The sequence below is a fragment of the Bacillus sp. JJ1122 genome (genome assembly GCF_036964885.1).
Taxonomy (GTDB): Bacteria; Bacillota; Bacilli; order Bacillales; family Cytobacillaceae; genus Mesobacillus.
In genome coordinates this window covers 1-115,343 of the sequence record NZ_JBALQL010000029.1, presented here as the reverse complement: position 1 = coordinate 115,343, position 115,343 = coordinate 1, and the positions used below count along the sequence as shown (strand labels likewise).

Below are 115,343 nucleotides of genomic sequence, written 5' to 3'. Positions count from 1 at the left end.
TATATGGATTCCTTGGTGCCAATGGTTCTGGGAAAACAACGCTGATGCGCATGCTTGCTGCAGTATCAAGGCCGACCACGGGAACGATTACGCTAAATGGAGAAGAAATCGGCAAAATGGGCGACCGTTACCGCGACCTGCTCGGCTATCTGCCGCAGCATATCGGCTATTACAAACATTTTACCGTTGAAAAGTTTCTTTATTATATTGCCAGTTTGAAGGGACTGGAAAAACACGCTGCTAAGGAAAAGGTGGCGGAACTGCTTGAAACGGTCAATCTGATCGAAAAAAGAAAAACAAAGATGGGGAAGCTCTCAGGCGGGATGAAGCAGCGAGTCGGCATTGTTCAGGCGCTGTTGAATGATCCGAAAATCCTGATCGTTGATGAACCGACAGCGGGTCTGGATCCAAAGGAAAGAATCCGCTTCAGGAACCTGCTTGCGACGATTGCAAAGGACCGGATCGTGCTGCTCTCTACTCACATTGTTTCCGATATTGAGTACATTGCTAAGGAAATTTTAATCATGAAGAACGGCAAGCTGATTGAAAAAGATACGCCGCAGAACCTGATCCACTATATCCAGAAGAAGGTGTGGTGTGTTACAGCAGGTGAAGCGGAAGTGCCTGTATACCAGTCAACCTATAAAGTTGGCAATATCTCAAGGCAGCCAGAGGGGATTGAGCTCAGAATTATTTCAGAGGAAAAACCAGCAGCCAATGCCGTCAATGTTCCTGTGAATCTTGAGGATCTTTATCTCTATTATTTCGACGAGGAAGTAGGGGCATGAGTTTGATCAAGTGGGAATTGATGAAGATTTTTAAACAGAAGAGCCTGTATTTCGTGGCATTATTCCTGTTTGGGTGGTTTACTCTGGTTCTTTTTACAAATATGCATGAAACAACGGCCACCCGTGAGGTGTTTAATGAGTGGGAAGGTCCAATCACAACAGAGAAACTAGCTGCTGCCGAAAAATTGAACGCTGAAGTGAATGAATTTTTTTCAAAAGAAAATGCAGTAAATGAGCGAAAAAGTGCAGAGGCTGGTTTAACGGAAACGATTGCGATGTCCCAGAATATTGCCTCGACGATTAAGGAGCGCGAGGATGACCTCAATCAATTGATCAAAAAAGTAGAGGCGAATGGGAATCATTCATTGGCTGCCAAGTTAAAATTGCAGAAGGACATGTACAATGAGGTTAAAATCGATAAAATTTCTTATTATAAAGCCCCCCAGGAAGCAGTCGATTTCGTCAATGTGTTCGGACTCATTTTAACGGGAGCCTTTCTGCTGATTGGCTTATGCGGCATTTACTCAAATGAGCATGCCTCAGGAGTCGAGAATTATATCCTCAGCGCAAAGAAAGGCCGGAAAGCGACAATGCAGGCTAAGCTGATGGCAGCGTCTATTTTTGCGGTTGCAGTAGTTGTGTTATGGGAGGCGTTCAACCTGATTTCCAGGACGGCCGTGTACGGAACGAAGGGCTGGGATCTGCCAATTCAGTATTCCTTCAAGTACTTTTTCTCACCATACAGCCTAACTTTCATGGAGTACCATATGATCCAAATCGCTCTTCATATACTGGCTGCGATTGCCTTTGCGGGGCTGATTGTCCTTGTATCGACCCTGTCAAAATCAACGGTCATCTCATTCTTTGTTTCCGGATTCCTATTCGGAACGCCGATTCTCGCACAAAGCATCATGAACGTTGAAACGATTTGGGTGAACAAAATGCTCACCCTGACTCTTACGAACATCATGAAAGTAGAAGAACTGTTCATGAACTTCATCTCCTACAATGTGTTTGGCTATCCCGTCCTGGCTCCTTATGTGGGAATAGCCATCGCGGTGGCCGTACTGGTTGGCGCTGTCGTATTATCTGTGGTGTTGATTGAGAGAAAACAAATTGTTTGATGGGAATTGAGAGGGCGGAGGCCCTCTCTTTTTTTTTGAAGTGAAAACGTCAGCTGGGAGACCCCAGCTGGAGATCCCTGCTTAGGAGTTTCAGGCAACGAGTAATCAAATGGCCGCAACCAGTGAAAAAATCACTCCAACCGGTGATAAAACTGCTCCAACCGTAAATAAAACAGTGCCAACCGTTAATAAAACAGTGCCAACCGTTAATAAACTGTGCCAACCGGTGAAATTCTCAATTCGATGAACCAGCTGGCTGAAGACCACCATGAAAAATTACTCTTTGTCAGCAAAAATTTTACTCAACAGGAAAAAAAACGATTTTAACGGGGGGAATACGTCCTCCAATTAAAAGAACAACCCAATTCAACAATGAGGTACGTCCTCCATTTAAAAGAAAAACCGATTTCAACAAGGAAATACACCCTCCAATTAAAGAAAAGTCGACTTCAAGAAGAAGAAAACGCCGCCCTTCAATCCCAAGATGACTTCATCAAGGGAAAAACAGTTTCACGTTTGCAAAAGTCACTCTCCCAATCGAAGTGCATGTACACCTGCCCAAAAGATTGAAATTCCCCGGAATTTCAGCAACTTTACCCCGCTAAGAATCGTATCATCTGCAAACGGTATATCATTATTTGTTGAATTCCCTAAATTGTGATATATTTTAAGGACTAAAATCCCCTATTTCTCCATTAAATTTCCTCACTATTCTTCATTAAAAAGATTCCAGTGGGAATTGATGATACAGGTATAAATATAAACAGGAGCTGAATTATGGAAACGAAACTAAAAAAGGATCTCAAGATTTTCGCGTTAGGCGGTCTGGGTGAGATCGGGAAAAACACGTATGTAATCGAATATAAAAATGAAATGGTACTCGTGGATTGCGGAATTAAGTTCCCGGACAATGAATTGCTCGGGATTGATTATGTGCTCGCGGATTACACATATTTAAAGCAAAATCAGGATAAACTTGTCGGAATTTTTGTAACCCATGGACATGAAGACCATATTGGCGGATTGCCATTTTTACTGCAGGATGTAAAGGCACCGATTTACGGTGGTGATTTTGCCGTAGAACTAATTAAATCAAAGCTTACAGAACATAAAATCAAAGGCGTTACGTTCCATCAAATCAACAATGATACTGTTGTGGAGTTCCAGAATATTAAAGTTCGCTTTTTCCGTACGACCCACAGTATCGCGGATTCATTTGGTGTCGTTGTCACTACGCCAGAGGGAAATATCGTCCACACAGGCGATTTCAAGTTTGATTTGACTCCCGTTGGACAGGGAACTGATTTTCAAAAAATCGCGGAAGTCAGCAGCGAAGGCGTGCTTTGCTTATTGTCTGACAGTACAAACTCTGAAGTGCCCGGTTTCTCTGTTTCGGAAAAAAGGGTCGGAGAAGCAATCGAGGATATTTTTCAGACCGTCGATGGCAGGGTTATTTTTGCTACATTCGCGTCGAACATCGACCGCATCCAGCAGGTTGTGAAGTCATCATTAAAGCATAACCGCAAAATGGCTGTAGTTGGACGCAGCATGGAAAAAACGCTTGAGATTGGCAGACGCCTAGGTTATATCACCGCACCGGACGAGGCTTTTATCAGCATTAATGAAATCGGACAAACTCCAAGCAACGAGCTTACCATCATTTGTACGGGCAGCCAGGGAGAACCGATGGCGGCACTTGCAAGGATCGCTAATGGAACACACCGCCAAATTTCGGTCATACCGGGAGATACGATTGTATTCTCGTCTTCACCGATTCCAGGCAATACAATCAGTGTTAACCGCGTGATTGATAAGCTTCACCGCATCGGTGCGGAAATCATTCACCATAAAATCAGCGAAGTCCATACTTCCGGTCACGGGAAGCAGGAAGAGCAGAAACTGATGATCAAGCTGTTGAATCCGAAGTATTTCATTCCGATTCATGGTGAGTACCGCATGCTCGATCAGCACGTGAAACTCGCTGAACAATGCGGTATCCCTCGTGAAAATTGCTTTATTTTAGACAATGGAGATGTTCTTGAGCTTTCTGCAGACGGCGGCCAGGTAGGCGGGAAAGTCCCTGCACAGCCGGTCTATGTGGATGGAAGCGGCATCGGAGACATCGGAAACATTGTGTTAAAAGATAGAAGAGTTCTGTCACAGGACGGGCTCGTGATCGTCACAATGATGATTGACCGCGAGAAAAATCAGCTTGTTAACAAGCCGACGGTCGTGACAAGAGGATTCGTCTACGTTAGAGAATCTGGCAACCTTATGAAAAATGTTGAAGAGGTCATCAATGATAAAATCGTTACGGAACTCGCCAGCGGTACGAAGGATTGGTCAAGCCTTAAAAAAGCAGTAATCGACGTGGTCAATCCATTGCTATATAGCAAGACGGGCAGAAGACCGATGATTTTACCGATCATTATGGAACTTAAATAAAAATCTGAGCACACTAAACATAAACCGTTTAGTGTGTTTTTTTGTGGCTGTGTTACAGTTCTATGTTGATTCGGAGAGAAAATCAACATAGCTTTTTGATTAATGAATTCAAAAACTGGAATTGCCTTAAGGAAACTTTTTTGCCTCCCTGTCACGAACATGGTTAAGGGTAAAAAGATTGCTATAGACCCACACATAAATCGATTGTTAAAATGTTTTAGCAGTTGATTGGAGGATTTAGGCATGGATGAACAACGTTATTATAATTTGAAATTAGGCGAGCGGGGAGCAATGATCAGCATCGCTGCGTACATAATTTTATCGGCGTTAAAATTGTTTGTCGGATATATCAGTGATTCAGAGGCTTTAATGGCCGATGGATTGAATAATACAACCGATATTTTAGCATCCGTTTCCGTTTTGATCGGATTACGGCTGTCGCAGAAGCCGGCAGATGACGATCATTTATACGGGCACTGGAAATCAGAAATGGTCGCTTCGATGGTCGCGTCCTTTATTATGATTCTAGTTGGGCTCCAGGTTTTATACAGCGCGGTCACTTCAATTTTCGAGGGAGGAAACGAAGCTCCTGATCTCATCTCTGCCTGGACAGGCTTATTTGCTGCATTAGTAATGTACCTGGTCTATCGATACAATCGTAAGCTTGCTCTTAAAATAAAAAGTCATTCCGTTATGGCCGCTGCTAAAGATAATCTGTCCGATTCTTGGGTAAGTATTGGAACAGCTGTCGGCATCATCGGATCACAGTTTGGTTTGCCCTGGCTGGATCCAGTAACAGCCGTCATCGTTGGCGGACTTATTTTAAAAACAGGCTGGGATATCTTCCGCGAAGCATCCCACCAGCTCACAGACGGGTTTGATGTTGATTTAATCAAAGAATATAAAGAAACGATATGCGAGGTTCCAGGTGTAAAAGGAATCAAAGACTTAAAAGCGAGGAGCTATGGTAACAACATTGTCGTCGATACAGTCATCACCGTGAATCCTACCTTGGATATCAGCACGGCACACGATATCTCAACAAGAGTCGAGCAAAAGCTAGTAGATGACTTTGAAATCTATGATGTTCATGTACATGTGGAGCCGGATTGAAAAGGATAAAGAAAAATTATTAAATCACTATGAATGGTTCATGCTATACTTAGGTCTATTCGATTTTGAAGGGTAAGGTACTATTCATGAAATTTGTAAAATCACAGATGAAACAGTTGATCAAAGAGAATCCCGCGCTGCAAACGCGCTTGAACAGCTTGATAAAGGAACACGAGCTTGAGAAAAACTTTGCCCTTAAGGCTTTATACCATTCCGAAGTTGCTGAAGGCGGGAAGTATCAGCTCGCATACCAGGCACTTGACCCGGTGAAAGATTAAGATATTTTTTAAAAAAGAAGGCAGCATTCCTCCAGCGGGTGTTGCCTTTTTTCATGGAATAAAAATAATTTTCATATGAAAATTGAATATTTATTCTGAAAATTATCCTATAATAAGGAGGGTATTGTGCAACAGAAAAAGGATCATAGGCAAAATGCTGAATTCTCAAAGACCTCAAGATATACATAAGTACCACATTAGACTGAAGAAAAAAATCAAATTTATCTTAGGAGGTTATCATGGGAAGATTAGTTCATTTTGAAATTCATGTGAGTGATATGGAACGAGCAAAGAAGTTTTATGGTGAGGTATTCGGGTGGTCTTTTCAGGATTGGAGCGAGTATGCCGGGATGCCGTATTTTGGTGCAGTCACTGGAAATGATGATGAACCTGGAATCAATGGCGCTTTGATGCAAAGGAGAGGTGCTCCGCCTGAAGCAAATGCAGCTATGAATGGATTTGCATGTACAATGGGAGTCGAAAATTACGATCAAACAGAAGCGAAAATTCTCGAGCATGGAGGCAAGGTCGCACTGCCAAAGCATGCGCTCCCTGGAATGGCTTGGCAAGGCTACTACCTAGATCCGGAAGGCAATGTATTCGGAATTCATCAACCCGATGAGAATGCAAAATAGAATCGCAGATAGATAAATAAATGCTGAACACAGCAGGCAAGCTTGAAAATGTGCCCGCCATCTTTCTTGCTCTGCCTTATGCTATGGAAAGCATCGGTGAAAACTTGGAGATGAATGATTAATGAAGAAAGGCGGGAATCTGCCTTTCTTTATTTTTTGCTTCCTTTCCAGCTGTATCCAGATACTTTTATCATGTAAACTAGTATAGTGATGGAATGGAAACAGGAAGGAATGTGACAACTTGAATTACAATCATCTAGAGCCACGCTCTTATATATACAATTACGCTTTACCAGATGAAGAAAGAGAGTTATGCGCCCTTGAAATGCGCTCTTTTTTTGGTGTGGATACGGATTCCAATATTCTTGAAAGTACAATCAATATAGACCCGAGCAGAAGCCCGTTCATGAGAGGTCGTTTGGATGTCTTTTTTGAAGGCGAAAAACAAGAGGACCTGATTGAGCAGGTAAAGCAGCTGGAGCTGAATGGCTCCACTTTTAAGGTGATGTATGTAAAAGTCACCGGGCCAGAAAAAGTGAGTTTTGAGGACAGGCGTCGAATCGAAAGAGAAGTCGGTCTGCACATTCCCGGGGAACCGGATTTGAATAATCCTGAGCTTGTTTTTGCCCTGATGAATACAGGAGGGCGCTGGGTATTTGGTGAATATCACAGCAGTGAAGCAGTGTGGCTGCATCACCAGCAGAAGCCTCATAGCTACTCGACTTCTCTCAGCACACGTGTTGCCAGGGCGGTTGCGAATATTGCCGTTCCTGATCCTGACGGAGTAAAAGCAATCGATCCGTGCTGCGGAATAGGTACAGTTGTCGTGGAAGCGTTGTCTATGGGAATCGACATGGTTGCCAGTGATGTCAATCCGTTAATCCTGCCGGGTACCCGCGAAAACATCGCGTATTTCGGTTACTCAACGGAAGTGAAATTCAGGGATGTTCGAGAAGTGACGGGGATATATGATGTAGCCGTAATTGATATGCCATACAATCTGTGCTCCGTCATTACGCCAGAAGAGCAGCTCGAGATGCTGCAAAGCACACGCGAATTCGCAGGTAAAGTTGTGATCGTTACGATTGAACCGATCGACTCGATCATCGAAGAAGCAGGATTTAACATAGTTGATCGTTGTGTAGTGAGAAAAGGGACCTTTGAACGAGAGATTATTGTCTGTGAAAAATAGATATAAAGAAAGGACGATTATGCTGGCATAATCGTCCTTTGCTGTGATTTCTATTAACTAAAAACCATCCTTATTTAATCGCCTTACTCACCCTAAGCTTCTTTCCTTTAATCGTCGCGTCCTCCATCGCCTGGATGACCAACGACCCTTTTCCGTTCAGGATATCGACATACGTCATCGTATCGTGGATCGTGATGATGCCGATATCATCTGCTGTTACTCCAGGGATTTTTGCGATGGTACCAACGAAGTCGACAGCGCGAAGTTTTTTCTTTTTCCCGCCGCTGAAATGAAGCTTCGTGATACCCTGATTAATGCGGGCCGTTTTGTTATTTTTGACGACGCGGCGGCCGCCGATTTTTTCTTCGAATTCAGCCTGGCTGCTGGCAACCTCCTGCTTGCTCGGAGCTTCTGCCACAGGAATCTCAAAGCCGATGTATCGTTCGATGGCTTTAATGAATTTCCCTTCATAAGGGGTAGCGAGCGTAATCGCTTTTCCTTTATTCCCAGCGCGACCCGTTCGGCCTGTGCGGTGGACATAGCTCTCTTTTTCCATCGGAACATCGTAGTTGATGACGATCGATACATTATCAACATCAATTCCCCTTGCGGCAACATCTGTGGCCACAAGATAGCGGAAATTACCCATTTTAAAGCCATTCATAACGGCAAAACGATCTTCCTGCTCCAACCCGCCATGAAGCCTTTCGATCGAATAATTAGCTGCGTCAAGCTGAGCGTAGACGGTATCGACATTCTCCTTCGTCCTGCAAAAAATAATGCAGCTATCCGGGTTTTCAACTACCGTAACGTCCTTAAGAAGCGCAATTTTCTCTTCTTCTTTTACTTCAATCAATGAATGTTCAATCGTACTCGTTGTCACACCGCTAGAGGCAATTTCAATTTGAACAGGTTCCTTCATATATTGATGGCAAAGATTTTCAACATCCTTAGGCAGCGTAGCCGAGAACACCATCGTCACTCTGTCCTCTGGAAGCTGTTCGATGATCCATTCAACTTGTTCAATAAACCCCATGTTCAGCATTTCATCAGCTTCATCGATGATTAGATATTTAATTTTATCTAAAAGGAGCGTTTCTCTTTCGATGTGATCGATTACACGTCCTGGGGTGCCGACAACGACATGTGTTTTTTGCTTCAGCTCTTCTTTTTGTTTGGAAAACGGTTCTTTCCCATAAACAGCTGCCGCTTTGATCCTTTTAAATCTGCCGATATTCGTGATGTCTTCGCGGACTTGAGCAGCCAGCTCCCTTGTTGGTGTAAGAATCAGCGCCTGAGGCAGCTTTTCTTCCCATTCCATCATGTCGCAAATCGGAATCCCGAATGAAGCCGTCTTTCCGCTACCTGTCTGTGATTTCACGACAAGGTCCTGGTTTTGCAATGCTAATGGAATCACTTCTGTTTGGACCTCTGTAGGATTTTCATATTTAAGCACATTTAGTGCCCGTTTGAGTTCATCGCTTAAATTGTAATCCTCAAAACTTTTTTCGCTCATGTAGTAACCTCTTTTATTTTTTATTATTCCACTTATATATAGGATTCTCGCAAAGAATTATCATATGCATAAACTGAATAGTATTCATTATACTTGAAATACTGGACGAAGCGAATGTAAAAAGAAGGGCAGCTATGGTATGAGCTGGGGTACTTCCGCTCTCACATGGTTAAAAATGCTCATTCTATAGAAGGTTTCACAATTTCACAATAAATCGACAGATACCTAATGGGGTTCATAAGATATAATGAAAACAAGAAAAGAAAACGATTACATTTTACAGGAGGGTGTTAGGAATGGACTATCGGGAAGTAAAATCACAGTTAGAGGCATTGCAGATGGCACTCGTAATGAAAATGCAAAATCCAGATCTATCCCTGGAAGAAAAAGAAGACATTCTCAAATCAATTGCCAATTATGAGTACATTATTGAACTGACATGCATGAATCATTTTGAGCGCGGGAAATTGATTCAATAAAAAATATATCATTCCGTGGTGCCGGATATCTGGTGCCATTTTTTAGTACCTGGGGAGTTGCACAAAATAAAATCGGCAGATTCTCGTCTGCCGATTGTTGGTCTATAATACTCCACTCAATGGCTTCATGCTGAAGGAATCTAGAGCATAATTAACCTGGTGGATGTTGTATATTTTCTTTTCAATGCAAAATTGAATGATCAGGTCGGATGTATCGCTGTCCGACAAGGAGTAGCCGGCAGAGCTTAAGAGCTTGTCGGTTTCTTTTTTGTTCAGCTCGAGGGCAAGCGCCAGCGCGAGCACTGTATTTTTCCCCGGTCTGTAATCCGGTTTGGAGCGGATTTTAGAAAAAAGGCGCCGATCCAGGCCAGCCTTCTTATAAACCTCCGCGTCCGTTGCTCCATTTTTATCGATAAAGCCAAAAAGAACATCCTGCAGTGTGGGCTGCCGCTTGTTATTGATGAACATTTCGATATCAAGCGGAGAGATGCTTTCCATGACAGAATCCATGTCCATGGATTCCTGAGGACTATAAAGGATGATTTCCTTTTCCATCATGACAGCCAGGTTGAGCTCGAGATATTCCTGCAATTCTTCCAGAATCTTTTTATCTAGCATATGGTCAGCTCCCCGAAAATGTCGCTTACCAGGCGACCAAATTATCGATGATTATAGCTATGATTATATCAGATTAAACATAGGAGGTTGACGATGATGAACAACAATTTAACCGAAATCATCTTCCTGCTGGACCGAAGCGGTTCGATGGCAGGACTTGAAAGTGACACAGTAGGAGGCTTCAATGCTTTTGTGAAAAAACAGTCTGAACTCGATGGAGACACCATCCTGACAACAGTACTGTTTGATGATGAATACGAGGTTTTATGGAACGGAATTGATGCTCGGGAAGTAAGGCTTACTGAGAAAGAATACTTCGTACGGGGAACGACAGCCCTGCTGGATGCAGTCGGCAAGTCCATCTTGGATGTCGGCATCAGGCTTTCGAGATCAAGTGAGGACCATCGTCCTGGCAAAGTTATTTTTGTGATCACGACAGATGGAATGGAAAATGCAAGCCGTGAGTTCACTTATGAAAAAATAAAGGAACTGATCAGGCATCAGCAGGAAAAATACAACTGGGAGTTCATTTTCATGGGAGCAAATATCGATGCCGCAAAAGAAGCTGCCAGCCTCGGGATCGATATCGAAAACTCGTATAACTTCGAAGCATCCCATAAGGGTGTCGAAAACATGTATGAAATGATTTCCGAATCGATCACTGAAAAGAGAATGAAACTTTAAAACCGGGAGGATATGAAAATGAAAAAACCTTTTTATAAAAAGTGGTGGGTGTGGCTGATTGCGATTATTGCAGTGTTTGCCATTGCAGGTGGCAGCGGAGAAGACGAGGAATCCACCCCAAAGGTAAAAAGTGGCTCTGCAGAAACTTTAGCAACGGAAAAGACAGTTAAGCAGGAAGAAACAAAAGCTGAGCCTGTAAAAGAAGAATTTACTGTAGGGGAACAAGTTCAATTAGGAGACAATGTACTGACCGTGACAAAGGTTGAGAAATCAGCCGGCGGAGACTTTGACCAGCCAAAGGATGGCCACGAATTCGTCATCGTAACTGTCGAAATCAATAATGCAGGGGACGAGAACATTTCCTATAATCCATTTGACTTCAAAATGTCCAACAGCCAGGGACAAATCGTCGATCAGGCTTTCACTACCGTTGATACAAACACAGCACTGCAATCTGGTGAACTTGCCCCAGGCGGAAAAGTTTCCGGTACGATTGCCTTCGAACAGCCAGCAGGAGACACGGGTTTGCAGCTTCAGTACACCCCAAGCTTTTGGTCAGACAAAACGATTAAGGTGAATTTGCAATAATGAGGGAGAGCGGCATAGCCGTTCTCTTTTTTATTACTTTCAGGATAAAAAAATTCTGGTAGTATCATGATGAATTAGCATATAATGTTAACTAAAGTGTAATATTACACTTTGGAAGGGGCGGTCTTGTGAATCTATCATCTATAAGGAAAAATAAACAGCTAATCTATAAAAATCCTTTTTTTCTCGGAATGATTGTAAGTGTATTTGTTGTTTTCGTATTTATGAACATCCCTCTTGAAAAAAGAAAATACGGCCTCACTCAAAGCAATCTGGCAACGGATTATACTGGGCTGCTCCCTGAACGGATCGAAGGGATTGTTAAAGCAGGGAATCGTGCTGAACTGCAAAAGATTGTGAAGGAAGCAAATGAAAACGGCCAGCATATTTCAGTTGCAGGCCTGCAGCATTCGCAAGGCGGCCACACCTATTATAAGGATGGGGTGGTATTAGATATGAAGACGTTCAATAAAATCCTGGAAATAGACAAACAGAATAAAACGATAAAAGTTGAAAGTGGTGCAACTTGGGAAGACGTCCAGGAGGCCATTCAGCCTTTGGGACTTGCATTAAAAGTCACACAGTCACAATCGATTTTCACAATTGGCGGATCACTTTCCGTCAATGCCCATGGACGGGATATCCGGTTTGGCCCAATGGCTGGAACCGTTAAGGAAATGACCATTCTGACCCCGACTGGAGAAATTAAGACCGTAACACGAAGTGATTCTAATGAATGGATGAAGTATGCGTTAGGGGGTTATGGCTTATTTGGTGTCATTTTAGATGTGACTTTGGAATTAACAGAAAATGAAATTTACACCATCCATACAGAAGAACTTCAAACGAAAGAATATGAAGCCTATTTTGCCAACCTGTTAAAAAATGATGATACAGCTATGCATTATGGAAGGGTTAGTGTTGCCCCCGGTTCTTTTTTAGACGAAATGTATGTGATCGATTACAATTCGACTGGGAAACAGGATCACCAGGCGCCGCTTAAAAAAGAGCACGGTGCCCGGATCGGTAAGCTGGCGATGGATTTGGGCCGGCAGGGCGGTGGTTTGGAGGATCTTTTCTGGAAAAACCAAAAGCTGCTTATTAAATCACTAGATGGAGACAAGATTACCCGGAATAACGTGATGCGCGGGAATTCGGAATTTATGGAATTCACGGAGCCTGGGCGGGTAGAAGTCCTTCAGGAATTTTTCATTCCCGTAGATCAGTATGATGAATACATCAGTGATTTAAAAAGATTTCTCCCTCCCAATGATAAGGATGAAGATTTTAAAATTCACAATATTACGGTTCGTTACGCTGCTAAGGATGATTATACAAGCTTGAAATATGCCAAAGAAGATATGTTTGGACTTGTCATTTTAATACAGCATGGATTAAAAGATAACGAGATTCATAATGCAGAAGCCATCATTCAGCAATGGACGGACGTAACCCTCAAGCACGGAGGAGTTTACTATCTCCCTTATTATCACTATCAATCAAAAGAACAATTCAGAAAGTCCTATCCAGAGTGGGAGAAGTTCCATGATGAAAAAGGAAAAAGAGATCCAAACGGCGTTTTTCAAAACGTCTTTTATGACTATTATTTTAAAGAAGGAGCATCACATGACAAAAAGGAGTGAACGGTATATCCCACTCGTAGTATCGGTTGGCCAGGTTGCCATTTTTCCATATTACATACTTTGGCTAAAACAAGCCTCACTCACATTTACTTTGTTTACTTGGTTATTTGCAGCCTTTTCTTTTTCTGCTGCACTCGGTTACCGTGTTTTTCAATCGAGGAAAAATACTGTCAAATCGTATGTTCCTTCTGTATATATGGGAATGGGTGTTATTTATATAACGGCAGGATTTATAAGGAATTCGTTTGAGTTCCTTCCATACATTGCGCTTTTATTACAAGTGAGTTTAGGTTTTTTACAGGGTTACCATCATGCATGGCATATCGAGCAGAAAGCCTTCCGACTGCACGCGATTCATCACTATCTCATAGTTGGAACAATTATGGTCGCACTCTCTTTTGTAAAAATACTATCACCAATGACCTTTATTACGGTTTTTGGAGCTGTTTTATTCAGTTGCGGGATTTGGCTGACATTTCAAATGAAAGTTCTAGAATCATAGTTTAAGAAAGCGGAACGCTTCTCATGACAACTCGCGTGTGAAAAATCAGAATGAGTTGTTCTCAGAACGCTTGCCATGACAACTCGCGCGTGAAAAATCGGGATGAGTGGTTGTCGGAAGGCTTCTCATAACCACTCGTGGAAGAAAAATCGGGTTGAATGGTTCTAATAAGTCCTCTCACGACCATTCACAAAAGAAAACCCGAAACGAATGGTTGTAATAAGTCCTCTCATGACCATTCACGAGAGAAAAACCAAAACGAATGGTCGTAATAAGTCCTCTCATGACCATTCGCAAAAGAAAAACCGAAACGAATGGTTGTAATAATTCTTCTCGTGCCACCATTCGCAATAGAAAAAGAAAAAACGGGAGACCATCCCTCTAGATGCTCTCCCGATTTTTATGTGTCATCGTTCACGCCGAACAAATAACAACGCTTGGCGATTCTGCTATTTTTTCCTCTTTGACATTTTCCTGACATGCAAGAAACGGTAAAAAACATAAATGAATGGCTAGACTCATGCTTTCTAATAAATTTTCAGCTTGTTTAATATTTTTTTGATTTTTTTCAGTCTGACATTTTGCTGACATATTCAACCGTTAAATTATGAGTATAAGGTTCATGTCCACCTTGAACCTGAAACAAAGAATTTAGGAGGATATCAAATATGAAGAAATCCGTTTTAGGTTTTACAATTGCAGGAGCATTACTTTTAGGAGGTTACGCCACAACGTCATTAGCGAATGATGATACCACAAGCTCCACTGTAAGCTCAAAGCTAGGTTTTATGGGAAAAGGTTTTGGTCATAAAGGATTTTTCGGAGGCAATTCTGAGGAACTGATTGCTAAGGCAAAGGATCTTGGAATCAGCACATCAGGTAAGGATGCAGAGACCTTAATGGGAGAGATCCGTGAGGCAACCATCAAGAGTGAAGCGACAGAGCTGGGAATCAAGACAGCTAATAAAGATATCGATACGCTTGCCGAGGAAGTTCAATTGGCCAAGCTTAAGGAAACAGCAAAGGATCTTGGCATCCCGGCTGATGGAAAAGATGCAGATGCCCTTCATGATGCGATCCGTTTAGCTAACCTTCAAAAAGAAGCGAAAGAACTTGGCGTATCAACAGCTAATAAAGATGCCCAAACATTAATGGAAGATATTCGAACAGCCTCATTGAATAAAAAGGCTAAGGAACTAGGCGTTTCTACTGATGGAAAAGACCTGCAGACATTGCAGCAGGAAGTGTATACAGCTTCAGTAACCAAAGAAGCGAAGAAACTTGGCATCACTATTGATGGCAAGGACATCAGAGAAGTAGCACAAGAAGTTCAGACTGCTAAAGTAAAAGCAGATGCTAAAGAATTGAAAATCACCATCGATGGAAAAACAATCAGAGAGATTTCACAAGAAGTACAGGAGAAAAAAATAGTGAACCTCGCGAAAGAGCTTGGAATCTCTACTTCTAATAAAGATACACGGGAGCTTATTGAAGCAATCAAGGAGAAGGATTCCGCTAAATTGGATGAATTAACAGATGATGAATTCGGTCTATTCGGAAAAGGCGGATTCGGTCACGGTGGAGAATTCGGAGGAAAAGGCGGTTTCGGGCATGAAGGCGGCCGTGGCGGTAACCACCATGATGGCGGTGGACGTGGTTTCTAATGAATAAAAATAGATCAGGAAGTCCCCGGTATTAAACTGGGGATTTTTCTTGTAAGATAAGAATAAGGTGCCATTTATAGTCGACTTTATCCACTATTAAGGCGGTTTAAAGCTTTTCGTGATGGAGGGGCAGCAATGAAGACCATATTAATTATTGAAGATGAACAAACAATTTCGAGGGTATTAGCTGTGTATCTAAAACATGAAGGCTATGAAGTGGTTCAGGCATTCGATGGACTGGAAGGGCTGCGGGCGTTTACAGAAAATGAGCCAAATCTCGTATTGCTGGATGTGATGCTTCCTGGAATGGATGGCTGGGATGTCCTGAAGGAGATTCGAAAAACGAGTTCTTGTCCGGTCATCATGCTGACTGCTCTCGGAGATATTGATTACCGGCTGAAGGGACTGAATCAAGGTGCGGACGATTATATTTCGAAGCCGTTTGTTGGGGAAGAAGTGGTTGCCAGAGTCAATGCCGTGCTTCGCCGCTCTTCGAATGTCCTGGATTCTGATCACACGAAACAGTTTGGCAGCTTGAAAATTAATTTGGATTCACATGTTGTCTCGATTGGTGGCGAACCCGTTGTTTTAACACCAAAAGATCTCAGTTTGCTAATATTTTTAGCAGAGAGACCGAATCGTACCTTTACGAGAGAAGATTTGATTGAAAATATATGGGGAATGGATTATGACGGCAGTGACCGGGCAGTGGATTTATCGGTGAAACGAATCCGCCAGTCGCTGTCAGCCTGGCCTGCATCTCAAGGCGAAATCCGGACGCTAAGAGGATTGGGGTATCAGTTCAGTGTTTACGAAAAGTAATAAGCAAACTTCTTTGCTGCGGTACTGGACAACACGGTACCTCTTCACACTAATTGCCGGACTAGCTCTTCTTGCGGCTGGTTCGATGTGGTGGATTAAACAGACCACACTGGAGAATCGCTTGAATTTAATGGAGTACCTGGCCGTCGAAACAGCAGATCGCGTTGCTCAATCTAATAATAATGATGATTTTGATCGTTTTGACCGAAGGCTTGAGGAGCGCGCAAAAATCCTTCAAATGGAAAATCAGCCTCAGCTTTACATTACGGATTTGGATGGGAATGTTTTAAACATTGGGCCATCACACCGTGGTCCAGGTGGCGGTCCCGGACGTAACTCTGGGCAAGTCCCTCAAGAGGTGTTTGAAAGGGAAGATACTGTACAGGAAATCGCGGTAAATGGTGTAGACGTTTACGCCGTAAAATCCCCTTTATCGCTTGATGACAGGCAATCCGGCTGGGTTGTCGTCATGCAAAGTAAAGCCGACCTGACGAACGTCGATCAAGAGTATCGGCTGTTGATTATTTTGCTGATAGGATTAGGCCTGCTTGGGTGGCTCGTCATCTATTTGCTTTCCAAAAAAATCCTGAAACCAATCCAGGACGTCGCACAGGCAGCAGCCAGGGTGAGAGAAGGTGATTACGATATCACTCTCGATACAGAGCATAACGAGCTTGAAATCTATCAATTGGTCACCTCATTCAAGGAAATGACCAACCGTCTCATCCAGCTTGAGCAAATGCGTGCAGAGTTATTGGCAGGTGTGACGCATGATTTGAAAACACCAGTTACTTCAATAAGCGGTCTGGTCCAGGCTGTCAGGGATGGGGTAGTGACAGGCGATGAGCGTCAGGAGTTTTTAGACATCACGCTAAAGGAAATCCAAAGACTGCAGACGATGATCGCTGACCTGCTTGATTTTAACTCATTAGCTGCCGGTGCTTTTACGATACGTACAGAAAACTGCAATATGAACAAACTTGTTCAGGAGATTGGCAGGCAATGGCAGGTAACACAAAATGAGCCTGTTAATTTGAACGTAATAACGCCAAATCATACCATCGATAAAATGACAGATCCGCTTCGTCTTCAGCAAATCATGATCAACTTATTGAATAACTCTTTTCAGGCAATAGATAAAAATGGATCCATATCCATCATTCTTTCTGATGAAGGCGTTGATATTAAAGATACGGGTTCAGGAATTCCAGAGGCAGAACAAGCTTATGTATTTGAACGATTCTTCCGAGGCGAAAAGAAGAAACTCAAAGTCAGAGGACTTGGTCTGGGACTCCCTTTTAGCAAAATGCTTGCCAGAGCTTTAGAAGCCGATCTGATTTTAAAAGAAAGCAGCTCAAAAGGAACGACATTTTCGATTGTTTGGGATAAAGAGAAATAAGAGGATTATAGAAGTAAAGGGCTGCAATCTTAACATTGCAGCCCTTTACGATTTAATATTCATTAACAACTGTTTAATCACATCGTCCAATTGAGCAAAATCCCTGGATTCAATCCAACGATCAGGAATGACGGTGAATTTTGCATTCGTGCTATTCAAATAACTAAATATGATTTGTGCTTCATCGAGGTTTTCCTTGCTGATGGACAAGGATTCTCTATGAGCATTCTCATGAAAATAAGTGAAAATGTTTACCTTAATCGTTTCAGAAAGCCGCTCCACATTTTCAAATGAGAATTTTTCACTGAAAATCATTTCATGGCCCTTAATTAAAAATAATTTTACCGAGCTGTCACTCAAGCGTTCGATGACTGCAATGTTTTTATTCGCCTCAGAAAAATGGATAACACTTTCCTTATATAATAGGATAGAGAACGACTTAATGTAATTCCTGTATTTAACTGCGTCTTCAAATCGAAATTCCTCGGAAGTCTGCTCCATTTTCCGCTTCAATTCCTCAAGAATTTCCATGTCTGTTCCTTGTAGCAAAGCTATGAACTGATCGACAATCGCATTGTACTGTTCAACAGCATCTCCACCCAAGCATAAGCCATTGCATTGCCCGATGGAGTAATTCAAGCAGGCAGAACCCTTCAGCGGATGAAGGCAATTGATATGAAAATACTCCTTCAAGTTCTCGATTGCTTTTTTTACGTAGATTGGGCTTGTATAGGGACCGAAATAAAGGGTATCGTCCCTTTCCGCTTTTTCAGTCGTAATGGAGATTTTCCGGTATGGTCCAGCAGTTTTAATCGCAATATAGGAATAAGCTAGGTGACTTTTCATTTTTTTGTTAAAATTAGGCTTTAATTCTTTGATAAGTTTGCATTCAAGCATGAATGCCTCAAATTCTGTATCAGTTTGGAAATAGTCAAATTCATGGATATTGGCTACCATCTTTTTGATCTTTTGCGGATGGGAAGCTGAATTGTGGAAATACGATTGAACCCTGAGCTTAAGTCTCTTCGCTTTTCCAACATAAATGACTGTGCCGTATTGATCTTTCATAAGATACACGCCTGGGGTTAGCGGAAGTTGTTTCACGGTTTCTTTTACATTCATCTTTTTTCCTTTCCTATCAGAATAAAAGTAGAATGACACGAATCTAGTATACCAATATCTCGTTTATTCGTAAGTTTAAAAGTCTCTTCCACTTATTTCAAGAATCGTAATTTCAACTCTCGTATTTCTTCATATTTTGGCGATATGAAGGATTAGCGCTGCTCACTGTAACGAAATGACAGTATAATTCCATATGTTATCGCTTTCACTCACTATCTCAGCCATATGCTTACGAATCATTGCCCAGCCCTTGAAAGTATTCTTGAGCATGTTACCATTAGTACCGTTGATAAAATGCGAACGGTGTACGAACAAATTTCTTTTCGAGGTGAATGCTCTTGTTGAAAAATAAAAAAGTTGCTTTTTTAGGTGCGGGGTCTATGGCTGAATCAATGATATCCGGCGTGGTCAAATCAGGGAAAATTCGCCCGGAAAACATTTTTGTTACAAATCAAAGCAATACTGCCAGACTGGAAAGACTGGAATCGAAGTATGGCATTAATGGTTTGCCACAAGCGGAAATGCCTTATCAGGATATAGATCTCTTTATTTTGGCGATGAAGCCAAAGGGAGCATCGGAAGCTCTTTTAGTTTTGAAGGATAAAATCACACCAAACCAGGTGGTCGTATCTGTCTTGGCCGGGATTTCTACAGATTTTATGGAAGAAAACCTGAATGCAGCCCAGCAGGTGATCCGGGTGATGCCAAATACTTCAAGCATGATTCAGGAGTCGGCCACAGCTATTTCACCAGGACGGAATACATCCGCGGCTAACCTCGAGGATGTGGAAGAACTGCTTAGCTGCATGGGTAAGGTATTCCTTATTGAAGAAGCCCAGATGGATATCTTCACAGGGTTAGCGGGAAGCGGCCCTGCTTATTTCTATTATTTGATGGAGCATATGGAACAGGTCGGCACGGAAAATGGCATGGACGAGAATATGGTCCGCGAGATTATCGCACAAACGATATTTGGCGCAGCGAAAATGATCATGGAAAAGGGCGAAAACCCTGCAGTCCTCAGAAAAAATGTGACCTCACCAAACGGAACGACAGCATCAGGACTGAATGCTTTAAGAAAATATAATGGCGGCCAGGCGATTACACAGGCTGTCAATCATGCTGCCAACCGGTCGAAAGAACTGAATAGAGAGCTTGAAGGAATTTTGGTTCATTCGTAAAAACAATCCTCCGGATCTTTATTGGTAGGTCAGACTGTAGACAACTCGATAATAAAATCGAGCTTGTTTACAGTCTTTCTTTTGGGTGGAGGGAGAAATGGAGCTAATGCCCTTATTGGATCCTATTTTTTCCAGTATTTGTTTATTTATGTAGCCAATAGCTCTTATTGGAGACCGCTTTTTCCAGTATTTGTTCATTCGGGTACCCAATAGGCTGTATTGGAGACCGTTTATTCCAATATTTGTTTAATTAGGTACCCAACAGGTCTTATTGGAGACTTCTTTTTCTATTATCTGTTAATTTGGGTATCCAATAGCTCGTATTGGAGACCGTTATTTCCAATTATTGTTTTATTGTGCAACCAAGCGACTTTATAGGCGGCACCTTTGGCTGCAATCTTATATCCTAATCATTATTAAGAGGTTTTTTAGTATGATTAATAGTATATTTTTACAGAATTATTGAAAAAGTGTAACTCCTTGGCATATAATCACTTGAAGAACGAAAAGGAGATATAGAAAAATGATTCGTAGATTTTTTACATACTATCGTCCTCATCGGCGGTTATTCATCATTGATTTTAGCAGTGCCGTCATTGTCGCACTGCTGGAGCTGGCGTTTCCACTTTCGGTCCAGTGGTTCATCGATACGCTTTTGCCAAGCGGGAACTGGAATATGATTGTTGGCGTGAGCATCGGTTTATTGTCACTTTATGTGCTGAGCACCTTTCTCCAGTTCATTGTCAACTACTGGGGGCATAAACTTGGGATTAACATTGAAACGGATATGAGGCAGCAGCTTTTCCAGCATGTCCAGAAGCAATCGTTCCGCTTTTTTGATAATACGAAGACGGGTCATATTATGAGCAGGATCACCAACGATTTGTTTGATTTAGGGGAACTTGCCCACCATGGTCCGGAGGATTTGTTTATCGCGGCGATGACTTTCGTGGGTGCGTTCTGGATCATGCTTACGATTAACGTCAAGCTGGCGCTGATTACGATGGTCATCGTGCCGTTTCTCATCTGGCTTATTACGTATACGAATCTGAAGATGAATGCTGCGTGGAAGAATATGTACAGTGATATTGCTGACGTCAATGCGAGAGTCGAAGACAGCGTCTCCGGGATCCGTGTCGTGCAGTCTTTTACGAATGAAGATTATGAGATTGAGAGATTCACAACGAATAACCGTAAGTTCCGCAGAGCGAAATTGACAGCATACAAGGTGATGTCATTCAGCGCCTCGAGCATCTATATGCTGACAAGATTGATGGTCCTTGTCGTTCTTGTGTATGGTGCGTGGCTAAGTTTCCGCGGCACATTGAGCTATGGGGAGCTGGTTGGCTTTGTCCTGTATGTCAATGTCCTGTTTAAACCGATTGATAAAATCAGTGCGATTCTTGAGCTTTATCCAAAAGGAATGGCGGGCTTTAAGAGATTCACTGAGCTGATGGACCAGGATCCGGACGTCGTCGATCGGGAGGATGCCATTGAGGTTGCTCATTTAAAAGGGAATATTGAATTCCGTGATGTTACCTTCAGCTATGATGATAAAAAGCCTGTCCTTGAAGGCATTGATTTGAAAATCAACCATGGAGATACAGTCGCGTTTGTCGGTCCATCGGGGGCTGGAAAGACGACGATTTGCTCGCTGATTCCGCGTTTCTACGATGTGAAAACCGGCGGAATTTTTATTGATGGAATGGATATTCGTGATATTACAAAGAAATCGCTGCGCTCCCAGATTGGAATCGTCCAGCAGGATGTGTTCCTGTTCACAGGCACGCTTCGCGAAAATATCGCTTATGGATCGCTCGGTGCTACTTTTGAAGAGATTGCGAGAGCTGCAAAGCAGGCCCACCTCGAAGATTTCATTGCTTCTTTGCCGGATGGCTATGAAACGCAAATCGGCGAACGTGGCCTGAAGCTCTCAGGCGGACAAAAACAAAGGATTGCGATTGCCCGGATGTTCCTGAAGAATCCGCCGATCCTCATTCTGGATGAAGCAACCTCAGCACTAGATACGGAGACTGAAAGAATCATTCAATGCGCGCTCGCCGATCTATCCAAAAACCGTACGACACTCGTCATTGCACACAGGCTTGCAACAATCCGAAGCGCTGACAAAATCGTCGTGGTAACGGAAGACGGCATTGCCGAAGAGGGAAGCCATGATGAGTTGATCGAACAGGGTGGCATCTTTGCCAATCTTCATAAAGTACAGTTTGAGACTTCTGTCTAAAAACCTGGTTTAATTTTCCTAGTAATTTGCTATGATAGTCCTATAGTCTAAAATAATCTTGCTGGGGTGATGTTCCATGACAGGAACGATAACAATTATCATGGTATTTTCTATACCACTTACCGCCATTGTTACAAGCCATTTCCGAAAAACAGCCAAGATCAAACACAACATGATAAAAGACGAAATCGAACTAGAAAAACTCAAACATGAAAACTTCCTGCTGGAAACAGAGAAAATGAGAATTGAATTGAACCAGATGACGCTTGAGAGCCCTCTGGAAAAAACAAAAATATTATAAACAGGAAATACCCCTTTTTGCTAGCGAAGGGGTATTTTTTATTTTTGGGTAAAAAACCCTTGTTAAATTATAGAAAATATTATATAGTACATTACAACAGTAATGTACTATGGAACTGTTGAAGGAGGTACGGGATTGATCCTTAATTCAGATAGCATGAAACCAATTTACATCCAAATAGCTGAGTGGCTGGAAACGGAGATCCTTAGCGAGAGTATCAAGATGGATGAGAAGGTGTATTCCCAATACCAGCTTGCGGAGATGCTGAACATCAATCCAGCGACAGCGGCAAAAGGGTTGAATATTTTAGCGGATGAAAACATCCTATATAAAAAGCGCGGTCTTGGGATGTTCGTATCCGCAGAAGCGAAGGAAATTATTACTGTGAAACGGAGGAATCAGACATTGAAGTCATTGGTGGCAGAATTGGTGAGAGAAGCTGAACACCTCCAGGTGACGGTAGAGGAATTGATTGCAATGATCCAGGAAGCGAAACGGGAACTAAAGGGGGAGTAAACGGTGAGTGTACTGGAGTTCAATATGGTAACTAAAGCATATGGAAAGAAAAAAGCCCTGGATGATCTTACTTTTTCACTGGGGGAAAATAAGATTACAGGCCTTATTGGCAGGAATGGTGCAGGAAAGACGACGATGCTGAAAATTGCAGCCGGTTTTATAAAGGAAACGTCAGGGGACGTCAGGGTGTTTGGCGAACATCCATTCAATAATTTAATGGTATCGGCGAATCTGATCATGATTGATAATGACATGAATTTGCCGGCGGCCCTGAACTTGGAGGAACTTCTCGAGACAGCAGCGTACTTTTACCCGAACTGGGACATGAAACTGGCCAGGAACCTGTCCGACTATTTTTCTCTCCACCCAAAGCAGACACATGCAGGGCTGTCAAAGGGAATGAAGAATACATTCAACGCGATTTTAGGATTGGCAGCACGCTGTCCTTTGACCATTTTCGATGAACCGACAAACGGAATGGATGCAGGAGTCAGGAAGGATTTTTACCGGGCCTTGCTAAAGGATTACATCGCCCATCCGCGGACGATCATCATCTCAAGCCATCATTTGAGTGAGGTCGAGGACATTCTGGAAGATATTTTACTTTTAAAGGATGGAAAACAATTTCTCCATATGCCTGTTGAAGAGCTGCGTGAGTATGCCGTAGTCGTCAGCGGGAAAGAAGAAGCCGTCAACCATTGGATTCGCGGCCATGAGGTATTCCATAAGAGCGAAGAAAGTTTCGGCCGGACGTTTGGAGTGATCCGGAATGAACTTTCCGATGACCAGATTGCGGCTGCGATAAAAAGCGGCCTGGAGTTCTCGACGATTTCAAATGAGGATCTCTGTCTGTACTTGACGAGCCAGGAGAAGGGTGGGATTGATGATGTATTTAACAAAGGTTAGTCTGTGGGATATTGTAAAAAAACAGTTCCGCTTCAAGCTGAAATCTTTTCGAGGTATGTTTACTTCACTGATGATCCTGCAGGTAATGGCCCTCCTGTTCTCTCTTGGCGGAGAAGGGGGAGGGGGCGGCGGCTCTGATACATTCAGCTACGATATGAAAAACTATTCGGGCAATATCATTATTGCTTTCATGATGATCTGGGCGTTCATTTCAGCCATCGTCGTCACCACTCAAGCCTATCGTTTTGATGATTACGCTTTTGTGTCCAACAGACTGAGCAGCCATTTAGCGAACATCCTGTTCCTCGGCTGGGCAAGTGTGATCGGCGGGGTTACATTTGTGCTTGCAAGTCAATCGTTAAAGCTGGCTATTTTTTTCCTGAAGGATCGGGAGTTCATCGTAAGCCAGCATTTGACAGTCCTGCAAATGGCTGAGGGTGCTGCTGCCACCGTCCTGTATCTGTTCTTATTCACCGCAATCGGATACCTGGTCGGTATGCTGGTCCAAAGGAGCAAGGTTTTTATGATCATTATTCCTGGGCTCCTTTTCGGCAGTTTGTTCCTAAATGTATTCCTGGCCAGTGAGTCAACTTTTGTGATTGATATCGGACAAATTTTTGTGAGAGAAACTTCCTTTCCGTTATTTGTGTTAAAAGTGCTGCTTGCTTCATCGTTTGCCTATGGAATATCGGCCTGGATCTCAAACAGCCTGGAGGTGAGAAAATGAGTGTAGTCTTTCTTTTATTCATTATCATCCTGCTGATGCTCAGTTTCGGAGGGATTTCCAATAAATTTTTTGGTGCGAGGTTCATGAGCGGAAACGGGACTACGAAAATTTTCGCGGCATACTTCATGATCCTGCTGGGGGCTGGAATTCTATCTCTAGTGGTATCGGTGGAGGACACCTTCGAAGGTGATCATCTGACTGATAAAGAAATAGAGGAACACGATAGGCTGAATAGCGATATTTATCCCACCCTTGAATCCGGAAAGATTGATGAAGCGGAAGGACTCATCAAAAAAGACTCCTGGGAATTTTCGCTCAAAGAACAGCTTTTAGACGTTAAGAATATGAATCAGAATGCACAAATCTTCATTGAGAAAGTAGATTCCCTTGAGGAGAAAGTACAAGTGACTCATTACTCCACTTTTTCCTATTTGGACAATATTGATATAACCGACCGTTTCCCATCACCCGAGATCAAACTGGCTGATGCAACTCTGAAAATATTTCCAACCGACCCTGTCGAAATCAAGCTGGTAAAGTTTTCGAATGCTTTTCCATTCACGCAGTTCTCCGAATATGGAGAGCAATCAAGCAATGGATACGGCATGATGCAAGGAATGGAATTCCTTTACATCCGGGTTCCTGCAGATATAGAAATCAGCGGTGACGGGCAAGTGATTAACTAACTAAACTGGAAACCCCTCTTCATGGAGGGGTTTTTTCTATTCTCCAAGGGATTTATGCACAGCTGCAATAGTTCCCTTTCCAACATGATTTTTGAAAACGATACCAATGCGATAGGATCAATATTTTCGGCTTTGAAAATAAACCTAAAAATTTGGTACCATAAGCAAAATTCAATGGCTTATAAATGCAAGCGCTTTTTTTTACTATAGAGATAGAAAGACAAGAGCAGCCAAGGTGGTGAAACAATGGAAGTCAAAATTCAGCAACCAGTCGAACAACAGGTGAATGGCCCCATTATTGAAACAAGCACGAAACGAGAAAAATTCAAAAAAATAAAAAAGACCATCATCAGTCAAAAGTATTTACAGTTCATGGCCCTGCTTGGGGTCGTGTGGATGTTCATCTTCAACTATGTCCCAATGTACGGATTAATCATTGCGTTCAAGGAATACAGCATCATCCGCAGCATTTCCGAAGCGCCATGGGTGGGACTTATGCAGTTCAAGGAATTCCTCCAGGATGAGAATTTCTGGATCGTCCTGAAAAATACGCTCGGAATCAGCTTGATTAAATTGGTCATTGGCTTTCCGCTACCAATCATATTCGCACTTATGCTTAATGAGCTAACTTCGATGAAGTTCAAGAAGGCAGTCCAGACGATTTCGTATTTGCCACACTTTATTTCCTGGGTTGTACTCGGAGGGATCCTGACTACGTGGCTTGCGGATATCGGTGTCATCAATGATATTTTGCTAGGTCTCGGGTTGATCAGTGAACGCACGAACTTCCTTGCTGAGCCTGATAACTTCTGGGCGATTGTCATTTTATCGGACATTTGGAAAGAGCTTGGCTGGTCAGCGATTATCTATCTTGCAGCCATTGCTGGTGTATCGCCAGAGCTTTATGAGTCATCAACGATTGATGGAGCAAGTCGCTTCCAAAAGATGTGGCATGTAACATTGCCATCGATTCGTCCAACGATTACGATTCTTTTCATTCTTGCTGTAAGCGGTGTCCTGAATTCAAATTTCGATCAGATCCTGATTCTCAGGAACTCTTTAAATGAAAGCGCTAGTAATGTAATTGACATCTATGTCTATCAGCTCGGATTGCAAAATGCCAGATATTCTTATGCAACAGCGGTTGGATTATTGAAAGCAATTATTGCCTTCATCCTGCTTCTATCAGCTAATAAGATTACGAAAAAATTGAACGGAACATCTTTATTCTAAGGGGGTGAGGATTCATGTTTAAGCTTTTTAAACGGAATCGGCGAACCACAAGTGAGTACATATTTGATAATGTTAACATTTTAATCATGATTTTTATCTGTGCCATTACCGTTTACCCAATCTGGTACGTTGTCGTCAATTCACTGAACGATGGTGTGGATGCAATGAGAGGCGGGATTTACTGGTGGCCGCGGGATTTCACCTTCGCAAACTACAAAGCTGTTTTTGAAACCCCTGGGATTGTCACATCTTTTGGCGTGACCGTTGCCAAAACGGTGATCGGAACCATCACACATGTATTCTTTACCGCGATGGTAGCTTATGCGATTTCAAGACGAGACCTTTACGGACGTAACTTCTATATGCTGGTTGGTATCATTACGATGTTTTTCAGCGGCGGGCTGATTCCTTACTTTCTATTAATCAGAGATTTAGGGTTGTTTGACAACTTCCTTGTCTATATCATTCCGACTATGTTCAACTTCTTCCATTTAATTATCTTTGTTTCATTCTTTAGAGAATTGCCAACTTCCCTGGAGGAAGCAGCAAAAATAGATGGTGCGAACGACTTCATGATTTTCATCAAAGTCATCATCCCGCTTTCGATGCCCGTTATCGCGACGATTGCATTGTTCCAGGGAGTGTATCAATGGAATGACTACTTTGCCGGAGTCATCTTTGTGAATAACCCGGATCTGCAGCCAATCCAAACGTATTTGTACAAAGTTGTAGCTGAATCCAGTTCCAATCAAATGATGACAAATGCGGCGGGAACAGTTGCGACGAAAACAGTAACTTCCCAATCTATTAAACTGGCAACCATGGTGGTCACTACGCTTCCAATCATGCTCGTGTATCCATTCCTGCAAAAGTACTTTGTAAAAGGAATGCTGATTGGTTCAGTTAAAGGCTGATCCATCATCAAATTAATTTAAATTTTCTTCATGGAAGAAATTTAAATAAATCGGCGTCATTATCAATCTTGAGCGCTACCCCTTAAATTGAGGGAAAGGCTGACATTTTCCAAAAAGCCTTTCCCATCCTTTTAAAGAAGTGTAAATTGATAATGGTGGCCCAAAAAACAAATAAGAGAGAGGGTCAAAATATGAGGAGAAACATGTTTTCAAAAGGTTTTTCAATGCTGCTTGTACTATCATTGATATTGGCATTATTTACAGGCTGTACGAGCAAGACAAATGAAAACGCTTCCGATGAGAAAAAAGACGACAAACCAAAAGCTACTGCTGACGCACCTGGCTGGCAGTCGAACAAGGAACCAATTACCTTCGACTGGTATGTGAACTTCTCTTGGTTCGCACATAAGTGGGGCGACGATGCTGTTTCAAAATATGTGACGGATAAAACTGGCGTTTCAATCAATTACATTTCTCCAGCAGGAAATGAAGCGGAGAAAATGAACACGATGATTGCATCTGGAAAACTGCCTGATTTCATCACATTAGGCTGGTGGGAAGATGCAGTTAAAAAGATGATTGAAGGAGAACTAGTCCTTCCATTGAATGAACTTGCTGACCAATATGATCCTTATTTCTTTAAAGTGGCAGATGGCGCTAAGCTTGAGTGGTATAAGCAAGAGGATGGCAACACTTACGGTTATCCTAACGCTTCTTCTTCACCAAAGGATTTTGACAAATATAAAGACCTTAAGCCTTCCAATCAGACATTCCTTGTAAGAAAAGATATGTATGAAGCGATTGGCAGCCCGGACATGAGCACACCAGAAGGATTCTTAAAGGCTCTTGAAGCTGCAAAAGAAAAATTCCCTGATGTCAACGGTGCACCGCTCATTCCGTTTGGATTGAATGAATTTACTGATGTAGGAAACACATCCCTTGAAGGCTACCTTCAGAACTTCCTTGCTATTCCAATGGAAAAGGACGGGAAAGTGTATGACCGCAGCCAGGATCCTGAATATCTTGCATGGTTAAAGACGTTCAGGCAGGCAAATGAAAAGGGCCTACTTGCAAAAGATATCTTCATCGACAAGCGTCCGCAAATGGAAGAGAAGATTTCACAGGGCCGATACTTCGCAATGCTTTACCAGCGCAGTGACCTTGCAGCACAGCAGCACGCATTGTATGCGAAAGATCCTAACTCCGTCTATATTGCTGTTGACGGACCAGCGAACTCCAAGGGAGATGGACCTGCTTTAGCAGGCGACAGCATCTCAGGCTGGACAGTTACATTGATTTCCAAAGATGTAAAAGATAAAGAAAGAGCGATCCAATTCCTTTCTTACCTGATCAGTGAAGAAGGCCAGATGGACCTTTACATGGGTAAAGAAGGCGAAACGTATGACATGGTGAACGGGAAGCCAGAATTCAAACCAGAAGTATTGGATCTATTGAATAAGGACCGTGCTGCTTTTGACCAGAAGTATGGTGCTTCATTCAAATATTGGATGCTAATGGATACAAACATGAGCCTTGCGTGGGCACCACCTGCGTCTGAACCATTCAAGCAAATGGAAGACTGGACAAAAGGAAAGACAGTCAGCTACGCCGAGTTTGATGGCATCAGCCCGACTGGAACTTCTGCAGAAGGCGTTGCAGCAAGCAAGATCGCGCAGGAATGGGGCAAAACGCTTCCGAAGCTGCTGCTTGCAAAATCCGATAAAGAATTCGATAAAACCTTCAAGGATTTCTTGAAGAAGCGTGATTCTTATGGCTACGATAAAGTAGAAGAGTATCAGCAAAAGGTGTATGAATTAAACAAGAAGAAACTAGATTCAGCAAAATAAACCTTTCATCAGACTGTCCCTTTTAAAATTTTTTTAAAAGGGGCGGTCTATTCCTGTTATTGGCGGATTGAATAATTGTTCATACTTTCGTAACACTTCCCCTATTTTTAAAAAGCAAAAAAATTTATACTGTTGGTATCCTGAAAAAATGATGGAAGTGAGAAACATGATAATGCCAGAGACACTGAAAAAGCTTTCTGACGGATTAAACCGACTTTCCCTGCAGCAAAAACTAATTGGACTTTATATCATCATTATCATAATCCCGATTATCATCTCCACGATCATTTATTCCAGGGATGTTTACGACAGGGCCATACACGAAATCAGCACCAAAAATGAAAATGCACTCGAAATCGAACAGGTGCATATCAAAAACAACATCGAATCTATGAGACGGACAGCCCAAATGGTTGTTTCTGATATGGAATTCCTTGAATTTGTGAAAACAAGGAATGAAGCAAATGTTAATCAGCTCATCGATTTTAGGATGAACGAACTCTCCAATATCACCAGATTGCAGGCGAACAATCCTGCGATCGAAAATATACGAGTGTATACCACGAATCCCTATATTACTGAAATGTGGCCGATTCTGTTCAGAGAGCAGCGAATCATGAAAAAGCCGTGGAGAGATGAGGTGGTCAGCCGGAATGGAATGGAGCTCTGGTGGTTTGATCAGCAGACTGAAGATGTGCTTGAAAGGCTGCCATCACAAAACACATCAAAGATTTCGCTGCTGAGGGAACTCGATTTTCCCAAGGATGAACATTTGGGCATCATTGAAATCAATATGTTTCTGAAGAACTTCTTCCCTAAGATGTTTGGGCCGAAGAATGACCCTGATTCTGTCTATGTGGTCCTGGACAAGGATATGAACATGATCAGAAATCATCATGATACTTTTTTTGAAGATAAAGGAATCGATCCTGAAGCGCTGATCCGCGATTTCAGCAAGTCTAAAAAGGAAGGCACTGGAAGCTTTCAATTTGAAAATAAGGGCACTCCTTATCTTGTTACCACTGCCAAAATTGAGGATTTGGAAGCTTACATGCTGAATGTAATTTCTCTTGAAGGTCTATATGCAGAGACAGCCAAGACGAGGAATATCATCCTGAGCGGTATCATCTTCCTTGTCATCGTTCTTTCCTTGTTCACCTATGTCCTGATTTCCTTGCTGCTTAAAAGGATGTATAAGCTGAAAGATTCAATGGCACGGGTAGAAAAAGGCGACTTTGCCTTTGATGTGGATGTCAGCGGATATGATGAAATTGCTGAATTCGGTTACCATTTTAAAAGCATGCTCGGAAAAATAAACAATCTGATTGCAGATGCTGTCAATAAACAGGCCGCCGCTAAAGAAACAGAATTAAAAGCGCTAAAAACACAAATTGATTCTCATTTTTTATATAACACACTTGAGAATATCAAGATGATGGCTGAAATCGAAGGGAAATACGAGATTTCCGATGCGGTCACCTCCCTGGGAGAAATGATGCGCTATAACCTCAGGTGGAAAAACGATTTCGTTGTCCTAGAAGAAGAGCTGAACTATATCAGAAACTATATTGATATAATGAATCTCCGGCTAGATGGTTTGCTTGAATTAAATATCGATGTGGATAAAGATCTGCTTGACCAGGAAGTTTTGAAAATGTCTCTGCAGCCAATTGTAGAGAATGCGATTAAACACGGGATCATTCCGAAAAATCTTTCAAGCAATGGCGTCCTCAAAGTAAGCGCCAGGTATTTAGATGAGTCGGTCATCATTGAAATCACCGATAATGGGGTTGGGATGTCAGCAGCTCAAAGTGAATTGCTGAATGCAAGCATCCAAGCCGGTCAAACAATTGAAACAGCTTCTGTCAACAACGGCAATGGGATTGGGATTGTGAATGTGAATGAAAGGATTAAACTTTACTATGGTGATGGATATGGCATATCTGTAACGAGTGTTGAAGGAGAATTCACGATGGTCACGGTAACAATGCCTTGCAAACTATTGAGGGGAGGCAGCCAGAATGTATAAAATCCTTATTGCGGACGATGAAAAGAATATCCGCCTTGGGATACAGGCGATGATCAAAAGGGAGTACCCTGCATACGAAACCTTTATTGCAGCAGACGGCATGGAAGCCCTAGCAAGTATAAAGCAATTAAAACCCGATATCTTGATTACCGATATAAAAATGCCGCATCTTGATGGGATTCAGCTGATCAAGGAACTTGAAAATATGGATAAAAAGCCTGCGCTCATCATCTTGAGCGGCTATGACGATTTTGCCTATGCGAAAGAAGCCATCAGGCATAAGGTAAAGGATTATTTGCTTAAGCCGGTGAACCGGGGAGAGCTTTTCAAGACATTGGATACAATCACTGAAGAGCTCGAATCCCTTAATCAAATGTCAAATGAGCATATGAATGATTACCGCGCCAGCCAGCTGAATTACATATTGCTCAATCCAAATCTGCTAAAAGAGGATTTGGTCCAGCTTTTTAATAAAATGCAGATTGATTCCTATTCGGAAGGTTATTATGTAGGGATCATTGATCAGGAAGGTGAACTAGCAGGGGAAGATTTTCTAAATAAAATCAATCAGCTGCTCCCGACAGATTCAAGTAACCTTTCATTTCTCGATAAAGATAATCGGGCCGTCATCATTTCTCCAGACAGTCAGGTGTTTTCACACTTAAAGGAGCAATTCGGAAGAGACAGGTATTTTGCATTTGCAATAGGGATCAGTGAAAAAGCTGAGGATATTAACGAATTGAAGACGTTTTACCAGCAGGCAGAGAATGCTTTAAAATATCATTTTTTATATCCTCGATGCCAAGTCATTTTTTACGAGAAAATTAAAGAAAAACAAGACTCCGCCTCCATGCCAAGCGAGTTAATCAATAAAATCGCCAATATGCTTGGTACAGAGCGCGAAAAGGAAATAAAGTCATACCTGCTGCAAGTGGTGGACTTTGATGTGATTTCCAACAGCAGCATAAGCTATCTCGAAAATCTTAATCAAGAAATCAATGAAATTATCTTTAAAGGTTTTTTTGCCAGGCTGGGAGAGGAATCGCTTGAAACATTCAAGCTTTTGAATAAGATAGGCGATATCTACAATTTCCCTAACTTTCATGAGTATGTCCGCGCACTTGAGGATCTGCTGATGAGGATTCATGAATACAACAAACAGATGAAATCGGTTTACTCCGAACAAAAATATATGGACCGGGCCATCATCTATATCAGGGAAAATTATCATAAGGATCTGAACCTGGCTGTCGTTTCAAATTACATTTCGCTGAACTATTCCTATTTTAGCCACATGTTCAAGGAATACACAGGCCAGAACTTCGTTGATTACCTGAAAATGGTCAGAATCGAAGGAGCAAGACGCTTACTGAAGGAAACTGATTATAAGGTATTCGAAATCAGTGAGATGGTAGGCTATAAGAATCCGAAGCAATTTGCCAGGGTGTTCAGGGAAATTGAAGGGATTTCGCCTAAGGAGTATAGGGAGATGAATTAATGGATGGGGTAGAAGCCCATCTAGTTTGTCGACAAAGATACAGACACAAACCTTTTATTAAAAACCTGTTGATTGGAGTGGAAGGCGCGCAGACTCCTGCGGGAGCAGCGGCCAAGGTGAGACCCCGCAGGATCAAAGCGACGAGGAGGCTCATCTGACGCCCCGCAGAAAGCGAAGCGCCTGGAACGGAAATCAACAGACTGGGAAGTAGCAGAGAATAAAGTAAAAAACAGCAGACAAACTAAATCTTCATCGAGATAGTCTACAAAAAAGGATGGACATAAGAGCCCATCCTTTTTTATTTTCCACGATAAGAATTCCATATTATTTCGCAAGTCCTAAAATATCAGCACCCTATTCAAAATTCTCTATCTCAAGAAGTTCTCCCGGCAACGGTAAAATAAGAGGTAATCATATGTTTCTAACGATTCTGCTTTAAGAAAGGAGATGTTCAGATGAGGCCAATCGATAAGGCAGACAAAATTCAAGATTCTTTAAACAATGAAATGATTACGCTTTCAAAATATGAAAGCTCAAAAGAATGGGAATTGATTTGGGAGGATTCTTTTACGGAACCTGAGATCGATTCTGGCAAGTGGAATTTTGTTGAGGGCGGTTGGGGATTCGGAAATGAAGAATCCCAGTATTACACGGCACGCCACGAAAACGCGAGAATCGAGAATAACATGCTCGTTCTGGAAGCTAGACAGGAAGAGTATGAGGGTATGGCTTACACTTCTGCTAAATTGACGACTAAGGGCAAAGCGGCCTGGAAATATGGACGCTTCTCGATTCGGGCTAAATTGCCAGAGGGACAAGGAATTTGGCCAGCGATCTGGATGATGCCTGAAGACATGGAGCGGTATACCGGCTGGCCTGCCTGCGGAGAAATTGACATTATGGAGCAGATTGGACATGAACCTGATACGGTTTATGGAACGCTGCATTATGGCGTCCCGCACACCTATACCGGGGAAAGTTACAAGCTCCCTGAAAACGAAAAATTCTCAGATGGTTTTCATGTTTTTACATTAGATTGGGAGCCTGGGGAGTTCAGATGGTATGTCGATGGAGTCCTCTTTGCCCGTCAAAATGAATGGTTCAGCAAATCGATTGGAACTGAAGTGGAACAGACTGGGTTTGCTCCATTTGACCGGGAATTTTTCATGCAGTTCAATCTCGCTGTTGGAGGGAAATGGCCGGGGTATCCTAATGAAACAACCCAATTCCCACAACGTATGACCATTGATTATATAAAAGTTTATAAGAAAACAGATAAATAGATTAGGTTGAGGTGAGTATCATATGAACAGATTTTCAAAGGATTTTATATTCGGAACAGCAACTTCTTCTTACCAAATTGAAGGCGCTTACCAGGAAGATGGCAGGACGATGTCCATATGGGATGATTTTTCGCGTACGCCAGGCAAGGTCTTCAATATGGATAACGGAGATGTCGCATGTGATCACTATCATCTGTATGAAAAAGATATCGAAGTGCTGAAAACGCTTGGAGTGGATTCTTACCGATTCTCAATCGCGTGGCCAAGGATTTTTCCAGAGAAAGGCAAGTACAATCAGGCCGGAATGGACTTTTACAAAAATTTAATCAAACGTTTGATTGAAAATGGCATCAAGCCTGCTGTTACGCTCTATCATTGGGATTTGCCGATGTGGGCACATGAACAGAGCGGCTGGACAAATCGGGAATCTGTTAACTGGTTCCTTGAGTATGCAGAAAAATGCTTCGAAGAACTGGATGAACAGGTGGACATGTGGATTACCCATAATGAGCCATGGTGCGCGGGTTTTCTCGGCTATCACCTCGGAATTCATGCACCAGGACATACAAATATGGAAGAGGCTTTAAAGGCAGTCCATCATATTCTTCTTTCCCATGGGGAAGCTGTTGACCTGTTAAAAGGTAAATTCAAGTCATCCACACCAATCGGCATTACGTTGAATTTATCACCAATGTATCCTGCCTCGAGCTCTGCCAATGATCAATTGGCTGCCAATAATGCGGACGGGTATACGAATCGGTGGTTCCTTGATCCTGTTTTAAAAGGGCTTTATCCTGTCGACATGATGAATTTATTCTCTAAATATGTTCATTCCTATGATTTTATCCAAGAAGGTGACTTGGAGAAGATTTCGATCGACTGTGATTTCTTTGGAATCAACTTTTACAACCGTAGTTTAATAGAATTCCATGCAGCGTCTGATTTCCTGTTCAGGAATGCGTATTCAGATTACCCTAAGACGGGAATGGGCTGGGATATTTCGCCGGAAGAATTCAAAGATTTGATTCGCCGACTGAGAGAAGAGTATACGAGACTGCCAATCTATATAACTGAAAATGGTGCTGCGTTTGATGATCACGTTTCGGATGATCACAGAGTACATGACGTCGAGCGCCAGGATTACGTAGAGAAGCATATCCGAGCTGTTGCACAGCTGAATGAAGAGGGCATGGACATCGCCGGATATTACTTATGGTCGCTTCTTGATAATTTTGAATGGGCGTTTGGGTACGATAAGCGCTTTGGGATTACTTATGTTGATTTTGAAACACAGGAAAGAATTCTTAAGGATAGTGGACATCGCTATGCTGAAATCATCAGGAACCGTTCAATCTAAATCCAATAGCTTCGGAGTGAGAATGATGGAAAAATATCGTATCGACGATCAGCAATATTTTGTAATAGAGCAGTTCGATCAGGCTAAAACCTTTTCGAGCTTCCTGCCAGGACTTGCAGGATTATACGGCATCCCGGTCTGGTCCTTTTATGTGAATCGAGGTCAGGGAATGGTGAGTTTTGGCGTTCAGGATAAAAACCATGCCATTACAGAATTCTTCCCTGCGAACCAGGCATACCAGCGTGTGTCCACGAATGGTTTCCGTACCTTCATAAAGTTGTCTGGAGAGAATGGCAGCACTGTTTTTGAACCGTTTTCGGCTTATGGCGGCACGAAGAACTCTACGAGGAACATGTATATAAAAGAGAATGAGTTGAAAATTGAAGAGGTTAACCACCAATATGGGATCAAAACGCTGGTTACCTATTTTACGCTGCCTAATGAGAATTTTGGTGCGTTGGTCAGGAAGGTGGAAATCGAGAATCTTTCAGGCAGTGCACTGGAATTGGAAATCCTTGACGGGCTTCCGGCGATCATCCCTTTTGGCATTGATGACGCTGCCTACAAAGCAGTCGGGAACACACTGAAAAGCTGGATGGATGTCTTCAACCTTGAAAACAGGATTCCATACTACCGTGTCCGTTCTTCCACGAATGATTCGGCAGAAGTCGAAGAGGTTTCTAAGGGCCATTTTTACATGAGCTTTTCCGAGGATGGCCAGTTGCTTTCCCCTATTGTCGATGCTGATTTAATATTTGGATTCAACAGCTCGCTTTCTTATCCGAACGAGTTTGAAGGAAAATCGATTCAGGAACTAACAGCTGCTGAGCCGGTTACATCCAATAAGGTACCGTGCGGTTTTTCTGCCTTAGGGCAACACCTTGAGGATGGTGGGAAAATCACATTTCAAACCTTGATCGGCCATGTCAAGGATATCGAGATCATGAATAAGAAAGCAGCGGAAATTACCGAGGCTGGCTATATTGAACGCAAGTATCAGGAAAGTCAGAGTCTTGTATCAGCCATTACGGACGACGCCCTGACAAAAACGGGTTCTCCGCTCTTCGACGCTTACGTGAAACAGAGCTACCTGGATAATGTGCTGCGCGGGGGCTATCCAATTTCATTGGAGACAGATGATGAACCGTATATCTATTATGTTTTTTCCCGTAAACACGGTGACCTGGAAAGAGACTATAACTTCTTTTCGCTTGCTCCTGAGTTTTTCTCGCAGGGGAACGGGAACTTCCGCGATGTGAACCAGAATCGCCGCAATGATGTCTTTTTCCATCCGGAAACCGGGGATTATAACATCAAGCTATTCATGAGCCTGATTCAGGCAGATGGCTATAACCCTCTCGTTGTCAAAGGGGCAAGCTTTGAACTGACAGATAAGGCAGAGTGGGGCTGGCTGGATGAATTGGTTGCCGATTCCGCTGATGCTGATTACATGAAGAAAAAGCTTGCAGGAACGTATACACCAGGAGATTTGCTCCAAAGTATGTCAGACAGGGATATCAAGATGAAGATCACGCTCCCTGAATTCCTGAAAAAAGTTCTGTCCCGAAGCAGCCAAAATAACGAAGCAGAATTCGGCGAAGGCTACTGGATGGACCACTGGACGTACAATCTTGACTTGATTGAAAACTATCTTAAGGTCTTCCCGGAAAACAAGCAGCATCTGCTGTTCGAGGATCAGGGTTACAAATATTTTTACAGCCCGGTCGTGGTGAATCCGCGTTCAGAGAAATATGTCCTTGTTGATGGGAAGGTCCGTCAGTATGAAGCGATTACGGAGCTGGGACATCAAAGTGGGTCTGAATGGTTGAAGAAGCCAGATGGCGAATTTTATACTTCCAGCTTGTACAGCAAGCTTTTCATGCTGGCAATGATTAAATTCACCACCCTGGATCCCTATGGAATGGGTGTGGAGATGGAAGCGAACAAGCCGGGCTGGAACGATTCCATGAACGGACTGCCAGGATTGTTTGGTTCAGCAATGAGCGAAACGCTTGAACTGAAGCGTCTGCTTGAGTTTGTTACAACTTCTGGACAGGAGTCTGAGGTGGAGGTTTCCCTTCCGGCTGAGGTCAATTCATTGCTAGATTCTGTAAAAGAGAATCTCAAACAGTATGAAATTGGTGAAATAGATGATTTCAGCTATTGGAACCAGGTTGCAGCTGCCCGGGAGCACTATCGCGAAAAGGTTAGAAATGGCTTTGCTGGCGCAGAAGTGAAGGTTTCTCTTCAAGAGCTTGCTGATGCTGGAGCTAAAATGCTCGAAAAAACGAAAGCAGGGATTGCTCGTGCCACTCAGATTGGCAACGGACTTATCCCAACGTATTTTGCTTTTGAAGCAGTGAAGTGGGAAAAGCTCACTGAGGAAAGCGGAGAAGAGAGAACAAATAAAAAAGGACTTCCGCTAGTAAAGGTGCACTCATTTGAAGTTTCGATGCTGCCACACTTCCTCGAGGGACCAGCAAGAGAGTTGAAGACTGCCGACCAGGAAACAGCACAGTCCATTTATCAGCATGTCAGGAACTCTGAAATTTTCGATCCAAAACTGAAAATGTACAAAACTTCGGGGTCTCTGGAAGAGCAAACCTTTGAAATCGGGCGTGCGAGAGCCTTTACACCAGGCTGGCTTGAACGGGAATCGATTTTCATGCATATGGAATTCAAATATCTGCTCAGCGTCCTGAAGTCGGGCTTGTATGATGAATTCTTTGAGGATTTGAATCATGCCCTGCCTCCATTCATGGATCCAGGTGTATATGGAAGAAGTGTCCTTGAAAACTCATCCTTCATTGCTAGCAGTGTCAATCCTGATTCGGCAGTTCATGGACAGGGATTTGTGGCCAGGTTGAGCGGAACGACAGCCGAGTTCTTAAGTATCCTGCAATTAATGATGATCGGGAAAGAAGCCTTTGCCGTAAAAAATGATGCATTGACCTTAAAGTTGCAGCCTATTTTACCAGCATGGCTTTTTGATGACAAAGGCCATGTCCAGTTCACATTATTAGGCAAGACAGAAGTCACTTACCATAACCCTGACCGCAAGAACACATATGGCGAGGACGGTGCAAAGACGGTGAAGTATGTCTTGCACAGTGATGGCAGCCAGGTTGAAATCCAGGGAGAAAGAATCCAAGGATCATATGCGAAAAAAGTGCGCGACGGTCTCGTTGAGAGAATCGAAGTTTATTTAGATTAAGAGAATGTGGGGTGCCGGTCTATGGAAATGAAAATTATACAAACCGCCAAAAATACAGGCGAACGATTTGCGGAAAAAGAGAAGATTCCAGCTGTAGTCAGCGCTGAAGTCGAGCTGAAGCTTCAACCAGAAAAGAAGTATCAAAACTTCATTGGTTTTGGGGGAGCTTTCACAGAAGCAGCTGCCTATACCCTTGCCCAAATCTCGGAAGAAGATCGCGCAAGAGTAATAGAAAGCTATTTTAATCCTGAAACAGGACTTGGCTACAGCCTTGGTAGAACACATATCCATAGCTGTGATTTTGCTCTGGAGAACTACACATATGTGGAAGAAAATGATACAGAACTGAAGACTTTTTCCATTGAGCGTGAAAAGAAATACGTACTGCCGCTCATAAAGGATGCTGTGAAAGCAAGGGGAGAAGAATTAACGATCCTCTCCTCTCCATGGAGTCCTCCGGCATGGATGAAAACGAATAATGAAATGAATCATGGCGGGAAACTTAAGCCTGAATTCAATGATACATGGGCCTTGTACTATACAAAATACATCAAGGCGATGGAGTCAGAAGGAATCCCAATCTGGGGAATCACGGTCCAAAATGAGCCAGAAGCCACACAGGTTTGGGATTCCTGCAGATACACAGCAGAAGAGGAACGCGATTTTGTCAAAAACCATTTAGGCCCTGTCATGGAAAAAGAAGGGCTCGAGGACAAAAAAATCATCATCTGGGACCATAACCGGGATATCGCCTATGAGCGAGCAGAAACGATTTTATCTGATCCTGAAGCTTCTAAATATATTTGGGGAACAGGCATCCACTGGTATGTGTCCGAGGAGTTCGAGAACTTGAGCAAAATCCATGATGCGTTCCCGGAAAAGCACCTCATTTTTACCGAAGGATGCATTGAAGGCGGAGTGCGATTAGGCGCTTGGCATACAGGAGAACGCTATGCGCGAAACATCATGGGCGATATCAACAATTGGCTGGAAGGGTGGATCGATTGGAACATCGTCCTGAACGAACAGGGTGGCCCGAATCATGTCGGCAATTACTGCGATGCACCGGTCATTGTCGATACTAAGACAGGCGAGGTTCACTACAACAGCTCCTACTTCTATATTGGCCACTTCAGCAAATACATCAAGCCAAACGCCGTCAGGATCGGACATGAACTAGAACATGAGACATTGAAGTCCGTCACTTTTGAGAATGAGGATGGCAGCATCGTCGCGGTCGTGATGAATGACGGAGAACAAGCCGAAACGATCACGATTTCGCTAGGTGGAGAAAGCACAACATCAGTTTTACCGGAACATTCTATCACCACCTTCATTGTAAACAACTAATGATATTCAACTGACAAGTAAACGGCACCGCCTCCATGTGATTTCAAAATCGTTTTATTTTTATAAGATGACAGCTGAAATAAGGGAGGTGGTGTGTTTTTTAGCTGTTCGTTCTTTGCCCCTGGTGAACTAGAAAAGATTAGGAAAAGAGGTCGCTAATAATTCCTCTTGGCGACCAAAAAGAACAAGAAGTGGAAAAAATGGTCGCCAATAAGCCCTCAAGGTGACCCGAAAAACAAGAAGGAGGAATACAAAATTGAAAAAAACACTGGCCGTGTTGTTGAGTGCAATGATGATTCTGCCTGGTACAAGTTTTGCAGCTCCAGATGGGCATGCCACTGGAAAAGGTGTAAAGAAGCAAGACGGGAAAAACAACAAATCAGAATGGTCCCTTGTCTGGTCCGATGAATTTAACGGCAAGGAAATTGACCGGAGCAAGTGGACTTATGACATCGGAAACTGGATCGTAGACGAAAATGGTAACGGCATTACACCGGGATGGGGCAACAATGAAAAGGAATATTACACGGATTCAAATGAAAACGCTTTTATCAATGATGGCAAGCTCGTCATAAAAGCAAAAAAAGAGCAGGTAACCGATCAGTTCGGAACATACGACTACACTTCAGCAAAACTGAAGACAAAGGGACTGTTCAGCAAAAAGTATGGACGGTATGAAATGAAAGCAAAGCTTCCTGTCGGAAAAGGATTGTGGCCAGCCTTCTGGATGCTGCCAGAAGAAGATAAATATGGCAGCTGGGCGGCTTCAGGAGAAATCGATATCGTCGAAGCATGGGGCAGCAGACCTAATACTGTCGCGGGGACGATTCACTATGGTGAAGGATGGCCGAACAACAAGTATACCGGCAAGGAATTCGATCTTCCTGAAAAAAGAGGAATCGACAAGTGGCATACATATGCGCTTGAGTGGGAGCCGGGAGAGCTTCGCTGGTATGTAGACGGAGAACTCTATCAAACTCAGAACAAATGGTATTCAAAAGGAAAGGATAATGCGGCAAATTTCTCTTATCCTGCCCCGTTCGACCAGGAATTCTATTTGGTTATGAACCTCGCAGTTGGAGGCTGGTTTGACGGGGAGGTCGATGAGACGACGAAATTCCCTAGTCAAATGGAAGTCGATTATGTCAGGGTATATGATCTGAAAAAACGCGACTATCGTGAACCAGTGGAACCAGTGTCAGGCCCTGTAGAGTTGCCAGCAGACGCGAAACAGCCTCTTGAGGATGGGAACCTGGTGTATGATACGAATTTTGAAAAAGCGATTACCGAAGTAGATGAGCCAGGTGACGAGCTGAATCCTCTATATTGGAACTTTGTCCATTTACCTGAGTTTGGCGGTAATGGTCAGGTTTCTGTTGATAGTTTAGAAGGCAAAAATTTTGCGAAAATAAATATTGAAAATCCAGGATCACAGCTCTATTCCCTGCAAATGATTCAAAACATCTCATTAGCCAATGGCGGCAAGTATAAAGTCAGCTTTGACGCTAAATCAACAGCACCAAGGAATATCATGGTGAAGACGGGAGCAGGTGCTTCAAGGGGCTGGGTTAAGTACTCGAATGAAGAATCATTCAAGCTAAGTAGTGAACTGCAAACATATGAATTCACCTTTGACATGCTGAATGAAACAGACATTGCGTCAAGGCTTGAGTTCAATCTTGGCGGAAACGGAACAGCTCCTGTCTGGATCGGCAATGTACGAGTCGAGGATATTACGGGTTCTCCTGTAGACGAAAATGCAGCAAAACAGCCTCTTGCTGATGGAAACCACATATATAATGGAACGTTCGACCAGGGCGGCATGGACCGGATGATGTTCTGGAATTTTTCAGTGAACAACGAGGCTGCTGCGTCTGCTTCTGTTTCAGAGGACACGAGAGAACTCCGTGTGGGGATTGAAGATGGAGGCAACTATCCTGAAGCGGTTCAGCTGATTCAGAAAGGGATGAATCTTGTAAAAGGCAATGATTATAAGGTTTCATTTAAAGCAAGAGCGGATGAGGCGAGAACGATTCAGGTGAGCATTTTAAATAAGGATGGTTCCGTAAATTATTCTGCCATGCAAACAATCGAGTTAACATCCAGCATGGAAGAGAAAACATTCAATTTTACAATGAAAGAAGACTTGTCTGACCCGGAAGCTCAAATCGTCTTCAACTTTGGTAAGGGGGACGCTGATGTCTATTTGGATGATGTAGTCATGCTGAAGACCTCAAACAAACCTGACTATGGGAACATTGATTTGTACCCTTTGAAAAATGGGGATTTTACCGACGGGTTGTCGTCATGGGAAAATTATGTACACTATGATGCCAGTGCTCAAATCACAGAAGAAAATGACGAAGCAAAAGTGTCTATTGCCAATGAAGGAAAAGAACCATGGAGTGTGCAATTGATACAGCCTAACTTAGACCTTGCTAAGGAAGTAGTGTATGAGCTCTCCTTTAAGGCTCGATCTACAAAGAATAGAGAGGCTGAGGTAACGGTTGAAAACGCTCAGTACACAAGGTTTTTTAGTAAAATAGTTGAACTGACAAATCAAATGCAGCAATACACATATGAATTCACTATGCCTTTGGATGATCTTGCTTCTTTCAAGATGCTTCTGGGCAAAAACACATTGTCCCCAGTCGGCAGCCATGATGTATTCATTGACGACGTAGTTTTAAAAGTAAAGGATGCTCCGACACAGGAGGAGCCAGTCAAAACTCCTGGAATCGACAACGGTGATTTTTCAAATGGAACAGCTAATTGGTCCAGTTGGTGGGGAGATCAGTGGAGCGGTTACGCTGAAGGTACAATGTCTGCTGAAGCTGGAGAATTGAAAGTCGCGATTTCCCAGGTTGGCGGTGCCTCCTATGCTCCGCAAGTGTTCCAGAAGGATCTGCTTTTTGAAAATGGTGCCAGCTATACGGTCACTTTTGAAGCAAGAGCAGACCAGCCGCGGAAGATGAATGTCAATATTGGCAAAGAACTAACCTATGATCCATGGTTCATCCCTTATATGCCAACACAAACCATTGATTTAACGAGTGAAAAGAGGCAATATACGATCACCTTTGTAATGAACGAGGAAACATATAACGACGGAAAAATCGTGTTTGAACTCGGAAATATTGCTGAGGGCAATGCAGCAACAAATGTCTATCTTGATAATGTAAGCATTATAAAGAACTAGTTTTACAGAAGGGGCAGAGAAGCTATGTTTCTGCCCTTTTCACTTTTAAATGAAATAGAAGCAATGAGGAGGGGAGCAAATGAAATACAGACAGCTTGGAAATACCGGGTTGAAGGTTTCAGAAATAGGGTTTGGTGCCTGGCAGCTTGGGAATGCACGGGACTGGGGCAAGATGTCGGACAAGCAGGCAGTCAAATTAGTACATGAAGCACTTGATCAAGGCTGCAATTTTTTTGATACAGCGCCGAATTATGGTGGAGGAATGAGTGAGTCCATTCTCGGGGAAGCGCTCCATGGAAAGAGAACCGATGTTGTTATTAACACTAAGTTTGGACATCAGCCTGATCATACAGTAAATTTTGATCCGAAGAAAATCCGCAGCTCAGTAGAAGGAAGCTTGCGTCGTCTGAAAACGGATTATCTTGATTCCATTTTACTGCATAACCCGCCTTTTGAATGCCTAACCGGAAATACAGAACATTTTATGGAATTGGAGGCGCTGAAGGGAGAAGGGAAAATTCGTGCTTTCGGAGCCTCGATTGATTCTGCCAAAGAGATGGAGGCACTGTTGGATTTTACAAGCAGCGAGGTCATTGAAGTAATGTTCAACATTTTTCATCAGGAGCCAAGACAAGCATTCAAGAAAACGGCTGATAGAAATGTTGGGCTGATTGTAAAAGTGCCACTGGATTCCGGATGGCTTTCAGGTAAATATGAAGAGACTAGCGTATTTACAGATATACGCAGTCGGTGGGGCGGGGAGCAGCTTAAGAAAAGAGCCGAGCTGTTACCAGCTGTCAAGGAAGTTTTGGAACCAGGGGAAACGATGGTCCAGCTCGCCTTAAGATATATTCTTCATTATCAAGAGGTTTCAACAGTGATCCCGGGGGCAAAGAATCTTGAGCAGCTGACCGAGAATGTATCTGCAACCGCTGCAAGTATTTCAGCGGATAAAGTGAAAAAGCTTGAAATGATGTGGGAAAAAGAGCTGCAAATGAATCCTATTGGGTGGTAGAAAAACAATACGGAGTTTTGGAGGTTTTAAAAAATGGCTTATCAACCTAACAACAATCGCTATGATTCTATGGTCTATAACCGATGTGGTAAATCCGGTCTGAAGCTGCCGGCCATTTCACTCGGGCTGTGGCATAATTTCGGCGGAGAAGATCCATTCGAGAATGGACGGGCACTGATCAGGAAGGCCTTTGATTTAGGCATTACTCACTTCGATCTTGCAAACAACTATGGACCGCCGCCGGGATCGGCTGAGGAGAACTTCGGAGCGATCCTTAGAAAGGATTTTTCCGGGTACCGTGACGAGATGGTCATTTCAACAAAAGCGGGCTATGGCATGTGGCAGGGTCCATATGGAGATTGGGGGTCAAGGAAATATCTCGTATCCAGTCTTGATCAAAGCCTAAAAAGAATGGGACTCGATTATGTCGATATTTTTTATCACCACCGTCCGGATCCTGAAACACCAATTGAGGAAACGATGATGGCTTTGGACCATATTGTGAGACAGGGGAAAGCATTATATGTCGGGATTTCAAACTACGGAGTAGAGGAAACGCAACAAACGATCAACATCCTGAAGGAGCTTGGCACTCCGCTGCTGATCCATCAGCCTGCCTACTCCATGCTTAACCGATGGGTTGAAGATGGCCTTACCGATCTTCTTCAAGAGGAAGGTGCAGGAGCGATCGCATTTGTACCGTTGGCGCAAGGATTGCTGACCAGCCGTTACTTAAATGGCATTCCTCATGATTCCAGAGCACTGAAGCCAAACAGTTTTCTTAACGAAGGCGACGTTTCTGAAGAGATCCTGCAAAAAGTGAGCAAGCTTAACGAAATTGCACAGGAACGCGGACAATCTCTTGCCCAAATGGCACTGGCCTGGGTGCTTAGAGGTGGTAAAATTACCTCAGCTTTAATCGGCGCAAGCAAAGTCAGTCAAATTGAAGAAAATGTAGCTGCCCTTCAAAATCTTGAATTCAGTGAAGAGGAATTGAGGCGCATAGATGACATTTTAAGATGAATTCCTTTACGTTAAGCATTTCATCATTTCTACTCTTAAGGAACAGATATAATCTGCTAGTCGTTTGGACTCCTCTTATTGGAAAGAGGAGTTTTTTTCTTTTTGGGACATTTCTTCTTTAGGTTATAATGAATCTTTGAAAAGGATTTTAAAATGAGGAATGTCTAATGGCTTTACTAAAAAAAATGAATTTTGTTGGTGGCAGGGTTTTGAAAACGGGGATTGCCGTTTTCCTGACTGCGCTCATTTGTGAGCTGCTCGATTGGCCGCCGATGTTTGCGGTTATTACAGCAATCGTTACGGTTGAGCCGACGGCGGCTGATTCTATAAAAAAAGCATATGTAAGATTTCCAGCTTCCGCAATTGGTGCAGCTTTTTCCGTCGTGTTCAATTTTGCGTTCGGGCACAGTCCGATTACTTACATGCTGGTAGCAGTCGCAACGATCATTGCCTGCCACAGGCTGCATTTGGAGGATGGAGCATTGGTGGCAGTCCTGACAGGAGTGGCGATGGTTTCGACGGTTAATGACCACTATTTGTCATCCTTTTTTATCCGTCTTGGAACGACATTAACCGGACTGACCGTCTCGACACTAGTCAACCTGCTTGTGATTAGGCCTGATTACTCAAATACAATTCAGTCTAAGATTCAGCAGTTGATTTCGGAGACCGGCAATCTCATTGAAGTCCGCGGGGAGGAAATCGCCAAGCATCAGCCTCTCCATCCGGCAACCAAATCTGATTTTCGGAGGATTTTAAAAAATGTCGAGGGAATTGAAACCCTATGCCGTTACCAGAAGCAGGAATGGAAGCTGCATGCATTCAGCAGGAAGGATATGAGGGATTTCCATTATGAATACAAGAAGCTGACTTTATTAAGGCAAATCCATTATCATGTAGGGAATCTATTAGCGATTCCTTCTATCCATCTTGAAAAGGAAAAAACAATCGTGATCACAAGAATGAGTGAATCCATAAAATCGACGCTGCATCATCCGGATTTCAAAATCGATGACCATCATGAAGCGCTCTCTGGTGACTTATTGAAACTGTTTAAAAAAGAAGTCGAAGCAAGGGATGAAAGCGCCCACCGTTTCTCTTATGCAAATGTCATTTATTATGAATTTTTATCCATTCATGATCTTCTTGAGGAACTTGACCACATTCATCAGCTTGAGCATAGGCGTAAAAAACTGCTCGACCAATCATGGAAGTCAGCTGAAGTAAGGTCGGATTAAAGTTAAAAACACAAGGAATTCGCCTAGAGTATTCGCCTTTAATATGAAGGAGTTCAATAGTAAGGAAATAACCCGCGAAACCCTGGTTTAATGCCAGGGTTATTTTTTTATGAGGAGAGGTCCGAGAACAACTAGAAGAGGAAAAAACGCAACGAGTTGTTATGAGAAGAGATCCGAGAACAACTCGAAGAGAAAAAAGCCCGGCGAGTTGTTATGAGAGAAGGTCCGAGAACAACTCGAAGAGAAAAATGGCCAACGAGTTGTTATGAGAGAAGGTCCGAGAACAACTAGAAGAGAAAAAAGCCCGGCGAGTTGTTATGAGAGGGAGTGCAAGAATAACTCAAAGTGGAAAATGGCCTAACTTTAAAATCCTGTTGTTCAGAAAGATAACATAATGTATAATGATAATCGTTATCAATAATAATGAAAATCATTATCAATTACAGCGAGGACGGTTGAAATGAGAAATAGAGCATGGAAAAGAGCGGCATCCATCTCGATGGCAGGCAGTTTGCTTTTTGCCGGAGGATGTACAGAAGAAAGTGTGAAAAAAGAAGATTCTCCGAAAAAGACACATGTGGCAGAAAAGCCATATTCAGTTTCTGTTACTGACTATAATTTTGATACAGCTGGAAACATGTTGGCATATGCGGAATTTGAATTAGCAGGTGAGCCGCTGTTAGAAGGACTTGGAGTCGATCTTGATATTCTCGATTCAAAGAAAGTCGATCAGCCAGCAAAATTCGATTATACCGCTGGAATTGAGGCATACGAATACTCTGAGGAAGCAATGTATGAAGTAGTTGAAAAATCAGGACTGGGTCTTCATTTGATTAACGGACCGGTTGTAGGTGAAATGGCTAAGCAAAAAGGGAAAGAAGCACCAGAAATGCTTGCAGAGAGATATTATGAGCTTGCGGATGCCGTAGGTTACCCACAAGAGGAAATCTTCTCGAATATGTTCCCGACTTTGATCGAATATTCAAATGGAGATCCGCATTACATTAAAAAAGTGGATACAGAAGAGTATGCTTCAGGTGATGGAGATACATATGTCCCTAACTATCAAGTAAACTTCAAGTCTCTTCGCTGGGACCGCGAGAAAATGGATAAAGTCTTGAATCCGGCTGCATATGGCGGAACCTTCTTAAAGCAGGCGCTTTGGGCTGGTGACTTCCTTGGCGGTTATCACACGGTCGACAAGGATGAAGAGTTAGAAGGTGAAACACCGAATGATGACCAGGATGAAAATATCAGGCTTGGAGTTAGCTCACCAGATGGCATGCAGGGAATGTTCCTTGTGGAAGGCATTTGGAACAAACTGAACTACATCAAGAATGGATTATTTTACAATGGTAAGGAGCTGGCGCCAGCAGGAATCGGAAGCCAGTACGATCCATCTAAGGGATTTGTTTACCTTCCTCATAAAATCGAAGTTGAAGAAGATGGAAATGAGCTGATTCCGAACGCTAAGTCTATGAAACTATCAGACAGCCGGAGCCTGCTTAATGACCAGTGGCTCATGCTATGGCCGGCATCAGAGTTTTACGGAATGACGGACCAGCGCCCAGAGAATAAAAATGTGGCACCATCGTTCCATGCATTGTTTGACAGCAATCCATACCCATCTGCGCCAAAAGAAAATCTGGATAGTGATACGGCAAATGATGTTGCTTCGACCGATCCGTATACAGTCAATAAAGATGTTCTTTTACACGTTTTTAAAAACATTGATGCCATGCATTTCAATAAAGAAGCGGGAGCATTCGTCACTGAAAATGATGGAACGAAACAAGGGAACTATGTTGACACGTTCCAGTCTGGCTACACAGTCGAGTCACTTCGGATTTTCCAGAGGGCAATTGATGGATTGCCTGTTGGTTATGCAAGCGGAGATGCAGCAGAAGGTTTAAAGACAAATGAAGGCGAACGTGCAAAAGAGCTGATCAAGGCTCAAGCCGACTTCATCATAAATGAATTGATCATGGATAACGGCCTGGCAGCAAAGGGTTATACAATCGGAACAGGAGCTGACCAAGAAGTTTCCTTACAGGCACAATTAGGTGCGATTCGTGGTCTGACAGCAGCTTACCTCGCAACTTTCGATGATAAGTACCGTGAAGCAGCTCGTGAAATTTTTGTCGCCATGGATGAGAACCTGTGGGATGATGAGCTGAAATCCTATAAAACTGGCAAGGACGAAATGAAGTATGATGCTTATACTGCGGGCGGAGTGGCTGCTGTCTTCCGGGTGGCGATCAATAATTTAAGCAACAATGATAGCGACAAAGAGCAGCCAGCTCCTTTGGAAGTTGATGCGATTGTTGAAAAGTACACGGATTTCTTTGACCGTGTCATCGATGGTCCATCTCTTGAAGAAGGCATGCAGGCAAGTGAATTCTGGGATACAGGCGATTTCTACTTAATAAAAGGCAAATCAGAAAACACGGATAACGATCATGTACCGCAAATCCAGGCTGGACATGGTAAGTATGGAATTGCACCTGTTCTTCTGCCTGTTGAAATCACAAAGAAGCATTAAATCTTTTACACATGACATGAAAAAGAAATCATTCATAAAGAGGCGTTTCCAATGAAGAAGCTGATTCTATTCCTTTTATTGACCATTACAACTGTATTTATTGCAGGCTGCACAGAAAAGGCGGGCGTTGCTATGGAGTTTGACAGCACCCGTGACTATGCGGTGAACAGCAATAACATTCTTATGAAAAAGGATGGATCTGAAGTATATACAGCCAATATCGACATCCATACTGTCTCATTCATGGATCCTGAAAAGGGAAAGGTTTTAGCGGAAGTTAAGGTTGGGAAAGAGCCTAGGCAGATGACATTAAGTCCGGATGAAAAATATCTGTATGTCGCGTGTATGCTAGATAACAAGATTGATATTGTTTCCATTAAGGAAAAGAAGGTTGTCGATTCCATTCCTGCGGGCATTGAACCATTTGGGGTCGTGACAAGCCAGGATGGCAGAACACTATACACTGCCAATTATCGTTCGGGGACCGTTTCTGTTTTTGACCTGGAGAACAAGAAGCAAGTAAAGGAAATTGAAGTGGGCGACCGCCCGCGGACGCTTGCTATTACGGCAAAGGGCGATAAATTATATGTGCCTCACTATTTAAGTGGTGCGATATCTGTCATTGACACGTCGAAAAATGAGGTAGTAAAAGAGATACAGCTGGCAGATTCTCCTGACAAAAAGGATCAGAAAAAAAGCCAGGGAATTCCGAATACGCTTGAACAATTGGTCATAAGCCCTGATGGAAAAAAGGCATGGGTTCCGCACCTGTTAACGAATGTCGATACACCGATTCATTTCGAGGAAACCATTTTCCCGGCAATCTCGGTCCTTGATCTTGAAAAAGATGAGGAAATCGTAGAAGAACGGAAAGATCTGTTCGAAGAAATCAATGTATCTGATAACCAGAATAAGACGATGATTGTTTCCAATCCTTATGACGTTGTTTTTAAGCCGGATGGCAGCAAAGCGTATGCGGTCATGTCCGGAAGCGAGGATTTAGTTGTTTTTGATCTGAAGCGCGGAGGTAACGCGACCCAGATTGTCAGGAGAATTGCGGGGAACAATCCTCGAGGGGCGGTCATATCCCCTGACAGCAAAAGCCTGTATGTCCACAATGCGATGAGTCATGACCTCGCTGTATTGAATGCTGGCGGTGAAAGTTCATATTCCCGGGTAAAAGCAGCAGGTGAAAACATTGCACTTGTCTCAAAGGACCCAATGGACCCGCTCGAACGAGAAGGGAAGACGATTTTTTACAGTGCCAACAGTGACGAATATGCAACGAATATTACCGGGAACAACTGGATGAGCTGTGCATCCTGCCATGCGGATGGAGATATGAATGGCCAGACGCTGACAACGCCAAAAGGGCCAAGGAATGTACCGAGCAATGTAAGGACAACGGAAAATGGATTATTCTTGTGGGATGGCAGCCGAGACGATTTTGAGGATTACCTCCTGACGGTACAGGGTGAAATGGGCGGGATGATGGATTACAATCCCGGTGAACCGCTCCCTGAGGATGTGAAGCATATGTATGAAGCGATGTTTGCTTATCTTGATAATCCAGAATCCTTTCCTCCTCCGAAAAGTCCTTATCGTTCAAAGGATGGAGAGCTATCCGAGGCATCCTTAGAGGGCAAGAAGCTATTCGAGGGCAAGGGCGGCTGCATCACCTGCCATGGCGGCGAAAACTTCACTGATAGCGTGAGTGCTGTGGATTCTGGTGGAAAGCTAACAACCGATAACAAGGATTTTCTCCACGATATCGGGACTTCAAATCCAAAGGATGCAGAGTCTGCCGGGGATGCAAGGGCGGCCATGAAAAACCCGAGGGACAATAAGTCCTTCGATACGCCAACATTAAGAGGAGTGTGGGCAACTGCTCCATATTTCCATGATGGCAGCGCGAAAACACTTGAGGAAGCCATCCGCCGCCATAAAACTGAAGAAGTCTCAGGTTTAACAAAAGGCGAAATCGCAAAAATTGCTGAATATGTTAGTTCGATTGAGTGATGTAGTTAAGCTCCTCTTATTGGATAAGAGGAGCTTTTTTATGGCTGAATTATGGAGTTTTTAGAAAGCCTGGCAAAACAGAGATCTTTCAAAATGGCTGATTAACGACATTTGAGAGGCCGTGACCAGTGTGAATGTCCAGGAGAGGGAATGTTGCTGGGAGTTGGATAACGTTTCCATTAAGATTATGGAAGCATAAGATACGTCCCCATGCTCCCGCGTGTCCCCTGCTCCCGCGTCCCCATGAACCAGTATTTATCAACAATATCAACTTGTAATTGTAATAAATTCGTCAATGTCTTCATTAATAAATAGACAACCCTCATGATATTCTAAGTATGAAGTATGTTTATTAATTCACAAACTATAAATTCAATATAGAACTAATTTTGGGGGAATCATCGTGGAAGGCATTTTGGGTTTGTTAGAAGAACCTTTAATCTTATTATTTACGATTCTATTTGTTGGATCAGCGATAGGAGAAATCAAAATTCGCGGACTGAGCCTCGGCACATCCGGGGTTTTGCTTGCGGCGATTGTTTTTGGCCATTTTGGTTATAAGGTTTCACCTGTCATTCAACAATTAGGATTGGGTATGTTCATTGTGGCGGTCGGATTGTCAGCTGGTCCTCGCTTTTTCAGGATGATGAAAACGAGCGGAATGGTCTTTGGAATCATTGGCCTTGCGATTACGGTGATTGCTGCCGTCACTACGATTGTTGTATCTAAACTATTCCATTTATCGCCTGCCCTTAGCATCGGCATCATGACCGGGGCGCTCACGAGTACTCCAGGTTTGGCAGCAGCGCTTGAAGCCACAGGTGATCCGCTGGCCTCTGTCGGATATGGGATTGCCTATCCCTTCGGCGTGCTGGCGGTTGTCCTTTTCGTACAGCTTTTACCTAGATTCTTAAAGGTGGATTTAGCAGAGGATTTAAAAAAGAAATCAGGCCCTGTTCGCAATGATGAATCACCTGAAGTCATGACCATAGAGGTAACACATGGATCGGTGAATAAACGGACGTTAAAAGAGCTGCGGTTCAATCGGTATGATTCCGTGGTGATCAGCAGAGTCATTCGCGGTGACCGGAATATCATTGCCCTTAATGATACCGTAATTCTAAAAGGAGACCGTCTCGTTGCAGTGGGAATGCAAAAGGACTTGAAAAAGCTATGCAAAGATATTGGACGAGAAGTAGAGACGAACACTGAAAATCACGACAATGTCACGCTTCGCAAAGTGACGGTGGATGCATTGGAGCTGATTGGAAAGACGATAAAAGAGCTGCAATTAAGAAGAACTTACGGGGTGACAGTAACAAGGATCGAGCGCGGAGGATTTGAGTTCAATCAGAATCCGAAATGGCGTTTGGAGCGAGGAGACGTACTGACATTGGTGAGCAGCCAAGACCGCTTGAATGATATCGAAAAGCTCTTCAGCCGAAAGAAGCTTACCATCACAAATATCCACATTCTTTCGCTGAGCCTAATCTTGCTGCTTGGTGTTCTTGTTGGAATGATTCCTATTCATTTACCTGGACTCGGTACGATTACTTTCGGGGTCGCCGGCGGGCCGCTATTTTTAGCATTGATCATTGGCCACTTTGGCAAGCTAGGTCCGATTCATGCCAGATACTATCAGCCGTCCAATCAGGTCATCCGTGATATTGGACTCGTCTTGTTCTTGGCTGGAGCCGGTACGACAGCTGGACAGGGGATTGTTGAGGTCATCCAGCAAGAAGGTTTAAGCCTGTTGATCGGCGGTGCGATTATAACGATTGTTCCGATGCTCGCTGGTTATTTGCTTGCAAGAAAATGGCTCGAATTAAGCGTGATCCATTCTCTGGGAGCGATTTGCGGCGGTATGACAAGTACTCCAGGTCTTGGTGCAGCGAATCAGCTGATGGATACCGAGGATCCATCGATTGCCTATGCAGCCGCCTATCCCTTTGCACTGATTTCCGTTGCAATTGCTTCACAAGTCATTGTGTTCTTTTTATAAAAGGTTGAACTCCCGAAGAGGTTAGAAACTTGCGGGAGTTTTTCTATGTGTCCGGAAAAGTATCTCGATGTCCAAAAGGAAACGTAGAGAGGTCTTGCTTGCCAGTAAAATTGCCTGCAGACCGAAAAGAAGGGTTCTATATGCCTGAATACATGGAAAACGAGCTGATCTCCAATAGAAAAACTCAGCAAGTCCCTTTAAGGTAGTGAGCCCAAATCATCCAGCTCTGCAGAAAATTTCCCCAAACATATTGACATTAATTTCAAAACCAATTATATTATCATTATTGATAATGATAATGATAATATTCGCAAATTCAAACACAACAGGTGATTTCGATGAAGGAAACAAAAGCAGATTTAATTTTACATCCAGTTCGAATGAAAATTCTTCAGACGTTAGCCAGCGGAAGGAGGAAGACGGTACAGCAAATTGCGGAGCAGCTGACTGAAGTTCCGCAGGCGACATTGTATCGCCATTTAAAGAAACTGCTGGAAGCAAAAGTGATTGAGGTAGTGGACGAGAATCAAGTGCGCGGGACGGTCGAGAAGGTGTACGCACTTCCTCAAAACAACCAGTTGATTTCAAGGGAAGAACTGCTTAAAAGTGGACCGGACGAACACCTGAATTATTTTATAAGGTTTCTTAGCAGTGTATTGATGGATTTCGAGGAATACATTCGCCAGCCGAATTATGATTTTGAGAAGGATATGGTCAGCTTCAGGATGGCGAGTTTATATGCCAGCGACGAGGAATACAGTGAATTCATCAAGAAATATGTCGAGCTGATCACGCCGCTGCTCCAGAATGAGCCAGCACCGAACCGTAAGAAACGGACGATTACCAATATATTAACCACCCAAAATAAAAGCGATGAGGGGAATACAAATGAACATTCAGATGGTTAAAGAAGAAATTTCGTTTAAAAGTGATGTAAATCTTAAAGGAACAATGTTGATTCCAGACTTAGGAAGAGAACGTTATCCAGCGATTGTTTTCCTCCCAGGGTCTGGGCAGCTGAATCGAGATGGCAGCACACCTAAGGGGAAATTCAAATTCAATTTATATGCGGATCTCGCTGAACTGTGCACATCCCTTGGCTTTGTCACATTCCGCTATGATAAAAGAGGAGTCGGCGAAAGTGAAGGCGACTTTCATACAGCGGGACTGTCCGATTCTTTGGATGATGCAGAAGCCGCGCTTGATATGCTGGAAAACCATCCAAAAGTGGATCCGAACCAATTAATTATTGCCGGACATAGCGAAGGCTGCATGGTCGGTACGGCACTCAATGCAAAAAGGCCGGCAGCTGGGCTGATTCTCCTGTCCGGTGGTGGTGAAACCTTAAGAGAGGCCCTTGATTTCCAAAGAAAAGTTACATTTAAAGAACTCGCGCAAAAGAAGGGATTCCAGGGATTTATCATCAAAACGTTCAATACGCTTGAAAAAGGCGAAAAGCAAGCACAGTCAACTTATCGGAAAATGCTAACCTCTGATAAAGACGTCGTTAAAACAATGGGCTTTATCAAAATGCCGGCAAAGTACTTCAGGGAGCATTTTGCCTTGAATATAGAAGAAGCACTTGCGAAAGTTTCCTGCCCTGTTCTTGCCATCAGCGGCTCGAAGGATTGGCAGACAAATCCGGAAAACCTAAAGCGAGTGGAGGAATTCGTCCAGGGTGAATACGAAACGCATGTCGTCGAAAATATGGATCACGGCCTGAAGGTACAGCTTACGCCAATCTCACCAACAACGTATAAAAAGGACTACCTAAAAACAATCGGCGAGCCGCTCCACCCTGAAGCCGTCAAGCATCTGACAGCATGGCTAAATAGATACCTATAAGAAACAATGAAAAAGTCCTTTTGTCTATAAAAGGGCTTTTTACTTTGTTTCGTTTTCTTGCTTTTTCATTAATAAAAACGCAGTATCACCTTGGTTTGGTTTATACTGTTTCTTGAGGTGAGAAAGATGCCACACATTCCTGATGAGTATTGGAATGCAATTGTAGAGTGCGACCCTTCTTTTAACGATTCGTTTATTTATGCTGTAAAAACAACCGGAATCTATTGCAAGCCCTCCTGCAAATCGAGGGCACCGAAGCGGGAGAATGTCAATATTTTTAAAAATGCCTATATGGCGAAGGAAGAAGGCTTCCGGCCATGCAAAAGATGCAAGCCAGTCGGAGCGATTTTGCCTGCAGAGGAATGGGTCGGGCAGATCAGGGCCTGGATTGATGAAAACTACCATAAGCACCTTACGCTTGAGGGAATAGCCGAGCTTTTCCATGGCAGCCCGTTTCATCTTCAGCGTTTGTTCAAACAGGTGCAGGGCATGTCGCCGAATGAGTACATCCAAAAGCTCCGAATGGAAATAGCGGTCCAACTGCTGGAGGAAGATAAGCGGAAAGTCAAGGATATATCTGAAGCGGTCGGGTTCCAGAGCACACCGTATTTTATAACTTTATTTAAAAAGAAATACGGCTGTACGCCTGCTACTTATCGTAAAAAAGGTGGGGAAAAACAATGACAAATGAGATTTATTGGACGGTTTTTGAACATGCTCACTTAAAGCTTTATATTGCGGCCACGGAAAAGGGGCTTTGTTATGTAGGTTCACCAGGGAACTCCTGCGAAGAATTGGCGAGTGCAATCCATAAACGATTTCCTGCAGCTGAGCTAAAAGAAAACGTCGAAGTCATGCAGCCATATATTGAAGAGCTTCACGAATATTTCTCGGGAAAACGCCAATCCTTTTCCATTCCTGTTGATGTAAAAGGTACCCCTTTTCAGGAAGCCATCTGGCAGGCATTGGTGGACATACCCTATGGACAAACTTTATCGTACTCAGACATTGCCCATAAAATTGGCAAGCCAGCAGCAGTAAGAGCCGTCGGAACTGCAATCGGCGCGAACCCAGTGCTGGTCACAGTCCCATGCCATCGCGTGATTGGCAAGAATGGAGCCATCACCGGCTACAGAGGCGGGACAGAGATGAAGCAATATTTGCTTGATTTAGAAGGGAAGAAAAAATGACCTCTTTATTTAAGAGGTCATCTGTCGTTAGATAATGGCTCTCACCACTTTAATTCTTCTGATCAATATACTGAACAAAAAGGTAGCAATAATCGTAACAATGGAAACCACGATGAATTTAATGAAAGGCGCCAAACCTGCCGATGTGAATAAATATTGCATCAACACAGCCATTGGAAGATGAAAAATATAAACGGCAAAGCTGTTATCTGCAAGCATTTTCAGGAAAGAGTTTGTTTTATTCAGAGCCGTTTTAAAGAGGTAAATAAGCCCAAAGCCAAGTCCGAAACATAAAAAGGTTTCATAGAAACTGTAAACAAGATTGATTGAGTTAAAGCCACCTTGCGAATACGGAATAATATTAGTGAGATATCTTGCCCCTGCAAAAACCAATCCGATTGCAAGCCAGGGGCCACCCATTCTGCCGGTCAGTTTATCCCACCATTTATATTTAAAGGCAAGGATGCCAAGAAAGAAAAACCACGCATACTGCGGAAGGTGAGCGTATTCGACTTGGATAAAACCCAGTAATCCCTCCCAATGGTCAATTGGATATTTTATCCGAACAGCGAACGTGATGATCGAAACAAGCACTGCGAGTAAAAAGAGTTTACTATTATTCAAGTCTTCAAGGAATCCGAAAGAAATCCTTCCTTTAAGCAGACGATAGAATACAGCATATAAAAGAGCATAGATTAATAGGTGTTCAATGAACCATAAATGACCAAATTGCATATCCGGGAAAACCGGGCCGGTCCACCCATCTGGCATATCTCCAAAGCCTAAATAAATAGAGAAGAAGTAATCAAAGAATGAAATATTCTCATATTGTCTGAAATTAATATAGAAGAAATACATCAATACAGGCATGAGGACGAGAAATCCAAATAACAGCGGAACACCCAGGCGGATTAGACGGTCTTTCAAAAAAGTCTTTGTTCCTTTTTTCCTGAACGAAGCAGGCAGGAAATAGGCCGAAATCAAGAAAAATAGACTCATGAAAAATCCTGCATTCACCGAGAAGAACCTTCCTAAATTGAAATGATCATCTGAGATGTAGTACCAAAAACCATTGGAACCTCCATAAGGCTGGCCAACGTGATGGACAACAACCAAAATCGTTAAAAAAATTTTTAAGTTATCCAGGAAAAATAATCGGTCTTTCCCCATTTGAATCCTCCTATTTACACATGTAAATTACATTTATTAACACCACTTAACCATTATATTCCTGCTGGTAATTTCATACAATCATGTATTAAAAGATCCTGAATTTCATTTTTACAGCCAGAAATATCTTCCAATGTTGTATAATTTATTTAATTTGCAAATTATAGGGGTGTATTAATTTTATGAGTTTTGCAGAACTGAATGTACAAACCTTCAGGATGATCAATGATTTAGGCAAGCAATTTGAAGGCTTGAACCCATTGATAACTTTAATAGCGGAAAACATGATTTTCGTTTTGGCAGCTGCCGTGGTCTTTTTTTTGTTCAGCCGTAAAGCCGTCAATCGTTTGATGATTGTTACCGCGCTGATTGCGCTTATCGTGGCTGAAGTATTGGGAAAGATTGCAGGTTCATTTCATTCAAACAACCAGCCGTTTGCCGAGCTTTCCGAGGTTAATAAGCTGATCGACATGGGTGTGAACAATTCATTTCCAAGTGACCACACGATCATCTTTTTTACGATGACTGTTTCTTTCTGGCTTTTTAAAAGAAAGTTTCATTATTACTGGGTGGTTCTTGCATTCGTAGTAGGTTTTTCACGGATCTGGGCGGGTGTGCATTATCCAGCGGATGTGGCTGCAGGTGCATTAATCGGTGCAGGTACAGCGTTTCTTGCTTACCGCTTCATCCCTAACCTGAGTTTTATGAAGAAATTAGTTAAAAAGGAAGAATATAAAAATCTTCCAGGTAATGAGATGAAAAATTTCTAATCTGAAACCATTTTACAGTTTCAAACGTAAATAGATAATGCAGTGGTAAGGAGCCAGAGTATTTGATTTATATTCATCAGAACAGTAAAATTATTTATGACAAAATTTTTTTCGGAGAGTGAATTTTTTTGGAAGTTCCCATAGGTTTAATCATTTTATTAGGTGTTTTAATTCTTTTATCTGCCTTCTTTTCATCGGCAGAAACGGCTTTTTCCAGCGTCAATAGAATCAGGCTTCGGAATTATGTGAGTGAAGGCCGATCTGGAAGCAAGAATGCTTTGTATATTTCAGAGAATTTTGATGACGCATTGTCTACGATTCTAGTAGGAAACAATATTGTGAATATCGCTGCGGCGAGTATTTCTGCCAAGGTAGCTACCGATATTTTCGGTCCTAGCACCGGACTTCTCATCAGTACCTTTGGCATGACGATCCTGATCTTGATTTTCGGAGAAATTTTGCCGAAGTCGATTGCGAAGGAGAATGCAGAAAGCTATTCCTTAAAGATCTCGGGAATCTTGCTGATGCTCATTAAAATTCTTACGCCAGTCAATTTCTTGTTCAGCAAGCTGAAGGCTTCTGTTTCAAAGGTTTTCTCGAAGGACGGAGAGGTAACCCCATCTGTCACGGAAGAGGAAATCAAAGTGATGGTCGACATCAGTGAAGAAGAAGGTGTCATCAATAAAAATGAGCGGGAGCTAGTACACCGATCCCTGGAATTCAACGAAATACTTGTCGGTGAAGTGTTAACCCACCGAATGGACATGATTACGATCGAAGTGAACCAGCCTCTCGAGGAAATCAAAGAAATCTTCTTGACGGAGAGATTTTCGCGGATCCCGGTTTACGAAGAAAATATTGATAACATCATTGGATTTTTATCGGAGCGCGAGTTTTTTGCCGAGTTGATCCAGCATAATGAAGTGAATGTACGCGAGCTTTTGCGCCAGCCAATGTTTGTCGTGAAATCGATGAAAGTTGCCACGCTGCTCCCTGAACTTCAAAGGACGAAGAGCCACATGGCCATCGTCGTCGATGAGTTTGGGGGAACATCCGGACTCATCACTTTAGAGGATATCCTGGAAGAGCTGGTAGGCGAAATCTGGGATGAGCATGATGAGAAAATCAACATCATGACGAAGATTGATGAAAACACATACGAATTCGATGCTCAGTTTGATCTCGATGACTTTGCGGAATTATTCAATGTGCCGATGCCTGAAACAACGTACCACAATCTTGGCGGCTGGATCTTTGAGACGCTCGAAAGCATCCCTGAAAATGGTGATACCTTCGATTATGAAAACCTCAAAATCATAGTCCAGGAAGTAGAAAGCCATCGAATCCGTAAAATCAAAGTTGAAAGAATGCCCGTTGTTGAGACGGAAGAATAAAAACAAGGTGGAGTCAGTTTGGTGCTGGCTCCACCTTTTTATATGATTATCTTATGAATATTAGCAGCATTTAGTATCTCCGCTGCAGCAAGCTTCGTTTTTCTCTTCATTTTCCTCGACTTCTTTGATTTCGACATTACAGCAGTCTGACTTTGACTTGTTGCTGCCCATTAGGATTTGAATGAAATTAGCCATTAAAATCACCTCCCTTCATCAAGGATTTTTGATTAATTAAACGAGATAAAAGATGAATCCGGATACTGTAGACATCGTGATGACGGATAGGATGAATGCCAGGACGAGCTGTTTCTTGAAAATCGATTTTAACAGGATGACTTCTGGAAGGCTTGCGCCAGCGGAACTGATCATCATCGCCATTACCGGGCCAAGGGCCATTCCTTTTAAAATAAGCATCTGTGAAATCGGAATCATGCTTGATAAGCGGATGTATAATGGAATTCCGACGACCGCAGCGACCGGGATGAGCCACCAGGCATCATGGCCGAACCATACTGTAATGAACTCCGTTGGAACAAGGCCATGAATGACGGCTCCGATGGCAGCACCAATAAGCAGGTATGGATAGACACTTTTCATTAGAGACCATGTTTCTTGAAGGGCAAAGCGCCAATTGAATTTTTGATTGGATTCTTCATAGCCAGACATCATCACATTTTTTACATAGCGTTGGAAACCAAGCTTGTCGAGCGTGAAGCCAATTGCGATCGAGAAGACACTTGTGATTACGGTGTAAAGAATTGTAACCTTCCAGCCCATTACGACGCCCATGATGGTCAGTATCGTCGGATCCAGTACGGGAGAAGCGAAGAGGAACACCATGACGATTGAAAACGGGATTTTCTTTTTCAGCATATTGACTACTACTGGGATCGTTGAGCAGGAGCAGAATGGTGTGATAAAAGCGAACAAGATAGCGGCAAAGCTTGCGAACACCTTGTTGCTGCCTGTTAATTTCTTTTCAATTTTTTCGTATGGAATGTATCCTTGCAGCAGGCTGATCAAAAACGAGATCCCGATGAACAGGACGGTTAATTCAAGGGCAATCCAGAAAAAGCTCTTTAAGAATTCAATCATTTTCCTTTACCTTCTTCCTTTTGATTAAAATGTTGTTGGATTTGTTTAAGCGTTAGCTGGCGTTACGCAGCATTTTGGTTGTTTTCTTAGACCATTTAGCAATGGGATTCCTTTCATTTCGGGCTGCTCGAAAAACTTCCACGCATGCTTTGCCTTTCTTTCTACTTCCTGGCTTTTCATCTTTGCGATTGCCTGATAATCTTGATAAAACATGTATATCCTCTCCTTAATCAAAATATGTTGATGTATTGATCAAAAAAAATTGATTAATACTTTGAAAATGAAACCTAACTAACAACAGCTAGGTCTGAAAAGGCAGCAAAGCTCCGGAGATAAAAGATGATTGATTTCTTTCGTGTTGACTTGATAATAGCTCCAGGTTCCTCTCGTTTCCTTTGTAATCAGATTCGCATCTAGCAGAATCTTCAAGTGATAAGAAAGCTTTGACTGAGGCATGTCGATCATTTCACTTAAGTCGCAAACACAGCTGGAGTCTTGCTGGCATAATAGGTTTAGAATATGAAGGCGTTTTTGATCGGCAAGGGCTTTGAATTTTTTTTCATAATTTTCAAAGGTGCTCTGAAGCGGCGGTTCCTTTGCGGCATTTGTGTTATTGGTCAGGTCTGTTAAAGGAATAAATTGTTCCACTGTCAGCTCTCCTTAATCAAATTTACTTGATATACTGTATTATATTTCCTGCAAAACCATTTTGCAACTGTTAAATCAAAAATTTTTGATTTATTTTTTGTTAAATAGTAAGGTCGTGGGACTGATCAAATAAAATCACTACGTTTTTATTAAAAATCGCTACGATAACCAGGATAATCGCTACGGAAACTCCCATTATCACTACAGTTTATTAAATAATCGCTACGAAATCCACGACAATCACTACTTTTTACAAAATTTAGAATATCCATTTTTTAAAAAAACGGTTAACCCAAAACTCATACTACATATCAGATATCAGCATGATAAGAAGAAATATTAAAACTTTGTAAACTTCCTTTTATATGCTTGAACATATAAGCAAATCATTATATGATGATGTGAGAATCACAGGGACGTATCTACTGCTTCCGAGAATCATGGAAGCAGTAGATACGTCCCCATGCTTCATGGGGGTGTAGATGAATTGAGTAAACAGGGTATTGATATGGATCAGGCTGCTTCAATCCTTAAGCTGCTTGGAGATAAGACGCGGTTAACGATGATGAGGATCCTGGCTGATCATGATTGTTGTGTATGTGAGTTTGTTGCGATGTTTGACGCGAGCCAGCCGGCGATCAGCCAGCATATCAGAAAGCTGAAGGATGCTGGATTGGTAAAAGAAAGCAGAAGAGGGCAGTGGATTTTTTATTCGTTGAACCAGCAGTTTGAGCATTTCGAGTTTGTTCAATTGCTTCTGAATGCACTGCCAAGCCAGGACGAAAAATTAACAGAACTTGAACGGCAGGGTAAGAGGATTTCTTGTGAGTAAAGGTCTCAAGATACAAATCTTGTCGATTGAATGGATTACGGAGGTGTTTTGATTTGTCATTAGCCATTATTGCTTCACTGATTTTTCTTGTGACGCTGACACTTGTCATCTGGCAGCCTAAGGGGCTCGGGATTGGCTGGTCGGCAACAGGTGGAGCGCTTTTAGCATTATTATTTGGTGTTGTCTCTATACATGACGTCGTCGATGTAACCGGCATCGTCTGGAATGCGACACTGACGTTTATTGCACTCATTATTATTTCACTTATTTTAGATGAGATTGGTTTCTTCGAATGGTCGGCCTTGCATATGGCAAGGGCAGCTAAAGGAAACGGAGTGAGGATGTTCATTTATGTCACATTGCTAGGTGCAGGGGTTGCAGCTTTGTTCGCCAATGACGGCGCTGCGTTAATTTTAACGCCGATTGTCCTGGCGATGGTACGGAACCTGAAGTTTGAAGAGAAAATGGTTTTTCCTTTTATCATGGCGAGTGGATTCATTGCCGATACGACTTCACTGCCGCTGATTGTCAGCAACCTGGTGAATATTGTGTCCGCTGACTACTTTAATATTGGGTTTGTCGAGTATGCTTCAAGAATGATTGTGCCGAACCTATTCTCGTTGGCAGCAAGTATCCTTGTTTTGTATTTATTTTTCCGTAAAAGCATCCCGAAAAATTATGAGATGTCGGATTTAAAAAAGCCAGCAGATGCGATTAAGGATTTGAGGATGTTCCGCTTATCATGGCTGGTTCTCGGGATCTTGCTCCTAGGGTACTTTACAAGTGAATTCATCAATATCCCAGTTTCATTCATAGCCGTTGCGGTTGCGATTTTCTTCTTAATTATGGCTAGAAGAAGTCCTGCAGTCCACACATCTAAGGTTGTAAAAGGAGCGCCTTGGGCGATTGTGTTCTTCTCAATTGGAATGTATGTAGTCGTGTATGGACTTCGCAACGCTGGGCTGACAAAATTGCTTGCTGATGTCATACAGTCAGCAGCTGACCAGGGTTTATTTGTCGCAACAATTGGCATGGGCTTCATCGCGGCAATCCTGTCTTCGATCATGAACAATATGCCGACCGTCATGATTGATGCGCTGGCAATTGCGGATACTAACACAACTGGTGTTGTCCGTGAAGCGCTGATATATGCGAATGTGATCGGATCTGATTTGGGACCGAAAATCACACCGATTGGTTCATTGGCAACACTGCTATGGCTGCATGTCCTTTCATTAAAAGGCGTCAAAATTTCGTGGGGTACTTATTTTAAAACAGGAATCATTTTAACCATTCCTACTTTGTTTATCACATTGGTAGGTCTATATATTTGGTTGTTAATTATATAAAAAGGGAGCGAATCAACGATGTCTAAAAAAACAATCTATTTCTTATGTACTGGAAATTCTTGCAGAAGCCAAATGGCGGAAGGATGGGCAAAAAAATATTTGGGTGATGAGTGGGATGTGAAAAGTGCAGGGCTTGAAGCTCATGGTTTAAACCCTAATGCGATCAAGGCTATGAATGAGGTTGGCATTGATATCACAGGCCATACTTCTGATGTGATTGATCCTGAAATCCTGAACAACGCTGATCTTGTGGTAACACTTTGCGGCCATGCAGATGAGCACTGCCCAGTAACACCTCCACATGTGAAACGCGAGCACTGGGGATTCGATGACCCGGCAAAAGCGGAGGGAACAGAAGAAGAAAAGTGGGCAGTATTCCAGCGCGTCCGCGACCAGATCAGCGACCGTATCAAAACATTCGCTGAGACGGGCAAATAATTTTTCACCAAAAAGAAGGTGAAGAGGCAATGAGAATTACCGACAAAGCAAGAGACTATTTACAGCAAGCTTTGCATGAGATGGCCGTATCAGGAATTCGGTTATATTTTGCGGGAATCAGCTGAAGAAGCTCTAAGATTGGACTGGCTCTGGATGAGCCGGAAGAAGATGATGAGTTTTTGGTGGTGAATGGAATCAGGGTAGCTGTTGATCCTTCGATTGAATATGAAGTAAAAAGTCTAACCGTAGATTTTAATGATAAGACCAAAGAGTTGGTCTTAACGAATAACAATAAAGATTTTTGTTAAGGGAAGCCGCTGTATGATGCAGCGGTTTTTATTTATGGAAATAATAGAAAAAGTGTAGTGCCCATCATGGTTTAGGTTGTTTGTAAAAAGAGCCTGATATGCTGATTTTTCAAAATGACAGGGCTCATTTCGTCGAATTTTGTAATATCCTTTGCTGTATTGTCATGTTAGCTTAAAACCCCCTTTACAATGCCATGCTACGATAATGGCAGAAAAGGAGGTTAGCAAACAGTGAAAAATATGTTGAAGAAACTTATGATAGGTTCCATGTTTTTTTCGATCTTGCCGTTAGCTTCCGTTGCAAATAGCAGCCTGTTGAATGCTGCAGGAACACAGGATGGCGGCATTGGAAACAGCACGAATTATCTTGATGCGGTGCCGAACATCGCACTTGATCCAAAAGTGAACGAAATCATTTATCCTCTTTTCGCGACACCAGCCATCAAACAAAAGGGCAAAACGCTGACCGTTAAGGTGGACAGCAAAGGCGCAGAGGCTGGTGCCTGGAATGTGAAATTGAAGCAAACAAATCATTCTTCATTGACGAAGGAATATGACCTGCCAGTCCAAAAGGCAGAGGCAGGAGACTCTTATTGGAAAAAAAGCTCATCTATCTATAATGTAACCGTCCAAATCCCGGACAGCGTGCCGGAAAAATTATATGATCTGGAGGTTTCTTTTACAGGGAATGGCAAGCGAATCACAGATGAGCAGCCGCATTCTGTTAAAGTAGTAGAAACATTTAAAAAGGATTTCACGTTTTTACATCTGACCGATACCCACGTTGGTTCGCCGAGAAATCTGGGAGATCCAGATAACGTTTCTGGTACAGACCCAGCACTGGCTAAAGAAGCTGGAATGTGGGATCCGGATGAGAAGAAGCGCTGGCTTTATCTGCAAAAAACGATTAAGGAAGTAAACCTTGCAAATCCGGACTTTGTCGTTGTGACTGGCGATTTGATGTATGGGCAGATGAACCCTCAGGAATATGTTTATGAGTATGAAGAGACATACCGTGTACTGCAGAAGCTGAATGTTCCTGTGTACATCGTTCCTGGCAACCATGATTATTATGCACAGGATGCCACGCTTGCGGATGGAGCGAAATACTGGGAACAATACTTTGGGCCGCAGTATTTCTCATTTGATTATGGACCATTTGCCCACTATATTGGCTACAATTCATTCGACTGGCACAAGTTTGACCGCTCAGGCAATGGGACTGTGTCCGTGCCGACATGGGGCGGGCAGATCAGGGATGAACAGCTGAACTGGGTAAAAGAAGATCTGGCTGCAAATGCTGAATCAGCACAGCCTGGGCAGATCAAAGGGTTATTCTCCCATCATAATCCTTTATGGCGCGACCGCGATATCTGGCCGCAAAGCGATCCTGAAGTGCAAAGCTACTGGAAGCAATACGATGCGCAGCATAATCCGCAGTCATTATCGACGTTAGTGCTTGGTGAAAAGCTTGGCATTAAATATGACCAGCAATGGCATGGGGAGAATGCGCAGGAACTAGTCGATGTCATGAAACAGTTTAACGTGAACCTTAGCCTTCACGGTCACACTCATACAGATGATGTCACTGAAAAAGATGGGATCCTGTACACGACAACAACGGCGGTCGAGCTGACAGGCAAGCCGTGGGTAGGATTCAGGCCATTTAAAATGAAGAACGGCGAGATTACCTCTTACAAATACGATGATCTTGGACATTCGATCCCCGTCTATCATAATGGGGATACGAAAAGCGGGGTCATGTCATTTGATGCGAATTACAGTGCAGCGAATGATGGAACAGCCACCAGTCAGGAAGCTGCTGTAACAAACAGGCTGGACAAGCCGATTACCGTAACAGTGCCATTTTATATGGCTGCAGGAAGCTACCGTGCGTCTGCCGGTTCGGTTAAGCAAAATTATACCGATGGTGCAGTGCAGTATATGGAAGTTGAAATAACAGTGCCTGCCAACAGTGAAGAAAAGATTGAAGTAGTTAAATAGATTAAAAGGGCTGCCCTTCTTCATGGAGGGCAGCCTTGTTCATGTAATAGTTTTGAATTCAACTGGAGAAGAAAGATTAATCAAGGTCGATGGATGCCCATAGGCCATCGATTCATCAATGAACTCCTCGAGATGTTCCACTGACTCTGCGAGAATTTTAACTAGATAGCTATATTGCCCTGCCAGACGGTGACATTCCACGACCATCGGATGCAGTATGCAAAACTCGCGAAATTCCTTGCAGCGCTTAGAGTCGAACAGGATAAAAGCCAGAACACTCTTGTTCACTTTTTTAGGATTGAGGACAGCCCGGTATCCCAGAATCGTCCCGTTTTCCTCCAATCTTTTAACACGCTCCTTCACCGCTGGAACCGACAACCCTACGCGCTTTCCAAGCTCAGTCATCGAAATCCGGCCGTTTTCCTGAAGAATATGAAGAATGTTTTGATCTACCTGGTCCATACTGCCACCTCGTTAAAATTTTTTGAAACTTCCTATCTATTTTTTCGTCTGTATATTAGTCTATTATAAGAAAAATATTCCATAAGGGGAAAAAGAAATGGATCACGTGATTACAAATCTCGTGCTGGGAGCCATCGTTCTGAGTCCAGTACTGCTGCCCGCTTTAAAGAAAAAATGGATTGCGTTCTGGATTACGCTCTCAGGTTATGTGCTCTATATTTTGTGGGGTGTGAATCTTTATTTTACAGAAGATATCCAGGACTACGGCACAGGTTACGGCCTATTCATTATTCCGTATATCATCATCCTTACGATTATAAGCTCTCAGTTTCAGAAGCTGGCAGACAGAAATAAGTTTTTAAGGAAAAATATCTGAAATAAAGTAAATTTTAAAGAAATTGTATGTAATTAACGAAGAAACTTTATGTAAATTATATCCTCATTTAAATAAAATTACCTTATGAACATTTGAAGGGATGATGGATATGAATTTCACGAAGAATGATCCACTGATTGTTATTGATGTGCAAAAAGCATTTTTTGACCCGGCTTGGGGGAACAGGAACAATCCTCAAGCGGAAGAGAATATTGAAAAATTGATAGTGCATTGGCGGGAGATGGAGCGACCGGTCATTTTCGTCCAGCATAGATCGGAGAGTAAGGATTCCTTCTTTTATAATGAAAAAGAAGGGGTGGAGTTCATGGACTTTATCCGGCCGCTTGGAGATGATATTGTGATCACTAAATCCGTCAATAGCGCGTTCATCGGGACTGATTTGCATCAAATTCTGGTTGATCTTAAGAGTGAGCATGTTGTCATAACAGGACTTACGACGAATCACTGTGTAGAAACGACAACACGAATGGCCGGCAACTATGGCTTCAACCCAATCCTCGTTTCCGATGCGACAGCAACGTTTGATCGGGTTGGGCTCAATGGCGAAGTTTTTGCTGCAGAATTGATCCATGCCATGACGATGGCGAACCTGAATGAAGAGTTTGCGGTGATTTCGGATACGGAATCTGTTATAAAAGCGGCTGATTAATTCAGATTTTAGGAGGAACCTTCATGATGAGGGTTCTTTTTTTATATTTGTGCCATTAAAATTACGACCCATTAATTAATTTGGCGAAAATGTATATGAATTTGGCGAAAACGTAATTTTTCTGGCGAAAGTAAGTGGTAATCTGGCGAAAACGTGATTTTTCTGGCGAAAATGACTATGAATCTGGCGAATAGGAAATTTTGATTGGAAATTTCCAGTTTTGGAGTTTAGCAGATCATATTTTGAGTGGACTGTATAGATGATTCGGAGGTTCGTAGTAAAGTAGATGCCAGCCCCCATCTAGAATTGTTAACAGCAAGTAAAAAAGCCCGGGCTCAATACCCGGACTCTTACCACAAATATGGCTTCACAACCATAAACCACAGCATCGACATCAGCAGGATGATGTAGGTCCATATTGTCCGCTTCAGTTTTGCCGAAAGTTCTAACTTGTTCGCGCCTTCTTCGGTGAATTTCCGAAGGGTGGGCGAGAATGCCCTTGCCAGAAAGAAAAGGGATGAGAAGAGCAGAACTAACGTCATCACAATCCACGGTGTTTTCCAAGTCCATGGGCCAAGGACGACAAGCAGGACTCCAGTTCCCACAAGCACATGGCCTGAGTGCATGGAAAGACGGACGACCGACTTCAATGTAGCTAGGTGGGCGCCCAATTCTTTTCCCTCAGCGGAGGGCAGTTTTTTTACAATTGGCATGAGAATGAAGAAAGGGCCAATTGAGGCGATCACGCTGGATACGTGCAAAAAAATGATGACTCGGTATAGTAAATCCATTACAAATGCCTATTATTCGTTAACAGGGCTGAACTCGTGTACCCAGACTCTCATTTGCGGAAGCCAAGGCATTCCTGGGTGGTACGCTAAAATGGACTGCTTGTAGTCTTCAACTGTTTCAAAGCCTTCACGGCGCGCATCTTCATCCGTCAATTCTCCAAGAGACTGTGAATATACATTGTCCACTACGAACTTCTTGCCTTTCAGCTCCATGATTTCGCCAACATCAGCGTATCTTCCGTTTCGGCGAGTTGCCGTCTTTTTGCCTTCCAATACTTTATTAATGTCATCTTCCATTGTTACCAGACGCTCGATTTCACAAGTTTTTGGCGGTAAAGTGTTATTTTGTTCTTCATGGTTTGTCATTTAAAAAACTCCCTTCCGTATGTACCTATATAATGTACCATATTTTGAAAAAGGAAAGCCAAGGGTCTGATAAAATATCTTGTTTTGGATATCCTTTTAAAAATTGTTGACTTCGAATGTAGGTCTATTTTATTATATCGTTATACGATATATCGGTAAGCGTAATAACGTGAGTCGATATACTGAACTGGAGGAACAAACAATGAAAAACAGCGCACCCGAGAAATTCCTGCCGCTTACACATACAACTTACTTTATATTAGTCTCGCTGATCACACCTTTGCATGGATATGGAATCATGCAAAATGTTGAGGAGATGAGCAAAGGAGAAGTGAAGCTGGGACCCGGTACACTATATGGCGCCTTAAGCAAGCTTGAGAAGCAGGGAGTCATTGAGAAAACGGAAGAGTTGGATGAGGAGCGCCGGAAATCCTATGTGCTTACGAATCTGGGCAGACAAGTCGTGAAGCTGGAGCTGCAAAGGTTAACACACCTTGTCGCGGCGACTGAAAAACAAGTGAAAGAGTTGGGGGAGATTTAAATGGCCGAAACAAAGAAAGTTTTTAAGATGTTTTTTCCAGGACAGGACAATAAGGAAGAAGAGTGGCTGACAAAGATGGCAAGTGAAGGCTGGAATCTGAAGGATTACAAGGGATTATATACTTTTGAAAAAACAGAGTCAGCAAACTATGTATACAAAATCGATTACAAGGCGACAAAAAACGCTGACCTTGCAGAATATAAAGAGATTTTTGAGGATTCAGGCTGGGAGCATGTCACACAATTTGGCGGCTGGCAATATTTCAGAACAGCTGCTGAAAACGGGGCAGTTCCTGATATTTATTCTGATGCAGAATCGAGAATCCAAAAATACACAGGATTATTAAGGAACCTTTCAATTGCTTATATTGGATTGGTTGCGATGCTCCTCCTGTATTTCTTGAACCCGGAATCAGGCATTTCTGATTTTACAAAAGGAGTATTCACAGGGGTCACAGCTGTAGGCGCGGTTGTCATCCTTCAGATTCTCTTTAAAGTGAAAAAATTAAAAACGGAAGGAAATAGCCTGAACAGCTGAGTTGACGCCGATTGGAAACAGAATTTTGAGCGCTGAAATAGATGATGCGGTAAACTGAAAAAATAAGAAACAAAAATTACCTCAAGATTGGAGCATCATTTGAGAATCAATAAATATATAAGCGAAACAGGTTATTGCTCTCGAAGGGCAACCAATCGCCTGATTAAAGAAAAAAGAATAACCGTGAATGGTGAGGTGTGCGAGCCGGGGACGATGATTGATCCTGATGATGTTGTATTGATCGATGGCCTTGTCATTCCTGAAAAAGCAGAAGCCGTTTATATCGCGCTCCATAAACCGGTGGGCATTACGTGTACGGCCGCCACTTATGTAGACGGAAATATCATTGACTTTATGAATTATCCTGGCAGGATCTTTCCCATCGGCCGTCTGGATAAGGATTCGCAAGGGCTGATTTTAATGACGAATGATGGAGCCATCGTCAATAAAATGATGCGTTCCGAGTTTGGGCATGAGAAAGAGTATGTGGTGACAGTCGATCACCTGATTACCGACGATTTTATGAAGAGAATGTCCGGAGGGATTAAGATTCTCGGCACGACGACAAAGCACTGCAAGGTTTCGAGAATCAGTGATTATGAGTTTCAGATTATCCTCACACAGGGACTCAATCGCCAGATCCGCCGGATGGCAAAGGAGTGCGGATACAGGGTCACACGGCTTGAGCGCATTCGAATTATGAATGTAACAATGGAAGGTTTGGAAATGGGAGAATGGCGGGACCTTACTAAAATAGAAATAACGAATATGCTTGACCAGTTAGCTGACACCGTTCCATTGTGAATGGTGTTTTTTACATTTCTGCCAAAAGATTTCAAATTAGGTGTAACATTTAAAGTGGATGAGCGTTTTAGTTATGAGAATTAAATAAAAGACTGTGCTAACGATCAAAATTGAACAGTGGCAAGTGAACGTTCGCACCGTTCAAGTATAATGTGGCAACTTTAAAGGGGCAATAGGATGGACTTTAGCAGAAGCAATGAACTAGATAAATTATATAGAAGGTACACAAAGCCCCTTTATTATTTTTTATTAAAGCTTTCGGGGTCACATCAGCTTGCGGAAGATTTGACGCAGGAAACGTTTGTGCGTGCTACGGTGTCATTATCATTTTACAACCAGGAGGATGTTAGGGCATGGCTGTTCAAGGTGGCGCGCAATGCCTATCTCGATGAGTGGCGGCGGCGTAAGCGGAGAAAATGGGTGCCATTTGCGGATTATTTATTTTCAGGCGACGAAATGGTGAGTCCATATGGTCTGCCTGAGGATACAGCGGTCGAAGCGGAAACTTCACAAGATTTGCAGCAGCTTTTAACATATTTGCCCGAGCAGTATCGCGCAATTTTGTATTTGCGCGAAGTCGAGCAGTTCAGCTATCAGGAGATACAGGAAGCATTGGATCTTTCTGAAAATCAAGTGAAAGTGACGCTTCATCGGGCGAGAAAACGGCTGGGGGATATTGCCGAAAAACAAGGTTGGAAGGTGGATGGACATGGAGTGGAATAAGGATCTAGAGAAGAAAATCCTTTTTAAATACCGATTTACTTTAACGGTGAGGGTGATTAAGGTCATTGCAGCAGCGCTGTTTTTCTTTTGGCTGTATATGCTGGTGGTAACTCTTATTTATGATGGAACGCGGTTCGGGGAAAAGCATGCTTTTTACAGCAAGGTGGCGATGGATTGGACCCAGCCGAACATGGAAGAGGAGTTTGGCAGCTTTGATTCGATTGAAATTACACCATTCCTGACGCAGAAAATTTCATACCCTATTTACAAAAGGGTAGGGAAAGAAACCGTTCGTGCCGGTGATATGAAGCAGGCAAAGTCATTGCTTAACACTTTTTCTAAAAGAAATATCGAATTTGCGGAACCGAAAACCGAGAAAGAATACAATTTCTATTTACCAGAGGATCCAAGGACAGGGAAAAGTCTTGAAGAAAACGAAGTTCCCGGTGTATGGAACAGACTTGAAAAAGTGGATGAAGGGACGGTAGCGGAACTCAGCTTTTCAACGAAAATGTTCATGAAGCCTGAGGAGCTTTACGAGATTTTGAAACCATACGATGTCGATGTGCTATGGATGCCGCTTTATGCTGGCGAGTTGAAGGAGTTTGAAACAAGCTGGGGCGGTGGAGGAGATTCCATTTCATTATTTTACAATTTTGGTTTTACTGGCGGGAGAGAAACGAACAATGATTTCAATTCTCAAACGAAGCTCAGCTTCGAACCAGACCATCTTAATGAAAACAAAAAGCTAATGCTAAAGCAGATGAACGAGCTTCTCGAAAATGAATCTGGAAGCTATCGGGAAAACTTTCTCGGCCTGGATCATTTAGAAGAACGCTATAACTATCTGATGAAAAATGGATTTCAAGTGTACGGTGCTGTCGTGACAGGTCCTGTGAAAGAGCTGCTGAAATTGAGGGATTTGGAACAAATCCAGGGGGCAGACCTTGGAAAAATGACTTATTGGAATTGGGAAGAATAAAATTATGGCGGAAGCAAGAGTCAACCGGGACTTTTGCTTCTTTTTTTGCATTTGAAAATATACTAAAATAGGTATTTCTAGTAAAATGGAATTAGGGAAAGTACATTTGTATTTTGGGAGATATGAATGGCTCGAGCAATAAAAGCAGGACTGCTAACCACTGAGTTAGTTTGGGAGATGAGTAGGATGTACAAGAAATTCGAGACGATTGAAGAGCTGAAAAGAGGCGTTTACCTTTGGGTACTGCCGGTTATTACGCTTGCTCTGATCATCAATAGCTTTTTGAATAATGAAAGCCTTTTTGACACTATCGTCAATTCTACTCTGATTGTCTCATTCTCCGCCAGCTGGATCATGGCGTGGATGAATAGAGGGGTTCGTTTTACCGAATATTTAAATGTGCTGTTAGTCAGCTTGTACCATGTCCTTACCTTGTTTGAAGTAGTCCATAATGATATGTCGAAAACTGGTGGATCCCTCGGTGACTTCATTGTGTGGATGCCGCTGATCATCATGTTTTTCTTTTTGATACTTGGTACGCAAAAGGGATTTTACTTTTCGATTTTCATCTTCATGACCACGATGGCGATCGGCCTTGTGTATGGCAGCAAGCTTTCACCGGAGGCAATCGATTCGCTGACGCAATTTCATGCGGCGAATATCGTATATATCCTAGTACTCTATTATACTCAGAATGTGTTCCGCGCTTTTTCAGAGCGTGATTTCTTTAAGAAGCATGCATTTATCGATTCGTTGACGAGAGTGGCCAACAGGCACCAGATTGATGTCTGGCTTGAAGAGAAGCTTGAGAACGCAGAAGAAAATGAGAATTCATTCTCGATCATCTTCTTTGATATCGACCATTTTAAAAAAGTGAATGACATCTTTGGCCATAAAATTGGCGATTGCGTTTTAAAGGAACTTTCCGCAATCGTTACTGGCAAACTATCAGAAGGTGATCTTTTTGGCCGCTGGGGCGGTGAGGAATTTATTCTGATCACGAATAGTAACGGGAAACAGGCTTTGGAAAAAGCAGAGCATTTCCGTAAATTAGTTGAAAGCCACCATTTTAAAGAAGCTGGAAAATTGACCGCGAGCTTTGGGGTCACTGATTTTCAGCCTGGTGATAACATAGACTCGCTGCTGAACCGTGCGGATGAAGGCTTGTATTTATCAAAAAATAGCGGCAGGAATAAGGTAAGTATGATTTAACCATTCTCGATTGTGAGGATGGTTTTTAATTGGATAAAAATTATTGATTAAACTCTATTGGAATTGTGGTAAGATAACTATGGTTATCAATCTTTAAAAATGGTTTTATATGTAATCGCTTACATGGTAACTGGGCTATATAAAGTTCCAGTTTTAATAGAGTAGAAGGAGTAGTGCAACATGAAATATCGCTCTGCATTTGATATTATAGGTCCGGTGATGATCGGGCCGTCTAGTTCACATACAGCAGGCGCTGCCAGAATCGGGCGAGTGGCGCGGACATTATTCGAAAAACAGCCGGCGAAGGCCGTCATTTCCTTGTACGGCTCATTTGCAAAAACATATAAAGGCCATGGAACAGACTTGGCACTAGTAGCCGGAATCATGGATTTTGATACATTTGACGAGCGCATTCCTGAAGCTTTGGAAATAGCAAGACAAGTGGGATTGGAAGTCGAATTTATCACAGAAGATGCCGTGACAGAACATCCGAACACGGTAAAAATAAACCTATTTGATGGCGAAGGAAAAGAGCTAGAAATCGTCGGCATTTCAATTGGCGGCGGAACGATTGAGATCACAGAAATCAATTCGTTCAAGCTGAAGCTTTCCGGAGCACATCCAGCCATCCTGGTTGTTCATCAGGACCGTTTCGGACTGATTTCCGCTGTAACGAGCGTACTGTCAAAATATGAAATCAATATCGGACATATGGAGGTCTCCAGGAAAGAACGAGGAGACGAGGCGGTCATGGTGATCGAAATGGACCATAAAATCGATGACGGCGTGTTTGCGGAATTGAACTTCTTGCAGGGAGTTACGCAGGTTATTCGGTTGGTGGATTAAAAAAGTTATTGAATGGCAGTCTGCTGTATGGCAGATTGCTATGTAGGACAAAGATAAATTACAACAAAATTGAAATAGTGCTAATCGTGCTGCAATGCAATAGTGGTGAGAGATAAATATCTTGATATCACTATGTGATTTATCCATGCAGCGGGGCACTATTCTCAAAATGTTAAAAGTAAAATTCAGGAGGACAAGCCATGTTTCGGAATGTAGCCGAGCTTGTTGAATTAGCAGAAAAGAATCAAGTGAAAATCGCCGAAATTATGATTCGGCAGGAGATAGAAGTTTCTGGCCGGTCGCGCGAGGACATTATTGCCCAGATGGACAACAATCTGTCTGTCATGGAACGAGCGGTTGAACGAGGCTTAAATGGAGTCAAGTCTCATTCAGGGCTGACTGGCGGAGACGCTGTATTGCTGCAAAAGTATATTGATAGCGGCAAATCGCTGGCTGGCAATCTATTATTGGATGCCGTCAGCAAGGCAGTCGCAACTAATGAAGTGAACGCGGCAATGGGAATCATTTGTGCAACACCAACGGCAGGCTCTGCTGGAGTTGTACCTGGAACATTGTTTGCTGTGAAGGAAAAACTGAACCCAACTCGTATGGAAATGATCGAATTCTTGTTCACGACGGCAGCGTTCGGTTTTGTTATCGCAAACAACGCTTCCATTTCCGGAGCAGCCGGCGGATGCCAGGCAGAAGTAGGATCCGCTTCAGGAATGGCCGCAGCCGCGATCGTTGAAATGGCCGGCGGCACGCCGCAGCAATCATCTGAAGCCTTTGCGATTACATTGAAAAATATGCTTGGTTTAGTCTGTGACCCAGTTGCCGGATTAGTAGAAGTTCCATGCGTGAAGCGGAACGCGATGGGCGCATCCAACGCCATCACAGCTGCCGACATGGCACTAGCTGGCGTAACAAGCAGAATCCCATGCGACGAAGTCATCGGAGCCATGTACGCCATCGGCCAAACAATGCCATCTGCACTCCGCGAAACAGCAGAAGGCGGACTAGCAGCCACACCAACAGGCCGCCGCCTAGAAGAAGAAATCTTTGGCAAGCCAAAAGCAAAACTAGTCGATTACCTAATAAAATAGAGAGAACTTTAACACAGTAAAGCGGTGGGGGTCAGACCCCCACCGCTTTACTGTGTTAAAGGGGATATTCTCTTTTCTTACTATACTCATTTCTTGTTGCTCTTTACGTTAACGTCAATGATATAATCAATTTACTGACTATTCTGTTAAAAAGAGGTTTACACATCATGTATACGATATCTGATTTGGCCGAGGAGTTTGGGGTGACGACGAGAACGATTCGTTATTATGAGGAGCTTGGTCTGATGAAACCCCACCGTTCTGAGGGAGGCCGCCGCTTATACACTGGCAAGGAATACACCCAATTAAAGCTCGTGCTGCGAGGGAAGCGCTTTGGTTTTTCGCTTGATGAAATCAAGGAGATGGTTCTTCTCTTTGACGAGGATCGAACAGGTGAGAAGCAGTTGCATCGTACGATTGAATATGGCAATGAGAAGCTGGCAGAAGTAAACGAAAAAATAGCTGAATTGGTGGAAATCAAAGAGGAGATTGAAAGACTGCTGTCGGATTTCAATGGAAAACTGGAAGGAATACAAAGGGAGGTTAAGTAGATGGACTTTTATCAAGACGAACCGCAATTTCGCGCTTTGCTGAAGGAGTTGTTGGATGAGGACTTTTTTAAGTATGCGGACCGGGAACTCGAGGCGTTCGGTGAGAAGTGTGCCAATGAAATTGACCAGCGCGCCAGATTCACCGATCGTGAAGGCCAGCCAAAGCTGATTAAATTTGATGCTTATGGCGAAGACATTTCTGAGGTATGGGTGAATGAGGGCTACCGCCGGACCGTGGAGGAATCCTACAACACCGGGATTGTGGGCTATGTTCACAAGGAGATTCCCGAGCTGGGCAGAAAAGGAAACTACATCTATTCCTACGCCCAAGGTTATCTGCTTTCCCAGACTGAGCCAGGCTTTTACTGCCCGGTGACACTGACGATGGCCACAGCTTACTTGCTTGACGAATATGCCTCTCCAGAACTCAAAGAAAAGTTCCTGCCTCACGTGTTGTCAACTGGAGAGACAAAATTATTTGAAGGTGCTACCTTCCTGACTGAGCGTCAGGGAGGATCTGATGTCGGAGCCAACCTCGTGAAGGCAGTCCAGACAAAGGAAGGCTACAAGCTTTACGGTGAAAAATATTTTGCATCAAATGCCGGCATGTGCGGAGTCGCGATGGTTTTAGCAAGAAAAGAAGGAGCCCCAGCCGGCACAAAAGGATTGACGCTGTTCGCAGTCCCATGGCGCAATGAAGATGGCTCGCTGAATGGCATCAAAATTCGCAGGCTCAAGGATAAGCTTGGTGTAAAGGCAGTCCCTTCTGCTGAAGTTGAATTTGATGGTGCGCAAGCCTATGTGGTCGGCGATCCATCCAAAGGCTTTTATTACATGATGGAAGCTCTGAACCTATCAAGGGTTTGCAACACAGTCGCATCACTCGGAATCATGAGGCGCGCCTACAGTGAAGCAAGTCAGTATGCTTTTAAGAGAGAGGCATTTGGCAAGAAGCTGGCAGACTTTCCGATGATTAAAGACTCGCTGGTAAAAATGGCTGTGAAACTTGAAGTCGAAACCCGAACCGTGTTTAAATATCTGCCGCTTTTTGAAAAAGTGATGAGAAACGAAGCGGGAGTTACTGAAAAAGACGTCGTCCTCAACAGGCTGTACATCGCTCTTCTAAAAAAAGAGACCGCAGAGCAGGCCGTCCATTTTGCGCATGAAGCAATTGAAATGCATGGCGGGAATGGTTATATCGAAGACTTTGTCACTCCTCGCTTATTGAGGGACGCCCAGGTTCTGACAGTTTGGGAAGGGACCGCAAACATTCTTGGACTGGAAGTTCTGCGATTATTAGAGAAATTCAATGCGGGCGAGCTTTTTTTACAGGAAATGAAAACTCGATTATCGAACATACAAGGTGAATTTGCGAATCAAGTCCGCAAAGGAATGGAGCAGCTGGAAAAGCTATTAACTGCACTTCAACAGGCCACACCTGACCTTAAGACTTTCCATTCCAAAAGGGTGGCTGAGCTGATGGTGAAAATTTTCGAAAGCGTTGCTGCACTTGAATATGCGGCATGTGGGGATGAGCGGGCTCAGAAAGTGATGGAAGTGTATATCGAGCATACTTGGGAGACACCATATATGTTTAAACAACATATGAAAACGGTAGACTATTTTACTGATCTCGTTCAAGTTACAAACTTAGAAAAAATAGGACTTTCATAATAATTATTAGTTTTACTATTAGCAGGATCATTATTATGATTCTGCTTATTTTATTTTCGACAGGTTAGTAAAGTTATTCTCAGTATCTCACATGAATTTTGCTGAAACTGATAGAATAAGATAGTTTTATCATATACTGTGAAAAATCCGTCTGCTAAATTCCCCATAAACTGATTTAGTCTGTCGGTAAATGAAAAACGAATCTCCTTGTCCCACTATTATTTTCCGAATAGTATGTAATTACGGCCGTAATTAAGAGAATCAGGGAGTGGATAAATTGAAGAAAGTATTAAAAACTAGTCTATCATCTGTAGTACTTGCTGGTACATTATTTGCTGGTTTTCCTAGTGCTTATGTACCAAAGGAGATTGATGTTTTACATAAGGCGGAAGCCCAAAAAAGTCACTCTCAAACTTCACTGGATTTAGCAATTATCAATGATGAAAAGTTGATTGAATCATTTATTAAGCAAGGGCTTCTATCAAAAGATGCATCAGAGGCTGAAAAGCAAAAATTCCTTAAAAACTATTTAGCCTTAAAAGGAAAAACGACAGATAGCAAAGAGTCAGATCCTCTTGCAGCAAAAGTGAAAGCTTCCCAGGCTGAAAAACAAAAGAAATTTAAAGACTTTAACAACGGTTTACTGAATGGCAAAGGGGAAAAGAAAGGCCATTTGAAGGGGAACCCTGATCCAGTTAGTGAAACCGCTTACAATGGAGAAAAAAGAGAAGACAAAGTATTAGTGCTGGCTGTTGAGTATGCAGATTTTGCACATAATAACATTAAACCGGAGGAGACGGACAATTACTATAAGGACTATCCTCTTTCACACTATGAAGATATGATTTTTGGTGAAAATGGGGTCGAGGGACCGAATGGTGAGGACCTCGTTTCTATGAAGCAATTTTATGAACAGCAATCCGGCGGAACTTATTCAGTTGACGGAAAAGCGTATGGCTGGCTGAAGGTCCCAGGAACGGCAGCATTTTATGGTGCTGATAGGCCAACAGGCGGACATGATAATATGGTTAATGGAGGTTCAAAGCAGTTAGTAATTGACGCCTATAAAGCTGCATTGGCTGCAGGAGTCCCTGTAGACGATTATGACTTAGAAGATCCTCATGATTTGGATGGAGACGGAAAGCTGCAAGAGCCAGATGGACTTGTTGATCACCTTATGATTATCCACTCTGGAGTTGGTCAGGAAGCCGGAGGTGGATCACTTGGTAACAATGCAATCTGGTCTCATAGATCAGCAAAATTTGTTGATTTAGACGGCCTAGGAGTAGGAAAGCCAGGGTTCTATGACTACACAATGATGCCTGAAGACGGAGCTACCGGAGTGTTTGCCCATGAATATGGCCACGACCTAGGCTACCCGGATGAGTATGATACTCAGTATACAGGAACTGGAGAAGCGGTAGCTTACTGGTCCATCATGGCAAGCGGATCCTGGGCGGGTAAGATTCCTGGAACAGAGCCAACAGGGTTCTCTCCACTGGCAAAATCTTATTTCCAATCCTCTTTAGGCGGCAACTGGACGAATGATACAGTTGAAATTGATTGGAAAGATGTATCTTCAAAGGGTACACAAGTATTGCTTGACCAAGCGAACTCTCCTAATGGGAAAAATGCGATTGCTGCGAAGATAAACCTTCCGCAAAAAGCGACTCAAATTAACACTCCTGCTGCTGGAAGCTACGAATATTGGGGAGGCCAGCAGGATGAAATGGATACCAATATGGTCACAACGGTTGACCTAACAGGTAAAAATTCTGCAACGTTAACATTTGATGCCTGGTATGATATCGAAGAACAATGGGATTTTGCCTTTGTTCAGGTATCAGAAGACAATGGCGCTACATGGAAGTCTATAGGAAACGCTAATACACGTTCAGACGTTGTTCCGGAAGGGTATCCAACGATTCTAAATTCAATGCCAGGATTCACAGGTAATTCGGATGGCTGGAAATCACAATCGTTTGATTTATCCGCTTATGCAGGTAAAAAGGTTCAACTTCGTTTACGTTATGCTACTGACTGGGGCTCTTCAAATGCAGGATTCTACGCCGATAACATTAAAGTCGTAGCCGACGGCAAAACGATTGTGGATGACGGTGCAGAAGGTGCAACATCACCATTTGCCTTAAATGGATTTACAAAATCAGATGGAAACAAGTACTCTGATCATTACTATCTGTTAGAATGGCGTAATCATAAGGGAGTTGACACCGGATTAGCAAATATCAAACGCGGTAAATCCCTGATGAGCTATGACGGCGGATTAGTAGTTTGGTATGTTGACCCAACATTCACTGATAACTGGACGGGAATACATCCAGGAGAAGGTTTCATTGGAGTAGTTGATTCCCATCCGGAAGCGCAGATGGTATGGAGCGATGGAGCTAAAGCATCTACTCGTTACCACATTGCTGATGCTGCATTTGGCTTGAATCCAACTTCTGGCCTGAATCTGGATTATGGTTATATGTCATTGAACTACGACTCACAAGAAAGAGTAACCCTATTCGACGACAGCAATAGCTTCCTTAACACATTTATGCCAGACGCAGGCCGCGACATTGGCAACTACGGCTTGAAGGTTCGTGTTAATGGCCAGGCAAAGGATAAGTCTGTAGGATCGATTGTCATCTATAAATAATAGGCAAAACCTCCTGATGCCACTGTGACTGAGACAGTGGCACTGGAGGTTTTTTGTTTGCGGTGGAATAGATGAAAACGGGAGAAGGAACAATGAACTGATTGTGTCCTCTCCCATGAAATAAAGCTTGAATCATGCTCTTCGAACCACTGTTAAAGTAACCAAGAGCTGCTCCATAAAATAAAACTGTGAAAACCAAACCTTCACTTCCCAATATTAGAAACAATCGATTCTGTCAATTCTTCTTTTATCCTCGCAATATGCTCTTCCATCAATTCCTTTGCTCTGTCTGCATTTCCGGAGGCTATGGCCAAATAAATTTCCTTATGTTCCTCCATCGTATCTTCGTGGCGTTCGGGATCTGTAAAGCGATGTCTCCTGGTGGCCCTGATTGTATCTTTCATATGTTCGCTAAGGGTTTGGATCAAATCGATGAATATGGAATTATGGGTGGCCTCGACGATCGCAATGTGAAAGTCAACGTCTGCCGTTAGTCCTAACTCGGTGTTTTGTGCAGATAGAGCCATTTTTTCAAGGGCTGATCGAAGCTTTTCCAAGTCTTGTGATGTGGCCCTTTTTGCAGCCAGGAAAGCGGATTCTACTTCGATAGCGCGCCTGAGTTCAAGCATTTCATAGACAAGATGGGTTTCTGCCTTAATGATGGCTGCCGTGATTTCCTCTTTTTGCGATTGGAAGTTCTCAGAAGCTTTAATATAGCTTCCGCCGCCTTGCCGAATTTCAATGAGACCATTCAGCTCCATCGTCCTGAGTGCTTCCCTGATCGACGTCCGGCTGACTTTAAATTGCCCTGCCAATTCCCGTTCGGATGGCAATTTTTCACCCGGCTTCAAATTTCCCGCGAAGAAAAATTCCGTAATCTTATCCACAATCACTTGATATGTCTTTTTTTTCTCCTGATTTCCCATAAAATTACTCCTAATAAACGACCTTTCACTCTGTCCTAAATGTAACAGACTTAAAATCNNATAAATTATTGAATAGTTCTGATAATTTAGTATAATTACGATAATTGGTTGGACCAATTTCAAAAGAGGTACAACCAAATCTTTCAATTAAATCATGTGACAAACAGATGGATTGCAGAAAGAAGGAGAATTCAATGGAAGTAGCTAGTGTAGATCTGGTCAACGCATTAAGGGAGGTTCTTTCTGAAAGTCAGGTTACAGAAAATCAGACAGTAAGAGAATTGCATGGCAGGGATGAATCGTACCATGCGGTTAGCCTTCCCGACATTGTTGTTTTTCCTGAGACAGCACAGCAAGTAAGTGAAATTGTTAAAATCGCAAACATGAACAAAGTACCAGTTGTTCCTTTTGGGTTAGGATCAAGCCTCGAGGGGCATGTCATACCGTACGATCACGGGATTACAATCGATTTTTCACTCATGAATAAAATTCTTGAGGTACGGGAAAATGATTTTCTCGTAAAAGTCCAGCCTGGCGTAACCCGTTCGCAACTGAATAAAGAACTGAAAAAGTATGGTTTATTTTTCTCGGTGGACCCTGGAGCAGATGCAACTCTGGGAGGGATGGCGGCAACAAATGCCAGTGGAACGACATCAGTAAAATATGGAGTCATGCGTGACCAGGTTCGTGATCTTGAAGTGGTTCTTGCAGATGCTTCAATCATACATACTGGCAATTTGGCCGCAAAATCATCATCCGGATACCATCTTAATGGTTTATTCGTTGGTTCGGAGGGGACGCTAGGATGCTTTACCGAATTGACGTTAAAAGTTTACGGAATTCCAGAGCACGTAATGGCAGCAAGAGCGTCCTTTCCGGCATTGGATGATGCGGTTGAGGCTGTTGTCTCCATTCTGCAGGCAGGTATTCCAATTGCCAGGGTGGAGCTCGTCGATGAACCTTCAATGAAACAGGTCAACCATTTTAGTGACACAAACTATAAAGAAGGCCCTACTCTATTTTTAGAGTTTCATGGGAATGAAGCAGGCCTGAAGCAGGATGTAGAGTTCACAAAAGAAATTGTTGCAGACCATCATTGCCTAGATATTGAATTTGAAACAGATAATGCAGCGAGGAACCGTTTATGGGAAGCCAGGCACAATCTTGCCTATGCCTATATTCACGGCTATCCTGGTAAAAAAATGATGGTGACAGATGTCTGCCTTCCAATTTCAGAGCTGTCTGATGCCATTCGTCACGCAAGAGAAGTGGTTGATTCCCTTGGCCTTACCGGTGGAATCGTCGGCCATGTAGGTGATGGAAACTATCACGTCCTTTTGATGATTAATATGAACGATCAAAAAGAGATTGATCGGGCTGAACAGCTGAATGAAGAAATTGTCCTGTATGCTCTTGAACGAGGCGGGACATGCACTGGAGAGCATGGAGTCGGGATCGGCAAACAAAAATATCAGCAAAAAGAACATGGGGACGCGCTTCTCGTGATGGAAAAAATCAAACAAGCACTTGATCCACACAGTCTCTTAAATCCAAATAAAATTCTAAAGCCAAAAGAAAGAGAGTGATGAAATGAAAATTGTAGAAGCAGTCAGTACCATAGCCGGAAAGTATTTTGCAGTATGGGTGATCTTAACATCTGTCATTGCCTTCCTCGTGCCAGAGCCATTTTTAGGATTGGGAGGATATATTACGATTTTGCTCGGCGTTGTCATGTTTGGTATGGGGCTTACGTTGAAGGCAGTTGATTTTAAAATTGTCGTGACTAAACCTCTACCAGTTTTAATAGGAGTACTCGCACAATTTATCATCATGCCATCTGTCGCTTTCCTCCTTGCAAAACTGATGAATCTGCCAGCCGAATTAGCAGCAGGACTGGTTTTGCTCGGCTCTGTACCAGGCGGAACAGCCTCTAACGTTATGGTGTATCTGGCAAAAGGAAATGTTCCCTTGTCAATTGCCATGACTTCTATTTCAACACTATTGGCACCAATCATGACACCCCTGATTCTGCTTTTGCTCGCTGGCCAATGGATGCCTGTTGATGCTGTTGCCATGTTTAAGTCAATTATCCAAGTCATCATTCTTCCAATCGTTTTGGGTTTAGTTATTAAGAAGTTTTTCCCTGTGGCCGTTGAAAAAAGCCTAACCGTTTTACCGCTTATTTCGGTTGCAGCGATCATTACGATTGTCAGTGCCGTCGTTTCAGGCAATGCAGCCACCATTGCCACGTCGGGATTCCTTATTTTCACAGCAGTGATGCTTCACAACGGAATGGGTCTTTTGCTAGGCTACTTTGCAGCAAAAATGGCTGGGCTTGATGAAGTGAACAGAAGAGCAATTTCGATTGAAGTGGGCATGCAGAACTCCGGATTAGGCGTTGCCCTTGCGACTGCACACTTCGGTCCGCTTGCAGCCCTCCCAAGCGTCCTTGCTGCTGCATGGCACAACATTTCCGGACCAATCCTGGCGACTTACTGGTCAAAGAAGCATGCGGTTAGCGGTGAAAAAGAAGTGCCAGTTCGCCCTGTGAGTGCTCGGCTATAATCGAAGTTAATTAAAAAATCCTACGCAGCTAGCGTGGGATTTTTTTGTCGAGATTTTAGGAATCCTGTTTAATAAAATATTTTGAAAAATAATTCTTTTGAAGATGTTGACACCCTTTATAAGAGATGGTATTTTTATCATATGTTCTATATAAAGAACATGTTAATTCTTTATAAAGACTTTTTGCGAATACATAGAAATAGGCACTTAAAGCAAGGCAGGAGGAAAAAATGAGCGCAATTGCAGGAATCATTCATTTAACAAAAGAGCCGGTTCCATTTGAGCATGGTCGAAACATAATGAAGGAACTGGAAAAGTTTCCGGCCGATGATATCCAAGTCTGGCATAAACACAACGCCTTCATTGGAAACCACGCACAGTGGATCACCCCAGAAACAGTCGGCGAACAACAGCCATTCTACGATTCCGAAAGACAATGCGTCATCACAGCCGATGCCATCATCGATAACCGAGAAGAACTATTCGAAAAGCTGCAAGTCGAGCGTTCTAAACAAAAAATCATGCCAGACAGCCAGCTCATTTTGCTAGCTTACTATAAATGGGGCGAAGAGTCTCCAAAACACCTAGTCGGCGACTTCGCCTATATGATTTGGGACGAACAAAACCAGAAGCTATTTGGGGCTAGAGATTTCTCAGGATCGCGTACTTTGTATTATTACAAAGACCATGAGAGGTTTGCATTTTGTACTACTATTATGCCGCTGTTTACGTTGCCAGGGGTTAAGAAGGAATTAAATGAGCAGTGGCTGGCGGAGTTTTTGGCGATACCTGTGAATTTTGACTCAGTTGATCCATCTTCTACTACATATAAACAAGTAGAACAATTGGCGCCATCTCATTCAATATCAGTTCATGAAGGTAGAGTTAAGTTGAGAAGATATTGTTACTTAATGGAAGAAAACAAGAAATTAAAGCTTAAATCAGATGAAGAATACGAAGAAGCTTTTCGCGATGTTTTCCAAAAGGCAGTCAAAGCAAGAACTAGAACACATAAGAGTGTAGGGGCACATTTAAGTGGAGGTTTGGATTCTGGGTCAGTTGTAAGCTTTGCATCAAAAGCATTGAAACAAGAAAATAAAATGTTAAATACTTTTAGTTACGTTCCTGTTGATGGCTTTGAAGATTGGACCCATAAAAGCAGAGTAGCCAATGAAAGTCCGTATATTAAAGCTACTGTAAATCATGTTGGAAATATTAATGATCAATATTTAAGTTTTGCAGATAGAAGTCCATTTACTGAAATTGATGACTGGCTTGATACTTTAGAAATGCCATATAAGTTCTTTGAGAATACTTTTTGGCTAAGGGGAATGTATGAACAAGCTCAACAGAAAAATATCGGCGTACTTTTAAATGGTCAAAGAGGTAATTGGACTATTTCATGGGGGCCAGTATTAGATTATTACGCTAACCTCATAAAAAAAATAAAGTGGATTAGACTTTATCAAGAATTAAATCAGTATAGCAATAACATTGGGGTTAATAAATCAAAAATTATGGCAGCGGCAAGAAAAAAGGCATTTCCCTATATATATGGTTTGATAAAAGCCGAAGAACCCTTTCATTTTCCAATGATAATTAATCCCGAATTTGCAAAACAAACAAACGTTTTCAATAAACTTCAAGATCAGGGTATCGATGTTTCACTTTCTAAACTTCCCACCGCTTATGAAGTAAGGGATAGACAGTTTAGGCAGCTATATTATTGGAATATAACAGGGACTTACGGGGCTAAATTTTCTTTGCGTTATTCCGTATGGGACAGAGATCCAACCAACGATTTACGGTTAATTAAATTTTGTTTATCAGTACCTGAGAATCAATTTGTGCGGCAGGGTTTAGATCGTTCTCTTGTCAGAAGGGCAACAAACTCATATTTGCCAGACAAAGTAAGACTAAACATGCGTTCAAGAGGTGTACAAGGAGCAGATGGAGTTCATCGGATGTCTAGTTATTGGAGCACGTTTATTGGTGAACTTGAACAAATGAGTAATGATGCTACTATTGGCAATTACTTGAATCCTCAAGTAATTAAAGCGGCGATTATAAAAATTAAAGATAGTACTAATCCCGAATATGCCTTTGACTTTGACTTCAGGATATTAATGCGCAGTTTAATATTCTATCGCTTTTTAAATAAATTTCTTGAGAGGAGGTGAAAGAATGAAAAAACTATGGCAAAAACCTGAGTTAGAAGTACTTAATGTTAGTATGACAATGGCTGGACCGGGAATTAAAACTCCGGATGCTTCACAACCAGACCAGGACGAAACAGTTCACTATAGCTAATTCGCAATGATGTTTAATGATTATTAGAACAACCGCCCTTATACAATTATTTCAGTATGAGGGCTTTTTTAAAAATCCTTTAATTATGGATTAATTGGAGTGAGTCAAATGATTGTAGCAAAAGCCAACATGATTTACCATGCCTTTGGCCTGAAAATCAGAAGCACTATTCCATTGCCAGAATTAGTTGCTTCAAAAGAATCAATGGATATGGCCGAAGTGCAGATTGATATTGCTGACTTAAATGAATTATGGGAGATAAAAGGAGTCCAACAAGGGAAATTCCTTGTGGATGATCAGATGGTAATGTTTCAGATCCCTGAAACAGGTACATTTCTAATAGAAGATGGTAAAAAAATAATGGTTTACCCTATGAAGGATTCTGATCATAATAAAATTCGTCTCTATATTCTGGGAACATGTATCGGTGTCTTACTAATGCAAAGAAAAGTCCTGACACTGCATGGAAGTGCAATTGCAATTGATGGAAAGGCTTATGCATTTATCGGACATTCTGGTGCAGGTAAGTCTACACTGGCATCAACATTTATTAATAAAGGTTATCAACTGCTAAGTGATGATATTATTCCTTTATTAATGAATGAAGAAGGGCGCCCTTATGTAATTCCTACCTACCCTCAGCAAAAATTATGGCAGGAAAGCCTTCAGAACTTCGGGTTGGATTCCTCTGCTTTTAGTCCGTTATTTGAAAGAGAAACAAAGTTCGCTATTCCAGTCCACTCCAGTTTCTGTAAGGATCCATTACCACTGGGTGGAGTATTTGAGATTACAAAAACAGAGGAAGATCACGTAAAAATAAACCCAATTCAAAATCTGGAAAGGTTTCACACACTATATAACCATACTTTTCGGCACTCTTTAATTCCGCGTTTGGGATTAATGGAGTGGCATTTTACAGAATCAGCTGGGGTTATAAAAAAAATAAAGATGTACCAAGTACAACGCCCATCAAATGTTTTTACAGCATCTGAGCTGTTAGAGAAAATCTTAAAAGTAATTAATGAGGAGATGAACTAAATGCTAATAAAGGAAAAAGTAATAATGGAAAGTGAAATTGTACAGAAGCCAGGAAATATCGTTAGTGACATGGATGGAGAGAAAGTAATGCTTAATATTGATAATGGAAATTACTATAACCTTGGTGAAATGGGTGGACTTATTTGGGAGATGATAAAAGAACCTAATTCAGTTGATAATTTAATTAATGACCTCCTTCTAGAATATGAAGTTGGTAAAACAGATTGTGAGAATCAAGTAATTTTATTTATAAACAAATTATATTCCGAAGGTTTAATTTCAATTGTGAACAGGTGAGGTGAAATGTTAATTCCTCAGAAACTGGTAACGATATTTAATTTGAGTAGGATCGAAAAATTTCTTTTTTTAGAGGCCATACTGTTCTTAGCATGGGCGCGTTTCCTTAAAGTAATGCCTTTTAAAAGGGTAAAACGTACCTTAGGTAAGCATATGTGTGAATCCTCTTTTCAAGAAGATCCTTCTGTATCTGTCACTGTCAAATCAATATCTAGTGCAATTCATATCATGAGCAGATGTACATTCTGGGAAAGTCAATGTTTAGTAAAAGCAATAGCAGGCATGAAGATGCTACAAAGGCGCGGAATTGAAAGTACACTGTATCTAGGAACTGCAAAAGATGATAACGGGAAAATGATTGCCCATGCATGGCTGCGCAGTGGAACATATTACGTTAGCGGCGCTGAAGAAATGAAACGGTTTACCGTAGTAAGCAAGTTTGCAAATAAATAAGTTATAGAATAAGAGGAAATTACCATGGAAATGATGGTTGAAAAAAAGCACTTTTCAAAAGAATTACAGCTACTGCTTTTTTTCCTGGATTCTGAATTTGAAGATAAGAATCTCTCAAAAGAGAAAGAGAGATTTAAAAATATTGATTGGGAACATTTTTTACAGCTAACACTCCATCATCGTGTTTATCCAATTCTTTATAAAAGGATAAAGGAATTAAATGGAGAGTTTGTCCCAGCAAAGGTAATAGGAACACTGAAGAAATATTATCAAAAAAATATTTTTCAAATGCTGTTGCTAACGGGAGAATCTGAAAGCATATCCAGAATTTTTATTGACCAAAAAATTCGAACCTTATTTTTAAAAGGTTCTATTCTTGGAGCACATTTATATGGAGATCTTTCTCTAAGGACATCTTCTGATATTGATATTTTAATACCAATTGAAGATTTAGAACGAGCTGAATCGACGCTCTTAAACCTTGGTTATGTAAAGGATGATTACATACTGACTGTCTTGAATGATTGGAAATGGAGACATCATCATATCACTTTTATGCATCCGCTAAAGAAGGTAAAGGTGGAAATACATTGGAGGTTAAATCCTGGTCCATCATGGAATCAGTCATTTGAAGAGTTATGGGAAAGAAAAACGAAAAGTTCGATCGCAGATTTTCCTTTGTATATGTTAGGAGAGGAAGATTTATTTTTATTTTTGGTTTCACATGGAGCACGCCATGGTTGGTCACGTCTTCGCTGGCTAGTAGATATCGACAGGTTGGTTAGGCGAGATTTGAACTGGAACTGTATTAAAATGCTGTTAAAAAAATATCAGCTTACTCAAGTTGGAGGGCAGGCTCTTTTTCTTTCTTCAGAATTGTTGAATTCTTATAGTCCCCACGAACTAAATGAAATATCTACTTCGAAAAAATCAAAAAGACTAGCTGAAGGAGCTTTATTTTACATTAAGCAATTGGTTAATCTCCATGTTGAGCCTTTGCCAGAAGAAATCGCAAACTACCATAAAAACCATTTGTTTTTATTAATGTCGCTTAAGCAAAAAGTATTATTTATTCTTAGTTTCTTATTTCCATATCCGGAAGATGCTCTAGCTTTACCATTGCCAAAAGCACTTCATTTTTTATATTTTCCTTTGAGACCGTTTCTTTGGGCGCTAAGAAGAAAAAGGAAGCAGGCAATGTTACAGGGGGATGTTACGTGAATACCTTTTTGTATTATATAAAACAATTATTTAAATACTCAGGTAGCATTCTCTATTGGAATATCGTTGGAATGGCTTTAATCGGTTTTATAGAAGGTCTTAGTATACTGTTACTAGTACCCTTACTTAGCTTCAGCGGGATAATGAATTTAGATTCCGGAGGCCATACACTAGAGAATTACCTCGGATTCTGGAATTTGATGCCTGAGGCATTAAGATTCCCATTTATCCTTCTTGCATACGTATTATTAATCAGTGGCCAAAATTTGGTTGACAGAAACTTAAATATAAGAAATGTCAAAATTGCGCATGGATTTATAGGGAAATTAAGAATAGACACATATGAGGGATTATTAAGTGCTAATTGGGGTTTTTATACAAAGAAAAGAAAATCTGATCTAATCAATATTATGACTATTGAATTGGCAAGAGTTTCGGGAGGAGTTTATCAATTTATTCAGCTATTAACCTCTATTATTTTTAGTATAATCCAAATCGGGTTTGCACTCTGGTTATCTGCAAAAATGACGTTATTTGTTCTTTTGAGTGGTCTCATATTATCATTTTTTTCTCGGAAATTTATTAAACAAGCGAAAAAGTTAGGAAAAAAAACCTCATTACTATCCCAGGAATACCTGGCAGGGATTACAGATCAATTAAATGGTATAAAGGATATTAAAAGTAATACGTTAGAAGAGACTCAGATGAGCTGGCTTCAATCAGTCGTTCAAGGAATGTATTCAGAGCAAGTTGAGTATATAAAAAATAAGGTTTCTTCTCAGCTATTTTATAAAATCTCCTCAGCAATTCTTATAGCAACTTTTATTTTTTTTTCAGTAAAGATGTTCAATTCACAGCCATCACAGTTCCTATTAATTATTGTTATTTTTTCTCGTTTGTGGCCAAGAGTTATAGGAATCCAATCTAATTTAGAGCAATTAGCATCGACAATCCCGGCCTTTAAGTCATTAAATACCCTTGAGACAGAATGTAATGCAGCAAAAGAGGTGTTATCTGATTTGAAAAAGGCTAATGTACGGCCAATCGTTTTGAATAAGGAAATTCGATGCAATGGTGTATATTTTAGATACGATCATTCAATATCAACCTATGCTTTGCAAAATATTAATATAAAAATACCTGCAAACCAAATGACTGCGATTGTTGGTCGGTCAGGTGCGGGCAAGAGTACATTGGTTGATATATTAATGGGGCTCCATTCGCCACAAGAAGGAAAAGTTTTAATAGATAACGAGCCGATTACAGATGAATTATTAATTTCATTAAGAAAATCTATAAGCTATGTTCCACAGGAGCCCTTTTTGTTTAATATGAGCATAAAAGAAAACTTTAAAATGATTAACCCAGCAGTAACTTCGGAACAGATATGGGAGTCATTAGAATTCTCAGCTGCCGCTGATTTTGTTAGAAAATTGCCTAATGGGCTTGATACTGAAATAGGAGATAGAGGGATTAAACTATCTGGTGGTGAAAGGCAGCGGCTTGTACTGGCACGGGCAATCATTAAAAATCCTGCTATTCTAATTCTTGATGAAGCGACCAGTGCATTAGATAGTGAAAATGAATCAAAAATACAAAAAGCTTTAGAACAACTAAAAGGAAGGATGACAATAATCGTTATAGCCCATCGTTTGTCGACAATTCGGAATGCGGATCAAGTAATCGTTCTGGAAGATGGAGAAGTCATCCAGAGTGGGAACTTTGGCCAACTTGCGAATGATCAATCAGGAGTATTTAACGGGTTATTAAAAAAACAGGCTGCGTTGATGTCCTCCTAAAAAGGAAAATAAAAACCAAAAACGTATTGACATGTTCTTTATACAGAACTAAAATGGGTATATATTATTAGTAATTAAGAACGCATATTTTTTTTGAACCAAACGTTCTTTATCTAGAACAGATTAAAGTATAAGGTGGTTTTAATGAGCAATGAGTAATGCAAAAAAAGGGATTGCAAAAGAAATTAATCTTAAGGAAATCTTTTCTGTCATAAAAAAGCGCCTTTGGATCATTGCCATTATTACTGTCTTGGCTTTGATTGCTGGATATGTTTATGGGGAGAAAAACACGACTCTCTTATATCAATCTTCTGCCCGGATTATTATAGGTGAAAATGCAGATATGAATACTCTACAGGTAATTTTGAAGGATCCTGTTGTGCTAGAAAAGGTTGTTGAAAAGCTGGGTCTGAATCGCAGTCCTGAATCATTGGCTAACCAGATTAGTGTGGGAATTCTGGATAGTTCAAAAGTAGTAAACATTAATGTTATTGATACCAATGCCGTCAGAGCTGCTGATATTGCAAATACGACAGCTGAAGAATTCAAAAATGAAATAAGTACACTGCTAAACTATAGTGATCTGAGAATCTATTCCCCGGCGAAAGTTAATCCCTATCCTATTAATGACAATGGGAATAAAACAGGTATTGTGGGATTAGTGTTCGGTTTATTTGCAGGAATTGGATTGGTTTTCTTCCTGGATTCCTTAGATGACACTGTTCGATCCCAAAAGGATGTAGAGGATTATTTAGATCTTCCGGTATTAGGAAGAATCGCGAAGATGAACAAAAAGAATATTAAAAAGCAAAGTATACATCAGATAGAATTCCCTGGAGGTGGTACCAGTGTTCCAAAGTAAACGTAAAGCTGCAAGGAATTCGCAAAAAAGGAATTTAATTGTATATTCCAATCCGGACTCCATCATATCTGAACAATTTAGGACTCTCCGTACCAATGTTCAGTTTTTAACCGGAGGGAAGAAAAGTATTTTACTTTTGACATCCCCCAGTTCTGGTGAAGGGAAATCTACAGCGGCTGCAAACCTTGCTGTATCAATGGCACAGCAAAAAGAAAAAGTACTTTTAATTGATGCAAATTTAAGGGATCCTGATGTTCACTTTATCTTTAAGATATCTAACAATAAAGGGTTAGCTGATGTGCTCGCAGGACGTGTAGATTTGGAAGACACAATATATCATACCGAAATTGGAAATTTAGCCATTTTAACAAGTGGTCAGCTCGATTCTAATCCGGCTGAATTACTTGGTTCAGAGTCAATGCAGACATTTTTTCAAAAAGCCTTATTGGACTACGATTTAATAATCATTGATTCACCACCTGTGCTGGAAGTAACAGATACGAAGTTACTGGCGAATAAGAGCGACGGTGTGATTTTAGTGATAAGTGAAGGAAGAACTGGATTTGAAAAGGCTGCAGAAGCTAAAAAAGCACTTGAGTTCGCTAGAGCAAAGATTTTTGGGGTTATTTTGAATGAAATGTAGAAGTAGAGATTTTTTTTAATTTCTACGTTCGTTATAAAGAATGAAATGTGCGTTGTAAAATGGTGATGTCTCCTAGCCATTATCTAAGGAGGCACTCGGTCATGCTGTGGGTTTAAGCAACCTTAGACGCTCTGGTCGTCGATAGTGTGATGTGAGGAGGGGTTAAATGCCCCATTTTTTAATAAAGTTATTACTTATCTGTTTTTTAAACAGAACAAATAAGTAAAAACTTTATTTAAGGAGTTGTATATATGAAGGATATAGATAAATTTCCAAAGTCAATTAAGAAAGCAGTGCGGTACATAAAGCAGGATGCCAGCAAAGAGCAGCTTGAAGAAATAAGAAAGCTGATTGACTATGCCATTAAGCTGCGGAGCGTAAGAATAGATTAGGACAAGAAAGGAGGATAAACATGACCTATAGGCAGAGGCTTTCGTTATTCATTCTTATTGATTCAGCCATTGTTTTAACTGCAATCTTTATTAGTCATTTACTTGTCCGGGGTACAATCAACACTTCTTCATGGTTTTATATAGTTAGTGCTTTAACTATTTTGTTCAGCCATCATCTATTTTCATTTAAATTTAAACTGTATAAAAAGGCCTGGGAATATGCCAGTGTCGGGGAATTAATCATCATTTTAAAAACTGCATCGGCTTCGATCCTAACCGCTTCCATTTTCCAGGGAGTTCTACTAAATGAAATCTTTATTAGACGGCTGTCTGTAACAGGGCTACTTTTGGTTTTGTTCATTGGAGGTTCACGATTTTTTTGGAGAATCTATAGGGATTTGTATCTAACTCGATTAACTTATAACAAAAGAACCCTAATCATTGGTGCCGGTTCTGCAGGAATAATGGTTGCAAGGCAATTACTGAAAAATAAAGTATCTGGTCTCCAGCCTGTTGGTTTTATCGATGATGATTTTAAAAAGCATCATCTTGATATCCTGGGCATACCAGTCATTGGCGGAGTCAACAAAATTGAGAGTGTTGTTATGGAATTGCAAATTGAAAATATCGTCATTGCGATTCCTTCATTAAGTAAAAAGGAACTTAATATCATTTTTCAAGAATGTGCAAAAACTTCAGCAAAAACACAAATCCTTCCTATGTTGGAAGATCTAATGACCGGTAAGCTTTCAGTGAATCAATTTAGGGATGTGCAGGTTGAGGATTTATTAGGAAGAGAACCAGTGGTTCTTAATAATGACAGGATTTCTGAAGATATCACAAATAAAATTGTGCTTGTAACTGGTGCGGGGGGGTCAATCGGGTCTGAAATCTGCCGGCAAATAGCTAAGTTTAATCCCGAGAGATTAGTTCTTTTAGGACACGGTGAAAACAGCATCTATTCAATTGAGATGGAATTAAAGGAAAGATTCCGAAACACAAATATAGAATTTATTCCGGTAATAGCTGAAATACAGGATGCCAAGAAAATGATGTCTGTGATGGAAACATTCCAGCCACACGTGGTATACCATGCTGCAGCCCATAAGCATGTCCCCTTAATGGAACGGAATCCTGAAGAAGCAGTTAAAAATAATATGATAGGAACGTGGAATGTTGCGAATGCGGCAAGCTGGCATGGGGTGAATACATTTGTGATGATTTCTTCAGACAAAGCGGTCAATCCAACAAGCGTAATGGGTGCGACAAAAAGACTGGCTGAAATGATTGTTCAAAATATGGATGAAAGCAGCAATACTAAATTTGTTGCAGTACGATTTGGAAATGTCCTTGGGAGCCGAGGAAGTGTCATTCCACTTTTTAAGAAACAAATTGAAAAGGGCGGACCTGTTACAGTGACTCATCCAGATATGGTGCGCTATTTCATGACAATCCCTGAGGCATCAAGGCTGGTCATTCAGGCGGGCGCTCTGGCTCAGGGAGGCGAAATCTTTGTCCTGGATATGGGGGAGCCTGTTAAAATAGTAGACTTGGCCAAAAACCTGATCAAGTTGTCAGGCTATTCTATAGATGAAATCGGAATAGAATATACAGGAACAAGACCTGGCGAAAAGCTATACGAAGAGCTTTTAAAGGATGATGAAGTTGGGGAACACCAAGTTCATCCAAAGATATACGTAGGTAAGACATCCGAATTATATATATCCGAGATCGAGGAGATCATAGGCACATTCCCTGGTATGGAAAAAGAAGAGCTGCGAGATAGATTGCTAGCTTTGGCCAATAATAGGGTTGCCAGTTCTCCATTAATATCAATTTCAGTTTAGGGGTGGGATTATTATGAAAGTAAAAAAAGCGATTATTCCAGCTGCAGGACTTGGAACAAGATTCTTGCCAGCAACGAAAGCAATGCCAAAGGAAATGCTGCCAATTGTAGATAAACCAACGATTCAATATATAGTGGAAGAAGCGATTGAGTCAGGAATCGAGGATATTATCATTGTTACCGGAAAAGGAAAAAGAGCGATTGAAGATCACTTTGATCATTCATTTGAGTTAGAACAAAACCTATATGAAAAAGGGAAGTTCGAATTATTAAATGAAGTGCAAAAGTCTTCAAAGCTTGTTGATATCCATTATATTCGCCAAAAGGAACCAAAGGGATTGGGTCATGCGATCTGGTGTGCCAGAAAGTTTATTGGCAATGAACCGTTTGCGGTTTTACTTGGAGATGATATTGTTCAGGCAGAAAAGCCTTGCCTGCAACAAATGATTGAACAGTATGAAAGATATAATGCTTCCATTCTCGGAGTACAGCAAGTAAATCCAAATGAAGTCTCAAGATATGGAATCGTTGATGGCAATTGTATCGGTGACAGATTTTACAGTGTTAACAGTTTAGTAGAAAAACCAGAGATTGAAGAAGCACCATCAAATCTTGCAATCATGGGACGGTACATCCTTAATCCTAGAATTTTTGATGTCCTGGATCAGCAAACCCCTGGTGCTGGCGGAGAAATTCAATTGACCGATGCAATCGCAGGATTGAATGAATACGAAGCGGTATATGCCTATGATTTTGAAGGCACCAGGTATGATGTTGGTGAAAAAATGGGCTTTATTAAAACGACAATTGATTTCGCTTTGCAGCGAGATGATTTGAAATCGGAGCTGCTGGATTACTTTTCTTCCATATTACATTTTGAAAAAGCAAGGCAGAGTTAAGAAGATGGCTGCAGCAAAGCGGATTTTACTTTGTGCGACAGTGGATTATCATTTCAGTGCTTTCCACTTACCGTATATGAAATGGTTCAAAGAACAAGGATGGGAGGTTCATGTTGCTGCAAAAGGCAGTAGGGATCTCCCTTTTGTTGATAAAAAATATGATTTGCCGATTCAAAGATCTCCTTTTAGTTTTAAAAATGTTAAAGCATACAGGAAATTAAAAGCAATGATTGATCAAAATGATTATCAAATAATCCATTGCCACACACCAGTTGGAGGAGTGCTTGCCAGGCTGGCTTCCAGGGCAGCCCGAAAAAAAGGAACAAAAGTGATCTACACTGCCCATGGCTTTCATTTCTGCAAAGGTTCACCGGCAATGAATTGGCTAATTTATTATCCAATTGAAAAATGGCTTGCAAGATATACTGACTGCCTAATTACTATTAATGAAGAAGACTATAACAGAGTTGTACAGCATCGTTTCAAGTCGGAACGAATTGAGCATGTCCATGGAGTCGGAGTGAGTACGGAAAGATTCAAGCCTGCAGAAAAGGAATATAAAAAGGAATTAAGAATCGCCTACGGCTTTAACGTTGGCGATTTTTTATTGTTTTATGCAGCGGAATTCAACAAGAATAAAAATCAGCAGCTTCTCATCAGGTCACTTGCATTAATAAAAGATGAGTTTCCAAACGCGAAGCTTTTATTAGCAGGTAAAGGACCATTGCTGCAGGAATGCCGTAAGTTGAGCCAATCCCTTGGTGTTGGCCATATGGTACAATTCCTTGGGTTTCGGAATGATATCGAACAGTTGCTGCAAATCTCTGATGTGGCAGTGGCATCCAGTAACCGGGAAGGACTACCGGTTAATATAATGGAAGCTATGTCTTGCGGGCTCCCTATAATCGCAACGGAAAATAGAGGACACAGAGAATTAATTGTCGATGATCAGAATGGCTGGGTCATCTCAGATATGGATCATAAGATGTTTGCTAAAAAGCTTAAGGTTCTAGCAAAGGATTCAGGATTAAGAGCGGTTATGGGATCCCATGGACGCAGAATGATTATTAATAAATATAGTACAGGTAAAATTGCCGAAGAAAAGAGTGAGATTTACAAAACATATATGACTGAAGTGGAGGATGCACAGTGGGCAGTCCTATAAGAGTTTTACATGTAGTCGTAAACATGAATCGCGGAGGCGCAGAAACACTGCTGATGAATCTTTATCGCAATATCGATCGGTCGAAGATTCAATTTGATTTTTTGACATGTAAAGAGGGGGTTTTTGACCAGGAAATAATTGAACTGGGCGGAAAAGTTCATCGGATCCCTTATATAACTGAGGTAGGACATTCTGAATATATTAGGGCACTAAAGCTATTCTTTTCTGAAAACCCAAATTATAAAATTGTACATTCTCACATGGATAAGATGAGTGGGTTTCCTCTTCGTGCTGCAAAGCAAGCAGGAATTCCTGTAAGGATCGCACATAGTCATAGTACGAGAAGTGAAGGGGGCATAATAGCAAGCACCTATAAATGGTTTGCCGGTAATATGATAACTAAGTATGCAACAAATTTTGTTGCTTGTTCAAAAGAAGCTGCGGATTGGTTATTTAAGCATGATAGTAAACAGGCTTTAATACTTAAGAATGGTATCCAATCAGATAAATTTCAATTCTCAATGAAAAAGAGAAAGGAAAATAGAGATAAGTTAGAAGTGCCTATAGACCATTTTGCGATTGGTCATGTTGGAAGGTTTTCTGCTCCAAAAAATCATTTTTTTCTTTTAGAAATCTTTAAAGATTTTTTAGTATTAAATGAAAATGCGATCTTATTATTAGTAGGTGATGGACCATTACTTCCTGAGGTTAAAAAAAAAGCTGAAGAAATGGAGCTATCTAGTAAAGTGAAATTTCTCGGGAACAGAGATGATGTGGACTGCGTCCTCCAAACGTTGGATTTATTTCTATTCCCATCTTTATTTGAAGGCTTTCCGGTTTCAGTAATGGAAGCCCAAGGATCTGGAATCCCATGCCTTATCTCTGATTGCATAACAAAAGATGTCGATTTAGGAAGTGAGCTACTTAACTTCCTTCCTCTTAAAAATAAAAAAGCATGGTTAGATAAAATGATGGTTATAAAAAATAAAGGTTTTAACCGAAATTCCCACGCCCATTTGCTCATCTCGAAGAATGGATACGATATTAAAAGCACTTCAAAACATATTCAAACTTTTTACACCACTATAACGGGGTGAAGATAAAAGAGTGAAAAAACTTACTATATTTACACCAACTTATAATAGAGCATATTGCTTAGGGAACTCTTATGATTCTTTAATAAGACAAACGAATAAAGAATTTGTTTGGTTAGTCATTGATGATGGATCAACTGATCATACAAACGATTTGGTGAGAAAGTGGCAAGCGGAGAACCTAATAGAAATCAAGTATATCTGGCAAGAAAACCAGGGAATGCATGGAGCACATAATACTGCATATGAGGCAATTGAAACAGAGTTAAATGTTTGTATAGATTCTGATGATTTCATGCCTGACGATGCTGTTGAAAAGATTTTAGCTAAGTGGAAGAGTGACGGAAGCGAAAATGTAAGTGGAATTATTGGATTAGACTCTTATCCTGACGGGAAAATTATCGGCTCAAAACTTCCTAACGCCCGAAAGACATCGACACTTTTCGATCTTTACCATAAACATGGAGTAACAGGAGACAAAAAATTAGTTTATCGAACAGAACTAACAAAAATGTTTCCTTATCCAGTCTATGAAAATGAGAAGTATGTGGGACTTGCCTATAAGTATTACATGCTCGATCAACATTTTGAGATGCTTTTGATGAATGAAGTTTTATGTTGTGTAGAATATCTTCCCGATGGTTCTTCGCTTAACATGTTAAGACAATACCGAAAAAACCCAAAAGGCTTTGCATTTTATCGTAAGGAATTAATGAAGTTACCTTTTTCAAGTTGGATATTTAAATTCAAACAAGCTATTCACTATGTTTCTAGTAGTCTGTTAGGCAAGAATTTTCGCTTGTTTAAGGAAACTCCAAATAGAACATTGACAACATTGGCCCTGCCATTTGGAGTTTTATTATTTTTCTTTATATCATATAAAACCCGTACTATTTAACCCCTATTTCTTTAGAAGATGAAAGGAAACGAATATGACCATTCTATGGTTGAACCTTGCTATTGTATTCAGTTTGTCTTTCTTTACGAGGTATTTTGCTAAGCCTGTCTATTCATCTTTCTCAATAACGAGTATTTCCTATAATAAACTCTTCGCATTAGCAACTCTTGTATCGTTGACTTTGGTGGCAGGTCTTCGTTCAAATATTGGTGATACGTATTTTTATAAATATGCCTATGAAATCAATGATTTTACTTGGGAACAAGTTAAGGAGAAAGAAAATATAGGGTTTTGGATACTTCAAATGATTTTAAAAAGGTTTTCAGAAGATCCACAAATATTAATTTTCACCACTGCAGCAATTACTAATATTTTAATCGTATTGATTTTTCTTAAGTATTCAAGACAATTTGAGCTTAGTACATTTGTATATATTACAGGCGGATTATATTTAGTATCAATGAATGGGCTAAGGCAAGTTCTTACAGCAGCAATTGTTTTTACAGCTACCAGGTTTATTATAAGTGGAAATTTTATTGCCTATGCATTAGTTGTTTTATTTGCCTCAACCTTCCATGAAAGTGCTTTAATACTGCTCCCAATATATTTCTTAGTAAGATTTAAACCCTGGTCAAAAGCTACAATAATGCTCCTGGTCGTGGCTGTAGTTATTGTGATAGGCTTTGATCAATTCTCGACAATCCTGTTTTCCAGTTTAGAAGAAACGCAGTATGGTCATTATAAAGATTTTCAAGAGGGGGGAGCAAACGTCATTAGGGTAGCTGTGTTTGGAGCACCCCTATTAGTTGCATTCCTAGGAAAAGAAAAGTTAAGAGAAATATTTCCAGAAAGTGATTACATCGTGAACATGTCACTGATTGGGTTAGTATTCATGATAGTTTCGACTCAAAATTGGATATTTGCTAGATTTTCACTTTACTTTACTTTATACCAATTGGTCTTAGTTGCATGGATTGTTAAATTATTTAAGCAAAAAGAACAGCGTCTTGTTTATTTAGGAATAATCGTATTTTACTTTCTTTTCTACTATTATGAGAGTGTCATTAGCTTAAATATAAATTATAAGAGTGATTATATCACCTTTTTATCTTCTTAAAGAAAGAGGGGATTAGTTAAGATGAAAGATGAATACGTAGACAGGGTTTTGCATATTGTCAGTACAATGGATCGCGGTGGTGCTGAGACATTGATTATGAATGTTTATCGTAACTTAGACAGAAGGAAGCTTCAATTTGATTTTGTTACCCATGGTGCAGGCCAAGGTGCTTTCGATGAAGAAATTAGACAATTGGGCGGGAAAGTCTATTACATCCCTAGTCTTGGTGGCGTTGGACCAATATCATATGTGAGAAAACTTACTAATATAATGGAGTCAAATTCCTATATAGCCGTCCACTCACATACGGATTATCAAAGTGGATTCCCGGCACTTGCTGCAAAACTTGCAGGAATACCGCATAGGATTTGTCATTCTCACAGCACTAATTGGCCAATGAATAATAGTATTAAAGGAAAGCAATTATTAAAAGGGTTACAGAAACTCATCAAATTCTCTGCAACAAATTACTGCAGCTGTAGCCAGGAGGCTGGGGCTTTTTTGTTTGGTGAAAAAGCTGTTGAAAATGGCCAGGTAACAATTATAAAAAATGGTATAGATTTAAGCCAATACCTTGATGAAACAATTACTAAAATCAGTGTAATCCGAGAATTAGGGCTCAATGAAGATGCAAAAATAATTGGCCATGTTGGAAAATTTTCTAAGTCTAAAAACCAGCAGTTTATTCTAAAATTACTTAAAGAACTTATCAGCAAAGATGAACGTTATATAGCTCTTTTAATTGGAGATGGTCCCCTGAAGGAAAACATAGAAAGAGAAGCAAAAAGCATGGGAATCTCTAATAATATTCGTTTTTTGGGAGTTAGATCGGACATTCCGAGAATGATGAAAGCATTTGATGTTTTTGTATTTCCATCCATATTTGAAGGGTTCGGAATTGTAACAATCGAGGCTCAAATGAGTGGAACTCCATGTATAATGTCTAATTCAGTTCCAAAGAGCACGGATATGGGGTTAGGATTAGCGAAGTTTTTGAATTTGGATGAGGATCCTAATAAATGGGGTGAAGAAATTCAAAAGGCAATCCAGATGCAAAAGCCAGGGAAAGATATTCGAGTAAGGGCCCTCTCGGAAAAAGGATTCAGCATTCAACAGAATATAGAAGAATGGATGAAGCTCTATAGAGTTGGCTAATAATCTGCAGTATTAGGCGGAGTGATAAATGAAGAAAAAAGTGTTGATTGTTTCATTTGATTTAGCGATAGGAGGGGTTGAGCGGAGCCTTATTGGCTTGCTGAATAGCATAGATTATCAAAGATACGATGTTGATCTAATGCTATTTAAGCATGAAGGTGAATTCTTTCCTCTATTACCTATTGGTCCTAATTTACTTCCAGAGGATTCAGTTTACAGTACGTTCAGGAAATCCATTTCACAGACTGTGCACGATGGACACTACACCATCGCAATTTCCAGAATAATAGCTAAGTATTTCAGCACGATTAAAGGGAAAATGAAACAGGTTGATGAACCAGGTTATTTGACGATTCAGTATGGGTGGGAACTGTCACGTCCATTTTTACCGAAATTACAAAAGGAATATGATGTAGCAATAGGTTTCTTATGGCCGCACCATTTTATCGGAGAAAAAGTAAAGGCGAAGAAAAAGGTCGGCTGGATTCATACGGATTATTCTAATATTTATGTTGATAAGAAAGCGGAAAGTAAAATGTGGGGAAACCTTGACCAAATTGTTGCTGTTTCTGAGGATTGTTCAAAAACGTTCTTAAAGTTTTTTCCAGATTTTAAAGCAAAAACGATGGTTATAGAAAACATTCTCTCTCCTGCATTTGTAAAGCAGCAAGCTGAAGCACAAATTGCTGACGAGATTGATCGAACTACTGGTAAAACAATCATTGTATCCGTTGGACGCTTGTCCCATGCCAAAGGTTTTGACAACGCAATTAGAGCATGCAAGCAGCTAGTTGATAGAGGGTTTGACATTGCCTGGTATGTTGTAGGGTACGGTCCACTTGAAAATGAATTACTTCAGCTTATAGATGAGTTGAACCTTCATGACCATTTTTTCTTGCTTGGCAAAAAAACGAATCCCTATCCTTACATAAAAGCATGTGATATATACGTGCAGCCATCAAGATATGAAGGTAAGGCAGTAACAATAAGAGAAGCACAGATATTGGGAAAGCCTGTTGTAATCACGAACTTTCCAACAGCCAGAAGCCAGGCGAAAGACGGGTTTGATGCACTTATTACGCCTTTAGGTGTAGCGGGTATTGTTGAAGGTATACAAAGATTAATGGAAAATCCTGGACTAAAAGAGATGCTATCCAAAAACGTACAATCAATAGATTATGGGAATGAGGATGAGATTCAAAAGCTGTACAGCTTAATAAATTCATAATTTGGAGGTGTAAAACATGTCAATTCTTGTAACAGGAGGCGCAGGCTACATCGGCACCCATACATGTGTTGAATTACTGAACGCGGGCTATGAAATTGTGGTCGTTGATAACCTAATGAACAGCAAGGAAGCAGCACTGAACAGAATAAGTGAAATCACCGGGAAGTGCTTTCCGTTTTATAAGGTCGATTTATTGAATGAAGCAGAAATTGAACAAATTTTTAAAGAAAATGAGATAGAAGCGGTCATTCACTTTGCCGGCCTTAAGGCAGTTGGGGAATCTGTACGGTTACCCCTCATGTATTACCATAATAACCTTACGGGTACGCTTAATCTTTGTAACTTAATGAAGAAATACGATGTTAATCGATTAGTTTTCAGCTCATCTGCCACAGTGTATGGCTTGCCAGATTGTGTGCCGATTTCCGAGAATGTCCCATTACAGGCCCTAAATCCCTATGGCAGGACGAAATTGATGATTGAAGAAATTCTAACGGATCTTTATCAAGCTGATCAAAATTGGAGCATAACACTATTACGTTATTTTAACCCGATTGGAGCACATCAGAGTGGCATGATTGGGGAGAGTCCAAACGGGATTCCTAACAATCTAATGCCATATATCACTCAAGTTGCCGTGGGTAAACTTCCTGAACTTAGTGTATTCGGCAAAATTTATGATACTGTAGACGGCACTGGTGTAAGAGATTACATTCACGTAGTCGATCTTGCGAAAGGGCATTTGAAGGCTCTTAAAAGAGTATATTCCTGTCATGGGATTGAGGCTTATAACCTTGGAACCGGTCAGGGTTATAGTGTCCTTGAATTAGTGGATGCTTTTGAAAAAGCTTCTGGTAAAACTGTTCCGTATAAAATAGTTGAACCAAGAGCAGGTGATGCTGCAATATGTTTTGCGGATGTATCTAAAGCAAAAAGAGAACTCAATTGGGTTGCAGAAAAAAGTCTGCAAGATATGTGTAAGGATTCTTGGAGATGGCAATCGAACAATCCAAATGGATACGAGGAAAACTTAACAGCAACAGGAACAGGCCATCCGCACTTATCAAAAAGTGGGGATTTTTTTAATGCGTAAATGAATAATGAAGGAAAAGAGGATTACGTATGAGTAGTAGTACACAGGAAAGTCAGCAACAACGGTTTAAGGAATTGCTGCATGATATTTATGCCGCTGGTCAGGAATCAGAAAATATGAAAACAAATGAATTAATTGTAGAGATAAAGAAGAAGCTTTCAGCAGTTTTAGAGAAAACGCATTAATTAATAATAGTCGTTGCTAGGGGTTGCAAAAAATGAAAAGGCTCTTAGATTTATTTAGTTCCCTATTGCTTCTTATCGTGTTATCACCAATTATCATTTTTACTGCCATTTTTGTAAAAGTGAAGTTAGGTACGCCAGTAATTTTTAAGCAGGAAAGACCAGGATTACATGAGAAGCCATTTTTTCTTTATAAGTTCAGGACAATGACAAATGAAAGAGATCGAAACGGAATATTACTTTCAGATCAAATTCGGTTAACACCAGCTGGAAAATTTTTAAGGAAATATAGCCTGGATGAATTGCCGCAGCTTATTAATGTGTTAAAAGGCGATCTAAGTTTAGTGGGTCCAAGACCACTTTTGATGGATTACCTTAACCTTTATTCAGAAGAACAGGCAAAACGCCATCTCGTAAAGCCAGGGATCACAGGACTCGCTCAAATAAGCGGGCGAAATATTTTATCATGGGAAGATAAGTTCAAATTAGATGTTTGGTATGTCCAGAATCAAACATTTCTTCTGGACTTGAAAATACTATGGCAGACATTTTATAAGGTAATCCAGTCGGAAGGGGTCACACAGCCAGGGAATGTGACAATGGATAGGTTTAATGGATCCAATAATTCCTAAGAGGAGAAAAATTCAGGAGTGAGTATTTGAACATACGTTTTTCCAATAGATTCAGGGGGGCGGAAATTTTGAGAGACATTGTTATTTATGGAACAGGTGGATTTGGTAGAGAAGTACTTGAACTTATAAAAGACATTAATTCTTCAGAACAAGTATGGAATGTACTGGGCTTTATTGACGATAATATTGAAAATCACGGAACTGTTATTAATGGGTACCTAGTTTTAGGTGGATATGCATGGTTAGAGAATTATAAGAATTACAATTCTCCTCTTTCTATAAATATTGCTATCGGTAATCCTCAGGTTAGAAAAAGGATTGCAAAAAAATTAAATAATGAATTGTTTGAGTTTCCTAATCTAGTTCACCCAAGTGTAATTAGTTCACAATATGTTCTAATGGGGAAAGGAAATACCATTTGTGCAAATAATATATTGACAACAAATATAAAAATTGGAAATTTCGTAACAATTAATTTGGCATGCACCGTGGGACATGATGTAATAATAGGCGATTTTACAACATTATTACCTGCGTGTAACGTTTCTGGTAGTGTAAAAATTGAAACTTGTGTTGATATAGGAACTAAGACGTGTATTATTCCGAATGTAACAATTGGGGAAAATTCTGTAATTGGAGCAGGTGCAACTGTGATTAGAGATATCCCGCAAAACTGTACAGCAGTTGGATCTCCTGCAAAGCCAATTAAGTTTCACCACCAAAATAGTGATGAAGTTCATTCAATAAATCGGTGAGGAGGGAAGATGATGAATACAACTATTGATCAAAGAATTTACTTATCTTCACCTCACATGAGTGGGAATGAACAAAAATATATTAATGAAGCCTTTGAAACAAATTGGATTGCCCCTCTTGGGCCACATGTGGATGCATTTGAAAAGGAAATAGCCGCTTATACAGGAGTCAATGAAGCAGCAGCCGTAAGTTCTGGAACGGCAGCAATTCATTTGGCTCTTTCTTTATTAGGAGTAGAAAAAGGCGATACGGTTTTTTGTTCAACGTTGACCTTTATCGCAAGCGCAAATCCCATTCTGTATCTAGGTGCCGAACCGGTGTTTATCGACTCTGAGCCGGAGACGTGGAATATGTCGCCGCAAGCGCTTGAAAAAGCATTTAGGGATGCCTTATTAAAAGGGAAACTTCCTAAAGCAGTAATAGTAGTAAATCTGTATGGTCAAAGCGCCAAGATGGATGAACTGGTAGCTTTATGCGAGCAGTATGAGGTACCAATGATTGAAGATGCAGCAGAATCACTTGGATCCTCCTATAAAGGCAAACCAAGTGGCTCGTTCGGCCGATTTGGAATCTTTTCTTTTAATGGTAATAAAATCATTACCACTTCTGGTGGAGGAATGCTTGTATCCAACGATGCAGCAGCCATTCATAGGGCACGTTTCCTGGCAACTCAAGCGAGGGACCCGGCTCCACATTACCAGCACAGTCAATTAGGCTACAACTACCGGATGAGTAATGTTTTGGCGGGAATTGGATTGGCACAGTTGGAAGTACTTGTGGATAGAGTCGAGGCAAGAAGGTCTATATTTGAACGTTATCAGCATGAGCTGTCAGGATTACCTGTTATTCAATTTATGCCGGAATTAAACGGAACATATTCAAATCGCTGGCTGACAGCCATGACGATTGATGAAAAAGAAGCGGGTATTTCAGTAAACCACCTAATAGCGTTTTTAGCTGCGGAAAACATTGAAGCAAGACCTGTATGGAAACCACTCCATATGCAGCCGCTGTTCAAAAATGTCAGGTACTTCCAACATGATGAAAAAGAAAGCATCTCAGAACAATTATTCGCCAAAGGAATATGTCTTCCTTCAGGTTCGAATATGGAGGAAATTGATCAAACCAGAGTTATCAATTGTATTAAAAATTTTATTAACGTTAAAAAAGTTGTAAGACAAATAGTCTAATATCCAAAGGATAACGAGGTAACCTACATGATCGGAAAAAATTTATCTGAACTAAGAAGACGAAAAGGGTTGAGCCTTTCTGAACTATCTGATCGATCCGGCATATCCAAGTCATATTTAAGCAATATAGAACGGGATGTACATAAAAATCCCTCTATTCAGATCCTGGAGAAGATATCGGATGTTTTGGATGTTGACCTGAAAGCATTGTTGATAAATGGTCATAGTACAGAAAAGGTTCTCCACGACAAAGAACTTTACGAGTTTGTAGAAGAGCTGAAAAAGACAGGGATTAAGAAAGACAATATCCAGGAATACAAACAGCTTATTGATTTTATTAAGTGGCAGAATGAGAAAGTGAGTGCGAAAAAATAAGGAGTGGTCAATCAGCCGACTTTCGTCCAACTCCTGCTAAAAAAAACGAAGGTAGGCGTAAAGAGGATGTCTGAAACAGTAAGTGTAGTCGTTCCAATTTTTAAAGTGGAAAAATATTTAAATAGATGTATTAATAGTATTTTAAGTCAAACCTATAGAAATATTGAAGTTATTCTGGTTAATGATGGTTCACCAGATCGCTGCGGCAGTATGGCAGAAGAATATGCGGCTATTGACTCACGGGTAAAAGTTATTCATAAAGAAAATGGTGGATTATCAGATGCAAGGAATGTAGGAATGGAGCAGGTTACAGGCAAATATACTATGTTTGTCGATAGTGATGATTGGTTACCAGCCAATGCAATTGAGATGCTAATAAACACTTGTAAGAGGTATAAAGCAGATGTAGTTCAGTCTGCTTTTTATTATGCCTATGAAGATCATCTGCTATTTGACCATAAGCATTACAGTCAGAAAGGAACACCTGTTACATTAAATAGGGAATCATTAATGTATGAATTAGTGAAAAATGAACGAGTTAAGAATTTCGCATGGGGAAAGCTCTATAAAACCAGTATCCTACAAGGCATTCCTTTTAAAAAGGGAGTTTTGTTTGAAGATGTTTTTTGGGCGCACCAAGTGATGGACCGTGTCAAAAAGTTCGTACTTATAAATCAACCATTGTATTTCTATTTGCAAAGAAGCGATAGTATTGTAGCTTCATATACACCGAGGAACCTGGATATTCTCGCAGGGTTAAAAGAAAGACATAAATTTATAGAAGCGAACTATAAAGAGTTAGTGGATGAATCCTACAAGGTAATATTAAAAACCAGTTTGGTTCACTACAACTTGTTGACAATTAACTGGAGGAAAGATAAAAGAGGTTATTATCGGAATGAGGTAAGAGATTTTATTAGAAAGAGCTCAGCACAATTTAAAAAGGCGGTAGACCAGGATAATTTCCTTAAAACGGAGTTAACATTGTTTTTAATGCACCCCTTACTAAATATTTTATTTAATGCAGTTAAGAAAGTCTTTAGGCTACTTGATATCATTTCTGAACCTTCCGGATTACAGATAGTACCGATAAACAATAAGAATACTCAGCCTGAAAAACTTCTCAAAATTTGAAGAAGTTTTTTACTTTGTAAAATGAGGAGATTTTTATGGGAGTCCTTAAAAAGTACGTTTCACTAGTAATTATCTTTCTTTTTAACTGTTTACCTATTAAGAAGAATAAAATTTTCCTGTTCAGTTACTACGGAAGCCAGTATGGCTGCAATCCGAAGTATATTACCGAATATATTCTAAAAACTTATCCGGATGATTATTTCGATCTTGTTTGGGCATTCAATAATCCAGATTCAAAAGTGGATATTAAAGGGATAAGAAAAGTTAGAACAATGTCACTTCGCTATTTTTATGAGCTTTGTACATCCAAGGTGTTAATAACAAACTTCAGAACCACTGACTTGTTTATAAAAAGGAAAGAGCAATACTACATACAAACCTGGCATAGTTCACTGCGCTTAAAGCAGATTGAGAAAGATGCTGAAGAAAATCTTCCTCCGAATTATGTGGCAATGGCAAAGAAGGACTCGAAGAAATGTGATTTATTATTATCCGGTTGTGATTACAGTACCGAAATATTTAAGCGGGCCTTTTGGTATGAGGGAGAGATTTTTAAGCATGGTACACCAAGAAATGATTTACTTGCCCATTCGACTAACAACTTGAGATCTCACACACTTACCAAACTAAATATTCCCGACTCCTACAAAATTGCCCTCTATGCACCAACGTTCAGAAAAGAGAATAATCTTGATGTTTATAACCTGGAGTTTTCAAAAGTAAAGGAATTACTTGCAAAGAGGTTTGGTGGAGAGTGGATAGTATTGGTGAAGCTGCATCCCCATCTATTGTCAGTCTCACATCAAATTACAGAAAACAATCAAGTCATAGATGTTACCCAATATGATGACATCCAAGAACTATTATGTATCACTGATTTCCTGATTTCAGATTATTCTTCTTTGATATTTGACTATTCAGTCACTAGAAAACCTTGCTTTTTATATGTCCCTGATTTGGAAGATTACATTCAAAAAGATCGAGGATTATATTTTGATATGAAGGATTTGCCGTTTGTTAGAGCTTTAAGCAATGAAGGGCTTTTACGGGAAATTGAAAGTTATGATGAATCAGATTATAAGGAAGGACTTGAGAGATTCTTAACAAAAATAGGAACGTATGAGGATGGATATGCAGCAAAGAACCTGACTTCTCGTCTAGAAGAGATCTGTTTTGGCAAAGAAAGGAGAGTAATGAATGAAGCAGCATAAAATTGGTTATACAACAGGGGTTTTCGACCTGTTTCATGTAGGTCATTTAAATATATTAAAGAGAGCAAAAGAACAATGTGAATTCCTTATTGTCGGAGTCAGTACAGATGAGTTAGTTATGGAATACAAGAATAAGAAACCAGTAATTTCATTTGCGGACCGGGCAGAAATAGTTGAGGGGATTAAATATGTTGACATGGTTGTTCCTCAAGTAAATCGCGATAAGTTTTCGGCGTGGGAAAACTTAAAGTTTGATGTCATGTTTGTTGGCGATGACTGGAAAGGCAGCACGCTATTTAGCGAAGTAGAAAATCAATTTAAACAGGTAGGTGTTGAAATTATTTATTTTCCTTATACTAAAGGAGTTTCTTCCACTCAGTTAAAGCATGAAATCCAGTTTAAAGAAAAGGTAATTTAAAAGATAAAATTAAAATTTTTTTTGAAAATTAATAAAAAAGATGTGATATGAAAAGTGAAAAAGAAATTACTTTTTGCAATTGATTCCCTTGATTGTGCAGGAGCTGAAAAAAGTTTAGTTACATTATTATCCTTAATTGACAAAACTAAATATAGTATCGATCTTATGTTATTTGGACATGGAGGTGCTTTGGAACAATTAGTTCCTACTCACGTGAATATTCTAGAGCCTCTTAAGTACACAAAATTCACTCGTTTACCGCTAAAAAAAGCGGTGTTTTTTGCAGCAAAACACTTACGTTATGATATGTTGGCATCTCGAATAAGATATACTATTAAACTTCGTCGTAAGAAATATAGTAACGCTCAAAAGGCTAGAGTTTATTGGCAAAGTGTATCTGGTGTTATTGAGAAAAATCCTAAGTCCTACGACATTGCTATTAGTTACGCCCAAGGAGTCCCTACTTTTTATGTGGCTGAAAAAGTAATAGCAAAAAAGAAATTAGCCTGGGTAAATGTGAGCTACAGATTAGATGAAATGGATAAAAACTTTCAAAAAACTTATTATGAAAAGTTTGATAGGGTAGTAGCTGTATCTGATTCTACAAAGGAAATCCTTCTTGAAACCTTTCCAGCCTTAAAGGATAAAACAAAAGTCATTTATGATATTAATAATCCTGTATTAATTAATAATATGGCTCTCTTAGAGGAAAATCCTTACAATGATGGATTTGACGGTATAAGAATTCTTACCATAGGTCGATTAGCAAATCAGAAAGGCTATGATATAGCAGTAGAAGCCTGTAAAAGGCTAAAGGAGGAGGGACTGAATTTCCGTTGGTATGCATTAGGGAAAGGCCCATTAGAAGCGGAGATAAAAGAGTTGATTCAACTAAATGGCCTAGAGGAAGATTTTATATTATTGGGTGTTAAAGCTAATCCGTATCCGTATATAAAAAATGCTGATATTTATGTCCAAACTTCCCGTTTTGAAGGGTTTGGTCTTGCGATCGCAGAAGCTCGAATGCTTAATATACCTGTAGTTACCACTAAATTTGATGCAGTTTATAATCAAATGGTTGATCATAAAAATGGGCTAGTGGTTGAAATGAATCCAGAAGCTATTTTTAATGGGATTTTTAAATTAATTAAAAATAGTAGCTTAAGAGAAAGTATAAAGCATTACTTATCAACAGAGAAGAAAGGGAATGTGGAGGAAATAAAAAAATTTTATCAACTAATAAGTTGATGAAGGTGAAGATAAATATGAAAAATAAGATACTATTTATGGTAATAAACATGAATGTAGGTGGAACAGAAAAGGCACTATTAAATATGATAGATGCAATGCCCGAGGATAAGTATGATATTACCATTTTGATGCTTGAGGAGTACGGTGGTTTTTTAAGTTTTATCCCTAATAGAGTTAACGTTATCTATCTTAATGAATATGAAAGTATAAAGGGAATAATTAATAAGCCACCAAGAGAAATATTAACAAGTTTATTATTAAATAGTAAGATTAAAAAATTCTTAATTTTATTGTGGTTATATTTTATCACTACTATAAAAAAGGATAGAAGCAGTCTTTTTGAATATCTAATCCGGGATTTATCCTTTTATTCAGATGAATATGATGTAGCCGTAGCTTATGCTGGTCCAATGGACTTCATAAGCTATTTTATTTTAAGAAAAGTTAAAGCTAAAAGAAGGATACAATGGGTTCATTTTGATATTACAAAAATTGGTTTTAATACTGAGTTTGCATCAAAAATTTATCCTGAATTCGATAATATTTACTCGGTTTCCAAAGAGGCAAACTCTAAATTAGTTAGTAATATACCGTCTTTGAAAGAAAAATCAGAGGTATTTCATAATTTGGTTTCATCACACAAAGTACAGGAGCAGGCTAATGATGGGATAGGTTTTACAGACGATTTTAATGGGATAAGAATATTATCAGTGGGGCGGCTATCACCAGAAAAAGGTCACGATTTAGCCATAAAAGCAATGTCAAAATTAATATCTGACGGTTATAACGTAAGATGGTACTGCATCGGTGATGGGAGTTCAAAATATGAATTAAATAGATTAATCGATGAATTGAATATTAAACAACATTTTATATTATTAGGAGCATACTCTAATCCATATACATATATGTCTCAATGTGATATATATGTTCAGCCTTCAAGATATGAAGGTTACTGTATTACATTACTAGAAGCAAAGAGTTTATCTAAACCTATAGTTGCTACTAATGTGAATGGTGTAAAGGAACAAATCAAAAATGGAGAAACTGGATTAATAGTTGATATAAATGAACATTCATTATTTCAAGCTATTAAAACTATAATAGATGATCAATCATTACAAAAAACCTTTGTGGATAATTTACAACGAGAAATTGAGGGGAATAATTTAGGTGGAGAAAAAATATTAGAGATTATTTAAAATCATAAAAAAATATGTTGGAAGGTTATGAATGTGACAAATCAACTTAAAGCTGGAGCACTACTTTCTTATGTCGTATTGCTTACTAATAGTTTAATATCCATACTATATACCCCTTTAATGTTAAATCTGCTGGGGCAGTCTGAATATGGTTTATATAGCTTAGCTAATTCAGCGACAGGCTATATTGGAGTTTTGAATTTTGGATTAGGGAATGCAGTTATTAGATATACGGCCAAGTATAAAGCGTTAAACGATGAAGAAAGTTGTTCGAAAATTTATGGGATGTTTTTTATAATGTATGCAGTTCTAGGTGTAATCGCATTACTGGCAGGATCTATACTTGCCTTATATTCTAGTAGTATCTTTACAAGTTCCCTTTCCGGTGATGAACTAAATAAACTAAAAATATTAATGTTGATAGTTACTTTGAATTTATCTTTAGGTATAGGTTTAGGATTATTTAGTGTAATTGTATTAGCACATGAAAAATTCATTTTTCAAAAATTAGTTTTAATATTAGGGTCGATTGTTAGTCCGTTAGTAATGTTACCCTTGTTATTAATGGGCTACGGCACTATAGCAATGGTGATATTAACAACAATAATAAATCTTGTTACCATTCTTTTTAATACGATGTATTGCTTTAAAATTCTAAAGATAAAGATAGTATTTAAAAAAATTGAGGGGCCATTATTAAAAGAAGTTATCGTTTTTTCATCATATATATTTGTAAATCTGATTATTAGTAAGCTCTATGATACAACTGATCAAGTTATTTTGGGAATATACAGTGGGACAGTTGCTATTTCAATTTATGCCATTGGAACGATGTTTACAGGCTATTTTTCAGGATTTTCTTCTGCAATATCTAATGTTTTTTTAAGTAAAGTTACTAGGATGACAACGAAAGAGGCTTCAGATGAAGAACTATCGAATTTGTTTATTCGTGTTGGTAGAGTTCAATACATTGTTATATCTCTCGCATTAACTGGATTCATTATTTTTGGTAAGGAATTTATAATTTTATGGGTTGGAAAGGAATATGAACTCTCTTATTTTATAGCCCTAATAATCCTCGTTCCCATGATTGTTACCTTAATTCAAGGGATGGGTGGAGTTATTCTACAAGCAAAAAATATGCAAAGATTTAAGACAATAATAAATGCAACTGTTGCTGTTGGAAATGTATTTTTGAGTATTCTATTTGTCCAATGGTGGGGGGCTGTTGGTGCTGCAATGGGAACCGCTATTGCTTTTTTTATAGGAAACATTTTAATAATCAATATCTATTATTGGAAAGTAATCCGAATTGATATCCCTGGATTTTGGAAGAATATCATTTTAATGAGTTTCCCTTTTGCGATAAGCCTTTTATTTGGATTAACAGTAAATGAGTTTGTTTTAGCAAATTCATGGTTAGTATTCTTTATCAAAATAACGTTGTTTACAGTAGGGTTCCTGCTGTTAATGTGGAGTACTGCGATGAATAAGTATGAAAAAGATCTATTTATTTTACCAATAAATCATTACTTGAAGAAACGGCTCCCAGGAACAAGTATATAGTTGGGGCTAAATTAATTAAATTAATTGTATGAGGAGAAGGGCAATTGATATCAAAGTTAAAGGGGTTATTTTCATTATTTATCTGGAACACTGTTGTGAATGGAATAGCTAAGTCCTTTTTAATTCCTAGGATTCTAAGGTTCTATTTGTATAGACTATCTGGAATGAGAACAAAAACGAGTAATATAAGGGCTGGATGTACATTTCGTGGTAAAAGTATAGTAATAGAAAAGGGGGCCTTTCTTAATCATAACGTTTTTATAGACGGCTGGGAATCAGTAATAATCAAAGAGAGTGCTGCAATTTCATTTGATGTACTAATTTGCACATCAAGTCATAAAGTTGGTGAACCAAGAAACAGAGCAGGAGTATCAGACAGAAAGCCAGTAATAATTGGGAGAGGCTGCTGGATTGGTGCCAGATCTACAATATTACCTGGAGTTACCCTCGGTGATGGTTGTGTTATAGCAGCTGGGTCGGTCGTTAATAGGGACTGTAAACCAAATACTCTTTACGCAGGTGTCCCGGCAAAAGAAGTGAAATCTTTATTTGTTGGTTCCAAAGATATTGAGTTAGTTAACTTTTCGTAGAAATGGAGCAATCAGATATGAGAATTGCCTTTTTATCGGACATACATGGAAATGCTATTGCACTAGATGCAGTTTTAGAAGATATCAAAAAAAGAAAAGTTGATAGAGTGGTAATATTGGGTGATTTATGTTATAGAGGGCCTGAACCTAATCGTGCATTGGAGTTAGTTAAAGTGGTTACTACAGATGTTATTAAAGGAAATGCAGATGAATGGATTGTTAGGGGGGTTCAACATGGTGAAGTGCCAGAATCTACCTTAGAAATAATGAATAAAGAACGTGAATGGACACTAGCTAAGTTGGAGGATGAAAGTATAAATTATCTTCAAAATTTACCTTGGGAACTAATTATTGAGATAGAAGGTTTCAAGATTCATGCTTTTCATGCTACACCGCATAGTTTGTTTGAAGTAATATCTCCCAATGAAACAGAAGACAATATGGTAAATAATATGATGATTGAAGAAGCAGACATTTATGTATATGCTCATATCCATAAATCTTATATAAGATATATAAATGGTAAATGCATAATTAATACAGGGAGTGTTGGACTTCCCTTCGATGGTCTTAGCAAAGCATCTTATGCATTATTAGAAATTAATGATGGCCAACATCAAACATCATTGGTAAGAGTTGCCTATGACATTCAAAAGGTCATTAATAGTTTTAATGAATCAGACTATCCTAATAAAGAATTTATGATAAAGCTTTTACAAAATGCAGAAATATGAAATCTGGGTGTTTTTAAGCAAAGGATGTGTGTTTATGAGCAAAGTAAGTATCATAGTACCTATTTATAATCCTGGTAAAAAGTTGTATAAATGTATTGATTCAATTCTTAGTCAAACTTTCAATGATTTCGAACTTATCTTAGTTAATGATGGATCTACGGATGATAGTTTGGAAATTTGTAAGAGATATGCCCATCGAGATAAAAGAATTATTGTAATACATAAAAACAATGAAGGGTGTATTGCAACTAGGAGAGTAGGAGTCCGAGCGGCAAAATTTAAATATGTCATGTTTGTGGATGCCGATGATTGGATTGATAGAACAGCTATTGAAATTCTATATAAAGAAACTAAAAAGAATGATTCTGATATTACTGTCTGTAGTCTTAATAAGGTAATAGGGAGTCAAAAATTTATAAAGAGTAGGTACAAAAGTGAATATTTTACAAACAATAAGATTTTTCAGGGTGAAGAAATTAAAAATAACCTAGTAGTGGCTTATTTCCATGGTCACCCCTTTCCTTCCTCCTTATGTGGGAAGCTATATAAAAAAGAACTATTAATAACGAGTGGTAACCTATTGGAAAACATAAAGTTTTTGGGGGAGGATTTATTTTTTAATCTAGAAGTTTTTTTGAAGGCTAAAAAAGTGAAGTTGATTGATAAATCTTTATACTTTTACCGTCTCGGCGGAAACACCAGTAAATACATGCCATATCTTTTTGATGACATGGTGAATGGTTATAAAATACAGAAAGATGTAATAGATAAGTACTTTAAAGAATCGATACAGAAACAATATAATGGTATTAGTATAATGC

109 protein-coding genes (1 of these 109 running past the window's edge) are annotated in these 115,343 nt (G+C 40.9%); 96 read left to right on the top strand and 13 right to left on the bottom strand.

Features of this window, described 5'->3' with window-relative positions; genetic code table 11:
- Both V7201_RS17545 and V7201_RS17540 read left to right on the top strand, forming a co-directional pair.
- Window positions 1-788 carry the 3' portion of an ABC transporter ATP-binding protein gene (locus V7201_RS17545; protein WP_335378050.1) on the top strand. Its footprint begins 85 nt before the window's first position, so 788 of the gene's 873 nt are visible here — the last part of the coding sequence; its start codon lies beyond the left edge, outside the window; the stop codon is at window positions 786-788.
- Complete coding sequence (locus V7201_RS17540; protein WP_335378049.1) at window positions 785-1,912, top strand: hypothetical protein; 1,128 nt, start codon at window positions 785-787, stop codon at window positions 1,910-1,912. Before V7201_RS17545 ends, V7201_RS17540 begins: the two co-directional genes overlap by 4 nt.
- 105 nt (window positions 1,913-2,017) lie before the next feature.
- Here V7201_RS17540 and V7201_RS17535 read toward each other — a convergent pair whose 3' ends face one another.
- Window positions 2,018-2,182 (bottom strand): hypothetical protein, encoded by a 165-nt coding sequence (locus V7201_RS17535; RefSeq protein WP_335378048.1) that lies wholly within the window; start codon window positions 2,180-2,182, stop codon window positions 2,018-2,020.
- 507 nt (window positions 2,183-2,689) lie between these two features.
- On the opposite strand from V7201_RS17535, the gene rnjA reads away from it, so the two are divergent.
- The 5 genes from rnjA (at window position 2,690) to V7201_RS17510 (ending at window position 7,575) form a co-directional block, all read left to right on the top strand.
- Entirely contained in the window at window positions 2,690-4,357 is a 1,668-nt protein-coding gene (gene rnjA, locus V7201_RS17530; RefSeq protein ID WP_335378047.1) for a ribonuclease J1, read from the top strand.
- Between the two features lie 243 nt (window positions 4,358-4,600).
- A complete protein-coding gene (locus V7201_RS17525) occupies window positions 4,601-5,470 on the top strand; it encodes a cation diffusion facilitator family transporter (protein WP_335378046.1) in 870 nt (289 codons plus the stop codon).
- An 86-nt stretch (window positions 5,471-5,556) separates the two neighbouring features.
- Complete coding sequence (locus V7201_RS17520; RefSeq protein ID WP_335378045.1) at window positions 5,557-5,748, top strand: hypothetical protein; 192 nt, start codon at window positions 5,557-5,559, stop codon at window positions 5,746-5,748.
- Window positions 5,749-5,987: 239 nt separating this feature from the next.
- Window positions 5,988-6,383 (top strand): VOC family protein, encoded by a 396-nt coding sequence (locus tag V7201_RS17515; RefSeq protein ID WP_335378044.1) that lies wholly within the window; start codon window positions 5,988-5,990, stop codon window positions 6,381-6,383.
- Window positions 6,384-6,624: 241 nt separating this feature from the next.
- Window positions 6,625-7,575, top strand: a complete 951-nt coding sequence (locus V7201_RS17510; RefSeq protein WP_438825071.1) for a TRM11 family SAM-dependent methyltransferase — start codon at window positions 6,625-6,627, stop codon at window positions 7,573-7,575.
- A 70-nt stretch (window positions 7,576-7,645) separates the two neighbouring features.
- Here V7201_RS17510 and V7201_RS17505 read toward each other — a convergent pair whose 3' ends face one another.
- Entirely contained in the window at window positions 7,646-9,091 is a 1,446-nt protein-coding gene (locus tag V7201_RS17505; RefSeq protein ID WP_335378043.1) for a DEAD/DEAH box helicase, read from the bottom strand.
- Between the two features lie 296 nt (window positions 9,092-9,387).
- On the opposite strand from V7201_RS17505, the gene V7201_RS17500 reads away from it, so the two are divergent.
- Entirely contained in the window at window positions 9,388-9,570 is a 183-nt protein-coding gene (locus V7201_RS17500; protein WP_335378042.1) for a DUF3896 family protein, read from the top strand.
- A 102-nt stretch (window positions 9,571-9,672) separates the two neighbouring features.
- Here V7201_RS17500 and V7201_RS17495 read toward each other — a convergent pair whose 3' ends face one another.
- Window positions 9,673-10,188 carry a hypothetical protein gene (locus V7201_RS17495; RefSeq protein ID WP_335378041.1) on the bottom strand — a complete coding sequence of 172 codons (516 nt, stop codon included), beginning with the start codon at window positions 10,186-10,188 and terminating at the stop codon, window positions 9,673-9,675.
- A gap of 93 nt (window positions 10,189-10,281) precedes the next feature.
- Between V7201_RS17495 and V7201_RS17490 the strand changes: the two genes are divergently transcribed.
- The 7 genes from V7201_RS17490 to V7201_RS17460 all read left to right on the top strand — a co-directional run bounded on the left by V7201_RS17490 (window position 10,282) and on the right by V7201_RS17460 (window position 17,490).
- A complete protein-coding gene (locus tag V7201_RS17490; protein ID WP_335378040.1) occupies window positions 10,282-10,872 on the top strand; it encodes a vWA domain-containing protein in 591 nt (196 codons plus the stop codon).
- Between the two features lie 18 nt (window positions 10,873-10,890).
- Complete coding sequence (locus V7201_RS17485; RefSeq protein ID WP_335378039.1) at window positions 10,891-11,460, top strand: DUF4352 domain-containing protein; 570 nt, start codon at window positions 10,891-10,893, stop codon at window positions 11,458-11,460.
- Window positions 11,461-11,588: 128 nt separating this feature from the next.
- On the top strand, window positions 11,589-13,103 hold the full coding sequence (locus V7201_RS17480; protein ID WP_335378038.1) for an FAD-binding oxidoreductase: 1,515 nt from the start codon (window positions 11,589-11,591) through the stop codon (window positions 13,101-13,103).
- On the top strand, window positions 13,087-13,605 hold the full coding sequence (locus V7201_RS17475) for a hypothetical protein (protein WP_335378037.1): 519 nt from the start codon (window positions 13,087-13,089) through the stop codon (window positions 13,603-13,605). Before V7201_RS17480 ends, V7201_RS17475 begins: the two co-directional genes overlap by 17 nt.
- 668 nt (window positions 13,606-14,273) lie before the next feature.
- The gene (locus V7201_RS17470) at window positions 14,274-15,269 is read left to right on the top strand and encodes a hypothetical protein (protein WP_335378036.1); all 996 of its coding nucleotides are present in this window, start codon (window positions 14,274-14,276) and stop codon (window positions 15,267-15,269) included.
- A 135-nt stretch (window positions 15,270-15,404) separates the two neighbouring features.
- Entirely contained in the window at window positions 15,405-16,091 is a 687-nt protein-coding gene (locus tag V7201_RS17465; RefSeq protein ID WP_335378035.1) for a response regulator transcription factor, read from the top strand.
- Entirely contained in the window at window positions 16,075-17,490 is a 1,416-nt protein-coding gene (locus V7201_RS17460; protein ID WP_335378034.1) for a sensor histidine kinase, read from the top strand. The genes V7201_RS17465 and V7201_RS17460 overlap by 17 nt, the downstream gene beginning before the upstream one ends.
- Before the next feature lie 45 nt (window positions 17,491-17,535).
- Here the strand turns inward: V7201_RS17460 and V7201_RS17455 are convergent, their stop codons facing one another.
- On the bottom strand, window positions 17,536-18,612 hold the full coding sequence (locus V7201_RS17455) for a UvrB/UvrC motif-containing protein (protein WP_335378033.1): 1,077 nt from the start codon (window positions 18,610-18,612) through the stop codon (window positions 17,536-17,538).
- Window positions 18,613-18,944: 332 nt separating this feature from the next.
- Here V7201_RS17455 and proC point away from each other — a divergent pair, with 332 nt between their 5' ends.
- From proC to V7201_RS17320, 27 genes are all read left to right on the top strand, one after another.
- Entirely contained in the window at window positions 18,945-19,793 is an 849-nt protein-coding gene (proC, locus tag V7201_RS17450) for a pyrroline-5-carboxylate reductase (RefSeq protein WP_335378032.1), read from the top strand.
- 523 nt (window positions 19,794-20,316) lie between these two features.
- On the top strand, window positions 20,317-22,038 hold the full coding sequence (locus tag V7201_RS17445) for an ABC transporter ATP-binding protein (RefSeq protein WP_335378031.1): 1,722 nt from the start codon (window positions 20,317-20,319) through the stop codon (window positions 22,036-22,038).
- A gap of 76 nt (window positions 22,039-22,114) precedes the next feature.
- Window positions 22,115-22,339 (top strand): hypothetical protein, encoded by a 225-nt coding sequence (locus tag V7201_RS17440; protein ID WP_335378030.1) that lies wholly within the window; start codon window positions 22,115-22,117, stop codon window positions 22,337-22,339.
- 135 nt (window positions 22,340-22,474) lie between these two features.
- On the top strand, window positions 22,475-22,855 hold the full coding sequence (locus V7201_RS17435; RefSeq protein ID WP_335378029.1) for a GntR family transcriptional regulator: 381 nt from the start codon (window positions 22,475-22,477) through the stop codon (window positions 22,853-22,855).
- Between the two features lie 3 nt (window positions 22,856-22,858).
- On the top strand, window positions 22,859-23,761 hold the full coding sequence (locus tag V7201_RS17430) for an ABC transporter ATP-binding protein (protein ID WP_335378028.1): 903 nt from the start codon (window positions 22,859-22,861) through the stop codon (window positions 23,759-23,761).
- Entirely contained in the window at window positions 23,739-24,488 is a 750-nt protein-coding gene (locus tag V7201_RS17425) for a hypothetical protein (RefSeq protein ID WP_335378027.1), read from the top strand. Before V7201_RS17430 ends, V7201_RS17425 begins: the two co-directional genes overlap by 23 nt.
- A complete protein-coding gene (locus V7201_RS17420; protein ID WP_335378026.1) occupies window positions 24,485-25,174 on the top strand; it encodes a hypothetical protein in 690 nt (229 codons plus the stop codon). Before V7201_RS17425 ends, V7201_RS17420 begins: the two co-directional genes overlap by 4 nt.
- A gap of 246 nt (window positions 25,175-25,420) precedes the next feature.
- The gene (locus V7201_RS17415; protein ID WP_335378025.1) at window positions 25,421-26,407 is read left to right on the top strand and encodes an ABC transporter permease; all 987 of its coding nucleotides are present in this window, start codon (window positions 25,421-25,423) and stop codon (window positions 26,405-26,407) included.
- Window positions 26,408-26,421: 14 nt separating this feature from the next.
- On the top strand, window positions 26,422-27,321 hold the full coding sequence (locus tag V7201_RS17410; protein ID WP_335378024.1) for a carbohydrate ABC transporter permease: 900 nt from the start codon (window positions 26,422-26,424) through the stop codon (window positions 27,319-27,321).
- 203 nt (window positions 27,322-27,524) lie between these two features.
- On the top strand, window positions 27,525-29,168 hold the full coding sequence (locus V7201_RS17405) for an extracellular solute-binding protein (protein ID WP_438825076.1): 1,644 nt from the start codon (window positions 27,525-27,527) through the stop codon (window positions 29,166-29,168).
- A 166-nt stretch (window positions 29,169-29,334) separates the two neighbouring features.
- Window positions 29,335-31,197 (top strand): sensor histidine kinase, encoded by a 1,863-nt coding sequence (locus V7201_RS17400; protein ID WP_335378022.1) that lies wholly within the window; start codon window positions 29,335-29,337, stop codon window positions 31,195-31,197.
- Window positions 31,190-32,695: a response regulator gene (locus tag V7201_RS17395; protein WP_335378021.1), complete on the top strand. Its 1,506-nt coding sequence runs from the start codon at window positions 31,190-31,192 to the stop codon at window positions 32,693-32,695. Before V7201_RS17400 ends, V7201_RS17395 begins: the two co-directional genes overlap by 8 nt.
- A gap of 455 nt (window positions 32,696-33,150) precedes the next feature.
- Window positions 33,151-33,978 carry a glycoside hydrolase family 16 protein gene (locus V7201_RS17390; protein WP_335378020.1) on the top strand — a complete coding sequence of 276 codons (828 nt, stop codon included), beginning with the start codon at window positions 33,151-33,153 and terminating at the stop codon, window positions 33,976-33,978.
- 22 nt (window positions 33,979-34,000) lie between these two features.
- Window positions 34,001-35,335: a GH1 family beta-glucosidase gene (locus V7201_RS17385; protein ID WP_335378019.1), complete on the top strand. Its 1,335-nt coding sequence runs from the start codon at window positions 34,001-34,003 to the stop codon at window positions 35,333-35,335.
- Window positions 35,304-38,549, top strand: a complete 3,246-nt coding sequence (locus V7201_RS17380) for a cellobiose phosphorylase (RefSeq protein ID WP_335378018.1) — start codon at window positions 35,304-35,306, stop codon at window positions 38,547-38,549. The genes V7201_RS17385 and V7201_RS17380 overlap by 32 nt, the downstream gene beginning before the upstream one ends.
- Window positions 38,550-38,570: 21 nt before the next feature.
- Window positions 38,571-39,899: a glycoside hydrolase family 30 protein gene (locus tag V7201_RS17375; protein WP_335378017.1), complete on the top strand. Its 1,329-nt coding sequence runs from the start codon at window positions 38,571-38,573 to the stop codon at window positions 39,897-39,899.
- Window positions 39,900-40,155: 256 nt separating this feature from the next.
- Window positions 40,156-43,098 carry a carbohydrate binding domain-containing protein gene (locus V7201_RS17370; RefSeq protein WP_335378016.1) on the top strand — a complete coding sequence of 981 codons (2,943 nt, stop codon included), beginning with the start codon at window positions 40,156-40,158 and terminating at the stop codon, window positions 43,096-43,098.
- A 79-nt stretch (window positions 43,099-43,177) separates the two neighbouring features.
- Window positions 43,178-44,113 carry an aldo/keto reductase gene (locus V7201_RS17365; protein ID WP_335378015.1) on the top strand — a complete coding sequence of 312 codons (936 nt, stop codon included), beginning with the start codon at window positions 43,178-43,180 and terminating at the stop codon, window positions 44,111-44,113.
- Between the two features lie 33 nt (window positions 44,114-44,146).
- Entirely contained in the window at window positions 44,147-45,136 is a 990-nt protein-coding gene (gene mgrA, locus V7201_RS17360; protein ID WP_335378014.1) for an L-glyceraldehyde 3-phosphate reductase, read from the top strand.
- 167 nt (window positions 45,137-45,303) lie between these two features.
- A complete protein-coding gene (locus V7201_RS17355; protein WP_335378013.1) occupies window positions 45,304-46,374 on the top strand; it encodes an aromatic acid exporter family protein in 1,071 nt (356 codons plus the stop codon).
- 460 nt (window positions 46,375-46,834) lie between these two features.
- On the top strand, window positions 46,835-48,916 hold the full coding sequence (locus V7201_RS17350; protein WP_335378012.1) for a hypothetical protein: 2,082 nt from the start codon (window positions 46,835-46,837) through the stop codon (window positions 48,914-48,916).
- Between the two features lie 51 nt (window positions 48,917-48,967).
- Window positions 48,968-50,935 carry a beta-propeller fold lactonase family protein gene (locus tag V7201_RS17345; protein ID WP_438825070.1) on the top strand — a complete coding sequence of 656 codons (1,968 nt, stop codon included), beginning with the start codon at window positions 48,968-48,970 and terminating at the stop codon, window positions 50,933-50,935.
- Between the two features lie 403 nt (window positions 50,936-51,338).
- Complete coding sequence (locus V7201_RS17340) at window positions 51,339-52,937, top strand: aspartate:alanine exchanger family transporter (RefSeq protein WP_335378011.1); 1,599 nt, start codon at window positions 51,339-51,341, stop codon at window positions 52,935-52,937.
- 338 nt (window positions 52,938-53,275) lie between these two features.
- Window positions 53,276-53,845, top strand: coding sequence for a helix-turn-helix domain-containing protein (locus tag V7201_RS17335; protein WP_335378010.1), 570 nt, complete (start codon window positions 53,276-53,278; stop codon window positions 53,843-53,845).
- Complete coding sequence (locus tag V7201_RS17330) at window positions 53,826-54,782, top strand: alpha/beta hydrolase (RefSeq protein WP_335378009.1); 957 nt, start codon at window positions 53,826-53,828, stop codon at window positions 54,780-54,782. Before V7201_RS17335 ends, V7201_RS17330 begins: the two co-directional genes overlap by 20 nt.
- A gap of 126 nt (window positions 54,783-54,908) precedes the next feature.
- A complete protein-coding gene (locus V7201_RS17325) occupies window positions 54,909-55,466 on the top strand; it encodes a bifunctional transcriptional activator/DNA repair enzyme AdaA (protein WP_335378008.1) in 558 nt (185 codons plus the stop codon).
- Window positions 55,463-55,972, top strand: coding sequence for a methylated-DNA--[protein]-cysteine S-methyltransferase (locus tag V7201_RS17320; protein WP_335378007.1), 510 nt, complete (start codon window positions 55,463-55,465; stop codon window positions 55,970-55,972). The genes V7201_RS17325 and V7201_RS17320 overlap by 4 nt, the downstream gene beginning before the upstream one ends.
- Before the next feature lie 27 nt (window positions 55,973-55,999).
- Here V7201_RS17320 and V7201_RS17315 read toward each other — a convergent pair whose 3' ends face one another.
- Window positions 56,000-57,142 carry an acyltransferase family protein gene (locus V7201_RS17315; protein WP_335378006.1) on the bottom strand — a complete coding sequence of 381 codons (1,143 nt, stop codon included), beginning with the start codon at window positions 57,140-57,142 and terminating at the stop codon, window positions 56,000-56,002.
- A 182-nt stretch (window positions 57,143-57,324) separates the two neighbouring features.
- On the opposite strand from V7201_RS17315, the gene V7201_RS17310 reads away from it, so the two are divergent.
- Together V7201_RS17310 and V7201_RS17305 are read left to right on the top strand one after the other, a co-directional pair.
- A complete protein-coding gene (locus V7201_RS17310; RefSeq protein WP_335378005.1) occupies window positions 57,325-57,912 on the top strand; it encodes an undecaprenyl-diphosphatase in 588 nt (195 codons plus the stop codon).
- A gap of 128 nt (window positions 57,913-58,040) precedes the next feature.
- Window positions 58,041-59,306: a hemolysin family protein gene (locus tag V7201_RS17305; RefSeq protein WP_335378004.1), complete on the top strand. Its 1,266-nt coding sequence runs from the start codon at window positions 58,041-58,043 to the stop codon at window positions 59,304-59,306.
- 60 nt (window positions 59,307-59,366) lie between these two features.
- Here the strand turns inward: V7201_RS17305 and V7201_RS17300 are convergent, their stop codons facing one another.
- The 4 genes from V7201_RS17300 to V7201_RS17285 form a co-directional block, all read right to left on the bottom strand.
- The gene (locus V7201_RS17300) at window positions 59,367-59,501 is read right to left on the bottom strand and encodes a hypothetical protein (RefSeq protein ID WP_335378003.1); all 135 of its coding nucleotides are present in this window, start codon (window positions 59,499-59,501) and stop codon (window positions 59,367-59,369) included.
- 36 nt (window positions 59,502-59,537) lie between these two features.
- A complete protein-coding gene (locus tag V7201_RS17295) occupies window positions 59,538-60,401 on the bottom strand; it encodes a permease (RefSeq protein WP_335378002.1) in 864 nt (287 codons plus the stop codon).
- A 45-nt stretch (window positions 60,402-60,446) separates the two neighbouring features.
- Entirely contained in the window at window positions 60,447-60,614 is a 168-nt protein-coding gene (locus V7201_RS17290; RefSeq protein WP_335378001.1) for a hypothetical protein, read from the bottom strand.
- Between the two features lie 78 nt (window positions 60,615-60,692).
- Window positions 60,693-61,022: an ArsR/SmtB family transcription factor gene (locus V7201_RS17285; RefSeq protein WP_335378167.1), complete on the bottom strand. Its 330-nt coding sequence runs from the start codon at window positions 61,020-61,022 to the stop codon at window positions 60,693-60,695.
- Between the two features lie 535 nt (window positions 61,023-61,557).
- On the opposite strand from V7201_RS17285, the gene V7201_RS17280 reads away from it, so the two are divergent.
- The 4 genes from V7201_RS17280 to V7201_RS17265 all read left to right on the top strand — a co-directional run bounded on the left by V7201_RS17280 (window position 61,558) and on the right by V7201_RS17265 (window position 65,980).
- Window positions 61,558-61,881 carry an ArsR/SmtB family transcription factor gene (locus V7201_RS17280; RefSeq protein WP_438825075.1) on the top strand — a complete coding sequence of 108 codons (324 nt, stop codon included), beginning with the start codon at window positions 61,558-61,560 and terminating at the stop codon, window positions 61,879-61,881.
- 53 nt (window positions 61,882-61,934) lie between these two features.
- On the top strand, window positions 61,935-63,230 hold the full coding sequence (locus V7201_RS17275) for an arsenic transporter (protein ID WP_335377999.1): 1,296 nt from the start codon (window positions 61,935-61,937) through the stop codon (window positions 63,228-63,230).
- A gap of 18 nt (window positions 63,231-63,248) precedes the next feature.
- Entirely contained in the window at window positions 63,249-63,668 is a 420-nt protein-coding gene (gene arsC, locus V7201_RS17270) for an arsenate reductase (thioredoxin) (protein WP_335377998.1), read from the top strand.
- Between the two features lie 548 nt (window positions 63,669-64,216).
- A complete protein-coding gene (locus tag V7201_RS17265; RefSeq protein WP_335378166.1) occupies window positions 64,217-65,980 on the top strand; it encodes a metallophosphoesterase family protein in 1,764 nt (587 codons plus the stop codon).
- Between the two features lie 39 nt (window positions 65,981-66,019).
- Here V7201_RS17265 and V7201_RS17260 read toward each other — a convergent pair whose 3' ends face one another.
- The gene (locus V7201_RS17260) at window positions 66,020-66,442 is read right to left on the bottom strand and encodes an Lrp/AsnC family transcriptional regulator (protein ID WP_335377997.1); all 423 of its coding nucleotides are present in this window, start codon (window positions 66,440-66,442) and stop codon (window positions 66,020-66,022) included.
- Window positions 66,443-66,539: 97 nt separating this feature from the next.
- Between V7201_RS17260 and V7201_RS17255 the strand changes: the two genes are divergently transcribed.
- Together V7201_RS17255 and V7201_RS17250 are read left to right on the top strand one after the other, a co-directional pair.
- The gene (locus V7201_RS17255) at window positions 66,540-66,818 is read left to right on the top strand and encodes a hypothetical protein (RefSeq protein WP_335377996.1); all 279 of its coding nucleotides are present in this window, start codon (window positions 66,540-66,542) and stop codon (window positions 66,816-66,818) included.
- A 109-nt stretch (window positions 66,819-66,927) separates the two neighbouring features.
- Window positions 66,928-67,488 carry a cysteine hydrolase family protein gene (locus tag V7201_RS17250; protein WP_335377995.1) on the top strand — a complete coding sequence of 187 codons (561 nt, stop codon included), beginning with the start codon at window positions 66,928-66,930 and terminating at the stop codon, window positions 67,486-67,488.
- Between the two features lie 350 nt (window positions 67,489-67,838).
- On the opposite strand, the gene V7201_RS17245 is transcribed toward V7201_RS17250, so the two are convergent.
- Together V7201_RS17245 and V7201_RS17240 are read right to left on the bottom strand one after the other, a co-directional pair.
- On the bottom strand, window positions 67,839-68,279 hold the full coding sequence (locus V7201_RS17245) for a hypothetical protein (RefSeq protein WP_335377994.1): 441 nt from the start codon (window positions 68,277-68,279) through the stop codon (window positions 67,839-67,841).
- A 12-nt stretch (window positions 68,280-68,291) separates the two neighbouring features.
- Window positions 68,292-68,645, bottom strand: coding sequence for an ASCH domain-containing protein (locus tag V7201_RS17240; RefSeq protein WP_335377993.1), 354 nt, complete (start codon window positions 68,643-68,645; stop codon window positions 68,292-68,294).
- 202 nt (window positions 68,646-68,847) lie between these two features.
- Between V7201_RS17240 and V7201_RS17235 the strand changes: the two genes are divergently transcribed.
- The 11 genes from V7201_RS17235 (at window position 68,848) to V7201_RS17185 (ending at window position 80,280) form a co-directional block, all read left to right on the top strand.
- Window positions 68,848-69,186: a PadR family transcriptional regulator gene (locus V7201_RS17235; protein ID WP_335377992.1), complete on the top strand. Its 339-nt coding sequence runs from the start codon at window positions 68,848-68,850 to the stop codon at window positions 69,184-69,186.
- The gene (locus V7201_RS17230; RefSeq protein WP_335377991.1) at window positions 69,187-69,723 is read left to right on the top strand and encodes a DUF2812 domain-containing protein; all 537 of its coding nucleotides are present in this window, start codon (window positions 69,187-69,189) and stop codon (window positions 69,721-69,723) included.
- A gap of 99 nt (window positions 69,724-69,822) precedes the next feature.
- Window positions 69,823-70,527 (top strand): pseudouridine synthase, encoded by a 705-nt coding sequence (locus V7201_RS17225; RefSeq protein ID WP_335377990.1) that lies wholly within the window; start codon window positions 69,823-69,825, stop codon window positions 70,525-70,527.
- A 177-nt stretch (window positions 70,528-70,704) separates the two neighbouring features.
- Window positions 70,705-71,250, top strand: coding sequence for a sigma-70 family RNA polymerase sigma factor (locus V7201_RS17220; RefSeq protein WP_335377989.1), 546 nt, complete (start codon window positions 70,705-70,707; stop codon window positions 71,248-71,250).
- Window positions 71,237-72,232: an anti-sigma factor gene (locus V7201_RS17215; RefSeq protein ID WP_335377988.1), complete on the top strand. Its 996-nt coding sequence runs from the start codon at window positions 71,237-71,239 to the stop codon at window positions 72,230-72,232. The genes V7201_RS17220 and V7201_RS17215 overlap by 14 nt, the downstream gene beginning before the upstream one ends.
- A gap of 126 nt (window positions 72,233-72,358) precedes the next feature.
- Window positions 72,359-73,444, top strand: coding sequence for a GGDEF domain-containing protein (locus V7201_RS17210; protein ID WP_335377987.1), 1,086 nt, complete (start codon window positions 72,359-72,361; stop codon window positions 73,442-73,444).
- A gap of 180 nt (window positions 73,445-73,624) precedes the next feature.
- Window positions 73,625-74,290 (top strand): L-serine ammonia-lyase, iron-sulfur-dependent subunit beta, encoded by a 666-nt coding sequence (gene sdaAB, locus V7201_RS17205; protein WP_335377986.1) that lies wholly within the window; start codon window positions 73,625-73,627, stop codon window positions 74,288-74,290.
- A 200-nt stretch (window positions 74,291-74,490) separates the two neighbouring features.
- Window positions 74,491-75,393 (top strand): L-serine ammonia-lyase, iron-sulfur-dependent, subunit alpha, encoded by a 903-nt coding sequence (sdaAA, locus tag V7201_RS17200; protein ID WP_335377985.1) that lies wholly within the window; start codon window positions 74,491-74,493, stop codon window positions 75,391-75,393.
- A 167-nt stretch (window positions 75,394-75,560) separates the two neighbouring features.
- Entirely contained in the window at window positions 75,561-75,944 is a 384-nt protein-coding gene (locus V7201_RS17195) for a MerR family transcriptional regulator (protein ID WP_335377984.1), read from the top strand.
- On the top strand, window positions 75,945-77,618 hold the full coding sequence (locus V7201_RS17190) for an acyl-CoA dehydrogenase family protein (RefSeq protein ID WP_335377983.1): 1,674 nt from the start codon (window positions 75,945-75,947) through the stop codon (window positions 77,616-77,618).
- A 268-nt stretch (window positions 77,619-77,886) separates the two neighbouring features.
- Window positions 77,887-80,280: an immune inhibitor A domain-containing protein gene (locus tag V7201_RS17185; protein WP_438825069.1), complete on the top strand. Its 2,394-nt coding sequence runs from the start codon at window positions 77,887-77,889 to the stop codon at window positions 80,278-80,280.
- A 203-nt stretch (window positions 80,281-80,483) separates the two neighbouring features.
- On the opposite strand, the gene V7201_RS17180 is transcribed toward V7201_RS17185, so the two are convergent.
- Window positions 80,484-81,206, bottom strand: coding sequence for a FadR/GntR family transcriptional regulator (locus V7201_RS17180; protein ID WP_335377981.1), 723 nt, complete (start codon window positions 81,204-81,206; stop codon window positions 80,484-80,486).
- A gap of 194 nt (window positions 81,207-81,400) precedes the next feature.
- On the opposite strand from V7201_RS17180, the gene V7201_RS17175 reads away from it, so the two are divergent.
- From V7201_RS17175 to V7201_RS17005, 35 genes are all read left to right on the top strand, one after another.
- Window positions 81,401-82,792, top strand: coding sequence for an FAD-binding oxidoreductase (locus tag V7201_RS17175; protein WP_335377980.1), 1,392 nt, complete (start codon window positions 81,401-81,403; stop codon window positions 82,790-82,792).
- Window positions 82,793-82,796: 4 nt separating this feature from the next.
- Window positions 82,797-83,771, top strand: coding sequence for a bile acid:sodium symporter family protein (locus tag V7201_RS17170; RefSeq protein WP_335377979.1), 975 nt, complete (start codon window positions 82,797-82,799; stop codon window positions 83,769-83,771).
- A gap of 230 nt (window positions 83,772-84,001) precedes the next feature.
- Window positions 84,002-85,951, top strand: a complete 1,950-nt coding sequence (locus tag V7201_RS17165; protein ID WP_335377978.1) for a lasso peptide isopeptide bond-forming cyclase — start codon at window positions 84,002-84,004, stop codon at window positions 85,949-85,951.
- Window positions 85,952-85,955: 4 nt separating this feature from the next.
- Window positions 85,956-86,081: a paeninodin family lasso peptide gene (locus V7201_RS17160; protein ID WP_335377977.1), complete on the top strand. Its 126-nt coding sequence runs from the start codon at window positions 85,956-85,958 to the stop codon at window positions 86,079-86,081.
- Between the two features lie 108 nt (window positions 86,082-86,189).
- Window positions 86,190-87,119 carry an aldolase gene (locus tag V7201_RS17155; protein WP_335377976.1) on the top strand — a complete coding sequence of 310 codons (930 nt, stop codon included), beginning with the start codon at window positions 86,190-86,192 and terminating at the stop codon, window positions 87,117-87,119.
- The gene (locus V7201_RS17150) at window positions 87,120-87,416 is read left to right on the top strand and encodes a lasso peptide biosynthesis PqqD family chaperone (RefSeq protein ID WP_335377975.1); all 297 of its coding nucleotides are present in this window, start codon (window positions 87,120-87,122) and stop codon (window positions 87,414-87,416) included.
- 6 nt (window positions 87,417-87,422) lie between these two features.
- The gene (locus V7201_RS17145) at window positions 87,423-87,869 is read left to right on the top strand and encodes a lasso peptide biosynthesis B2 protein (RefSeq protein ID WP_335377974.1); all 447 of its coding nucleotides are present in this window, start codon (window positions 87,423-87,425) and stop codon (window positions 87,867-87,869) included.
- Between the two features lie 24 nt (window positions 87,870-87,893).
- Window positions 87,894-89,090 carry a nucleotidyltransferase domain-containing protein gene (locus V7201_RS17140; RefSeq protein WP_335377973.1) on the top strand — a complete coding sequence of 399 codons (1,197 nt, stop codon included), beginning with the start codon at window positions 87,894-87,896 and terminating at the stop codon, window positions 89,088-89,090.
- Window positions 89,087-90,889: an ABC transporter ATP-binding protein gene (locus tag V7201_RS17135; RefSeq protein WP_335377972.1), complete on the top strand. Its 1,803-nt coding sequence runs from the start codon at window positions 89,087-89,089 to the stop codon at window positions 90,887-90,889. The genes V7201_RS17140 and V7201_RS17135 overlap by 4 nt, the downstream gene beginning before the upstream one ends.
- A gap of 151 nt (window positions 90,890-91,040) precedes the next feature.
- A complete protein-coding gene (locus V7201_RS17130) occupies window positions 91,041-91,751 on the top strand; it encodes a YveK family protein (protein ID WP_335377971.1) in 711 nt (236 codons plus the stop codon).
- Window positions 91,738-92,394: a CpsD/CapB family tyrosine-protein kinase gene (locus V7201_RS17125; RefSeq protein WP_335377970.1), complete on the top strand. Its 657-nt coding sequence runs from the start codon at window positions 91,738-91,740 to the stop codon at window positions 92,392-92,394. Before V7201_RS17130 ends, V7201_RS17125 begins: the two co-directional genes overlap by 14 nt.
- A gap of 251 nt (window positions 92,395-92,645) precedes the next feature.
- Window positions 92,646-92,786, top strand: a complete 141-nt coding sequence (locus V7201_RS17120) for a hypothetical protein (RefSeq protein ID WP_335377969.1) — start codon at window positions 92,646-92,648, stop codon at window positions 92,784-92,786.
- A gap of 20 nt (window positions 92,787-92,806) precedes the next feature.
- Entirely contained in the window at window positions 92,807-94,633 is a 1,827-nt protein-coding gene (locus V7201_RS17115) for a polysaccharide biosynthesis protein (protein WP_335377968.1), read from the top strand.
- A gap of 13 nt (window positions 94,634-94,646) precedes the next feature.
- Window positions 94,647-95,531, top strand: coding sequence for a UTP--glucose-1-phosphate uridylyltransferase GalU (gene galU / locus V7201_RS17110; protein WP_335377967.1), 885 nt, complete (start codon window positions 94,647-94,649; stop codon window positions 95,529-95,531).
- A 4-nt stretch (window positions 95,532-95,535) separates the two neighbouring features.
- The gene (locus tag V7201_RS17105; RefSeq protein WP_335377966.1) at window positions 95,536-96,696 is read left to right on the top strand and encodes a glycosyltransferase family 4 protein; all 1,161 of its coding nucleotides are present in this window, start codon (window positions 95,536-95,538) and stop codon (window positions 96,694-96,696) included.
- The gene (locus tag V7201_RS17100; RefSeq protein ID WP_335377965.1) at window positions 96,681-97,793 is read left to right on the top strand and encodes a glycosyltransferase family 1 protein; all 1,113 of its coding nucleotides are present in this window, start codon (window positions 96,681-96,683) and stop codon (window positions 97,791-97,793) included. Before V7201_RS17105 ends, V7201_RS17100 begins: the two co-directional genes overlap by 16 nt.
- Before the next feature lie 10 nt (window positions 97,794-97,803).
- A complete protein-coding gene (locus tag V7201_RS17095) occupies window positions 97,804-98,688 on the top strand; it encodes a glycosyltransferase family 2 protein (protein ID WP_335377964.1) in 885 nt (294 codons plus the stop codon).
- Window positions 98,689-98,722: 34 nt separating this feature from the next.
- Window positions 98,723-99,805 (top strand): EpsG family protein, encoded by a 1,083-nt coding sequence (locus tag V7201_RS17090; RefSeq protein WP_335377963.1) that lies wholly within the window; start codon window positions 98,723-98,725, stop codon window positions 99,803-99,805.
- Window positions 99,806-99,826: 21 nt separating this feature from the next.
- Window positions 99,827-100,960, top strand: coding sequence for a glycosyltransferase family 1 protein (locus V7201_RS17085; protein ID WP_335377962.1), 1,134 nt, complete (start codon window positions 99,827-99,829; stop codon window positions 100,958-100,960).
- A 28-nt stretch (window positions 100,961-100,988) separates the two neighbouring features.
- Window positions 100,989-102,188: a glycosyltransferase gene (locus V7201_RS17080; RefSeq protein WP_335377961.1), complete on the top strand. Its 1,200-nt coding sequence runs from the start codon at window positions 100,989-100,991 to the stop codon at window positions 102,186-102,188.
- 16 nt (window positions 102,189-102,204) lie between these two features.
- Window positions 102,205-103,281, top strand: coding sequence for a UDP-glucose 4-epimerase GalE (galE, locus tag V7201_RS17075; RefSeq protein ID WP_335377960.1), 1,077 nt, complete (start codon window positions 102,205-102,207; stop codon window positions 103,279-103,281).
- Between the two features lie 29 nt (window positions 103,282-103,310).
- Window positions 103,311-103,466, top strand: coding sequence for a hypothetical protein (locus V7201_RS17070; RefSeq protein WP_335377959.1), 156 nt, complete (start codon window positions 103,311-103,313; stop codon window positions 103,464-103,466).
- Between the two features lie 32 nt (window positions 103,467-103,498).
- Window positions 103,499-104,095, top strand: a complete 597-nt coding sequence (locus V7201_RS17065; RefSeq protein ID WP_335377958.1) for a sugar transferase — start codon at window positions 103,499-103,501, stop codon at window positions 104,093-104,095.
- A gap of 68 nt (window positions 104,096-104,163) precedes the next feature.
- Window positions 104,164-104,850 (top strand): acetyltransferase, encoded by a 687-nt coding sequence (locus tag V7201_RS17060; protein WP_335377957.1) that lies wholly within the window; start codon window positions 104,164-104,166, stop codon window positions 104,848-104,850.
- A 9-nt stretch (window positions 104,851-104,859) separates the two neighbouring features.
- Window positions 104,860-106,041, top strand: a complete 1,182-nt coding sequence (locus V7201_RS17055) for an aminotransferase class I/II-fold pyridoxal phosphate-dependent enzyme (protein WP_335377956.1) — start codon at window positions 104,860-104,862, stop codon at window positions 106,039-106,041.
- A 27-nt stretch (window positions 106,042-106,068) separates the two neighbouring features.
- The gene (locus V7201_RS17050) at window positions 106,069-106,416 is read left to right on the top strand and encodes a helix-turn-helix domain-containing protein (protein ID WP_335377955.1); all 348 of its coding nucleotides are present in this window, start codon (window positions 106,069-106,071) and stop codon (window positions 106,414-106,416) included.
- 66 nt (window positions 106,417-106,482) lie between these two features.
- Window positions 106,483-107,550, top strand: a complete 1,068-nt coding sequence (locus tag V7201_RS17045; RefSeq protein ID WP_335377954.1) for a glycosyltransferase family 2 protein — start codon at window positions 106,483-106,485, stop codon at window positions 107,548-107,550.
- 35 nt (window positions 107,551-107,585) lie between these two features.
- Window positions 107,586-108,761, top strand: a complete 1,176-nt coding sequence (locus V7201_RS17040) for a CDP-glycerol glycerophosphotransferase family protein (RefSeq protein WP_335377953.1) — start codon at window positions 107,586-107,588, stop codon at window positions 108,759-108,761.
- Complete coding sequence (locus tag V7201_RS17035; protein ID WP_335377952.1) at window positions 108,748-109,179, top strand: adenylyltransferase/cytidyltransferase family protein; 432 nt, start codon at window positions 108,748-108,750, stop codon at window positions 109,177-109,179. The genes V7201_RS17040 and V7201_RS17035 overlap by 14 nt, the downstream gene beginning before the upstream one ends.
- Window positions 109,180-109,233: 54 nt before the next feature.
- On the top strand, window positions 109,234-110,427 hold the full coding sequence (locus tag V7201_RS17030; protein WP_335377951.1) for a glycosyltransferase: 1,194 nt from the start codon (window positions 109,234-109,236) through the stop codon (window positions 110,425-110,427).
- A gap of 17 nt (window positions 110,428-110,444) precedes the next feature.
- Window positions 110,445-111,632 carry a glycosyltransferase gene (locus V7201_RS17025; protein ID WP_335377950.1) on the top strand — a complete coding sequence of 396 codons (1,188 nt, stop codon included), beginning with the start codon at window positions 110,445-110,447 and terminating at the stop codon, window positions 111,630-111,632.
- 33 nt (window positions 111,633-111,665) lie between these two features.
- Window positions 111,666-113,198 (top strand): oligosaccharide flippase family protein, encoded by a 1,533-nt coding sequence (locus tag V7201_RS17020; protein WP_335377949.1) that lies wholly within the window; start codon window positions 111,666-111,668, stop codon window positions 113,196-113,198.
- 44 nt (window positions 113,199-113,242) lie between these two features.
- Window positions 113,243-113,788, top strand: coding sequence for an acyltransferase (locus V7201_RS17015; protein WP_335377948.1), 546 nt, complete (start codon window positions 113,243-113,245; stop codon window positions 113,786-113,788).
- Between the two features lie 17 nt (window positions 113,789-113,805).
- Window positions 113,806-114,522: a metallophosphoesterase family protein gene (locus V7201_RS17010; RefSeq protein ID WP_335377947.1), complete on the top strand. Its 717-nt coding sequence runs from the start codon at window positions 113,806-113,808 to the stop codon at window positions 114,520-114,522.
- 34 nt (window positions 114,523-114,556) lie between these two features.
- Window positions 114,557-115,343 (top strand): glycosyltransferase family 2 protein (locus tag V7201_RS17005; protein WP_335377946.1); only part of this gene is annotated, 787 nt, incomplete at its 3' end.

What these genes read in the sequence shown, in the direction of transcription:
- V7201_RS17540 (WP_335378049.1), top strand. Translation starts at nt 785, where the DNA reads ATGAGTTTGATCAAGTGGGAATTGATGAAGATTTTTAAACAGAAGAGC.
- V7201_RS17535 (WP_335378048.1), bottom strand. Translation starts at nt 2,182, where the DNA reads ATGGTGGTCTTCAGCCAGCTGGTTCATCGAATTGAGAATTTCACCGGT.
- rnjA (WP_335378047.1), top strand. Translation starts at nt 2,690, where the DNA reads ATGGAAACGAAACTAAAAAAGGATCTCAAGATTTTCGCGTTAGGCGGT.
- V7201_RS17525 (WP_335378046.1), top strand. Translation starts at nt 4,601, where the DNA reads ATGGATGAACAACGTTATTATAATTTGAAATTAGGCGAGCGGGGAGCA.
- V7201_RS17520 (WP_335378045.1), top strand. Translation starts at nt 5,557, where the DNA reads ATGAAATTTGTAAAATCACAGATGAAACAGTTGATCAAAGAGAATCCC.
- V7201_RS17515 (WP_335378044.1), top strand. Translation starts at nt 5,988, where the DNA reads ATGGGAAGATTAGTTCATTTTGAAATTCATGTGAGTGATATGGAACGA.
- V7201_RS17505 (WP_335378043.1), bottom strand. Translation starts at nt 9,091, where the DNA reads ATGAGCGAAAAAAGTTTTGAGGATTACAATTTAAGCGATGAACTCAAA.
- V7201_RS17500 (WP_335378042.1), top strand. Translation starts at nt 9,388, where the DNA reads ATGGACTATCGGGAAGTAAAATCACAGTTAGAGGCATTGCAGATGGCA.
- V7201_RS17495 (WP_335378041.1), bottom strand. Translation starts at nt 10,188, where the DNA reads ATGCTAGATAAAAAGATTCTGGAAGAATTGCAGGAATATCTCGAGCTC.
- V7201_RS17490 (WP_335378040.1), top strand. Translation starts at nt 10,282, where the DNA reads ATGATGAACAACAATTTAACCGAAATCATCTTCCTGCTGGACCGAAGC.
- V7201_RS17485 (WP_335378039.1), top strand. Translation starts at nt 10,891, where the DNA reads ATGAAAAAACCTTTTTATAAAAAGTGGTGGGTGTGGCTGATTGCGATT.
- V7201_RS17475 (WP_335378037.1), top strand. Translation starts at nt 13,087, where the DNA reads ATGACAAAAAGGAGTGAACGGTATATCCCACTCGTAGTATCGGTTGGC.
- V7201_RS17470 (WP_335378036.1), top strand. Translation starts at nt 14,274, where the DNA reads ATGAAGAAATCCGTTTTAGGTTTTACAATTGCAGGAGCATTACTTTTA.
- V7201_RS17465 (WP_335378035.1), top strand. Translation starts at nt 15,405, where the DNA reads ATGAAGACCATATTAATTATTGAAGATGAACAAACAATTTCGAGGGTA.
- V7201_RS17455 (WP_335378033.1), bottom strand. Translation starts at nt 18,612, where the DNA reads ATGAATGTAAAAGAAACCGTGAAACAACTTCCGCTAACCCCAGGCGTG.
- proC (WP_335378032.1), top strand. Translation starts at nt 18,945, where the DNA reads ATGCTCTTGTTGAAAAATAAAAAAGTTGCTTTTTTAGGTGCGGGGTCT.
- V7201_RS17445 (WP_335378031.1), top strand. Translation starts at nt 20,317, where the DNA reads ATGATTCGTAGATTTTTTACATACTATCGTCCTCATCGGCGGTTATTC.
- V7201_RS17440 (WP_335378030.1), top strand. Translation starts at nt 22,115, where the DNA reads ATGACAGGAACGATAACAATTATCATGGTATTTTCTATACCACTTACC.
- V7201_RS17425 (WP_335378027.1), top strand. Translation starts at nt 23,739, where the DNA reads ATGATGTATTTAACAAAGGTTAGTCTGTGGGATATTGTAAAAAAACAG.
- V7201_RS17420 (WP_335378026.1), top strand. Translation starts at nt 24,485, where the DNA reads ATGAGTGTAGTCTTTCTTTTATTCATTATCATCCTGCTGATGCTCAGT.
- V7201_RS17415 (WP_335378025.1), top strand. Translation starts at nt 25,421, where the DNA reads ATGGAAGTCAAAATTCAGCAACCAGTCGAACAACAGGTGAATGGCCCC.
- V7201_RS17410 (WP_335378024.1), top strand. Translation starts at nt 26,422, where the DNA reads ATGTTTAAGCTTTTTAAACGGAATCGGCGAACCACAAGTGAGTACATA.
- V7201_RS17405 (WP_438825076.1), top strand. Translation starts at nt 27,525, where the DNA reads ATGTTTTCAAAAGGTTTTTCAATGCTGCTTGTACTATCATTGATATTG.
- V7201_RS17400 (WP_335378022.1), top strand. Translation starts at nt 29,335, where the DNA reads ATGATAATGCCAGAGACACTGAAAAAGCTTTCTGACGGATTAAACCGA.
- V7201_RS17395 (WP_335378021.1), top strand. Translation starts at nt 31,190, where the DNA reads ATGTATAAAATCCTTATTGCGGACGATGAAAAGAATATCCGCCTTGGG.
- V7201_RS17390 (WP_335378020.1), top strand. Translation starts at nt 33,151, where the DNA reads ATGAGGCCAATCGATAAGGCAGACAAAATTCAAGATTCTTTAAACAAT.
- V7201_RS17385 (WP_335378019.1), top strand. Translation starts at nt 34,001, where the DNA reads ATGAACAGATTTTCAAAGGATTTTATATTCGGAACAGCAACTTCTTCT.
- V7201_RS17380 (WP_335378018.1), top strand. Translation starts at nt 35,304, where the DNA reads ATGCTGAAATCATCAGGAACCGTTCAATCTAAATCCAATAGCTTCGGA.
- V7201_RS17375 (WP_335378017.1), top strand. Translation starts at nt 38,571, where the DNA reads ATGGAAATGAAAATTATACAAACCGCCAAAAATACAGGCGAACGATTT.
- V7201_RS17365 (WP_335378015.1), top strand. Translation starts at nt 43,178, where the DNA reads ATGAAATACAGACAGCTTGGAAATACCGGGTTGAAGGTTTCAGAAATA.
- mgrA (WP_335378014.1), top strand. Translation starts at nt 44,147, where the DNA reads ATGGCTTATCAACCTAACAACAATCGCTATGATTCTATGGTCTATAAC.
- V7201_RS17355 (WP_335378013.1), top strand. Translation starts at nt 45,304, where the DNA reads ATGGCTTTACTAAAAAAAATGAATTTTGTTGGTGGCAGGGTTTTGAAA.
- V7201_RS17350 (WP_335378012.1), top strand. Translation starts at nt 46,835, where the DNA reads ATGAGAAATAGAGCATGGAAAAGAGCGGCATCCATCTCGATGGCAGGC.
- V7201_RS17345 (WP_438825070.1), top strand. Translation starts at nt 48,968, where the DNA reads ATGAAGAAGCTGATTCTATTCCTTTTATTGACCATTACAACTGTATTT.
- V7201_RS17335 (WP_335378010.1), top strand. Translation starts at nt 53,276, where the DNA reads ATGAAGGAAACAAAAGCAGATTTAATTTTACATCCAGTTCGAATGAAA.
- V7201_RS17330 (WP_335378009.1), top strand. Translation starts at nt 53,826, where the DNA reads ATGAACATTCAGATGGTTAAAGAAGAAATTTCGTTTAAAAGTGATGTA.
- V7201_RS17325 (WP_335378008.1), top strand. Translation starts at nt 54,909, where the DNA reads ATGCCACACATTCCTGATGAGTATTGGAATGCAATTGTAGAGTGCGAC.
- V7201_RS17320 (WP_335378007.1), top strand. Translation starts at nt 55,463, where the DNA reads ATGACAAATGAGATTTATTGGACGGTTTTTGAACATGCTCACTTAAAG.
- V7201_RS17315 (WP_335378006.1), bottom strand. Translation starts at nt 57,142, where the DNA reads ATGGGGAAAGACCGATTATTTTTCCTGGATAACTTAAAAATTTTTTTA.
- V7201_RS17310 (WP_335378005.1), top strand. Translation starts at nt 57,325, where the DNA reads ATGAGTTTTGCAGAACTGAATGTACAAACCTTCAGGATGATCAATGAT.
- V7201_RS17300 (WP_335378003.1), bottom strand. Translation starts at nt 59,501, where the DNA reads ATGGCTAATTTCATTCAAATCCTAATGGGCAGCAACAAGTCAAAGTCA.
- V7201_RS17295 (WP_335378002.1), bottom strand. Translation starts at nt 60,401, where the DNA reads ATGATTGAATTCTTAAAGAGCTTTTTCTGGATTGCCCTTGAATTAACC.
- V7201_RS17290 (WP_335378001.1), bottom strand. Translation starts at nt 60,614, where the DNA reads ATGTTTTATCAAGATTATCAGGCAATCGCAAAGATGAAAAGCCAGGAA.
- V7201_RS17280 (WP_438825075.1), top strand. Translation starts at nt 61,558, where the DNA reads ATGGATCAGGCTGCTTCAATCCTTAAGCTGCTTGGAGATAAGACGCGG.
- arsC (WP_335377998.1), top strand. Translation starts at nt 63,249, where the DNA reads ATGTCTAAAAAAACAATCTATTTCTTATGTACTGGAAATTCTTGCAGA.
- V7201_RS17265 (WP_335378166.1), top strand. Translation starts at nt 64,217, where the DNA reads ATGTTGAAGAAACTTATGATAGGTTCCATGTTTTTTTCGATCTTGCCG.
- V7201_RS17260 (WP_335377997.1), bottom strand. Translation starts at nt 66,442, where the DNA reads ATGGACCAGGTAGATCAAAACATTCTTCATATTCTTCAGGAAAACGGC.
- V7201_RS17255 (WP_335377996.1), top strand. Translation starts at nt 66,540, where the DNA reads ATGGATCACGTGATTACAAATCTCGTGCTGGGAGCCATCGTTCTGAGT.
- V7201_RS17250 (WP_335377995.1), top strand. Translation starts at nt 66,928, where the DNA reads ATGAATTTCACGAAGAATGATCCACTGATTGTTATTGATGTGCAAAAA.
- V7201_RS17245 (WP_335377994.1), bottom strand. Translation starts at nt 68,279, where the DNA reads ATGGATTTACTATACCGAGTCATCATTTTTTTGCACGTATCCAGCGTG.
- V7201_RS17240 (WP_335377993.1), bottom strand. Translation starts at nt 68,645, where the DNA reads ATGACAAACCATGAAGAACAAAATAACACTTTACCGCCAAAAACTTGT.
- V7201_RS17235 (WP_335377992.1), top strand. Translation starts at nt 68,848, where the DNA reads ATGAAAAACAGCGCACCCGAGAAATTCCTGCCGCTTACACATACAACT.
- V7201_RS17230 (WP_335377991.1), top strand. Translation starts at nt 69,187, where the DNA reads ATGGCCGAAACAAAGAAAGTTTTTAAGATGTTTTTTCCAGGACAGGAC.
- V7201_RS17220 (WP_335377989.1), top strand. Translation starts at nt 70,705, where the DNA reads ATGGACTTTAGCAGAAGCAATGAACTAGATAAATTATATAGAAGGTAC.
- V7201_RS17215 (WP_335377988.1), top strand. Translation starts at nt 71,237, where the DNA reads ATGGAGTGGAATAAGGATCTAGAGAAGAAAATCCTTTTTAAATACCGA.
- V7201_RS17210 (WP_335377987.1), top strand. Translation starts at nt 72,359, where the DNA reads ATGGCTCGAGCAATAAAAGCAGGACTGCTAACCACTGAGTTAGTTTGG.
- sdaAB (WP_335377986.1), top strand. Translation starts at nt 73,625, where the DNA reads ATGAAATATCGCTCTGCATTTGATATTATAGGTCCGGTGATGATCGGG.
- sdaAA (WP_335377985.1), top strand. Translation starts at nt 74,491, where the DNA reads ATGTTTCGGAATGTAGCCGAGCTTGTTGAATTAGCAGAAAAGAATCAA.
- V7201_RS17195 (WP_335377984.1), top strand. Translation starts at nt 75,561, where the DNA reads ATGTATACGATATCTGATTTGGCCGAGGAGTTTGGGGTGACGACGAGA.
- V7201_RS17190 (WP_335377983.1), top strand. Translation starts at nt 75,945, where the DNA reads ATGGACTTTTATCAAGACGAACCGCAATTTCGCGCTTTGCTGAAGGAG.
- V7201_RS17180 (WP_335377981.1), bottom strand. Translation starts at nt 81,206, where the DNA reads ATGGGAAATCAGGAGAAAAAAAAGACATATCAAGTGATTGTGGATAAG.
- V7201_RS17175 (WP_335377980.1), top strand. Translation starts at nt 81,401, where the DNA reads ATGGAAGTAGCTAGTGTAGATCTGGTCAACGCATTAAGGGAGGTTCTT.
- V7201_RS17170 (WP_335377979.1), top strand. Translation starts at nt 82,797, where the DNA reads ATGAAAATTGTAGAAGCAGTCAGTACCATAGCCGGAAAGTATTTTGCA.
- V7201_RS17165 (WP_335377978.1), top strand. Translation starts at nt 84,002, where the DNA reads ATGAGCGCAATTGCAGGAATCATTCATTTAACAAAAGAGCCGGTTCCA.
- V7201_RS17160 (WP_335377977.1), top strand. Translation starts at nt 85,956, where the DNA reads ATGAAAAAACTATGGCAAAAACCTGAGTTAGAAGTACTTAATGTTAGT.
- V7201_RS17155 (WP_335377976.1), top strand. Translation starts at nt 86,190, where the DNA reads ATGATTGTAGCAAAAGCCAACATGATTTACCATGCCTTTGGCCTGAAA.
- V7201_RS17150 (WP_335377975.1), top strand. Translation starts at nt 87,120, where the DNA reads ATGCTAATAAAGGAAAAAGTAATAATGGAAAGTGAAATTGTACAGAAG.
- V7201_RS17145 (WP_335377974.1), top strand. Translation starts at nt 87,423, where the DNA reads ATGTTAATTCCTCAGAAACTGGTAACGATATTTAATTTGAGTAGGATC.
- V7201_RS17140 (WP_335377973.1), top strand. Translation starts at nt 87,894, where the DNA reads ATGGAAATGATGGTTGAAAAAAAGCACTTTTCAAAAGAATTACAGCTA.
- V7201_RS17130 (WP_335377971.1), top strand. Translation starts at nt 91,041, where the DNA reads ATGAGTAATGCAAAAAAAGGGATTGCAAAAGAAATTAATCTTAAGGAA.
- V7201_RS17120 (WP_335377969.1), top strand. Translation starts at nt 92,646, where the DNA reads ATGAAGGATATAGATAAATTTCCAAAGTCAATTAAGAAAGCAGTGCGG.
- V7201_RS17115 (WP_335377968.1), top strand. Translation starts at nt 92,807, where the DNA reads ATGACCTATAGGCAGAGGCTTTCGTTATTCATTCTTATTGATTCAGCC.
- galU (WP_335377967.1), top strand. Translation starts at nt 94,647, where the DNA reads ATGAAAGTAAAAAAAGCGATTATTCCAGCTGCAGGACTTGGAACAAGA.
- V7201_RS17105 (WP_335377966.1), top strand. Translation starts at nt 95,536, where the DNA reads ATGGCTGCAGCAAAGCGGATTTTACTTTGTGCGACAGTGGATTATCAT.
- V7201_RS17090 (WP_335377963.1), top strand. Translation starts at nt 98,723, where the DNA reads ATGACCATTCTATGGTTGAACCTTGCTATTGTATTCAGTTTGTCTTTC.
- V7201_RS17085 (WP_335377962.1), top strand. Translation starts at nt 99,827, where the DNA reads ATGAAAGATGAATACGTAGACAGGGTTTTGCATATTGTCAGTACAATG.
- V7201_RS17080 (WP_335377961.1), top strand. Translation starts at nt 100,989, where the DNA reads ATGAAGAAAAAAGTGTTGATTGTTTCATTTGATTTAGCGATAGGAGGG.
- galE (WP_335377960.1), top strand. Translation starts at nt 102,205, where the DNA reads ATGTCAATTCTTGTAACAGGAGGCGCAGGCTACATCGGCACCCATACA.
- V7201_RS17070 (WP_335377959.1), top strand. Translation starts at nt 103,311, where the DNA reads ATGAGTAGTAGTACACAGGAAAGTCAGCAACAACGGTTTAAGGAATTG.
- V7201_RS17065 (WP_335377958.1), top strand. Translation starts at nt 103,499, where the DNA reads ATGAAAAGGCTCTTAGATTTATTTAGTTCCCTATTGCTTCTTATCGTG.
- V7201_RS17055 (WP_335377956.1), top strand. Translation starts at nt 104,860, where the DNA reads ATGATGAATACAACTATTGATCAAAGAATTTACTTATCTTCACCTCAC.
- V7201_RS17050 (WP_335377955.1), top strand. Translation starts at nt 106,069, where the DNA reads ATGATCGGAAAAAATTTATCTGAACTAAGAAGACGAAAAGGGTTGAGC.
- V7201_RS17045 (WP_335377954.1), top strand. Translation starts at nt 106,483, where the DNA reads ATGTCTGAAACAGTAAGTGTAGTCGTTCCAATTTTTAAAGTGGAAAAA.
- V7201_RS17040 (WP_335377953.1), top strand. Translation starts at nt 107,586, where the DNA reads ATGGGAGTCCTTAAAAAGTACGTTTCACTAGTAATTATCTTTCTTTTT.
- V7201_RS17035 (WP_335377952.1), top strand. Translation starts at nt 108,748, where the DNA reads ATGAAGCAGCATAAAATTGGTTATACAACAGGGGTTTTCGACCTGTTT.
- V7201_RS17025 (WP_335377950.1), top strand. Translation starts at nt 110,445, where the DNA reads ATGAAAAATAAGATACTATTTATGGTAATAAACATGAATGTAGGTGGA.
- V7201_RS17010 (WP_335377947.1), top strand. Translation starts at nt 113,806, where the DNA reads ATGAGAATTGCCTTTTTATCGGACATACATGGAAATGCTATTGCACTA.